Here is a 115,343-nt window from a genome sequence, read left to right as displayed (position 1 = left end):
CGGGGCTCAACCGGGTCAAGGCCGTTGCGGCGTCGGACGACGAGAACCGGCCCCTGGTGGCGTACTCCGAGGACGACGGCATCGTGTGGCTGCCGACGGGTGCCAACTGGCAGACGCTGGTCGAGGACGGATCTTCCCCGGTCTATCCGGGGTAGGGCCGCCGGACGACGGTCACCCCGCGGGCCAGTTGTCCACAGGGGTGGCAGGGTGCCGCCGGTGTTGGCACAGTGGTTGCCATGCGGGGGTGGTGGCGCGAAATCTCCGGTCTGGTGCTGCCGGCCGCCTGTGGCGGCTGCGGCGTTCCTCGTACGCAGCTGTGCGAGGAGTGCGCCCGAGCGCTGCACGGCGCCGCGGCACGCCGGGCGAGGCCTGTGCCGGAGCCTGCGGGCCTGCCGGTTGTGCATGCCGCCGCCCCGTATGCGGACGCTGTACGTGCGGTGCTGCTGGCGCACAAGGAGCGGGGCGCTCTGGGGCTGGCCCGGCCGCTGGGTGTCGCGCTCGCCGGGGCGGTACGGGCCGCGGTGCCGGTTTCCCGGGCCGCCCGGGGACGGTGGCCGCTGCTGCTCGTACCCGTGCCGTCCGCTCGGTCTGCGGTCAGGGCACGCGGTCACGACGCCGCGCGGCGGATCGCGCTGGCGGCGGCGGGTGAGCTTCGGCGCACGGGGACCGAGGCGAGGGTTCTACCGGTGCTGCGGCAGCGGCGGGCGGTGGCCGACCAGTCGGATCTCACGGCCCGCGAGCGGGTGGCGAACCTGGCGGGGGCACTGGAGGTGGTGGCCGGAGGCGGACGGCTTCTGGAGGGCGGCCGGGCAGTGCTGGTGGACGACCTCATGACGACCGGGGCTTCGCTGGCCGAGGCGGCGCGGGCGCTCCGTGCCGGCGCAGGTCTGCGATGTGCTGGATTTCTGCAGCCGAGCGCAGCGGTTGTCGCGGTACCTCCGCTGTCTTTGGAAATAAACTGGAACTGACGGGGAACTCACATCGTTGCAGGTTGTAAGAGAGGAAAACGCTCCTAACGGAGGTACGCGCTGGTAGCGGGTGCCGACACCCGTCCGATCGAGCTATGTTCGGTTGTGAGGAATGGCTGTAGCCGTATCTCACCCGAATGCACTGTCGTGCTTCCGGTCAGGGGTTCGAGGATGCGAGAACCTCGAAAATTGATGGGGTGGAGATCTTGTCGGCTGGGGAGGAGGAGGTGAAAGTCCGTCCGAGGCTCCGGTGATCACCGGGGTCTGGTGCAAGAGGGAGACGCTCCGCAGCCTGCGAGCGGGCGGGGCTATCCGGGAACGGAGTTCTGCGTGGACATCGTCGTCAAGGGCCGCAAGACCGAGGTGCCAGAGCGGTTCCGCAAGCACGTGGCCGAGAAGCTGAAGCTGGAGAAGATCCAGAAGCTCGACGGCAAGGTGATCAGCCTGGACGTCGAGGTGTCCAAGGAGCACAACCCGCGGCAGGCCGACCGTTCCGACCGCGTGGAGATCACACTCCACTCCCGAGGCCCGGTGATCCGGGCGGAGGCAGCGGCAGCCGATCCGTACGCAGCGCTCGATCTGGCCACGGGCAAGCTGGAGGCGCGGCTGCGCAAGCAGCACGAAAAGCGTCACAACCGCCGCGGCAGTGGCCGTATTTCGGCATCCGAGGTGGCCGATGTCGTTCCCGGCGTCGCCGAGTTGAACGCCAATGGCCGGCCCGTCGCCGAAGAGGCGCCCCAATCCATTCCCACCACCAGGGTCGGCTCGCTCGAAATCCAGGGCGAAGGACCGCTGGTGGTCCGCGAGAAGGTCCACACCGCAGCCCCGATGCTGCTCGACCAGGCGCTCTACGAGATGGAGCTGGTCGGGCACGACTTCTATCTCTTCGTCGACTCCGAGACGAAGCAACCCAGTGTCGTCTACCGACGGCACGCCTACGACTATGGCGTCATCCATCTGGAGTCCGACCCGCTGGCCGGGTCCGAGGCGGGCGGCGCCGGAGGTGCACTCGGCGGCTGACCCCGTCCAGCAGGCGGCTGGTGCCCCTGGAGCGCCCCATGCGCCCCCAGGGGCACCACCGCGCGGCCACGGGACCACCGCTGTGTCGTCCGGGCATGAAAGCATGGCGTCGTAAGCCAACCGATGCGCTGTGCACTGACGTTGGCGAACCACTCATGATCTTCAGGCCACGGCCTTCAGGGGGAGGAACGATGGCGGACAGCTTCGGGCCGGTTCACGACGACGCCGGCGACGCCGGTGCCACAGTCAGCGACACCGGCGCGGACACCGGCGACTCACGCGGGGAGCCGATCCGCGTCCTCGTGGTGGACGACCACGCCCTCTTCCGGCGGGGCCTGGAAATCGTCCTCGCGCAGGAGGAGGACATCCAGGTCGTCGGCGAGGCGGGCGACGGCGCGGAGGCTGTCGACAAGGCCGCCGATCTGCTGCCCGACATCGTGCTGATGGATGTGCGGATGCCCAAGCGCGGCGGCATCGAGGCCTGTACCTCCATCAAGGAGGTGGCCCCGAGCGCGAAGATCATCATGCTGACGATCAGCGACGAGGAGGCCGACCTCTACGACGCGATCAAGGCGGGCGCCACCGGCTATCTCCTCAAGGAGATCTCCACCGACGAGGTGGCCACCGCGATCCGTGCGGTGGCCGACGGCCAGTCGCAGATCAGCCCGTCCATGGCGTCCAAGCTGCTCACCGAGTTCAAGTCGATGATCCAGCGCACCGACGAGCGCAGACTCGTCCCCGCGCCCCGGCTGACCGACCGGGAACTGGAAGTGCTCAAGCTGGTGGCCACGGGGATGAACAACCGTGATATCGCGAAGCAGTTGTTCATTTCCGAGAACACCGTGAAGAACCACGTCCGCAACATCCTGGAGAAGCTGCAGCTGCACTCCAGGATGGAGGCCGTGGTCTACGCGATGAGGGAAAAGATCCTCGAGATCCGGTAGCGGGCAACGACGCGGCCCGGCAGCGGTCAGGAGCTGCGGCAGGAGCAGGTCATGAGGAGACGGCCCGGACCAGGTCCGCGGTGAGCTCGGCGCGGTCGACCCGCTCGATCCGTACGGAATCGCAGCCGACCCACTCCGCCGCTTCGCGCAGCGCCTGCGCCATGGGTGCCACCGCCTTCGGGGTGTCCAGGGACACCTGGCGTGCCACCAGCGTCGTCCCCTCGCGTGCCGGGTCGACGCGGCCCAGCAGCCTGCCGCCCGACAGCAGCGGCATCGCGAAGTAGCCGTACACCCGCTTCGGCTTGGGGACGTACGCCTCCAGGCGGTGGGTGAAGCCGAAGAGCCGCTCGGTGCGCGCCCGCTCCCAGATGAGGGAGTCGAACGGTGAGAGCAGGGTCGTACGGTGCCGGCCGCGCGGCGTGGAGGCGAGTGCCTCGGGGTCCGCCCAGGCAGGCTTGGACCAGCCCTCGACCGTGACGGGGACAAGCCCGGAGTCCGCGACCACCGCGTCGAACTGCTCTCCCTTGAGCCGGTGATAGTCCGCGATGTCGGCGCGGGTGCCGACGCCGAGCGCCTGCCCGGCCAGCCGGACGAGCCTGCGCAGGCACTCCGCGTCGTCCAGCTCGTCGTGCAGGAGCGCGTCGGGCACGGCACGCTCGGCGAGGTCGTACACCCGCTTCCAGCTGCGTCGCTCGGTGCACACCACCTCGCCGTACATCAGCGCGCGCTCGACGGCGACCTTCGACTCCGACCAGTCCCACCACTCGCCGCCGTTCTTCGCGCCGCCCAACTCCGTCGCGGTGAGCGGGCCTTCGGCGCGCAGCTGTTTGATCACCTGGTCGTACGAGCCGTCCGGCAGGTCGTGGTACCAGTGCGGGCGGGAACGGTAGGCACGGCGGCGGAAGGCGAAGTGCGGCCACTCCTCGACGGGCAGGATGCAGGCCGCGTGCGACCAGTACTCGAAGCTGTGGCCCTCGGTCCAGTACGCGTCCTCGACCGTCCTGCGGCCGACCGCGCCGAGGCGGGCGTACGGAATCAGCTCGTGCGAGCGCGCCAGTACGGAGATCGTGTCCAGCTGTACGGCGCCGAGATGCCGCAGCACGCCCCGCACCCCGCCGCGCCGGTCGGGCGCGCCCAGGAACCCCTGGGCGCGCAGCGCTATGCGGCGCGCCTCGTCGGCGGAGAGTTCGGCGGCGGGAGGCGGCAGCGTCGTCATGCTCCGCACGATAGACGTCGGCACTGACAACCGGCCCCGGGTTCGGACCCGCGCAGAGTTCAGCCCAAAGGTCAGCCCGAGGCTGCCCGAGATCAGCCCGAGGTCACCCCCGAAGGTCATCCCGAGGTCAGTCCGCAGCCCTGCCGCAGCCCTGCCGCGCGGTACCTGCGCCGCGGACGCTCCCCGGCGCCCCCCTGCCGTCAGCCCGCTGGACCCGCTATCCCCCTGCTTGGGCCGGGAGATACGGATGCGTGCTCGCCAGCCCGAGGTCCGACGGCAGCAGGGCGCCGACCCAGGTGTCCCTGAGGGTGTCCTTGTTCAGCAGAGCCGCGCGCAGAGCCCCCTCGATCACGAAGCCGGACTTCTCCGCGACGGCCCGGGACCCCGCGTTGCCGACTTCCGCCCGCCACTCCAGACGTGTCGCCCCCAGCCTGCTGAAGGCCCAGTGCGCCACGGCGCCCACGCTCTCCGCCATGACACCGCGCCCGCGGTGCTCCCTGCCCGTCCAGAAGCCGATCTCCCAGGTGCCCGAGAAGGTCCGCAGCGTGACCGCGACCGAGGCCATCAGCGGACCGCCCTCGCGTGGCAGCACTGCGAAAGTGCACATCGTGCTGGTGCGCCAGCCGTCCGGCACCATGTGCCCGGTGAACTCGGCCGCGTGCTGCCGTTCGTACGGCGAGGGGACCGTCGTCCAGCGCTGGATGTCGGGATCCTGGCAGGCCTGGAAGACGGCCTCCGTGTCGTCGGTCGTGAAGGGGCGCAGCAGCAGCCGTTCGGTGGTGAGAGTGATGGGCTCCATGTCCGGATTCTGGTCAGGACCGCGGGCGGATGCGAGCACTTTTCGTACCCCACCGGCACCTTCCACGCGTCCCGTGCGTTCTCCTTGCGGGTGACAGCAGGCGTGAGCGACGGCGGACTGGCGGTGGACCTCCCGACCCGGCGGGGTCCTCGCTTACGATGGCCGTTGCGGTGGGGCCTACCTGCCGTGCCCGCGCCAGTGTCCATAACACGACCCAGTGCCAGGCCCGATCGGCAAGGAGACCAACCTCAGTGTCCGTCTTCAACAAGCTCATGCGTGCAGGCGAAGGCAAGATCCTGCGCAAACTGCACCGCATCGCGGACCAGGTCAACTCCATCGAAGAGGACTTCGTCAACCTCTCCGACGCCGAGTTGCGGGCGCTCACGGACGAGTACAAGGAGCGCTACGCAGACGGCGAAAGTCTGGACGACCTGCTCCCCGAGGCCTTCGCCACCGTCCGCGAGGCCGCCAAGCGCGTCCTCGGTCAGCGCCACTACGACGTACAGATGATGGGTGGCGCCGCCCTGCACCTCGGATACGTCGCCGAGATGAAGACCGGTGAGGGCAAGACCCTCGTCGGCACCCTCCCCGCCTATCTCAACGCGCTTTCGGGCAAGGGTGTCCACCTGATCACGGTCAACGACTACCTGGCCGAGCGTGACTCCGAGATGATGGGCCGGGTCCACAAGTTCCTGGGCCTGGACGTCGGCTGCATCCTCGCCAATATGACGCCGGCCCAGCGCCGTGAGCAGTACAACTGCGACATTACGTACGGAACGAACAATGAGTTCGGCTTCGACTACCTCCGCGACAACATGGCGTGGTCCCAGGACGAGCTCGTCCAGCGCGGCCACAACTACGCCATCGTCGACGAGGTCGACTCGATCCTCGTCGACGAGGCCCGTACGCCGCTGATCATCTCCGGCCCCGCCGACCAGGCCACCAAGTGGTACGGCGACTTCGCCAAGCTGGTGACGCGCCTGGCCAAGGGCGAGCCGGGCAACCAGCTCAAGGGCATCGAGGAAACCGGCGACTACGAGGTCGACGAGAAGAAGCGGACCGTCGCCATCCACGAGCCGGGTGTCGCGAAGGTCGAGGACTGGCTGGGCATCGACAACCTCTACGAGTCGGTGAACACCCCGCTCGTCGGGTATCTGAACAACGCCATCAAGGCCAAGGAACTGTTCAAGAAGGACAAGGACTACGTCGTCATCGACGGCGAAGTCATGATCGTCGACGAGCACACCGGCCGTATCCTCGCCGGCCGCCGCTACAACGAGGGCATGCACCAGGCAATCGAGGCGAAGGAAGGGGTGGACATCAAGGACGAGAACCAGACCCTCGCCACGATCACCCTGCAGAACTTCTTCCGCCTCTACGGCAAGCTCTCCGGAATGACCGGTACGGCCATGACGGAGGCCGCCGAGTTCCACCAGATCTACAAGCTCGGCGTTGTGCCGATCCCGACGAACAGGCCGATGGTCCGCAAGGACCAGTCCGACCTGATCTACCGGACCGAGGTCGCCAAGTTCGCGGCGGTCGTCGACGACATCGCCGAGAAGCACGAGAAGGGCCAGCCGATCCTGGTCGGCACCACCTCGGTCGAGAAGTCCGAGTACCTCTCGCAGCAGCTGAACAAGCGCGGTGTGCAGCACGAGGTCCTCAACGCCAAGCAGCACGACCGGGAGGCGACGATTGTCGCCCAGGCCGGCCGCAAGGGTGCCGTCACCGTCGCCACGAACATGGCCGGCCGTGGCACGGACATCAAGCTCGGCGGCAACCCCGACGACCTCGCCGAGGCGGAGCTGCGCCAGCGCGGCCTGGACCCCGTCGAGCACGTCGAGGAGTGGGCCGCGGCTCTGCCCGCCGCGCTGGAGCGGGCCGAGGACGCGGTCAGGGCCGAGCACGACGAGGTCACCGAGCTCGGCGGGCTGTATGTGCTGGGCACCGAGCGGCACGAGTCGCGCCGTATCGACAATCAGCTGCGCGGTCGTTCCGGCCGTCAGGGCGACCCGGGCGAGTCCCGTTTCTACCTGTCGCTGGGTGACGACCTGATGCGTCTGTTCAAGGCGCAGATGGTCGAGCGCGTGATGGCGATGGCGAATGTGCCGGACGATGTGCCGATCGAGAACAAGATGGTGACGCGCGCGATCGCGTCGGCCCAGTCGCAGGTCGAGCAGCAGAACTTCGAGACCCGTAAGAACGTCCTGAAGTACGACGAGGTGCTCAACCGCCAGCGCGAGGTCATCTACGGCGAGCGCCGCCGCGTCCTGGAGGGCGAGGACCTGCACGAGCAGGTGCGTCACTTCATGGACGACACCATCGACGCCTACATCCAGGCCGAGACCGTCGAGGGCTTCGCGGAGGAGTGGGACCTGGACCGGCTGTGGGGCGCGTTCAAGCAGCTCTACCCGGTGAAGGCCACCGTCGAGGAGCTGGAGGAGGCGGCGGGCGACCGGGCCGGGATCACCGCCGAGTTCATCGGTGAGTCCATCAAGGACGACATCCACGAGCAGTACGACGAGCGCGAGAAGCAGCTCGGCTCCGACATCATGCGTGAGCTCGAGCGGCGCGTGGTGCTGTCCGTGCTGGACCGCAAGTGGCGCGAGCACCTCTACGAGATGGACTACCTCCAGGAGGGCATCGGCCTTCGCGCGATGGCCCAGAAGGACCCGCTGGTCGAGTACCAGCGCGAGGGCTTCGACATGTTCACCGCCATGATGGAGGGCATCAAGGAGGAGTCCGTCGGCTATCTGTTCAACCTGGAGGTCCAGGTCGAGCAGCAGGTTGAGGAGATCCCGGTGCAGGACGCCGCGGCGCGGACCTCGCTCGCCAAGGAGGACGTCGTTCCCGCGGGTGCCTCCCGTCCGGAGATCCGCGCGAAGGGCCTCGGCGCCCCGCAGCGTCCCGACCGGCTGCACTTCTCCGCTCCCACGGTGGACGGCGAGGGCGGTGTCATCGAGGGCGACTTCGACAGCGAGCCCGCCCGGTCGGAGACGGACGGGCTGACGCGTGCGGAGCGGCGCAAGGCGCAGAAGGGCGCCGGCCGACGCCGCAAGAAGTAGCGCTCGCTCGATGCGAACGGCCGGGGCCGGACACCTCTTGGGGTGTCCGGCCCCGGCCGTTTCCTTCATACGTCTGCACTGGCACCGGTACTCACCGTGTTGCGGCGGCCCAGGCCGAGGCGGCGGGCGGCGCGGGTCATGGTCCGGGACATCTTCGACGGCATCGAGTCGGGGGCGGGGACGGTGACCGGGCGGACCCGGCCGTTGTGGATCGCGGTGATCCGCCAGCCGTGGTCGGTGTTCACAACCACGATCGTCTGGCGGGACAGGCGCCGCTTGGGGAGCTCCGAGCGCCACGGCATCAGCACGGAGGCGGTGCCGTACACGATGGCGACTTCGGGGGCGATGTACCGGATCGCCTCGATCCCGCCGACCAGCGCCGAGCCGGTGAGAACTCCGCGGAACAGCCGGTCGTGGTTGTCCTGGTGCTCGGCCCGTCCCACGGCGCGAGTGCCGTCGTACGAGACATAGTCGGAGTCCTCGGTGAAGCAGGCGCCGAAGGCGACCGCGTCGCCGTCGTTCCAGGCCTGTTTGAAGCGCTGGAAGAGGTCCTGGATCTGGATGTCGCTGGTGCTCATGGCATGCCCTCCGGGAATGATATCCTTTCGACTAACGAAACTTACGATAACAGAAAGATTCGAATGTCGAAAGAAGCTTTGATGAGGAATGTTGCCCAGCAGCTCCGCTCGCTGCAGCAGAGCTTCGACGCCTTCGACGAGGCCGCCGCGGCGCGGCTCGGCCTCAACCGCACCGACCTGCGCTGCCTCGATCTGGTGCTGGGCGCGGGGCAGCGGGCGGGCGGTGAGCGGGCCGGCGGAGAAGGTCCGGGCGGAGAGGGTCCGGCCGGTGAGCTGTCGGCCGGTGAGCTGAGCGCCGCACTGAAGCTCAGCCCGGCGGCGACGACCACGGTTATCGACCGGCTCGAGCGTGCCGGCCTCGTCACCCGCAGCCGGGACGCGGCCAATCGGCGGCGCGTACTCGTCACCGCCACGGATGCCGCCCGCGTCGCCGAGGCCGAGGTCTATCTGCCCGTCGGTGCCGCGGGGGCCGAAGCGCTGAGCCGCTACGACGAGGACCAGCTCGCCACGATCCTGGACTTCCTCCAGGCGGCCCGTCAGGTGCAGGAGGGGCAGGTGGCCCGGCTCGGCGCGGACAGCGGCTGAGCCGGGCGCAGGTGGCCGCTACCGGGCCGCCTGTGCGGCGACGCGCTCCCCGCCGAGCTCCACCGCCGCGCAGCGCCAGCGGTGGTCCGCGCCCTGCTCGAGGCGGAAGGCCATCGCGCTGACGCGGTCGCCCGAGCCGATCCGGGCGAAGGCTTCGATCACGCCGGGGCCCGGGTGGTACTCGCCGCAGTGCCGTACGACGGGCGTGACCCGTTCCGCCGGACGCAGCGGAGCCCCTGGGGCCAGCCGCACCAGCTGCTCGTACGCCTCGCCGATGGTGTGCCCGAGCATCCAGTGCACCGGTCGCTGTCCGCTGAGCACCGCGAGCAGGCGGTCGGCGAACCAGTAGTGCGGCTGATGCTGCCGCCGTGCGCGCGCCATCGCCGCTGCCGCCACCACTGCGGGCCTGCGTTGGTCGCGCCGTCCCGCGGGCCGGGTCCTGTCCATGCAGATCGCCCCCGATATTCCGGGCCCGGTCTTGATACCGGGCAGTAACTTCACTGGTGATCTTCTACGGGGACGGGGCGCGCGGCCGCAATGTGTGAGGACGCCTCGGGAGACCGACGGCAAACTTCACCTATCAGGGTGACGCGGGGCGGCCCCAGGCCTTGGCCGGCAGGCGCACGGGGTATCTCGGGTGGACGGTGCGCGAGCCCGGGAGGGGCACCCCGAAGGGGTACGTCGCACGTATCCTGAGGGCGTCTTCCGACTACGAAAGCGGCCAGCCATGCGCGTCTACGTCCCCCTGACCCTCCCCGGTCTCGCAGAGGCGCACAAGGCGGGCAAGCTCGGCCCCGCTCCGCTGGTCGCCTATGCGGTGACCCCGGGACTGCGCGAGTGGTACGTCTCCGACGACATCGAGGAGCTCGAGTACGCCGCGCTGAGCCGCGCCGCGGCCGCCTCGCTGAGGCTGCTCGCGGGCGAGCCGGCCGCGGCCAGGCGCCGGGTCGTCGTCGCCGTCGACGTACCGGACCAGGACGCGGTGGCCGATCCCGACCGGGCGCTCGTCGCCAGCGCGCTCGGCGAGGTGCGGATCGCGTCCGCGGTGCCACTGGCCAAGGCGGCCGCGGTGCATGTGGACGCCGACGACGCGGTGGACGATGTGGAGGCGGCGGCGCAGGCACTGGGAGCGGCGGACCAGGGCGACGACGGCGCCCAGTTCACCGTGGACGGCGCGGAGGACCACGAACTGCTCTGGTACGGGGTTCAGGAGATCCCCAACCTGATCGCCTGACGGCCGCCCGGCCGCTTCCCGCGCCTCCTGACCCTTCCTGAGGGCACTCCCGCACGGCCTCCCGCCTGACGGTAGTCCCGCACGGCCTCCCGCCTGACGGCGCTCTCGCACGGCCTCTCGCCTGACGGCAGTCCCGCACGGTCGGCCCGGCCCGGCCTGTCAGTCTCACTGGGTACTGTTTTGAGGCATGGGGAAGAACGCGGATACACACATCGTCTGGGACTGGAACGGCACGCTGTTCCACGACATCGACGTGGTCATTCAGGCGACGAACGCCTCGTTCGCGGAGATCGGGCTGCCCGCGATCACGCTCGAGCGCTACCGGGACCTGTACTGCGTGCCCGTGCCGCTCTTCTACGAGCGGCTCATGGGGCGGCTGCCCACGGACGCGGAGTGGGCCGTCATGGACGAGACCTTCCACCGGCACTACTGGGTGCTGGCCGAGAGCGCCGGACTGGCCGACGGGGCCAGGGACCTGCTGGTCGAGTGGCAGGCGTCCGGGCTGACGCAGTCGATGTGCTCGCTCGCCCCGCACGAGAACCTGATACCGATCGTGCGCACGCACGGCATCGAGCGCCACTTTGTGCGGGTGGACGGCCGGGTCGGCGGATCGCACACCGGCAAGGCCGAGCACATGGCGCGCCACCTCGCGGGGCTCGACGGAGTGCGGGCGGAGCGCGTGGTGGTCATCGGCGACGCCGTCGACGACGCGGTCGCGGCGGAACACGTGGGAGCGCGAGCGGTCCTGTACACGGGCGGCTCACACAGCCGCGCCAGCCTGGAGGCGGCGGGGGCGGGCGTGCCCGTGGTGGACACGCTCGCCGAGGCAGTGGCCGAGGCCCAGCGCCTGGCGGCGGCCTGACGCGCCCTGCCGGATGATCCGCCGTAGCGGGGCGTCAGCTCGCCGGGGCCTTGGCGCGCAGCACCTTCAGGAACTCCCGCATCCACGCGGAGTGGTCCGGCCAGGCGCGTGAGGAGACCAGGGTGCCGTCGACGACGGCCTCCGCGTCCTGGAAGCTCGCGCCGGCCGCCTGCATGTCCAGTTCCAGCGCCGGGTAGGCGGTGACACGCCGACCCTCCAGGCTGCCGATCGCCGCGGTCAGCAGCGGGCCGTGGCAGATCTGGGCGACGGGCTTGTCGGAGTCGAAGAAGGACTTGAGGAGCTTGCGGAGCTCCGGGTCGTTGCGCAGGTACTCGGGGGCGCGGCCGCCGGGGATCACCAGTGCCGCGTACTGCCCGGGATCGACTTCCGAGAAGGCCAGGTCGGCGGGCCAGGTGTAGCCCGGCTTCTCGGTGTACGTGTCGAAGCCCGGCTCGAAGTCGTGCACCACGAACTGCAGCTTCTTGCGGGCGGGGGCTGCGATGTGCACCTCGTACCCCTCCTCCCGCAGCCGCTGGTACGGGTAGAGAACCTCGAGGGACTCGGCGGCGTCGCCGGTGACGATCAGGATCTTCGCTGTCATGGCTGCTCCCGGTGTCGGGCTGTCGACGGTACTCCCGGTGCCGTGCTGTCGAGGTGTGTCCGTGTCGTCACTGTCAACGTGCACTGCCGGGGACTGTTTGCCAAGAGGGCCTGTGTCGCTGTCCAGACTGTCAAACTTCCGGCCCCGCTTTTGTACACATACGGCTCATGACGGGTCGGGGGGGCGGGACGATAGCCTTGACCCGTGATCAGCGCGATACGCCGTGGGGGCAGCGAAGCCCCCGGCCTGCGCCCGGAGTGCCACAGCACCCGGGCGATCGTTGCTCTCCTCGTACCGACCGGGTTGGCGAACTTGGCCAATAACCGCTCGGACGACTCTCATCGCGGCATAACGTCGACTCCGACCGGACACCCCGCGTCATGGCGTTGCGTCGCTTCTTCCACCTACGTCACGCAATGGCGCGCGACAGGAGCCAGAGGACATGCAGACCAAGCTGGACGAAGCCAAAGCCGAGCTGCTCGAACGGGCCGCCCGGGTAGCTGAGAACAGCCCGCTCGGGGGGCACCTTCCGACTGGGTCCGAGCAAGGGAAACGTCCTGACCAGGACGCCCTTCTCACGTACCTCCAGCGCTACTACCTGCACACCGCTCCCGAGGACCTCGCCGACCGCGACCCGGTCGACATCTTCGGCGCGGCACTTTCCCACTACCGGCTCGCCGAGAACCGCCCCCAGGGGACGGCCAATGTGCGGGTCCACACTCCGACGGTGGAAGAGAACGGGTGGACATGCAGCCACTCCGTCGTCGAGGTCGTCACCGACGACATGCCCTTCCTGGTCGACTCGGTCACCAATGAGCTCTCCCGCCAGGGCCGCGGCATCCATGTCGTGATCCATCCCCAGATCACCGTCCGCCGCGATGTGACCGGCAAGCTCATCGAGGTACTGCCCTCCGAGACAGGCGGCAAGACGCTGCCGCACGACGCGTTCGTCGAGTCCTGGATCCATGTCGAGGTCGACCGCGAGACCGACCGCGCCGATCTGAAGCAGATCACCGCGGACCTGCTGCGGGTCCTCTCCGACGTCCGCGAGACCGTCGAGGACTGGGAGAAGATGCGCGACGCCGCGCTGCGCATCGCCGAAGAGCTGCCCAGCGAGCCGACCGCCGACGACCTGCGCGACCAGGAGGTCGAGGAGGCGCGCGAGCTGCTGCGCTGGCTCGCCGCCGACCACTTCACCTTCCTCGGCTACCGCGAGTACGAGCTCACCGAGAACGACGCGCTCGCGGCCGTCCCGGGGACGGGGCTCGGCATACTGCGCTCCGACCCCCAGCACAGCACGGACGAGGCGCACCCGGTCAGCCCGTCCTTCAGCCGGCTGCCCGCCGACGCCCGTGCCAAGGCCCGTGAGCACAAGCTGCTCGTGCTGACGAAGGCCAACAGCCGCGCGACCGTGCACCGCCCCAGCTACCTCGACTACGTCGGCGTGAAGAAGTTCGACGCCGACGGCAATGTCATCGGCGAGCGCCGCTTCCTCGGTCTCTTCTCCTCCGCCGCGTACACCGAGTCCGTGCGCCGGGTACCGGTCATCCGCCGTAAGGTGGCCGAGGTCCTGGAGGGCGCCGGCTTCTCGCCCAACAGCCACGACGGCCGGGACCTGCTGCAGATCCTCGAGACCTACCCGCGCGACGAGCTCTTCCAGACGCCCGTCGACCAGCTGCGCTCCATCGTCACGAGCGTGCTCTACCTCCAGGAGCGCCGCAGGCTGCGGCTCTACCTGCGTCAGGACGAGTACGGGCGCTACTACTCCGCCCTCATCTACCTGCCGCGCGACCGCTACACCACCGGCGTACGGCTGCGCCTGATCGACATCCTCAAGGAGGAGCTCGGCGGCAGCAGCGTCGACTTCACCGCCTGGAACACCGAGTCGATCCTCTCCCGGCTGCACTTCGTGGTCCGCGTCCCGTCCGGGACCGAGCTGCCCCACCTGACCGACGCCGACGTCGAGCGCATCGAGGCCAGGCTCGTCGAGGCCGCCCGCTCCTGGGCCGACGGCTTCGCCGAGGCGCTCAACGCCGAATGCGGTGAGGAGCGCGCCGCCGAGCTGCTGCGCCGCTACGGCTCCGCCTTCCCCGAGGGCTACAAGGCAGATCACTCGCCGCGTGCCGCCGTCGCCGACCTCGTACACCTGGAACGGCTGACCGAGGGCAGCAGGGGCTTCGCGCTCTCGCTGTACGAGCCGGTCGGCGCCGGCCCCGGCGAGCGCCGCTTCAAGATCTACCGCACCGGAGAGCAGGTCTCCCTCTCCGCGGTCCTGCCCGCGCTCAACCGGCTGGGTGTCGAGGTCGTCGACGAGCGTCCGTACGAGCTGCGCTGCTCGGACCGTACGACCGCCTGGATCTACGACTTCGGTCTGCGCATGCCGCAGGCCAACGGCAACGGCGACTACCTCGCCGACGATGCCCGCGAGCGTTTCCAGGACGCCTTCGCCGCCGTCTGGACCGGCAAGGCCGAGAACGACGGCTTCAACGCCCTCGTCCTGGGTGCCGGTCTGAACTGGCGACAGGCGATGGTGCTGCGCGCGTACGCCAAGTACCTGCGCCAGGCCGGGTCGACCTTCAGCCAGGAGTACATGGAGGAAACCCTCCGTACCAACGTCCACACCACCCGGCTGCTGATCTCGCTCTTCGAGGCCAGGATGTCCCCGGAGCGCCAGCGCGCGGGCACCGAGTTGATCGACGGTCTCCTCGAGGAGCTCGAGGGCGCGCTCGACCAGGTCGCCAGCCTGGACGAGGACCGGATCCTGCGTTCCTTCCTCACCGTCATCAAGGCGACGCTGCGGACCAACTTCTTCCAGGAGGCGGGCGGCGGCACGCACCACAGCTATGTGTCGATGAAGTTCGACCCGCAGGCCATCCCGGATCTGCCTGCGCCGCGCCCGGCGTACGAGATCTGGGTCCACTCCCCGCGCGTCGAGGGCGTGCACCTGCGCTTCGGCAAGGTCGCGCGCGGCGGTCTGCGCTGGTCCGACCGGCGTGAGGACTTCCGTACGGAGATCCTGGGCCTGGTCAAGGCGCAGATGGTGAAGAACACCGTGATCGTGCCGGTCGGCGCGAAGGGCGGCTTCGTCGCCAAGCAGCTCCCGGACCCGTCCGTGGACCGGGACGCCTGGCTCACCGAAGGCATCGCCTGCTACAAGATCTTCATTTCCGCGCTGCTCGACATCACCGACAACCTGGTGGCGGGCGAGGTCGTCCCGCCGGCGGAGGTCGTACGCCACGACGGGGACGACACCTATCTCGTCGTCGCCGCGGACAAGGGCACCGCGACCTTCTCCGACATCGCCAACGAGGTCGCCGAGAGCTACAACTTCTGGCTCGGTGACGCCTTCGCCTCGGGCGGCTCCGCCGGATACGACCACAAGGCGATGGGCATCACCGCCCGTGGCGCGTGGGAGTCCGTCGAGCGGCACTTCCGCGAACTCGGCCACGACACCCAGACCCAGGACTTCACGGTCGTCGGCGTCGGCGACATGTCCGGTGACGTGTTCGGCAACGGCATGCTGCTCAGCGAGCACATCCGGCTCGTCGCGGCCTTCGACCACCGGCACATCGTCATCGACCCGACCCCGGACGCGGCAACCTCGTACGCCGAGCGCCGCAGGCTCTTCGAGCTGCCCCGCTCGTCCTGGGCCGACTACAACAAGGAGCTGCTGTCGGCCGGCGGCGGCATCCACCCGCGTACGGCCAAGTCGATCCCGGTCAACGCGCACATGCGCGAGGCGCTCGGCATCGAGCCCGGCATCTCCAAGATGACGCCCGCCGATCTGATGAAGACGATCCTCAAGGCCCCGGTGGACCTGCTGTGGAACGGCGGCATCGGTACGTACGTCAAGGCCTCCACCGAGTCCAACGCGGACGTCGGCGACAAGGCCAACGACGCGATCCGCGTCAACGGCGAGGACCTGCGGGTCAAGGTCGTCGGTGAGGGCGGCAACCTCGGTCTGACCCAGCTCGGCAGGATCGAGTTCGACCGCAGCGGTGGCAGGATCAACACCGACGCCATCGACAACAGCGCGGGCGTGGACACCTCCGACCACGAGGTGAACATCAAGATCCTGCTCAACGGCCTGGTGTCGGACGGCGACATGACCGTCAAGCAGCGCAACAAGCTGCTCGCCGAGATGACCGACGAGGTCGGGGCGCTGGTGCTGCGCAACAACTACGCGCAGAACGTCGCCCTGTCGAACGCCGTGGCCCAGTCCCCCTCGCTGCTCCACGCCCACCAGCGCTTCATGCGGCGCCTCGGCCGGGACGGGCATCTGGACCGCGGGCTGGAGTTCCTGCCGAACGACCGGCAGATTCGCGAACTGCTCAACTCGGGCAGGGGACTCAGCCAGCCCGAGCTGGCGGTGCTGCTCGCCTACACCAAGATCACGGTGGCGGACGAACTGATCGGGACGTCGCTGCCGGACGACGCGTATCTGCGCCGGCTGCTGCACGCGTACTTCCCGCAGGCGCTGCGCGAGAAGTTCCCCGAGGCGGTCGACGGGCATGCGCTGCGCCGCGAGATCGTCACGACGGTGCTGGTCAACGACACGGTGAACACCGGTGGTTCGACCTTCCTGCACCGGCTGCGCGAAGAGACGGGTGCGTCGACCGAAGAGGTCGTGCGGGCGCAGACCGCGGCCCGCGAGATCTTCGGACTCGGCGCGGTGTGGGACGCCGTCGAGGCCCTCGACAACAGGGTCGCGGCCGACGTCCAGACCCGTATCCGGCTGCACTCGCGCCGGCTCGTCGAGCGCGGTACGCGATGGCTGCTGGGCAACCGGCCGCAGCCGCTGGAGCTCGCCGAGACCATCGGCTTCTTCGCCGAGCGCGTGGAACAGGTCTGGTCGGAGCTGCCGAAGATGCTGCGTGGCGCGGATCTGGAGTGGTACCAGGGGATCCTGGACGAGCTCACCGAGGCCGGTGTCCCCGAGGAGCTCGCGCTCCGGGTCGCCGGGTTCTCCTCCGCCTTCCCGACGCTCGACATCGTCGCGATCGGGGACCGTACGAAGAAGGACCCGATGGCGGTCGCCGAGGTGTACTACGACCTCGCCGACCGGCTGCAGATCACCCAGCTGATGGACCGGATCATAGAGCTGCCGCGGGCCGACCGCTGGCAGTCCATGGCCCGCGCCTCCATCCGCGAGGACCTGTACGCCGCGCACGCCATGCTGACGGCGGACGTGCTCTCCGTGGGCAATGGCACCTCGACGCCCGAGGAGCGGTTCAAGGCCTGGGAGGAGAAGAACGCGGCGATCCTCGGCCGGGCGCGTTCGACGCTGGAGGAGATCCAGACCTCGGACACGTTCGACCTGGCGAACCTGTCGGTGGCGATGCGGACGATGCGGCAGCTGCTGAGGACGCACAGCTAGCAGTACGGGAACGAGGGGCGCCGGGTCCGCCCGGCAGCCGCTTCGCCTCGCCCCCGATCGCCGGACGGGCCTGAATACAGGCTCGTCCGGCGATCGGGAAAGGGATTCGGGACAGGGATCGGGAAGGGATCGGGAAGACCTGTCAGGGGGCCCGGCGGATTCTGGTCAGCCAGCCCGATGCCCTCGGGTCCTTGGCGGCCCGCTCGATCCCTGCCAGGGCCGCCGCGAGCGGCTTGGGCAGCCAGCCGTCGAAGTCCCGTACGTCGCGTCCCGCCGCCCGTCGGCACAGCTGGGCCACCTCCGCCGCCGTCGGCCGCTCCTCGGGCCGGGCGGCGAGACAGGCCCTCAGTACCTCGCGCAGCACCACTGGATGCGCGTCGAGATCCGGCGGCTCGTGGTCGGTGCCGGCGATCCGGGTGGCGACCACAAGACCGCCGCCCTCTCCGTAGGGATGGCGTCCGGCGGCGGCCTCGGCGGCGACGAGCCCGAGCGTGAACACATCGGATGCGGGCGTGAGTTGCTTGCCGAGCGCGTGCTCGGGAGACATGTACTTGGGCGTGCCGACCATCCGGCCGATGGTGGTCACGGACGCGGTCCCGACAGCCCGCGCGATGCCGAAGTCGAGCAGCCACGGCCCTTCCGTGGTGAGCAGCAGATTGCCCGGCTTCACATCGCGGTGGATGACCCCGGCGGTGTGGACGCCGTCCAGCGCGTGGGCCGCGCAGGCGGTCAGCTGGAGCACGCTCTTCAGCGGCAGCGGCCCGTGTCCGGCCAGCGCGTCGTCGAGCGGCAGCCCCGGTACGTAGCGGGTGGCGAGCCAGGGCCGGGCGGCCTCCGCGTCATGGTCGACGACCGGTACGAGGTGGTGCCCGTGCACGCGGCGGGCCGCCTCGACCTCGCGGGCGAACCGTTTCCGGAAGCTCTCGCTCTGCGCATGCTCGCGGCGGATCAGCTTCAGCGCGACGGGTCGTCCTTCGCCGGTGCGGGTGAGATAGACGGTGCCCATCCCGCCTTCGCCGATCCTCGCCTCGAGCGCATAACCCGCGATCTCCCGCGGGTCGTCGGCCCGCAGCGGCTCAAGCCCCCCGTTCGGCATTCCCACTCCCTTGGCGCGCCCCTGCCCATGTCGGCAGCGGAGCCTATCGCGCGGATGTGGCAGTCCACAGCCGCCTGCAGGAGAGCAGAGCGGCCGCGACCAGCAGACCGTTCCGTACGACCATGATCAGACAGCCGAGCGGAGTGCCGCCCAGCACGTCGTCGTAGAGCACGGGATAGGCCAGCGCACTCAGCGCGGCGGCGGGCAGCATGAGCAGCGCGACCGGGCGCTGGGTGGTGTGCCGGGAGGTGAGGCAGACCGCGGCCAGTCCGACCAGCCAGATCAGATACTGCGGGCTGATCACCCGGCTGGTGACGGTGAAGAGCAGTACGGCGGCGAACGCGGCGTCGAAGGGTGTGGCAGCATTCCAGCGCCGGGCCCTGACCCGCCACAGCAGCAGCCAGCAGAACGCCGCGCCGGTCAGCAGCAGCGAGAGCCGCGCCACGCTCGACACATAGGGGCCGATGAACTCGAAGGCTCCGTACTGGTACCTGACCTGGCCCGGCCAGCCCGCCTTCCGGGCGAGCTGGAGCGCGGTCCCGCCGAGTGACTCGATCTGGACGCCTCGGGCGCCCTGCTGCCGCAGAAAGTCCAGTGAGTGCGTGAAGCCGACCGAGAGAACGGCGAGCAGAGCGGCCGCGGATGCGGCGGCCGAGAGCCAGGCGGCGCGTGTCGTACGTCCCCGGGGCGTGCCGAGCAGGGCGAGCAGTGGCCAGACCTTGACCATCGCGCCGATGCCGGCGAGCGCCCCGCCGAGCAGCGGCCGGCGGCGCATCGCCAGCAGCGCGAGCACGGCGAGGGCGGTGACCTGGACGTCGTACCGCGCGAAGGGCAGATGCAGCAAGAGCGGCAGTCCGCACACCCACATCCAGGCGCCGCGCGTTCCGGCGTGGGCGAGAGCGAGGGTGACGACGGCGTCGGCGGCGAGAGTGAGGGCGACGAAGGCCTGGAAGTAGGTGAGCCAGGGCAGCGCACCGGGGGAGAGGAATACCAGCGCGGCGCCGGGCGGGTACTGCCAGGTGGCGTCGTTCAGGGGGAACGCGCCCCGGCCGAGCTGCTCGTACCAGTGCCGGTAGAGGGTGTGCACCTCGCCGGCGACGCCGCTGTCGCCGACGTGGTCGACGATGAGCAGGAGCAGCATCCCGACGCGGGTGGCTGCCCAGACGGCGCAGAGGGTGGTGGCCTGCGCCGGCCGGGGCAGACCACCGAGGGACGCCGGGTTGCCGGGGAGCGCGGTCCCGGGCACCCCGGCGGAGTCATGGTCGGGCGGTGCGGTCCGATGAGTCGTCATCGGACCGCACTTTAGCCCGCGTTAGGGATATTTTGAGGTGATTTAGTGGCTATTTCTTGGGGCTGGCGAACTCGTTGTACGCGGCGACGACGTCCTTCGTCGGCCCGTCCATCCGCAACGTCCCTGCCTCCAGCCAGAGCGCGCGGTCGCACGTCTCGGAAATCGTGCCGATGCTGTGGCTGACCAGGAAGACCGTGCCGGCCTCCTCGCGCAGCTCGTTGATGCGCTCCTGGCTGCGCCGCTGGAAGCGGGCGTCGCCGGTGGACAGCGCCTCGTCGATCAGCAGCACGTCGTGGCTCTTCGCCGCGGCGATCGAGAACCGCAGCCGGGCGCCCATGCCGGAGGAGTACGTGCGCATCGGCAGCGTGATGAAGTCGCCCTTCTCGTTGATCCCCGAGAATTCGACGATGTCGTCGTAGCGGTCGCGGATCTGCTCGCGGGTCATGCCCATCGCGAGTCCGCCGAGGATGACATTGCGCTCGCCGGTCAGATCTCCCATGAGTGCCGCGTTCACGCCGAGCAGCGAGGGCTGGCCCTGGGTGAAGACCCTGCCCTTGGACGGCGGCTGCAGGCCCGCGATGGCCTTGAGCAGGGTCGACTTGCCCGAGCCGTTGGAGCCGATCAGGCCGATCGCCTCACCCTTGTACGCGGCGAAGCTGACGCCCTTGACGGCGTGCACCTCGCGAATTCCGGGTGCGCTCCTGCGGGAGACGATCCGGCTGAGGGCGGATGTGGCGCTGCCCTTGCCGGTGCGGGCGCCGTTCACCTTGTACGTGATGTGGACACCGTCGACGACGACGGTGGGAACCCTGGAGTCAGCCACGGCCGTACTCCTCCTCTGCCTTCCAGAAGTACAGGAATCCGCCCACCCCGAAGAGCACTGCCCAGAAGAGGGCCACGGCCCAGACGTGCGGGGGAAGTTGAGCGGCGGTGAAGCTGTCGATGAGCGCGAAGCGCATGAGGTCGATGTAGACGGCGGCCGGGTTGCACTGCAGCGCCAGCTTGACGGTGTGCGGCACCTTGTCGTGGCTGAGCACCTTGTCGATCGACCACATCACGCCGGAGACGTACATCCAGGTGCGCAGGATGAACGGCATCAGCTGGGCGATGTCCGGGGTCTTGCTGGCCAGCCGCGCCATGATCATCGAAATGCCGGTGTTGAACACGGCCTGCAGGGTCAGGGCCGGGATCGCGAGCAGCCAGCCGGGCTGGGGGAGCTGCCCGAAGCAGACCAGGATGGCGAGCAGCGCGCCGAGTGAGAAGAGCAGCTGCTGGAGCTGCTGGAGCGCGATGGCGATGGGCAGGCTGGCGCGGGGGAAGTGCAGGGCGCGTACGAGGCCGATGTTGCCGGAGATCGCGCGGGTGCCGGCCATGATCGAGTTGGCCGTGAAGGTCCAGATGAACACGCCGGTGACGAGGAACGGGATGAAGTCGGGCACGTGCTTGCTGGTGTCGAGCAGCATGCCGAAGATGAAGTAGTAGACCGCCGCGTTCAGCAGCGGGGTCATGACCTGCCAGATCTGGCCCAGCTTGGCCTGGCTGTACTGGGCGGTCAGCCGGGCGGTGGCGAAGGCGACGATGAAGTGGCGGCGGGACCAGAGCTGGCTGACGTAGGAGCGCAGCGTGGGGCGGGCGCCGCTGATGGTCAGGCCGTGGCGGGCGGCGAGCGCGGCGAGTTCGGACGGGCCGTCGGGAGCGGATTCGCTCATGCCTGGACGCGGCTCTGGCCGGTCGATCGTCTGGCTGCTCACGGTGCTCGCTTTCGACAGGCGCGGAGGCAGGGACAGGGGTGGGGGATACGGGCACGGGTGCCGGCGGCGCCGGCGATGGGGTGCGTCTCGCGATGGGACGGACCCGTTTCGTCGCTACGGCGAGAGTAGGACGGAGTACGTCGCAACGCAACCGTCTCGTCGTCCCGCTATGCTCCCCTGTATGACCACGGATCCGGGAACACCACGTCGCGCGCCGGCGGGAGCCGCAGTGCTCCGGGAGGACGTGACCCACGCCATCCGCGCCGCCGTCTTCGAGGAGCTGGCCGCGGTCGGCTTCGCACGGATGTCGATCGAGGGGATCGCGCGGCGGGCGGGCGTCGGCAAGACAGCGGTCTACCGGCGCTGGAAGTCGAAGCTGTCACTGGTACTGGACCTGGTCTCGGCGTTCGCGGCACAGGGGCTGCCGGCGCCGGCGACGGGCTCGCTGTACGGCGATGTACGGGCGCTGCTCGAGGTGGCGTCGCACGCCCTGCGCCACCCGGTTGCCTCGCAGGTCATCCCGGACCTGCTGGTGGAGGCGGCGCGCCACCCGGAAATCTCGGACGCGATCAAGGCGGCGCTGCTGGACAGCCAGCAGGGTGTGGCGGCGCTGGTGGTACGGGACGCGGTGGCACGCGGCGAACTCCCCGAGTCGACGGACCCGGACAAGGCGCTGGACCTGATAGTGGGGCCGCTGTACTGGCGGCTGGTGGTGGTACGGACAGGTTTGCCGAAGGGGTACCTGGACGAGCTGGCACGGGGGGCGGTGGCGGCGCTCCGCTCGTGACGGGTGGTTGCCTCCGCTTCCCCGGTCCTTTCCCGGCCCCTTCCCGGTCGTTTCCCGAACCAGGGCAGGCCCCCGGGCCCCTGGAGGCAGGCGCGGGGGCCCAGGGCGGCAGCTCCGCGCCGGGGCCGACGGCCGCGGCGCTTGCCTTGGCGGCGGACCCCGGGCGGACCCCGGGCGGGCCTCGGACTTGGCGAGCTGGGGCGCCGCCCACGCCACCGCCGAGCGGCAACTCCGCGCCGCGTCGGGCAGCCTGACGCCTGCTCCGAGGCGCGGCCCGGGCGGGCGGCCGCGTATGCGGTGAAGTGGCGCACCGTCATGTCCCCTCGGTGACCGCTTCATGGGCGGACGGGCGCGGCCGGCACCCGTGAGGTGGCACCGCCACGGGACGGGTGGCTGGTTCGCGGCGGGCATCCGGGCACCGGGTATCCGGGCATCCGGGCGGGCCTCGGACTCGGCGAGGCGGTGCATCGCCTCTGTCCCCGGGGCCGCTTCACGGCGGGGAACCGGTCACACCGTTACGCGAGCCGCACGGTCGCGCGAGCCGCACCGACGCGCGCCGGCCGGGGAGCGCCCTGCCCCAGTTCTCCCCGGCCCGCTCACCTGCTCACGTGCACACGCTCACTTGACCGCTCCCGCCATGACTCCCGTCACGAACTGCCGCTGGAACGCGAAGAACACCGCCAGCGGGATGATCATCGAGACGAAGGCCCCGGGTGCCAGGACGTCGATGTTGTTGCCGAACTGCCTCACCTGGCGCTGGAGTGCCACCGTGATCGGCGCGCTCTCGGAGTCCGCGAAGATCAGCGCCACGAGCATGTCGTTCCATACCCACAGGAACTGGAAGATGCCCAGCGAGGCGATCGCCGGGCCGCCCAGTGGCATCACGACACGCGTGAACAGCCGTATCTCGCCCGCCCCGTCGAGCCGCGCCGCCTCCAGCAGTTCTCTCGGAATCTCCGCGAAGAAGTTCCGCAGCAGGAAGATCGCGAACGGCAGACCGAACGCGACATGGAAGATGATCACGCCGAACGTCGTCTCGAAGATGCCGATCCGGCCGAACAGCTTGGAGACTGGCACCAGCGCGACCTGGACCGGCACCACGAGGAGGCCGACGACCACCATGAACCACCAGTCACGGCCTGGAAACTCCATCCAGGCGAATGCGTACCCGGCGAGAGATCCGATCACCACGACCAGAACCGTGGCCGGGACAGTGATCATCACCGTGGACAGCAGCGAATCGGTGATCGCCTCGTTGTCGAGGAGCCGCGAGTAGTTCTCGGTGGTCAGCTGAGCCGGGGCCGAGAACACCTTCCACCAGCCGCTCTCACTGATGTCCGTCGCGTCGCGCAGCGACGACAGCAGCAGCCCGAATGTCGGCATCAGCCAGAACAGGCCCACCAGGATGAGAAACACCCGCATCACGCCACCGCCGGCACCGGCCGCGATGCGCGCCGGGAGTGACTGCTTCGCCTTCACCACACCGTCGGTCGTGGTCATCGGCGGGTCTCCCTTCGCATCCTGCGGATGTTGAACAGCATCACCGGGATCACCAGCAGCAGCAGGAGTACGGAGATGGCACTGCCCAGCCCCAGGTTCGAATCCGTGCCGAACGACGAGCGGTACAGCTGGAGTGCGAGGACGTTCGCGTCGTCCTGGGCCGAGCCCGGCGCGATGATGAAGACCAGGTCGAAGATCTTCAGCACATTGATCATCAGGGTGACCAGGACGACCGCGAGTACCGGCGTCAGCAGCGGCACCGTGATCCTGCGGAAGACCTGCCACTCGTTCGCGCCGTCCACCCGCGCCGCTTCGAGGAGTTCACGCGGCACGCTCGCCAGCCCCGCCGCGATCAGCACCATCGCGAAGCCCGCCCACATCCACACGTAACTGCCGATGATCGCCGGGGTGACGAGCGAGGGGCCGAGCCAGTTGACGCCGTTGTACGGCTCCCTGAAGTTTTCGGCGGGCAGCCGGAGCCGGGCGCCCTCGGCAGACGCGGGCAGGCTGAACGTACCGTCCGCTCCGGCCCGTGCCGATGCGACGACCTTGCCGTCCTTGACCGCCTCCACCTTGATGCCCTTGAGGCCGAGCTCCTTGGCGTCGATGGTGTTGGGTTTGCCGCCGCCCCCCTTGGTGAAGTCCAGCCAGGCGGTGCCGGTGATCCTTCCGTCGTCCGGCCGTGCCGCCTTCGCGGGTTCGGCGTCGGACGGCATCTTGTCGGGCGCGACGCCGATCAGCGGGAGCTGGACCTGTTTGCCCGCGGTGGCCGGCTCCTTGGTGACGTAGGACCCGTTGGGACCTGCCGTGAGCGGATGGACGGCCAGCGGACGCGCCTTGGGGAATCCGGCCGACTCGGCGAAGGTGTCATGAACGCCCACCCAGACGGCGTTGGCGACACCGCGGTCCGGGTCCTGTTCGTAGACCAGCCGGAAGATGATGCCCGCGGCGAGCATCGAGATCGCCATCGGCATAAAGACGATCAGCTTGAAGGCCGTGCCCCAGCGGACCCGCTCGGTGAGCACGGCGAAGATCAGTCCGAGCGCGGTCGAGACGGTCGGCGCGAGGACCACCCAGAGCACATTGTTCTTGACCGCGGTGAGGATGGTGTCCTCGGTGAATATCTCCTTGTAGTTGTCGATCCCGGCGAATCCGCTGCCGGACTGGTCGAAGAAGGACCGGTAGACCGAGTACCCGATCGGGTAGACCACGAGCGCGCCCAGCAGCACCAGCGCGGGCAGCAGAAAGCCGACCGCGATGATCTTGCGTGTGCCTGTCACGCTCTTGCGCTTGTCGACGGGGGGCGCCGGACGTGCCGGGCCCCCCGCTGTCGCCGCAGTGGTCACCGGCTCAGCTCTTGTACGCCTTGGCCGCGTCCGACTCCAGCTTCTGCTGGGTCCCGGCGACGTTCTTCGGGTTCTTCAGGAAGTCCTGGAGAGCCTTCCACTCGCCCTTGCCGGGCGTACCGCCGAACGACTGCGGCATCTGGTCCGACATGTCGAAGCGGAATGTGTCGCCCGCCGCGATCAGCGCCTTGGCGATATCGCGCTGCACCGGATTGGGATACGCGGAGATGTCGAGCGACTTGTTGGGTGAGATGAACCCGCCCGACTCGGCCCAGATCTTCGCGGCGTCCGGGGAGGCCAGGAAGGTCAGCAGCGCCTGAGCGCCCTTCGAGTCCTTCAGCGCCACGGCCGCGTCTCCGCCGGTCACCACCGGAGGCTCGGCGCCCACCGCAGGGAACGGGAACACCTTCGCGTCCGTACCGATCTTGGCGTCGGTCTGCGCGATATTGACCGAGACGAAGTCGCCCTCGAAGACCATCGCACCCTTGGGCTGCTCACCGCCGGTGAAGGTCTGGGTGACCGATGCCGGGAACTCCGTCTGGAGCGCGCCGTCGGCGCCGCCCGCGATCAGGTTGGGCTTGCCGAAGAGCTCGCCGAGCGTGGTCAGCGCGGTCTTCACGGACGGGTCCGTCCACTTGATCTGGTGCTTGGCCAGCTGGTCGTACTTCTCGGGCCCCGCCTGGGAGAGATAGATGTTCTCGAACCAGTCGGTGAGCGTCCAGCCGTCCGCGCCGCCGACCGAGACCGGGGTGACGCCGGAGGCGGAGATCGTTTCGGCCGTCGACAGGAAGTCCTTCCAGGTCTTCGGTTCGCCGGCGCCCGCGTTCTCGAATGCCTTGGCGTTGTACCAGATCAGGGACTTGCTGGCGGCCTTGAAGTAGACGCCGTACTGCGTACCGCCGACCGCGCCGAGATCCTGCCAGCCCTTGGTGAAGTTCTTCGCCAGCTCCGCCTTGGCCTCGGCACCCAGCGGCTTGACCCACTTGCGCTGGACGGCCTGCTGGAGTGCGCCGACCTGCTGGAGGAGTGCCACATCCGGGGGCTGACCGCCGGCGATCTTCGTACCGAGATAGTTGAGCATCGCGTCCTGGGTGGGGACGAAGGTGACGGAAGCCCCGGTGCGCTTCTCGAACTCCTTGAGGACCTTGGTGAAGTTCTCCTGCTCGGGGCCGGTCCACACGGCCACGACCTCGAGCTTCTCGCCGTTCAGTTTGGGCAGTTGGACGGTGGCCGCGGTCTCCTTGCCCTTGCTCTCGCCCGGTTTCGCCTTGTCGTCGTCCTTGTTGTCGCCGCAGCCGGCAAGTGCGAGAGCGCCGATGGCGGCAAACACCACCGCGGTCCTGCCCGTGCGAAGAGTTGTGCGCATCACTGCCCCGTCTCTCCCGTGCCTGTCCCGTGCCGACAGGTGTACGCCCGGTACTGGAGGGCCGCAATACCGCACCAGGTGTCAACCAGCCTTTTGTGATGGCCTTGTGACGTGATGTCAGGTCAAATGACGGAACTGCCGCCGGTCAGGGGCGGGCCGGAGTCAGCGGCGGAACCGGAGTCGCGTCCACCGATCGTGCAGCTCGCTCCAGGGCACTGGCCAGAAGCGCCAAGTCCGTGGGCCCATTGCCCAGTTCGCGAACGGGTCGACGGGTCGGCGGATCACCCATCCGTTCCCACTCGACCGGCACCACGGTGGGGCGCGAAGTCGCCGTACGGGGAATGCGTCCGGTCACCCGGCCGCTCTGGAACGGGGTCACGCGGCCGTCCGGATGCCCGAGCCTGCCTCGCCCCGGAGCTGGGTCCTCCGGCCCCGGCGCGGCGGGCGGTGCGTCCAGCACGACGCGCAGCCGCGCACCCTGGGTCAACTCGGTGTCGGCCGTACGGTCGGGGCGCGCGGACGTCGCTATCAGATGTACGCCGAGCCGCTCGCCGTCCCGGGCCACGGCCTCCAGGGCCCGTACGACCGAACCGGCCGCGGGCCGCCCCGGGCTGCCGAGCGCAGGTGCGACCAGCGCGTCGAAGTCGTCCACCAGCACGACGAGCCGCGGGAGCGGGGGCGGTCCCTCGGCCTTCGTACGGGCCCCGGGGCGCAGCCGGAGCGTGCCGCTTGCGGGGGAGTCGAGGTCCCCGCGCTGCTCGGCGGCGCTCGGGGGACGCTGGCCCACCATCCGGCCGGCCACCTGGCCCTGGGTGTGCGACTCGGTGAAACCGACGCTGCCCAGCAGCTCCGACCGCCGCTTCAGCTCCGCCCCGAGCGCCTGCGCGAACTCCCGCATCCGGACCGGGTCCGAGGCCACCAAGTGATCGGTGACATGGGGCAGTTCGGTACAGGCGGTCAGTCCTTCGCCGCGCTCGCCCCCGGCTCCGTCCACCAGCAGCAGCCCGAGCAGGTCCGGGCGTCCCGCGGCGGCGAGCGAGGCCGCGACCGAGCGCAGCAGCTCGGTACGGCCGCTGCCCGCAGGGCCCTCGATCAGCAGATGCGGGCCCTCTTCGGTGAGATCGACGGTGAGGGGGCCGCGCGGACCGGCGCCGAGCACCGCGGTGCCGTCGCCCGCCGATGCCCAGCGCGCCATCAGGGACGCGGGGGTGGCGCGGGCGAGACCCAGCTCGTCCAGCAGCCGTGCGGAACGCGGCAGCGCCACCACCCGGCCGAGGTGCGTGCCGGTGCCCTCGGCGCGCAGCGGCGCGATGGCGCGCCCGAAGCGCTCCGCCCAGGGTGCCGAGACCGCGTCCACCGCGCCGACCGTGCCGTGCCCGACGGGCTGTCCGCCGGCCGTCCGCATCAGACGCAGCGCGGTCGCCACATCACCGCTGAGGAGGGCGACCGCCCCGCACTCGCGGAAGGCGAGCGAGGCCGCGCAAGCCGACTCATAGGTCGCGGCGACGGGTGAGAGCGGCGAGGCGGCCGGGGTCTCGGCCAGACAGATCAGATGGATCCCGGCGGCGGATCCGGCGCCGGCCAGCCTTGCCGTCGCCTCGCGCAGTGCGGCCGATCCGGGGTCCCCGTCGACTATGACGACGGTGCGCGCGCCTTCGTACCGTGCGGCGGCTTCGGCGACGGCCTTGCGGTCGGCGCTCGGCCACCCCGGGCCGAGCGGCCCGTCGTCCAGGCGGCGGGTGAGTTCGGCGCTGCGGGCGGTGGCCTGGTCGCGGTCGTAGGCGAGGAGCAGCCGGCAGTCCTGGCCGTGCGCGGGACGCAGATGCGGCAGCCAGCCGAGCCAGGCCCACTCGTCCTTGCGCGCATCGAGGCTCCGCGACCGGTCCGTGGAGAGCAGCACGATCTCCAGGTCGGCGGGCGAGTGCAGCGCGGCGAGCTGGGCCACGGCGGACCTGGCGAGACCGGCCAGCCGGGCCCTGGGTCCGGCGAGCCCGAGCGAGCCGGCCTCGCGCAGGCCGACGGTCACCGGCACGGAAGGCAGCTCCGCCCGTTCGGTGGTGCCGAGGCGGAGCACAAGGGACTCGGGATGCCCCTGTCCCCGCTCCCAGAGCCGGGGTCCTGGACCGAGCGCGGTGAGCAGCACCGCGGCCGGATCGGGCCAGCGCTCGACAGTGGGCGCCGCGGCACTTGGTGGTCCCGGCTGCGGCGGGAACTCGGCGACAGGCTCCTCCCGCCCGCCGGCGAGCCGGCGGGCCCAGGCGCCTATACCGCGTCTGCGGGTGGCGCCGTCGGGCAGGCGGGTGCCACGAAAGGGGGCGCCTTGGCGCGGCGCGCTGCCGGTGGCCGCGGGGCTGTGGGCCCCCGGCGGTTCGGGGACCTCGTGGGTCTCGTCCGCCCTGGAGTGCATGGTGTCGCCGTGAGCGCTGCTGCCGGAGCCGTCCGTGCCGTACGTATGGAGCGTGGCGGCATCGCCGAGGCCTGCGCTCGTCGGGGCGGCGGGAGCGGTGGGGTCGTACTGGACGGGCACGCGGTGCCGGCCGTTTGCCTGGGGGGCTTCGGGCGTGCCGGAAGCGCCCGGAGCCGATGCGGCGGGGCCGTGGCCGCCGGTGCCGTAATCGGCGCCGTCCTGGCGGGCCCAACGGGGAACGGGTCGGCCGGGTCCGGGGGCGGCCGACGCGACCTGGCCCTGAGCGGAGCTGCCGGGAGCCGGACCGCCGGGATCAAAGACCCCCGCGGCAGCTCCACCGGAACCGGAACCGTCGAATCCGGGACCAGACCCGCCGGAACCAGACCCGCCGGGACCGGAGCCGGATCCGTCCGCCCGGGTCACTCGCAGATGCCCCTCGCCGTCCGGAGCCGTCGGCAGCGCGGGGGTCCGGTCGCGCGGGGTGACCCGGAGCGTCGACTCGCCGAGTCGCAGCAATGCGCCCGCGGGCAGCCTGACGGGACGGTCGCTCAGGGCGACGCCGTCCAGCGTGGTGCCGTTCGTCGAGCCGAGGTCCGCGACCGTCACCCGGCCGTCCTCGGCGACCGTGACCGAGCAGTGCAGCCGCGAGACGTCCGGGTCGTCCAGCGGTACGTCAGCTTCGGCGGAGCGCCCGATCCTGATCCGGCCCCCGTGGAGCAGATGGACCCCGCCCGCGTCGGGGCCGGCGACCACATGGAGCTGGGCCGCGGCGTCCGCCCCGGGGGATTCGTCCTCATGGGGGACCTGCAGGGAAAGCACCGCACCGTCCACCAGAGGCGGCTCGCCCAGCGTGCGGCGCTGTGCGTCGAGCCGCTCCTGCCCCGCGTACAGCACGACGGAGCCCGAGACATCGGGGCCGGAAACGGCCGCCGCGAGGCCGTTGGCCACGGCGGCCAGCGCCGTCCCGGCGGGCGCGGTGATCAGCACGTCGCAGGCATGTCCCACCGCGGCATGTCCTGCGGAGGCGTGTCCCACGGAGGCATGCCCCGAGGTCGCGGATCGGCCGCTGCGCGGCGCGAGGACAGTCAGCCGGATCTGCATCGCCGTCAGCAATCCCTTCTGCGCGGGGTGCCCGGCAGCGGAGCCGCCCTGTGATAGCCCCCACCCGGCAGGTCGGCACGCGCCGAAAGGCTCCCGACCCCACGACTCCGTGCTGAGGGCATCCTCGCACCTGCCACTGACAACACGCCCGGGAGCCACCATTAAGTGATCTTGATTGGTCGGCTCTGGGCGTAAAAATGCCTGGTTGGGATCTGATCCGGAACGTGAGTGTTGTGTACGGCACGCTGCCTCGGCAACCATCCGTACGATGCCCGCGTCTTCCTTTCGAACACGACCAGCGGTCCGTCGAGGGGACGACAGGGAGGACGAAGGACGGACGACCGGCCGGTGCGGCGTCCGGCGGCACTAAAGTGGGTCGGACACCCGGGCGGGCCCGAACGAAGGGCCACGGTGGCCCGGGACCACGCAAGGACCACGATCAGCAGGGAGCGCATCACGTGCGGCCGGTAGGCAGCAAGTACCTGCTCGAGGAGCCCCTCGGGCGCGGCGCCACGGGCACCGTCTGGCGAGCCAGCCAGCGGGAGACCGCGGGCGCCGAGGCGGCCGTCGCGGGCCAGCCCGGCGAGACCGTCGCGATCAAGGTCCTCAAGGAGGAGCTTGCGAACGACGCGGACGTGGTGATGCGCTTCCTGCGCGAGCGCTCCGTCCTGCTCCGCCTCACCCACCCGAACATCGTGCGTACCCGCGACCTGGTCGTCGAGGGCGATCTCCTTGCCCTCGTCATGGACCTGGTCGACGGCCCCGACCTGCACCGCTACCTCCGTGAGAACGGCCCGCTCAGCCCGGTCGCCGCCTCGCTGATGACCGCCCAGATCGCGGACGCGCTCGCCGCAAGCCACGCGGACGGCGTCGTCCACCGTGACCTCAAGCCCGCGAACGTGCTCCTCAAGAACGACGCCGACGGCCAGATGCACCCGATGCTGACCGACTTCGGCATCGCGCGCCTCGCCGACTCCCCGGGCCTGACCCGTACGCACGAATTCGTCGGCACGCCCGCGTATGTCGCGCCGGAGTCCGCCGAGGGCCGCCCGCAGACCTCCGCCGTCGACATCTACGGCGCGGGCATCCTGTTGTACGAACTGGTCACCGGCAGGCCCCCGTTCGCGGGCGGCACCGCCCTCGAGGTGCTCCACCGCCACCTCAGCGAGGAGCCCCGCCGTCCCACCACCGTCCCCGAGCCGCTGTGGACGGTCATAGAGCGCTGCCTGCGCAAGGAGCCGGCCCAGCGGCCCAGCGCCGAGAACCTCGCCCGTGGACTGCGTACCGTCGCGGCCGGAGTCGGCGTGCACTCCACGCCCGCGCAGGTCGACGCCGCGCTCGGGGTCGCCGCGCTGCTCGCGCCCGACCCTTCGCCCGCTCAGGTGCCCGACGCGCCGGGTGCGGCCGACCCGACGCAGGTCCTGCCGAGCAACGCGGGGTCGTACGACCCCAACGCCGCGACCAGCTTCCTGCCGCACACCGGCGCCTCGCAGTCCGGGCCCCCGCATGGCGGCGACCCGACGAGCGTGATGCCGCCCGTACCGCCGGGCCGGCCGCAGCCGGAGGACCCGCACCCCTGGCAGTCCCAGCTCCAGGCGGCCCGCGACCGCAACGAGCAGACGCAGGTCCAGTACCTCGACCCGAGCCAGGATCCGCTGCGCCGGCGTCCGCAGCGCCAGCAGCAGAGGCCCCCGCAGCAGCCTCAGCAGTACGCGCCGCAGCCTCAGCAGCAGCGCCCGCACCAGCAGCGCCCTCAGCAGCCGCAGCGGCAGCAGTACGCCCCGCAGCCTCAGCAGTACGCGCCTCCGCAGCCGCCGCCCCAGCAGCCCGCGCCGCGTCAGCCGAGGGAGCCGCGGCAGCGGAACCCCAACCGGATGAGGATCCCGGGCCTCGGCTGCCTCAAGGGCTGCCTCTTCACCGTCCTGATCCTCGTCGGCGCGGGCTGGCTGGCGTGGGAGATGTTCCTGCAGGACTGGGTCGCCCAGGGCCAGAGCTACTGGGACGCGATCGGCGACGGCATCTCGAAGGTGACGGGCTGGATCTCGAATCTCGTCAACTCGGACCCGGGCTCCGGAGGCACCGGCACCGGCTCGGGCGCCGGACAGTAGCGACTCAGTAGCTTTGTCGACTTCTGTGGGGTGATTTTCCCCCGCAGAAGTGAAGGTTGGCGCCATCCGGGGCACACAGCCCCCGGCTGGCCGCGTACGTTACTCAGGTGCGCCTCGCGTGTCGCCGTCGGTCACGGTGCCCGGCCCTTTTCCTGGCCGGGGGTCCGGGGGTCGTCCCCCGGGTAGACACAGCGGGCAACGCCAGCCGCTGAGGGAGCAGTCTTGGCACGGAATATCGGCAGCCGGTACACGGCCCACCAGATCCTGGGGCGGGGCAGCGCCGGCACGGTGTGGCTCGGCGAGGGACCCGAAGGGCCCGTCGCCATCAAGCTGTTGCGCGAGGACCTGGCCTCCGACCAGGAGCTTGTCGGGCGCTTCGTCCAGGAGCGCACGGCCCTGCTCGGGCTCGACCACCCCAGGGTCGTCGGCGTCCGCGACCTGGTCGTCGACGGCAATGACCTCGCGCTCGTGATGGACCTTGTCCGCGGCACAGATCTGCGCACCCGCCTCGACCGGGAGCGCCGCCTCGCCCCCGAAGCGGCGGTCGCGATCATCGCGGACGTCGCCGACGGCCTCGCCGCGGCCCATGCCGCCGGGGTCGTCCACCGCGACGTCAAGCCGGAGAACATCCTCCTCGACATGGAGGGCCCGCTCGGCCCTGCCGGGTCGCATCCGGCGCTGCTCACCGACTTCGGCGTCGCCAAGCTGATCGACACCCCGCGCCGTACCAAAGCGCTGCGCCCCCCGGGGGGACATGCCCCGAACCCCCCGGGCATCATCGGCACGCCCGACTATGTCGCCCCCGAGATCGTCGAGGGCCTGCCGCCGCGGGCCGCGGTCGACATCTACGCCCTCGCCACAGTCCTGTACGAGCTTCTCGCGGGCTTCACGCCCTTCGGCGGCGGCCACCCCGGCGCCGTCCTGCGCCGCCATGTCACCGAGACCGTGGTCCCGCTCCCCGGCATCCCCGACGAGCTGTGGCAGCTCATCGTCCAGTGCCTGGCCAAGGCCCCCGCGTCCCGCCTTCGCGCCTCCGAGCTGGCCACCCGCCTCCACGACCTGCTCCCGCTTCTCGCCGGCATGCCGCCGCTGGACGTCGACGAGCCGGACGCCGAGCCGCCCTCGGAGCCGTACGAGGATGTGACCCCGCCCACTCCCGACGAGCCCCGCCGCCGCGGCGCCGTCCCGCTCGTCCCCGGCGCCGCCTCCGCCGACTCCAACCGCGACACCCACACCTCGATGCGGGTCCCGGCCCCGGACGAGCTGGCGGGAGGTGCCCGTGGCACGGCCCGCGCACCCCGCAGCCCCGGCCAACGCCGCCCGGGCTCCGCCCGTCACAAGTCGGACGCGGTCCGCAAGCGCCGCATCACGCTGGGCGTGGCGGCACTGGTGCTGGCCGCGGCGGTGGGCGTCGGCGGCTGGCTGGCCACGAGCGACGACGGTACGCAAGCGCCGCCGCAGGACTCGAAGCACTCGGCACCCTCCGAACCCTAGGGGGTCGGCGTGTCGCGCCCAGCCGTTACGCTGGGGGCGTGGCAGTCGTCGATGTATCCGAAGAGCTGAAGTCCCTCTCCTCGACCATGGGGTCGATCGAGGCCGTCCTGGACCTCGACAGGATGAGGGCAGACATCGCTGTGCTCGAGGAGCAGGCCGCGGCGCCGTCCCTCTGGGACGACCCGGAGGCGGCACAGAAGATCACCAGCAAGCTCTCGCACCTCCAGGCCGAGCTCCGCAAGACCGAGGCGCTCCGTGGGCGGATCGACGACCTGGGTGTGCTCTTCGAGCTCGCCGAGGACGAGGACGACGCGGACACCCAGGCCGAGGCCGAGTCCGAGCTCGCTGCGGTCCGCAAGGCGCTGGACGAGATGGAAGTCCGCACGCTCCTGTCCGGCGAGTACGACGAGCGCGAGGCGCTGGTCAACATCCGTGCCGAGGCCGGCGGCGTCGACGCCTCCGACTTCGCCGAGCGCCTGCAGCGCATGTATATGCGCTGGGCCGAGCGTCACAACTACTCCACCGAGGTCTACGAGACGTCGTACGCGGAAGAGGCCGGCATCAAGTCGACCACCTTCGTCGTGCGGGCGCCGTACGCCTACGGCACGCTCTCCGTCGAGCAGGGCACGCACCGGCTGGTGCGCATCTCGCCCTTCGACAACCAGGGCCGCCGCCAGACGTCGTTCGCCGGCGTCGAGGTGCTGCCGGTCGTCGAGCAGAGCGACCATGTCGAGATCGACGAGTCCGAACTGCGCGTGGACGTCTACCGCGCCTCAGGACCCGGTGGTCAGGGCGTCAACACGACGGACTCCGCTGTGCGCATCACGCACATCCCGACCGGCATCGTCGTCTCCTGCCAGAACGAGCGCTCCCAGATCCAGAACAAGGCGAGCGCGATGAACGTCCTCCAGGCCAAGCTCCTTGAGCGCCGCCGCCAGGAGGAGCAGGCCCTCATGGACTCCCTCGGCAAGAGCGACGGCGGCAACTCCTGGGGAAACCAGATGCGTTCGTACGTCCTGCACCCTTACCAGATGGTCAAGGACCTGCGTACGGAGTTCGAAGTGGGCAACCCCCAGGCGGTACTTGACGGCGAGATCGATGGCTTCCTCGAGGCGGGAATTCGCTGGCGCAAGCAGCAGGAGAAGTAAGAAGACGCTTTGTCGACAAGGGAACTGCCGCCTCCGGGGCGGCAGTTCCCTTTTATGTCACAGTTGCATCCTCGCAGGTCAGGCAACCGCCCCTATACCGGACATCGCACGCGCAACGAGCTTGACGCGTCCGCGGAAAATCGGAAAGCTGACGCGCGGCATGCGTATCTCTGGGGCGTGTGTGAACGGGGGCCGAGCGATACCGCCCCCGACGCCGCCCGCCCCAAGCGCTGCTCCATTGACGAATAGCTACTGGGGGTAGCAGCCAGATGACCAAGAAGACGCGTATCCGTGTGGCACGTATAGCCGCCGGCGCGGTGATCGCCGCCGGTGCTTCGCTGACCGCCGCCGGTGCCGCTTCGGCCGTCGGTGTCGACATCAACGTGGGTCCCCTCGAAGTGTCGGCCAACGCCGACCAGTCGGGCCTCGACGCCGGTCTCGGTATTGACGCCGACCCGACGGAGATTCCGACGGATGTCCCCACCGACATCCCGACCGATGTTCCGACCGATGTCCCCACGGACGTCCCTACCGATGTCCCCACGGATGTTCCGACGGACAAGCCGACCGACAAGCCGACGGACAAGCCCACCGGCAAGCCGACCGACAAGCCCACCGACAAGCCGACGGAGGACCCGTCCGAGGACCCGACCGGCGACGCGGGTAACGGCACCGGTGGCGACGACGCCGGCACGTGCACCGTCGACCTCGACGGTGCCAAGTGCGCGGACAACACCGACACCGACAGCGCCGGCTCCAAGCCGGTCGAGCAGGGCAAGGCCAAGGAGGAGCTGGCTGAGACCGGCGCCGCCGAGACCACGTTCCTGCTGATCGGTGCCGCGACGATGATCGCCGGTGGCATCGGTTTCCGTATGCTGCCGCGTCTCGTCGGTGGCGGACGCACCGTCGCCTGAGCGACACAGCGCGTAAGGCAGCACGTAAGAGGAGGGCCCGGGACGCCACAGCGTCCCGGGCCCTCCTCTTATACGTATGTCTACGCGGTCTGGTGCGCCGCCAGCAGCGCCAGCGCCGCTATCAGCACCACCAGCAGGGTCACCAGCGCCACCGGGCTCAGGCCGCCGAAGGGGCCCTCCTGCTGCAGCCGCGCGCGGTTCGCCCGGCACACCGGGCAGCGGCCCTCGTTCACCGGGGCCGCGCAGTTGGCGCACACCAATCGGTCGTAGGTCATGCGCTCTCCTCCTCCCGCGCGCCGGAGCCGCAGGCGCGGACCGTAAGCACAGATCTCCTGGGACAACGCTCAAGGAAATGCGACTGTTCCCCTACCACTGTGCCAGCTCCCGCGTGTTTCGGCGCGCCGCCCCCGGTCTCGGCCATTCCGTTACGGGACAAAGGGCGCAACCCGCGACGTCGACTGCGAGTGCCGGGCTCCTTCGCGTAGTGTCACGCACACCTACCCCCGGACGACCGTGGTGCACCCGTGATCCGATTCGACAACGTCTCCAAGACCTACCCCAAGCAGAGCCGCCCAGCCCTGCGCGATGTTTCGCTCGACATCGCCAAGGGAGAGTTCATCTTCCTCGTGGGCTCGTCCGGTTCCGGAAAGTCGACCTTTCTGCGCCTTGTTCTGCGCGAGGAGCGGGCCAGCCAGGGCATGGTGCATGTCCTCGGCAAGGACCTGGCCCGGCTGTCGAACTGGAAGGTGCCGCAGATGCGCCGCCAGCTCGGCACCGTCTTCCAGGACTTCCGCCTCCTCCCCAACAAGACCGTCGCCGAGAACGTGGCGTTCGCTCAGGAGGTCATCGGCAAGCCGCGCGGGGAGATCCGCAAGGCCGTGCCCCAGGTTCTCGACCTCGTCGGCCTCGGCGGCAAGGAGGACCGGATGCCCGGTGAGCTCTCCGGTGGTGAGCAGCAGCGCGTCGCGATCGCGCGGGCCTTCGTCAACCGCCCCATGCTGCTGATCGCCGACGAGCCGACCGGAAACCTCGACCCGCAGACCTCCGTGGGCATCATGAAGCTGCTGGACCGGATCAACCGGACCGGCACCACCGTGATCATGGCGACCCACGACCAGAACATCGTCGACCAGATGCGCAAGCGCGTCATCGAGCTCGAGAAGGGCCGTCTCGTACGCGACCAGGCACGCGGCGTCTACGGCTACCAGCACTGAGCCCGTACAGACTGAAAGGCTGAAGCTCGCCATGCGCGCCCAGTTCGTCCTGTCGGAGATCGGCGTCGGTCTCCGCCGCAATCTCACGATGACCTTCGCCGTCATCGTTTCGGTAGCCCTTTCGCTCGCCCTCTTCGGCGGTGCGCTGCTCATGCGCGAGCAGGTCAGCACGATGAAGGACTTCTGGTACGACAAGGTCAACGTCTCGATCTTCCTCTGCAACAAGAACGACGCGGCGACCTCGCCGAAGTGCGCCAAGGGCGCCGTCACTGCTCAGCAGAAGGAGCAGATCGAGGCCGATCTCAAGAAGATGGACGTGGTCGACAGCGTCCAGAAGGAGACGGCCGACGAGGCCTACAAGCATTACCGGGAGCAGTACGGCGACACTCCCATCGCCTCCACGATCACGCCCGACCAGATGCAGGAGTCGTTCCGCGTCAAGCTGGACGACCCGGAGAAGTACAAGGTCGTCGCGACCGCGTTCGCCGGCCGGGACGGTGTGCAGTCCGTCCAGGACCAGCGCAACATCCTGGAGAACCTCTTCTCCCTCATGAACGGCATGAATGTCGCCGCGCTCTTCGTGATGGCGCTGATGCTGGTGATTGCGCTGATGCTGATCGTCAACACCGTGCGGGTGTCGGCGTTCAGCCGCCGTCGTGAGACCGGCATCATGAGACTTGTGGGAGCATCCAGCTTCTACATCCAGATGCCGTTCATCATGGAGGCCGCCTTCGCCGGTCTGCTGGGTGGTCTGGTCGCCTCCGCCATGCTGCTCGTGGGCAGGTATTTCCTGATCGACCACGGTCTGGCGCTCTCCCAGAAGATGCAACTGGTCAACTTCATCGGCTGGGACGCCGTGGTGACCAAGCTGCCTCTGGTGATCGCGATCGGGCTGCTGATGCCGGCCATGGCCGCTTTCGTCGCTCTGCGCAAGTACCTCAAGGTGTGACAAGCACCCCTGGCGCCGTACGGCCAACGGCCGTACGGCGCCCTTTGCTTGTCCTAGAGTGGGCGCCATGCCGGGCCCTGAGTTCTTGCCTCGGCCCCGCCGCATCCGCCGCGGGGCGGCCCTGACGTTGGTCTTCGCCGGCGTCCTCGCCACCGCGGCCGCCACCGACGGTCTGCCGCGTGACGGCGAGAAGACGTCCCGCCCCCTTGCCGCCCGCGCCGCTGCCGCGACCGTCGACCGCGACGACGTGGCCAGGGCCGCCGCGGAGGCGATGGCGGACGGCAAGTCCGGCACGAAGGCCGCCGAGGCCGTTGTCAGCCGCAGCGGGGACCGCTGGGGCGCGGTGTACGACAAGAGCGAGTACGCGGAGTTCGAGCGTGCCCTCGACGGCGAGTACACGGGAGTCGGCCTCGGGGCCAGGCGCGCCGCCGACGGGCGTGTGGAGGTGGCCAGGGTCCAGCCCGGCGGGCCCGCCGACAAGGCCGGTATCAAAGCCGGCGACCGGCTCCGCACGGTCGACGGCCTCGACGTCGACAAGCGTCCCGTCACCGACGTCGTGGCGCTGCTGCGCGGCGGCGACCGTACGAGCGTGGTCCTGGGCCTCGAGCGCGACGGCCGGAAGTGGGCCGAGACACTGCTGCGCGCCACGCTGACCACCGAGGCCGTCACCGTCCAGCACCTCGACGGCGGGGCCGTGATGATCAAGGTCGCCTCGTTCACCAAGGGCTCGGGCGCGAAGGTACGCAAGGCCGTCCGGGCCGCCCCCGCCGGGGCGGGCGTCCTGCTCGACCTGCGCGGCAACGCCGGCGGGCTGGTCGCCGAGGCCGTCACCGCCGCCTCCGCCTTCCTGGACGGCGGCCTGGTCGCCACGTACGACATAAGGGGCGAGCAGCGCGCGCTGTACGCCACGGCCGGCGGCAACACCGAGAGGCCGGTGGTCGCGCTCGTCGACGGCGGCACCATGAGCGCCGCCGAGCTGGTCACCGGGGCACTGCAGGACCGCGGCCGTGCGATCACTGTGGGATCGCGCACCTTCGGCAAGGGCTCGGTCCAGATGCCCAGCCGCCTTCCGGACGGTTCGGTCGCCGAGCTGACCGTCGGCCACTACCGCACGCCGGCGGGCCACAGCGTCGACGGCCGGGGCATCACGCCGGACCTCATGGCGGGCAAAGGGGCCGAGAAACGGGCCGAGACGGTATTGAGTGGCCTCGGGGGACGGTCGTAGTGCGAAAATGACCGCACTATGGCAAAGGAAACAGGGCGCAAGCTGATCGCGCAGAACAAGAAGGCGCGGCACGACTACCACATCATCGACACTTACGAGTGCGGTCTCGTGCTGACGGGTACCGAGGTGAAGTCGCTGCGCCAGGGCCGGGCCTCGCTGGTGGACGGCTTCGTCCAGATCGACAACAACGAGGCGTGGCTGCACAACGTGCATGTTCCCGAGTACACCCAGGGGACATGGACCAACCACAGCGCGCGGCGCAAGCGGAAGCTGCTGATGCACCGTGCCGAGATCGACAAGCTCGCGTCGAAGACGCAGGAGACGGGCCACACGATCGTGCCGCTCGTCCTGTACTTCAAGGACGGCCGGGCCAAGGTCGAGATCGCGCTGGCGAAGGGCAAGAAGGAGTACGACAAGCGGCAGACGCTGAGGGAGAAGCAGGACCGGCGGGAGACGGACCGCGTGATCTCGGCGGCGAAGCGGCGTCAGCGCGCCTGAGCGCCGACGTGCCCGCGGGGCGAACTGCCTCGGCGCCGACGTGCCCGAGCGCCGACGTGCCCGAGCGCCGACCGGCCCGAGGCTCGACGTGTCTCAGCGCCCACGTGCCCGGGGGCCGGCGGTCCTGAGCGGTGGGCGCGGGGGAATAGGCTGGCACGGTCGTGCGTTGGTCACGTACGATGGCACCTGCACCTCACGGGGTGTGCACCACCTTGATAAATCAACATGGGGATGATCGGTTTCGACAGCGGATGTCGAAGCAGGGGAAGCGAGCCGAGGAAGCGGCAATGATCTCGTAAACCATATGTCGCAACCAATAATCGCCACTTCCAAGAGCGATTCCCGCGCCTTCGCGCTCGCTGCCTAATTAGCAGCTAGCGAAGGCCTTCGGGTGTCAGCCCGGGGCTGTTCCCGACCCGGATCCTGGCATCAGCTAGGGAACTAAACCTCTAAGCCCGGTCACGGGGCGTAGAGGGAAATCAAACAGTGACTGGGCCCGTCGGAGACTTGTTCGCGTGATCACCGGGGCCGAGAAAATCGCAGCGAACTGCGCTCGGAGAAGCCCTGTTTCTGCACCGTTGGACGCGGGTTCGATTCCCGCCATCTCCACAATTCCCATGTGAGGTGAAGGCCCGGCTGCCACGGCAGCCGGGCCTTCGTCGTGTCTACGGCGTGTGCGCCGGCGTGCTTGCCGAGGCTCAGGCCGCCGGCTGGTGGCCGCCGGTCAGTACTCCGAGCAGGTGATCCATCTCGCTGCGCCAGATGCGGTGCACATTCATCCGGGTCGGCTGCGGCTGCCCGGGCAGCTGGAAGCGGAACGAGCTCCAGATGGTGTTGCGCTTGATGTCACCGATCATTCCGACGACTTCGGCCGGTTGCAGTGCGAAGGCGATCTCCTGCGGGCGGTTGCTCATCCGGCCCGCCTTGTGGACGACCACGGCCTGCTCGGTCACGGTGATGAAGTAGTACGTCAGAAACGCCTGGCCTATCAGGCCGAGCATGCTCATCAGCCACACACTGGGGCCGGCGATGGCCTGGATGGTGACGATCGGCCGGTCGGCCGGATTGGCCTGTGTGATGGCGGCAGCCACCTGCTGCTGGATGGTTGCCTTCTTGATGGCCATGGGCCCTCCCCTGAGCGGAACGCAGGCCCCCGCTTGGGGGCGGTGCAGCGTATCGCCCTGTCCCGAGCGGCATCCGCCCGGGGGCGGGGCTCAGGGCCGCCCCTTGGCTGCCGCGGACAGCAGCAGCGCGACCGCGGCCGCCGCGAGAGGGACCACGTATCCGTACGGTCTGCTCGCGTGCTCCACCGTCCAGCCGCCCGCCGCCGAGCCGGCCGCTATGCCGCCGAGCAGCGCGGTGACCGCGAGCGTCATGCCCTCGTTCAACCGGCCTTCCGGAGTCAGGCGTTGGACCAGCGTCATACCGGTGACCATGGTCGGGGCCGTGGCCATGCCGGCCAGCAGCAGCGCTCCGGCCAGGGTGAGCAGCGAGCCGGTCGCGGCGGCGAGCAGCGGCAGTGACATCAGCGCCGTCATCGCGGCGACGCAGGTCAGCAGGCGGCGCGGAAGGCTGCGGGCGGGGCGTAGGGAACCGTAGAGCAGGCCCGCCGCGCACGACCCGGCCGCCTGGAGCGCGAGCACCGCGCCCGCGGCGCTCGCGTGCCCGCGGTCGTCCGCGAACGCGATCGTCACGACCTCCATGGAGCCGAAGACCGCTCCCGTGGCGAGGAAGACGGCGAGCATCGCGGGCATCCCCGGCGTACGGAGCGGGGATCCGGCGTGCGTCGGGAACGCGGCCGGCGGAGGTTCGGTGGAGCGCTGGGCGGCGAAGATCAGTACGCCTGTCAGCAGCAGGATCGCACCGGTCAGCGTGCCCGCCTCGGGGAAGAGCGCGGAGCACAGGAATGCCGCGAGCACGGGGCCGAGCATGAAGCACAGCTCGTCTGCGGCCTGCTCGAAGGAGTTCGCCGTGTGCAGCGTGGCCGCGTCGCCCTGGTGGAGGTGGGCCCAGCGGGCGCGGGACATGCCGCCGGTGTTGGGGGTGGTGGCCGTCGCGGCGTACGCGGCGAAGAGCGTCCAGTCGGGCGCGCCGAAACGTACGCACAGCAGCAGCGCGAGCGAGCCGAGGGCGGCGAGCGCGGTGGCGGGCACGGCGATACGGGCCTGTCCGTGCCGGTCCACGAGCCGGGCGGTCCATGGCGCCACCAGCGCGGTGACGGCGAGGCCGGTCGCGGTGACGGCTCCGGCGAGGGCGTACGAGCCACGGGACCCGGCGATCATGATGACGGCGCTCACGCTGAACATGCCCATGGGGAGGCGGGCGATGAGGTTGCCGAGGGTGAAGGCCGCGGCGCCCTGCGGCTCGAAGAGCCGGCGGTAGGGGGCGAGGCGGGACTTTCCCCGAACGGACCCTCCGCAGGCGTCAGCGGTGGTCGTCTGCGGGGAGTCGGTTGATTGCGGCATGGGGCAACCCTCGGCGCGGCCCTCCTGCCGCGTCCAACACCTGCTCCCGCCCCATTGACGCACCCGTGTTGTAAATTCACCGAGTGCCCCAGGACCTGGACCCCCGGCTGCTCCGCGCCTTCACCGCCGTCGCCGACGAGCTGCACTTCACCCGTGCCGCCGCCCGGCTGTATGTCGCGCAGCAGGCCCTCAGCCGCGATATCCGGAAGCTGGAGCGGGAATTGGGCGTCGAGCTGTTCGTACGGACCACCCGCCGGGTGACCCTCACGGCCGACGGCGAGCGGCTGCTGCCGTACGCCCGGCGGGTGCTCCAGGCCCAGGACGAACTGCTGGCCGCCGCCGGTGCGTCCCGGCCGCTTCTCGTCGACCTCAACGGCGAGGGCATGGCGTCCGGCCGGGTGCTGGCCCGGGCCCGTGAACTCGCCCCGGAGTGCGAGCTGATGGCTCGCTTCGAGAGCGGGCTGACGGGCGCCGCCGCCGAGATCCTGGCGGGGCGGCTCGATGTCTCGTTCGGGCGCTTCGCAGGGCTCGAGCCCGGCATCCGGGCACTCCTGTCCCACCAGCCCGTGCGGTACGAGCCGATGGCCGTGCTGCTGCCGCACGACCACCCTCTCGCCACATCACCCCGGATCCCGTTGAACGCTCTGGCGGGCGAGACCGTATATGCAGGTGCGGGCAATCCGCGCACCTTGGAGTGGACGGATCTGGCGCGCCGCCTGTTCGCGGGACGCGGGATCGCGATAGCGCCGCCGGCGCCCGTGGCGGTCGGCGCCGAGGAGTTCCGGAGGGTGATGGCCAAGACGCGTAACCCGGTCCTGGCCGTGGTGGACTTTCCGGCCATGCCGGACACCGTGCTGCGCCCGATCGTCGACCCCGTACCGCTGTCACCGCTCTCACTGGTGTGGCGCAGAGGATTGCGCCACCCCGGCGTGGACGCGCTTCGAGCGGCGGCCGCCCAACTGGCCTCGCGAGAGGGATGGCTGGAACGGGACCCTTCTGGTTGGTTGCCGGAATGTGACATGTCGCTGATGTGTGACAACAACTGACACAGGGGGCCCAGGTGTCATCGGTGTGCGCTACATTCTGGGTCCGGGTGCATGGGGTATGGGGGCGTTCGGATTGGGTGGGGACCCGGTCCGGCAAACACCGGTCAGTCGTATGCGCGCTCGATTTTCAGTCAGTGGGGGTGTGTGTACAACTGTGGATAATTGGCATGAAGATTCCCGTATCGGTCATACTCATGAGCCGTACGAAGTCACTGTCCAGCTGGACGGACTTGGCCGAATACTGGGGGATCTACCGCCCGAGCCGACTCCGCATGAGGGCTCCGACGGACCGGTGTTCGTCGATGAGAGCGGCCGCCGCAGCAAGAAGTTCCGTCGCCTCGGCTGGGTCTTCGCCTTCGCCTGCGCCTGCTATGCCGTGACGCTCGTCGCCGCCCTCGTCGGCGGCAACTCCACCGCGCCCTGGCTCCCCGGCATAGGCCAGCAGGGCAAGGAGCAGATCGACAAGGTCCAGATACAGCCCGCCCCCACCGACGGCGCCTCCGTGGCGGCCACCCCCGGCGGCGTACCCGGCGCCCCCACCCCGACCGACTCCACCGGTGCCGTGCTGCCGCAGCCGTCGGGTGGTGTGTCGAACGGCATCTCCGGCGGAGTGCCGGCCACGCCGGGCCCCGGCGCCTCCGGCTCCGTGTCGCCCAAGCCCTCCGGTGGCGGCGGCCTTCCCGGTCCCGGGCCCTCCGCCTCCTCCTCCCCGGGCGCCGGCGGAAGCGATCCGGGACCCGAGCCCGAAGGCAGCCCCTCCGTTCCCGTTCCGCCCGACCCCGGCCCGACCGGCGGCGCGACCGAGCCACCCATGCAAGAAGGCGCGCTCTAAAGATGACACTCCCCATCAACACGGCCCCGCGGCGGCGGCGGAGAGCCCGGCGCACCGTACGGCGCAGGCTGCCCATGCGCTATCTGCTGCCCGTGGTCTTTCTTGTCGCGCTGCTCGCCATGCTGATGCTGCGCGGCTATGTGCACAGTGAGATCCTCGCCGACCACCGCGTTCGTCCCCCGGTGGCCACCGACCAGGTCCCCGACGAGATCCTCGAGGGCGGACCGGTCATCGACGCCCGCGGCAAGGCCGCACCCAGGGCGCTGAGCATCCCCGACAAACAGCTCGTGCTCACCTTCGACGACGGCCCGGACCCCGTCTGGACGCCGAAGGTGCTGGACAAGCTGAAGCAGTACAACGCCCACGGCGTCTTCTTCGTCACCGGCACCATGACCTCCCGCCACCCCGAGCTGGTCGAACGCATGGTGCGGGAGGGGCACGAGGTGGGTCTGCACACCTTCAACCACCCCGACCTCTCCTTCCAGTCCACCTCCCGCATCGACTGGGAGCTCTCGCAGAACCAGCTGGCGATCGCGGGCGCGGCGGGCATCCGTACCTCCCTCTTCCGGCCGCCGTACTCCTCCTTCGCGGACGCCATGGACAACAAGTCCTGGCCGGTCACCCAGTACATCGGCAGTCGCGGCTACATCACCGCCCTCAACAACACCGACTCCGAGGACTGGAAGCGCCCCGGCGTCGACGCGATCATCAAGCAGGCCACACCCAAGGGCACCCAGGGCTCGATCGTGCTGATGCACGACTCCGGCGGCGACCGCTCCCAGACCGTCGCCGCCCTCGGCCGCTTCCTGCCGCAGATGAAGGCCAGGGGCTACCGCTTCGCCAACCTCACCGAGGCGCTCGGCGCCCCCAGCGCCCACACCACTGTCACCGGCCCCGAGCTGTGGAAGGGCAAGGCGTTCGTCGCCGCCGTCGCCTTCTCGGAGAACACCACCGAGGTCCTGGTCGTCGGCCTGGCCGCGATCGGTGTGCTGGTCTTCGCGCGCTTCGGGCTGATGCTCCTGCTCTCTTTCGCGCACGCCCGCAAGGTGCGCAGGCCCGGCTTCAGCTGGGGCCCGCCGATCACCGGACCCGTGTCCGTGCTCGTCCCCGCGTACAACGAACGCGAGTGCATAACCAACACGGTGCGTTCGCTGATGGCGAGCGACCATCCCATCGAGGTCATCGTCATCGACGACGGCTCCACCGACGGCACCGCGGACATCGTCGAGGCCCTGCGGCTGCCGAATGTCCGCGTTGTACGCCAGGAGAATGCCGGAAAGCCCGCTGCCCTCAACAACGGCATCCGGCACGCCCGTTACGAGATCGTCGTGATGATGGACGGCGACACCGTCTTCGAGCCGTCGACCGTGGGCGAGCTGGTGCAGCCCTTCGGAGACATGCGCGTCGGCGCGGTCGCGGGCAACGCCAAGGTCGGCAACCGCGACAGCCTGATCGGGGCCTGGCAGCACATCGAGTACGTGATGGGCTTCAACCTGGACCGCAGGATGTACGACCTGCTGGGCTGCATGCCCACCATCCCCGGCGCGGTCGGCGCCTTCCGCCGCCAGGCCCTGGAACGCGTCGGCGGCATGAGCGAGGACACCCTCGCCGAGGACACCGACATCACCATGGCCATGCACCGCGACGGCTGGCGCGTCGTCTACGCCGAGCGGGCGCGCGCCTGGACCGAGGCGCCGGAGACCGTGCAGCAGCTGTGGTCGCAGCGCTACCGGTGGTCGTACGGCACCATGCAGGCGATCTGGAAGCACCGCGGCGCCCTGGTCGAACGCGGAGCTTCGGGCCGCTTCGGCCGGGTGGGCCTGCCGCTGGTCTCCCTCTTCATGGTCCTCGCTCCGCTGCTGGCCCCGCTGATCGATGTCTTCCTGCTGTACGGACTGGTCTTCGGCCCCACCCAGAAGACGATCGCCGCCTGGCTCGGCGTCCTCGCGATCCAGCTCGTCTGCGCCGCGTACGCCTTCCGGCTCGACCGCGAGCGCATGATCCATCTGATCTCGCTGCCTCTCCAGCAGCTCCTCTACCGGCAGCTGATGTACGTCGTACTGCTGCAGTCCTGGATCACGGCGCTGACCGGCGGCCGGCTGCGCTGGCAGAAGCTGCGGCGTACCGGAACGGTGGAGGCGCCCGGAGTGATACCGAGCCAGCGGCGCAGCAGCGAGGACCGGAGGCCGGTCGCATGAGCCACAGCTCCACGGCCCCCGCGGCGCCGGACCTGGCGGCCGCCGGGCCGCCTCCCCGCCCGGGCCGCGACCGTTATCTCGACCTCCTGCGCTCCGTCGCGCTGGTCCGCGTCGTCGTCTACCACATCTTCGGCTGGGCCTGGCTGACGATTCTCTTCCCGTCCATGGGCGTGATGTTCGCGCTCGCCGGCTCACTGATGGCGCGCTCGCTGTCACGGCCCGCGCTCGGGGTGATCCGCGGCCGTATCCGCAGGCTGCTGCCGCCGCTGTGGGCGTTCTCGGCGTTCCTGGTGCCGCTGATGTTCCTGGGCGGCTGGAAGCCCGACAAGAAGGACGGCCTGTGGTGGTGGGCCGACCTGCTCAACTACCTCTTCCCGGTCGGCGCCCCGCCGTTCCCCTGGTCCCTCGGCGACAAGTCCGGCCTGCTGGAGACCACCTGGGCGGTGCAGGCCGGCGAACCGCTCTGGTATCTGCGCACCTACCTGTGGTTCGTCATCGCGTCGCCGCTGCTGCTGTGGGCCTTCCGCAAGGCGCCGTGGGCGACGCTGCTCGCCCCGGTCGCCCTGTGCGCCGTCGTGGGCACCGACCTGGTGAAGATCCCCGGAGAGACGGGCTACGCCATCGTCGACTTCGCGACCTTCGGTGCCTGCTGGGTCCTCGGCTTCGCCCACCACGAGGGCCTGCTGCAGCAGATCCCGCGCCATCTCGCGCTGTCCTGTTCCGCACTGGTGATGGCCTTCGGCCTGTGGTGGGCCTCGGGCCACCAGACCGCGGACGGCTGGGACCTGAACGACATCCCGCTGGCCCAGGCCACCTGGTCGCTCGGCTTCGTGGTGATCCTGCTGCAGTACTCCCCGTCCTGGCAGCAGCTTCCGGGCGGGCTCGCTCGCTTCGACAAGTACGTCACGCTGTCCAACAACCGAGCGGTTACGATTTACCTCTGGCACAACACCCTGATCATGGCGACGATCCCGCTGCTCGACCTGTTGTGGGACATCCCGTTCGTCGACGCGCACCTGGGCGGGGCACTGGAAGCCATTTACACACCCCTGATGTTCGTGGTGGTCTGGCCGCTCATCGGGCTGATGATCGTGGCAGTGGGCTGGATCGAGGATCTGGCGGCGAAACGGAGGCCGCGACTGTGGCCGACGGGCACTCGTAAGGCGAAGGACGGCTCACACCGGCGCTGACCGCCGGGTGAGAGCAAGGTTGCGTACCGGTCACCTCACGCCACCTGGACCGAAACGCGCCGTCCATACCGTCGCTTCCACGACCCGAGGACCGTGGAGGCACGTGATGGCTGGCCGATGGATCGAACAGTGGGACCCGGAGGACGAGACCTTCTGGCGAGCGACGGGCGAGAAGATCGCCCGGCGTAATCTCGCCTTCTCCGTGCTGAGTGAACATATTGGATTCTCCATCTGGACCCTGTGGTCCGTGATGGTGCTCTTCATGGGGCCGCAGTACGGCATCGACCCGGCCGGCAAGTTCTTCCTGATCGCCACGGCGACGCTGGTCGGCGCGGTGATCAGGGTGCCGTACACCTTCGCAGTCGCCCGCTTCGGCGGCCGCAACTGGACCATCTTCAGCGCACTGATGCTCCTGCTGCCGACCGGCGCGGCGTACGCGGTGATGGAGCCCGGCACCTCGTACACCACCTTCCTGGCGGTCGCGGCGCTCACCGGCGTCGGCGGAGGCAACTTCGCCTCGTCGATGACGAACATCAACTCCTTCTTCCCGCTCCGCAAGAAGGGCTGGGCCCTCGGGCTCAACGCGGGCGGCGGCAACATCGGCGTGCCGGTGGTGCAGCTCGTGGGCCTGCTGGTGATCGGGACGGCCGGGGCGACCCATCCGCGCGTCGTGCTGGGCGTGTACATCCCGCTGATCGTGGTGGCCGCGGTGTGCGCGGCGCTGTGGATGGACAACCTCGCGCCGGTGAAGAACGACACCGGAGCGGCCAAGGAGGCGGTCCGTGACGCCCACACCTGGATCATGGCGTTCCTCTACATCGGGACCTTCGGCTCCTTCATCGGCTACAGCTTCGCCTTCGGTCTCGTCCTGCAGACGCAGTTCGGCCGTACGCCGCTGCAGGCCGCGTCGCTCACCTTCATCGGGCCGCTGCTCGGCTCACTGATCCGGCCCGTCGGCGGTCTGCTCGCCGACCGGTTCGGCGGGGCGCGCATCACCCTGTGGAACTTCGTGGCCATGGCGGCAGCGACCGGAGTGGTCGTCGCCGCCTCGATCCAGGAATCCCTGACCGTCTTCCTCATCGGCTTCATCTCGCTGTTCGTACTGACCGGGCTCGGGAACGGCTCGACGTACAAGATGATCCCCGGCATCTTCAACGCCAAGGCCCAGGCCAAGGGCATGACGGGCGAGGCGGCGGACGCGTACAGCCGCCGGCTGTCCGGGGCCTCGATGGGGCTGATCGGCGCCGTGGGAGCGCTCGGCGGCCTCGGCATCAACCTCGCCTTCCGGCAGTCCTTCCTGACCGCCGGGACCGGGACCAGCGCCTTCATCGCCTTCCTCGCCTTCTACGCGGCGTGCTCGGTGGTCACCTGGGCGGTCTACCTTCGCCGGCCCGCTGTCACCCCTGTGCCGGCCGAGGAGGCTGAGGCGGCAGAGACGAAGCCGCAGCTCGGCTACGCCGGGGTGTGAGCGGAACGACACAGGAGGGACCCGCCGTAACGGCTGGGAAATGTGGATGAACCGAGCCTGTCACGCACCGTTGGCAGGCTCGGCCGCCACATCCGTACAGGGTGGGACAGAGTAGGGACGATCACATGCAAGACAATCAGCACGGCCCCCTCGCCGGATTCACCGTCGGCGTCACCGCCGCCCGGCGCGCCGACGAGCTCGGCGCGCTGCTCCGGCGCCGCGGCGGCGCCGTCCTGCACGCCCCGGCCCTGCGTATCGTCCCGCTCGCCGACGACGCCGAACTCCTTGCCGCCACCAAGGAGTTGATCGACCATGGGCCCGATGTCGTGGTCGCGACGACCGCGATCGGCTTCCGCGGCTGGGTGGAGGCCGCGGACGGCTGGGGGTACGGCGAAGAACTGCTGACCCGGCTGCGCGGTGTGGAGCTGCTGGCGCGCGGCCCCAAGGTGAGGGGCGCGATCCGCGCCGCGGGGCTCACCGAGGAGTGGTCGCCCGCCTCCGAATCCATGGCCGAGGTCCTCGACCGGCTGCTGGGGGAGGGCGTCGACGGCCGCCGTATCGCGCTCCAGCTGCACGGCGAACCGCTGCCCGGATTCGTCGAGTCGCTACGGGCCGCGGGCGCCGACGTCGTCGTCGTACCGGTCTACCGGTGGATGGCGCCGGAGGATCTCGGTCCGCTCGACCGTCTCCTCGACGCGACCGTCTCCCGCGCCCTGGACGCCGTCACCTTCACCAGCGCCCCGGCCGCCGCCTCGCTGCTCTCCCGCGCCGAGACCCGCGGCCAGCTCCCCGAACTGCTCCGCGCACTCGACCACGATGTACTGGCGGCCTGCGTGGGGCCGGTCACCGCGCTGCCGCTGCAGGCCGTGGGCGTCACCACGGTGCAGCCGGAGCGCTTCCGGCTCGGCCCGCTCGTCCAGCTGCTCGGCCTCGAGCTGCCCTCCCGCGCCCGTACGCTCCCGGTCGCCGGACACCGCATCGAGATCCGCGGCCACGCGGTCCTGGTCGACAGCGACCTGCGCCCCGTGCCGCCCGCCGGAATGGCCCTGCTGCGCGCCCTGTCCCGGCGCCCCGGCTGGGTCGTCTCCCGCTCCGACCTGCTGGGCGCGCTGCCGGGCGCGGGCAGGGACGAGCACGCCGTCGAAACGGCCATGGCGCGGCTGCGTACGGCGCTGGGCGTGCCCAAGCTGATCCAGACCGTCGTCAAGCGGGGCTACCGGCTCGCGCTGGACCCGGCCGCCGACACCAAGTACGCCGACGTCTGACGTACGAGAGCGGTCGCCCGCCACAGGCAGGCAAGGGCCGCCGTGGACAGCACCAGGCGCACCACGTTCCAGACGACCCACGGGTCCTCGAACCTCTCGCGCACGGCGGCCGGGTCGGCGATCCGGGCCGGGTCCCCGGCCGCTGCCAGCTCGTCGTTGAGCGGAATGTTCGCCGCCGTGGTCACCAGCAGCACCGCGGCGTACAGCACCAGCGCCGCCCGCACCCACCAGCGCGCCGGGGAGCGGCGCTGCTGCCAGGCCGCGACCGCGGCCAGAATCAGCGCACCGAAGAAGCCCGCGAAGAAGACGGGATTCTGGATCACCTCGTTGATGTTCTGCATGACCTCGACGTAGATCCGGTCGCCGCTGCGCGCCAGCGCCGGCATCACGGAGGTCGCGTACGCGTACCAGACGCCCGCGACCAGGCCGTTGGCCACTGTCGCCGCCCCGAGGACGGCCCGAGCGCCGCTGCCCGCCGAACGGCTCCCCGGTCTGCCCGCTGCCTTGTTCCGTGTCATGTCGTCGTTCTGTGTCATGTCGGCAGTCAAGCGGCGGCAGTTGCCCTTCTCCATGGGTGAGCGTCGCAACCCCATGTCCAGGCGTCTACGGTACGCAGGATGAGCACCGATCCCGTTCGCCTCAGCCTGGACGGCCCGGGCGACGCCGCGCGCCTCGCCGGGGCGGTGGCCCGCGCCCTGGTCCGGAACCGCGACCATATGCGCCCCTGGGAGCCGCACCGGTCCGCCGCGTTCTTCACGCCTGAGGGGCAGGCCGTCCGCCTCGCGCCCGATCCGGCGGTCAGACGCTGGCACTTCACCGACGGCCGCCGCGTCGTCGGCGAGGCCAGTCTCACCGGAATTGAACTCGGCCCCTTCCGCAGCGCGATTCTCGGCTACTGGATCGACGCCGAGTACACCGGCCGCGGCCTCGCCACCCGGGCGGTCGAGGAGATCTGCCGGGCGGCCCGCGAGGAGCTCGGCCTGCACCGCATCCAGGCGGGCACCCTCCTCGACAACGCCGCCTCCCAACGCGTCCTCGCCAAGTGCTCCTTCGAGGTCATCGGCACGGCCGGGCGCTATCTGCACATCAACGGCGAGTGGCGTGACCACCGGCTCTTCCAGCGGGTTCTGCACAACGATCCGCCGACGCCCTGAAGTTCACGTCCCCGGATAGGCAAGCTGCCCGGGTGTCCGGCGCGTACAGAGGTCGCCGACGTCGCATCAGCGGCGCGGCCCGCACCGGAAGGGAGAGTGCGGCCCCCTCGACCGGTACGAGGACTTCGCTCCGGGCATCGCACGCCACTGACGCCGGACAACGCGGCCGGACCGGGCGGGAGGAGGGGTTCCGGCAGCGCCCCGGGACAGGCACTCTGAGAGGGGACGGCACACACCGGCAACCTCCGAGACCCCCGAGGCGGTGACAGACGCATGACGGCGGGCATGGGCTCGTACGACTGGCGGTTCGACTCAGGGCGCATCTGCCTGGATCTGGTGGCGACCTCGGAGACGGCCGCCGGTGCCGAAGAGCCGCTGGCGGCGGCCGGACGGCTCGGGCAGTGGCTGGTGGGGGCGGGGCTGGTGCCCGCGGGGACCCCGCTCCCGGCCGTCGACGGCCACTGGGCAGCCAGGTTCGCCGAGTTGCGGGAGAGTGTCGGGCAGCTGGTGCGGGCCGAGATCGACGGCAGCCGCGCCGAGTCCGCTCTGGAGCGTGTCAATCTCTTCGCGGCGGGGCCGCCGCCCGGCGTCAGAGCCGTACGCTCTCCGGACGGCTCGCTGGTACGGTCACTGAGCACCGCGCCCGAGTGCGGGGCGCTGCTCGCAGCCGTGGCCCGCGACGCCGTCGAGCTGCTGACCGACCCGGTGGCCCGGGCCCGGCTGCGGCGGTGCGAGGGCGACAACTGCCGCCGCGTCTACCTCGACACATCGCGGGGACGGCGGCGCCGCTGGTGCTCCAGCGAGGTGTGCGGGAACCGCGAGCGGGTCGCCAGACACCGCCGCAGGGCCGCCGTGGCGAGGGCCTGAGACCCGTTCCGGGCACCTCCGTAAAAGATCTTGAAAGTTTTTCGGCATGCGTTGAGTGATGCGTCTGTGGTCCCCGTAGTGATGGGGGAGAAGCAGTCAGCCGAAATCAGGGTCTCGACCGGGAGGTTCAGGTGCGCAAGGATGCGGCCGTGGCCGATGACCGTCCGCAAAGGGCCCGCCATCGCAGCGAGAAGCCACGCATCGACTCCTCAGCACCTGACGAGGAACTCATGCGCGCGCTGTATCGCGAACATGCGGGACCTTTGCTTGCTTATGTACTGCGCCTCGTTGCCGGCGATCGCCAGCGCGCCGAGGACGTGGTGCAGGAGACGCTCATCCGTGCCTGGAAGAACGCCGGTCAGCTCAACCGAGCGACCGGCTCTGTCCGACCCTGGCTGGTGACGGTGGCACGCCGCATCGTCATCGACGGTCACCGCAGCCGGCAGGCCCGGCCGCAGGAGGTCGACCCGTCGCCGCTGGAGGTCATGCCCGCGGAGGACGAGATCGACAAGGCGTTGTGGCTGATGACGCTCTCAGATGCGCTCGATGATTTGACGCCCGCCCACAGGGAAGTGTTGGTCGAGACGTATTTCAAGGGCCGCACGGTCAATGAGGCGGCCGAAACGCTCGGCATACCCAGTGGGACGGTGCGATCCCGGGTGTTCTACGCACTCCGTTCCATGAAGCTCGCTCTGGAGGAGAGGGGGGTCACGGCATGACCATGTATGAGCAGGAATCCGTACACGATGCGGTCGGCGCATACGTGCTCGGCATTCTCGACGACGCGGACGCCTCCGCCTTCGAGGCGCATCTGGCGGGCTGCGACATCTGCGCCACCCACCTCGAAGAGTTCTCCGGGATGGAGCCGATGCTGGCCATGCTGGCGGAGGCCCCGGCGCCGGCCCAGCCCTCGAATGTGCTGAACATGCCGGGCCGGCATGCCATGCCGGGGACGGAGTTCCCGCCCTCGAGGCCTGTTCCCGTGGTGCCCAAGGCGCCCAGCCCCAAGCTGCTCGGCGGACTGCTCGACGAGGTCGCGGCCAAGCGGGCGCAGAAGCGCCGGCGCGGGATGTACCTGGTCGCGGCCGCCGCGGCGCTGATCATCGGTGGTCCCGCCGTCGCGGTCGTCGTCACGGCGGACGACACCGGCACCAACCAGGCGAGCGCCGACCCGCACCCCACCAGTCCCGCCGAGGACGCCTTCTTCAACCACATGGACGAGAAGGTCCGGGCGACGGACGCGACGACCAAGGTCAGCGCGACCGTCGGCATGGAGAAGAAGGCCTGGGGCACCCACACCGTTCTCGAACTGAAGAACGTCAAGGGTCCGCTGAAGTGCAACCTGGTCGCCGTCTCCAAGAGCGGCGAGCAGGAGGTCGTCACCTCCTGGGCGGTGCCGAAGTGGGGTTACGGGATCGAGAACAGCCCGAACGAATTGGGCAAGAACCCGCTCTACGTCCATGGCGGCGCGGCGATGGACCGCAACGACATCGACCACTTCGAGGTCCGTACGTTCGACGGCAAGCGACTGGTGGAGGTCGAAGCCTGACAGATTCGCCCCCTTCGCGTACGGTTGACGGCTGCCCAGTGCACGTCAGAAGGGGGCCTCGGTGGCCGCGCAGGATGCCGCTGTTGATTCCATGGTCGAATCCGCCGCAGACACGGTCAGAGACCGTGAAATCGGCGTCGAGCAGGAACATCTCGACCAGGTGTACCGCCGCCTCGAGGAGAAGATCCACGAGGCGGAGTTCCTGATGAACGACGCCGCCAAACGTGGCCAGGTCGGCACGCCGGGCGCGCTCGCCGAGCGGGACGCCCAGGTCTTCAGGGCCGGTGTCCACCTCAACCGCCTGAACAACGAATTCGAGGACTTCCTCTTCGGCAGGATCGACCTGCTGTACGGCAAGGACGGCCAGAAGGGCCCGGACGGGGCGTACACCTCGGTCGAGCCCGCCGACGACGCCGTACGCGCCGACAACACCGCCGACATCGGCGAGACCCTGCACATCGGCCGGATCGGCGTTCTCGACTCCGACTACGCGCCGCTGGTCATCGACTGGCGGGCCCCGGCCGCCGCGCCCTTCTACCGCTCGACACCGGTCGATCCCGGCCGGGTCGTACGCCGCCGGGTCATCCGCTCCAAGGGCCGCAAGGTCCTCGGCGTCGAGGACGACCTGATGCGCCCCGAGCTGACCGCCACGCTGGACGGCGCCGCGCTCCCGGTCATCGGGGACGGCGCGCTGATGGCGGCGCTCGGACAGGCCCGCAGCCACTCGATGCGGGACATCGTCGCCTCCATCCAGGCGGAACAGGATCTGGTGATCCGCGCCCCGGCCGCTTCCGTGACGTATGTCGAGGGCGGCCCGGGGACCGGAAAGACCGCGGTGGCCCTGCACCGGGCGGCCTATCTGCTCTACCAGGACCGCAGGAGATACGCGGGCGGCATCCTCATCGTCTCGCCGACCCCACTGCTCGTCGCGTACACCGAGGGCGTACTGCCGTCGCTGGGCGAGGAGGGGCAGGTCGCGATCCGCGCGGTCGGCAATCTGGTCGACGGCGCGGAGGCCACGGCGTACGACGAACCGGCCGTCGCCCGGATCAAGGGCTCCTCGCGGATGCTGAAGGTGCTGCGCAAGGCCGCACGGGGCGCGCTGGAGCTGTCGGGACCCGCGGTGGAGCCGGAGGGGCAGCTCGCCTTCGGGGAGGAGCCCCAGGCCCCGTCAGGAGCGCCCGGCCGGCTGCGCGTCGTAGCCTTCGGCCGCCGCCTCGAGATCGAGGCCGACGAGCTCGACCGCATCCGCCACAACGTCCTGGGCGGCACCACCCCGGTCAATCTGCTGCGCCCGCGCGCCCGCAGGCTGCTGCTGGACGCCCTCTGGTCGAAGTCCGGATCCGCGGGACGCGGTGCGTCTTCCTCTCTCGGTGACCCCGAGCTCGCCGCCGAGCTGCGCTCCTCCTTCGACGAGGACGTCGCCGCCGAGGACAGCTTCATCGAGTTCCTGGACGCGTGGTGGCCGGAGCTGACGCCGCGCGGCGTGCTCGTGGCGATGGCCGACGAGCGACGGCTGGGCCGGTGGGCGCGGCGTGTTCTCAACCCGGGCGAGGTGCGGCGTCTCGCCCGCTCGCTGCGGCGGCTCGGCGACGACGGCCGGGGCCCGCTCTCCGTGCACGACGTGGCGCTCCTGGACGAGCTGGGGACACTCCTCGGCACCCCCGCCCGTCCGCGCAGGAAGCGCGAGCTGGACCCGCTGGACCAGCTCACCGGTCTGGAGGAGCTGATGCCGCAGCGCGAGGAGTCGCAGCGCGAGCGTGCCGAGCGGCTGGCGCAGGAACGTACCGAGTACGCGCACGTCATCGTCGACGAGGCGCAGGACCTGACTCCGATGCAGTGGCGGATGGTCGGACGCCGCGGCCGGCACGCCACCTGGACGGTCGTCGGCGATCCGGCGCAGTCGTCCTGGTCGTCCCCCGACGAGGCGGCCGAAGCACGCGACGAGGCGCTCGGCAGCCGTCCGCGCCGCCGCTTCGAGCTGACCGTCAACTACCGCAATCCGGCCGAGATCGCCGAGCTGGCGGCCAAGGTGCTGGCGCTCGCGATGCCGGGCATGGAGTCGCCGTCCGCGGTCCGCTCCACGGGCGTCCGGCCGCGCTTCGCGGTCGTGCCGAACGCTGATCGCGCCGCGGTCGTCAGGGCGGAGGCGCAGCGACTGCTGGACCAGGTGGACGGCACGGTCGGTGTCGTCGTCGCGATGAACCGGCGCGAGCAGGCGGCGCGTTGGCTGGCCGGGCTCGGCGAGCGCGTGGTGGCGCTCGGCTCGCTGGAGGCGAAGGGGCTGGAGTACGACGCGACGGTCGTCGTCTCGCCCGCGGAGATCGCGGACGAGTCCCCGGCCGGGCTGCGGGTGTTGTACGTGGCGCTGACGCGGGCGACACAGCAGCTCACGGTGGTCTCGGACCGGCGCGATGAGCCGGACGCGAACGGCGTGCCCGATCTCCTGCGGGACTGATCGGGGACTGATCGGGGAGCGATCCGGAACCGGCCCGGGACTGAGGGGGAGTCCCGGACCGGTATCCGGAGCCGGCCCGGGACCGGAACGCTGGTCCGCGCTGATTGCGAGTCGGCCTGCGATGCGGGAATCGCTTACCGGGGCGGTTTGTTAGCCTGGGGGTGGCACCGACCCGATCCAAGCCCCCGGGCCCAACCTTCGTCGCTTTGAGCGACCACTTGCCGCGAGGCGAGCATGGCGGGTCGGTGCCACCTTTTCGTACGAGAGACAGGTCCGCGCCACCGGAAGGTGGCGCGGACCTGTTTCATTGCCGGCTTCCACCGGGAAGCCGATATCTCGTATGGTGGAAAGCTGTTTCCGAAAACTAAATGACCACTATTACCTGCTACCCGCAGGTAGGTGCGACCATCGGAAAGCGTTGCCGGGCGATAGCCGCGGCCGCATGGCAATGAAGCTAGCGAAAGCAGAGGAACCCGGTCATGGCAACGGCGCCCAGCGTCTCGTACTCGATGACGGTCCGGCTGGAGGTCCCCGCGAGCGGTACCGCGGTCTCCCAGCTCACCACGGCCGTCGAGTCCTCCGGCGGCTCTGTGATCGGCCTGGACGTGACCGCTTCCGGCCACGAGAAGCTGCGGATCGACGTCACGATCGCAGCCACCTCGACCTCGCACGCCGACGAGATCGTCGAGGAGTTGCGCAAGATCGAGGGCGTCGTCCTCGGCAGGGTCTCCGACCGTACGTTCCTGATGCACCTCGGCGGCAAGATCGAGATGCAGTCCAAGCACCCCATCCGCAACCGTGACGATCTCTCGATGATCTACACCCCGGGCGTGGCGCGGGTCTGCATGGCCATTGCCGAGAACCCCGAGGACGCCCGCCGCCTCACCATCAAGCGCAACTCCGTCGCAGTGGTGACCGACGGCTCCGCGGTCCTCGGACTCGGCAACATCGGCCCCATGGCCGCGCTCCCGGTGATGGAGGGCAAGGCCGCCCTCTTCAAGCGTTTCGCCGGCATCGACGCCTGGCCGATCTGCCTGGACACGCAGGACACCGACGCCATCGTCGAGATCGTCAAGGCGATCGCCCCCGGCTTCGCGGGCATCAACCTCGAGGACATCTCCGCGCCCCGCTGCTTCGAGATCGAGGCGCGGCTGCGCGAGGCTCTGGACATCCCGGTCTTCCACGACGACCAGCACGGCACCGCGATCGTCGTCCTCGCCTCGCTGACCAACGCCCTGCGCGTGGTCGGCAAGGCCGTCGGTGACGTACGGGTCGTCATGTCCGGCGCCGGCGCTGCCGGTACGGCCATCCTGAAACTGCTGATCGCGGCGGGCGTCAAGCACGCCGTCGTCGCCGACATCCACGGTGTGGTGCACGCGGGCCGCGAGGACCTGGTGGCCGCCGCGCCCGAGTCGCCGCTGCGCTGGATCGCCGACAACACCAACCCCGAAGGTGTCACCGGAACGCTCAAGGAGGCGGTCGCCGGCGCTGACGTCTTCATCGGCGTTTCCGCCCCGAACGTGCTGGGGGCCGAGGACGTGGCGGCGATGGCCGACGGCGCGATCGTCTTCGCGCTCGCGAACCCCGACCCGGAGGTCGACCCGGCAATCGCCCGCCAGACAGCCGCAGTTGTCGCCACCGGCCGCTCCGACTTCCCCAACCAGATCAACAATGTGCTGGTCTTCCCGGGTGTCTTCCGCGGTCTGCTCGACGCGCAGTCCCGTACCGTCAACACGGAGATGATGCTCGCCGCGGCCGCGGCGCTGGCGGGTGTCGTCACCGAGGACGAGCTCAACCCGAACTACATCATTCCGTCGGTCTTCAACGACAAGGTCGCGGGAGCGGTCGCCGGAGCGGTACGCAACGCCGCCAGGGCGGCCGGACCGGCTGTGACGGGCCCCACGTCGTCCTGACGTACGGCGCGTCGCGGGTCGCGGGGCCGGGAATGCGGCTCTAGGGTGACGGACCATGAGCCCCGCGCTCGAGGCTCTGCGGCTCCGCGGAGTCTCCAACGAGTAGACGGAACGTCACCACGACGAGGCAGTGGCGCTTTTCGTGTGACTCCGGAGGGTGCCGGATTGGCTTTCCCGCCGCTGGTGGGGGCAGGATGCGTATTCGGGCGCGAGGGTCTGACAGCAGACCCGGGTCCGGGGACTGTCCGAGGGCCCTGGCAGCATCGGCTTCGATCTCACGCCTCACAGGCAAGAAGAACACGGGAGTAACAACATGAACCGCAGTGAGCTGGTGGCCGCGCTGGCCGACCGTGCCGAGGTGACCCGGAAGGACGCCGACGCTGTACTGGCCGCTCTCGCCGAGGTGGCCGGCGAGGTCGTCTCCAAGGGCGACGAGAAGGTCACCATTCCCGGCTTCCTGACCTTCGAGCGCACCCACCGTGCCGCTCGCACCGCTCGTAACCCGCAGACCGGCGACCCGATCCAGATTCCGGCCGGCTACAGCGTGAAGGTCTCCGCGGGCTCCAAGCTCAAGGAAGCCGCCAAGGGCAAGTAAGCCCCCAAGGCACAGCACGAAGGGCGGCCACCCGTGTGTCGGGTGGCCGCCCTTTCGCGTGCGTACGGGCCCTCCAGGGGCCGTGGGGGCCCGTTTACCGGGCGCCGCGCCCCCGGACCCCCGTACTGCGTTCGGATCAGCCCTCAAGGCGTGTGAGGCGCGGGGGTCCGGGGGCGGAGCCCGGGTCGGACGGGCCCGCGGGGGTCCGGGGGCGCGGCCGGCGGGTCAGACGAGCGCGCCGCCGGGGAGCTCGACCTTCGCGCCCAGCTTCTCGAGCTTCTCCATGAAGTTCTCGTAGCCGCGGTTGATCAGGTCGATTCCGTGCACCCGTGACGTCCCCTGCGCCGCCAGCGCCGCGATCAGGTACGAGAAGCCGCCGCGCAGGTCGGGGATGACCAGATCCGCGCCCTGGAGCTTCGTCGGGCCCGACACGACCGCCGAGTGCAGGAAGTTGCGCTGGCCGAAGCGGCAGTCCGAGCCGCCGAGGCACTCGCGGTAGAGCTGGATGTGCGCACCCATCTGGTTGAGCGCGGAGGTGAATCCCAGCCGCGACTCGTACACCGTCTCGTGGACGATGGACAGACCGGCCGCCTGGGTCAGCGCCACCACCAGCGGCTGCTGCCAGTCGGTCTGGAAGCCGGGGTGTACGTCCGTCTCCAGGGCGATCGCGTTGAGGGAGCCGCCCGGGTGCCAGAAGCGGATGCCTTCGTCGTCGATCTCGAACGCGCCGCCGACCTTCCGGTACGTGTTCAGGAACGTCATCATCGAGCGCTGCTGCGCGCCGCGCACATAGATGTTGCCCTCGGTGGCCAGCGCCGCCGACGCCCAGGACGCCGCCTCGAGGCGGTCCGGGATCGCCCGGTGGGTGTAGCCGCAGAGCTTGTCGACACCGGTGATCCGGATGGTCCGGTCGGTGTCCATGGAGATGATCGCGCCCATCTTCTGCAGTACGCAGATGAGGTCCTCGATCTCCGGCTCCACCGCGGCGTTGGAGAGCTCGGTGACGCCCTCCGCCAGTACCGCCGTCAACAGCACCTGCTCCGTCGAACCGACCGACGGGTACGGGAGGCGGATCTTGCAGCCGCGCAGCCGCTGCGGGGCCTCCAGATACTGGCCGTCCGCCCGCTTCTCGATCGTCGCGCCGAACTGGCGCAGCACCTCGAAGTGGAAGTCGATCGGCCGACCGCCGATGTCGCAGCCGCCCAGGCCCGGAATGAAGGCATGGCCGAGCCGGTGCAGCAGCGGGCCGCAGAACAGGATCGGGATGCGCGAGGAGCCCGCGTGCGCGTCGATGTCAGCGACGTTCGCGCTCTCGACGTGCGACGGGTCGAGCACCAGCTCACCCGGTTCGTCACCGGGGCGGACCGTCACTCCGTGCAGCTGCAGCAGTCCGCGTACGACGCGCACATCACGGATGTCGGGCACATTGCGCAGCCGGCTCGGCTCACTGCCGAGCAGGGCGGCGACCATCGCCTTGGGCACGAGGTTCTTCGCGCCGCGGACGCGGATCTCGCCCTCCAGCGGGGTTCCGCCGTGGACAAGCAGTACATCGTCTGTGCCGGTCATGAATCTCGCGTTCCGGAGTGGTCGGACAGGGGGCCAGTGCAAAGGGTAAGGGGCGTACACCCTAGTCCCGTAAGGCCAAGGACCGCCCCGGGGCGTAATGAATTGGGCACAACACGTTCAGTCCGCCCATCAATGCGGAGCGTCACCATCGCGTATTCCGGAGCCGGCGGCGTCCGGCGGGTCCTGAGCTGCGCTCGCTCACACTGTGCCGCTCGCTCCCCGCGGAGGGCGAAGATGCGGGATCATGTCTCGCATGACCGAGGTGTCCTCGCTCACAGGGCGGCTGCTCGTCGCCACACCCGCCCTCGCGGACCCGAACTTCGACCGGGCGGTGGTTCTGCTGCTCGACCACGACGACGAGGGCTCGCTCGGCGTCGTCCTCAACCGGCCCACGCCGGTGGTCGTCGGCGACATCCTGGAGTCCTGGGGCGCACTGGCGGGCGAACCCGGCGTGGTTTTCCAGGGCGGCCCGGTCTCGCTCGACGCCGCGCTCGGCGTCGCCGTGATCCCGGGCGACGAGGGCCCGCTGGGCTGGCGGCGGGTGTACGGGGCGATCGGCCTGGTCGATCTGGAGACGCCGCCGGAGCTGCTCGGCGCGGCGCTGGGCTCACTGCGGATCTTTGCCGGGTATGCGGGGTGGGGGCCGGGCCAGTTGGAGGACGAACTGACCGGCGGCGCCTGGTACGTCGTCGAGTCGGAGCCGGGCGATGTCTCGTCGCCCCGGCCGGAGAGCCTGTGGCGGGCTGTGCTGCGGCGGCAGCGGAACGAACTGGCGATGTTCGCGACGTATCCGGACGACCCTTCGCTCAACTGACCTCCCGTGACCTCCCGTGACCTCCCGCGCGGACGGGCGCCGGGCAACAGGTGGCATCGCCCCGGCGCGGGTGGGGCCCCGTGGCAGCCGGTAGGGGGCCGATATGAGTACCCTTGGAGCTCATGAGCACTCTTGAGCCCGAGCGCGGGACAGGCACGGGGACCCTCGTAGAGCCGACGCCGCAGGTGTCGCACGGCGACGGCGACCACGAGCGCTTCGCCCATTACGTCCAGAAGGACAAGATCATGGCGAGTGCCGTCGACGGCACTCCGGTGGTGGCACTGTGCGGGAAGGTCTGGGTGCCGGGGCGCGACCCCAAGAAGTACCCGGTCTGCCCGATGTGCAAGGAGATCTACGAGTCCATGGGCCCTGGTGGCGACAAGGACAAGGACAAGGGCGGCAAGGACAAGAAGTAACCTCCGGTCCTGCCGTCGGTAACGGCCCCCTGGGTGCGCGCGCATGCGCACCCAGGGGGCCGTTTGCGTGCGTGCTCCCGTTGCACGGGGTGCGGCTGCCGGTCACAGAGTGGTTGAGACCTCTTGTCCGGTTGTTTGCACGGCTCTAGCCTCCTGCGTGTTGTGCAGTACGAAACGCACGTTGCGCATGCTGCAACGCCGACTCGTAGGGGACCACGCATGAAGCTCTCTGCCCGAATTGCCGCCCCCGCCGCGGCACTTGCGCTGGCGGGCCTCACCGCCACCGCCTGCGCCCCCCAGACCTCCGACAACAGCGCCACGAAGGACGAGAAGAGCGGCACCCTGCGCGTCTGGCTCTTCCAGGAGGTCAACAACAAGCCGAAGGAGCAGGTCGTCGACGCCGCGGTCGCCGCGTTCGGCACGAAGCACAAGGACGCCAAGGTCGAGGTCGAGTACATCCCGGTCGAGACCCGCGCCCAGAAGATCAAGGCCGCCTTCAACGACCCGAAGAGCGCGCCGGATCTGATCGAGTACGGCAACACCGACACGGCCGGATACGTCAAGGACGGCGGACTCGCCGACGTCAGCGCGGAGTTCACCGCCTGGGACGAGGCCAAGGACACCGATCCGACCGCCAAGCAGTCGGTCACGGTCGGCGGCAGGATCTACGGCGCGCCGCTCTTCGTCGGCGTACGCGCGCTCTACTACCGCACCGATGTCTTCAAGGAGCTGGGCATCGCGGCCCCCAAGACCCAGGACGAACTGATCGCCACCGCCAAGAAGATCCACAAGGCGAAGCCGGAGCTGTACGGGCTCGCGGTCGGCGGCGCGTACACCTATGGCGCGATGCCCTTCATCTGGGCCAACGGCGGCGAACTGGCCGAGGAGAGCAGCGGTTCGTACAGGGCGGCCATCAACAGCCCGGCCGCGCGGAAGGGCATCACGGCGTACACCTCGCTCTTCGGCAACGACAACTGCCCGGCCGCCAAGTGCGCCTCCATGGGCGGCAACGCCACGGTCACCGCCTTCGCCTCGGGCAAGGCGGCCATGGCGATCGGCGGCGACTTCAGCCATCAGGCGGTGGAGGCGGGCTCGGTGAAGGGCAAGTACGCGGTGGTGCCGCTGCCGGGCCTGAAGGCGGGCGAGACGGCGCCGGCCTTCGCGGGCGGCAACAACATCGGCGTACTGAAGAGCAGTTCGCACCGCACGCTGGCGGTGGACCTCATGAAGCAGTTCACCGGCAAGGAGACGCAGCGCCTGCTCTTCGAAGCGATGGGCTTCCTGCCGACGTACACCGATGTGCGGTCGGAGGCGGCGAAGAAGGAGCCGTTCGTCGATCCCTTCGTCAAGACACTGGGCGCGGGCGCCAAGTTCGTCCCGGCCTCACCGGGCTGGGGCCAGATCGACGCGTCACTGGTGCTGCCGACGATGTTCCAGGAGATCGTGAGCGGCAAGAAGGACGTGGCTGCGGCGTCGGGTGACGCGGCGAAGAAGATGGACGCGGCGTTCGCTGCCGCGGGCTGAACGCGATGACCAACGGTACGAACCGGGGGCCTGACACCCCGGACAGCGCGGGCGCGCGCGGCGGGGCGGGCGCGTCTGCCGGGGCGGCGGTGCCTCGCGGCGAGGCAGGCGTCGGCGAGGCCTTGGTCGCCACCGGCAGCGCGGGCGGCCCGGACGTCCCGGGCCCGGACGTCCCGGGCCCGGACGTCCCGGGCCCGCGCACCGGGACCTCCGCGGCCGGCCGGTCCGGCGCGGTCGCGGTACTCACGGGCTCGGATCCCCAAGGCGCTCCGGAAGGCCCCCGGAGCGCCCGGAAGGCGCGCACGGCCCGCAGCTCCCGGCGCGGTCAGGGATACGGGGGCCGGACGCCGTGGCTCTACCTCGCGCCCGCGCTCCTCGTCCTCGGCGGGCTGCTCGTCTACCCCATCTACCAGCTCGGCCTGATCTCCCTCCTGGAGTACACCCAGGCCCAGGTCAGCGGCGGCGAACCGACCACATTCCAGGGGCTCGGCAACTACCGCACCCTCTTGGCCGACAGCCAGTTCTGGCAGGTCCTGCTCGCGACCCTGGTCTTCGCCGCCTCCTGCGTCGTCACCACGCTCGCCGTGGGCTGCGGCCTCGCCGTCCTGCTGACGCGCGTACGGGCCCTGCCCCGCCTCGCGCTGATGCTGGCCGCGCTCGGCGCGTGGGCGACCCCGGCCATCACCGGGTCCACCGTCTGGGTCTTCCTCTTCGACCCGGACCACGGACCGGTCAACCGGCTCCTCGGCCTCGGCGACTTCTCGTGGACGTACGGGCGCTACAGCGCCTTCGCCCTCGTGCTTCTCGAAGTGGTGTGGTGCTCGTTCCCGTTCGTGATGGTGACGGTGTACGCGGGCATCAAGGCGATCCCCCCGGAGGTGCTGGAGGCCGCCTCACTGGACGGCGCCACGCAATGGCGGACCTGGCGCTCCGTCACCGCCCCGATGCTCCGCCCCATTCTCGTCGTCGTCACCATCCAGTCGGTCATCTGGGACTTCAAGGTCTTCACCCAGATCTATGTGATGACGAACGGCGGAGGCATCGCCGGACAGAATCTCGTACTCAATGTGTACGCCTATCAGAAAGCCTTCGCGTCCTCGCAGTACAGCCTGGGCTCGGCGATCGGCGTCGTGATGCTGCTGATTCTGCTCGCCGTCACCCTCGTGTACCTGCGACTGCTGCGACGCCAGGGAGAAGAGCTGTGACCTTGCCCCGCATCCAACGCCCCTGGCGCCTCGCCGCCGAGGCATCCGCGCTCGTCATCGCGGTCGTCGTGGCCTTCCCGCTGTACTGGATGGTGCTCTCCGCCTTCAAACCCGCCGGCGAGATCCAGTCGACCGAGGCGCGCCCCTGGACGCTTTCCCCTTCGCTCGACTCCTTCCGCCGCGTCTTCGAACAGCACGAATTCGGCCGCTATTTCCTCAACAGCTTGTTCGTCGCGGGCGTGGTCGTCGTCGCCTCCGCACTGATCGCCTTCCTGGCGGCGACGGCGGTCACCCGGTTCCGCTTCAAGTACCGCACCACCCTGCTGATCATGTTCCTCGTCGCGCAGATGGTGCCGATCGAGGCGCTGACGATCCCGCTGTTCTTCCTGATGCGGGACTTCGGACAGCTGAACACCCTCGGCTCGCTGATCCTGCCGCACATCGCCTTCTCGTTGCCGTTCGCGATCTGGATGCTGCGCGGCTTTGTGAAGGCGGTCCCCGAGGCGCTGGAGGAGGCGGCGTACATCGATGGCGCGAGCCGCTCGCGCTTCCTGTGGCAGATCCTCTTCCCGCTCGTCCTCCCGGGGCTGGTGGCGACGAGCGTGTTCTCGTTCATCTCGACCTGGAACGACTTCCTGTTCGCCAAGTCCTTCATCATCAGCGACACCTCGCAGTCGACGCTGCCGATGGCGCTGCTGGTCTTCTTCAAGCCGGACGAGAACGACTGGGGCGGGATCATGGCAGCGTCCAGTGTGATGACCGTGCCGGTGCTCGTCTTCTTCGTACTCGTACAGCGACGTCTGGTCTCCGGACTGGGCGGCGCGGTGAAGGACTGACGCGATGACCTCCCTGCAGCCCACTTCGGATCTGATCCCTGCTCCCGCTTCTTCCGCTCCCGTCGCCGTCGAAGGCCCGTCCCGCCGCGGCTTCCTGCCGGACCTGGGCACCACACTCTTCGCGGCACCGGGAACCCGGACCACGGAGCGCTGGCTGCGCTCCACGGTCGGCGCCGCCCTCGGCCTGCCGCTGCCGCCCGGCGAGCGGCACACCGAGAACTCCGTCACGCTGCTCATCGACGACAGCCTGGAGCCCGAGGCGTACCGGCTCGGTGTGGTCCCGAGCCCGGGCGTCGAGATCCGCGGCGGCAGCGCGGCCGGTGTCTTCTGGGGCGCGCAGACGCTGCGTCAGCTGCTCGGTCCCGAGGCGTTCCGCAGGGCGCCGGTGCGGTCGGGGCCGACGCACGAGATCGCGCACCAGGTCATCGAGGACGCCCCCCGCTTCCCCTGGCGTGGCCTCATGCTCGACGTCTCACGGCACTTCCTGCCCAAGGACGACGTCCTGCGCTACCTCGACCTCCTCGCCGCCCACAAGCTCAACGTCTTCCACTTCCACCTCACCGACGACCAGGGCTGGCGTATCGAGATCAAGCGCCACCCCAGGCTGACGGAGGTCGGCGCGTGGCGGGCACGTACCAAATACGGTCACCGCGCCTCCGAGCTCTGGGACGAGAGGCCGCACGGCGGTTACTACACGCAGGACGACATCCGCGAGATCGTCGCGTATGCCGCCGAGCGGCATATCACCGTCGTCCCCGAGATCGACATCCCCGGCCACTCGCAGGCCGCCATCGCCGCGTATCCGGAACTGGGCAACACCGACGTCATCGACACAACCACCCTCTCCGTCTGGGACAACTGGGGCGTCAACCCGAACGTACTCGCCCCCACTGACAGCACCCTCCGCTTCTACGAGGGCGTCTTCGAGGAGGTTCTCGGCCTCTTCCCCGCCACCTTCATCCACATCGGGGGCGACGAGTGCCCGAAGGGCCAGTGGAAGGTCTCTCCGGCCGCCCAGGCCCGTATCAGGGAACTCGGCCTGGCCGACGAGGACGCGCTCCAGTCCTGGTTCATCAGGCACTTCGACAGCTGGCTCGCCGACCGGGGCCGCCGTCTCATCGGCTGGGACGAGATCCTCGAGGGCGGCCTGGCCCCGGGCGCCGCCGTCTCCTCGTGGCGCGGATACGCCGGCGGCATCACCGCGGCCGAAGCCGGCCACGACGTCGTCATGTGCCCCCAGCAGCAGGTGTACTTGGACCACCGCCAGCACGGCGGCCCCGACGAGCCGATGCCCATCGGCTACGTACGCACTCTTGAGGACGTCTACCGCTTCGAGCCCGTCCCCCCGGCCCTGACGCCCGAAGCCGCCGCGCACATCGTCGGCACCCAGGCCAATGTCTGGACCGAGGTGATGCAGGACCGTTCCCGGGTCGACTACCAGGTCTTCCCGCGGCTGGCGGCCTTCGCCGAAGTCGCCTGGTCCGCGCTGCCCGCGCCCGCCGAGCGCGACTTCCCGGACTTCGAGCGGCGAATGACCGCTCACTACGCGCGCCTTGACGCGCTCGGCGTCGATTACCGCCCGCCCGGCGGCCCGTTGCCGTGGCAGAGGCGACCTGGCGTGATCGGACGCCCGATCGAGGGGGCGCCCCCAAACGTGTGAGGCCGGTGTAAAGCTGGGTGTCCTGCGCCGCAGAGCCTGGGACTGTGGATGCCCGTAAGGAATAAGTCGTACAAGGCTCACCGAAGAGTGGCAATCCGCATGTGGCGGCGATGGCATGGCAAAACGGACAGTCGTCACGAGTGGGTGCATCCGGTGCGGATGTGCCCTTCGCGGACCCTCTCGTCGGTCGGCTCGGAAGATGTGCCAGAGTTGCCACGTCCGGGCTGTGTGCACGTACGGTACGGCAACACAGGCGGGACAGCCGGGACACCGGGAAGGGGCAGCTGGGTGACCACGCACGCACCGCAGGCGGCGCAGTCGGTGACGCTGCCGGCCTCGCTCGACGAGGCCGTGGCGGCGCTCGACGCCATGCCCGCCGCCGTGCCCGTCGCCGGCGGTACGGACCTCATGGCCGCCGTCAACAAGGGCCAACTCCGCCCCGCGGGCCTCGTCGGCCTCGGCCGCATCAGCGAGATCCGCGGCTGGCGCTACATGGACGGGCACGCGCTGCTCGGAGCCGGACTCACCCACGCCCGGATGGGACGGCCCGACTTCGCGGCCCTCATCCCCGCGCTGGCCGCGTCCGCTCGCGCCGCGGGCCCGCCCCAGATCCGTAACGCCGGCACGCTCGGCGGCAATATCGCCACCGCCGCCCCGACCGGCGACGCCCTGCCCGTACTGGCCGCCCTCGAGGCGGACCTGGTGATCGCGGGACCCGGCGGCGCACGCCGCGAGATCCCCGTCTCCCATCTGCTGGCCGGCCGCGAGATGCTCGCCCCCGCCGAACTCATCGGGTTCGTCCGTGTGCCCCTGCTGCACGCCCCGCAGGTCTTCCTGAAGGCGACCGGCCGGACAGGGCCCGGCCGCGCCACCGCATCCGTCGCCGTCGTCCTCGACCCGGCGCGGCGCGGGGTGCGCTGCGCGGTGGGCGCGATCGCGCCGATGCCGCTGCGGCCGCTGGAGGCGGAGCGCTGGATCGCGTCGCTGATCGACTGGGACGGCGAGCGGGGCCTGGCGACCGAGGCGCTGGCGGCCTTCGGCGAGTACGTCGCGGCGGCGTGCATCCCGGATCCGGCCCCGACCGCGCAGGGCGAGGAGCCGCCCGCGCTGCCACCGGCCGTACTGCATCTGCGACGCACGGTCGCCGCACTGGCCCGACGTGCACTGGGGAGGGCGCTGTCGTGAGCAATGAAGAGAATCCGCACGAGCTCCCGAACGAGCTCCCGCCGGAGCAGGGCGGCTGGCAGCCGATTCCGCACGGCGGCGAGTACGACGCCGAGGCCACGGCCTTCCTGCAGCTGCCGCCCGAGGGCGCGCTGGACGCTGCGCCGCTCGAGGCGCCGGGCCATGGCTATGTACCGCCGATGATCACGCCGCTGACGCCGGCCGACGCGACGGATCCGGCCGCGACGGGCACGTGGGCCGTGCCCCGGGGTGACGGCGAGCCGTCCGCGGTGCAGTGGCCGGAGCCGGCGGCCGGGTACCCGGGGCCCGCCGACCCGCACGCCACGGGCCAGTGGGCCTTCACCGAGACCGAGCCGGTCCAGGCCGCCTCGGAGCTGACCGGCCAGTGGACGATTCCGGTGGCGGGCGGCGATCTGCCCGACGAGTCGGGCGAGTTCACCACGACCGCGCTGCAGTCCCAGTGGGCCGCCGCGGCCCCGCCCACCACGCTGCCGGGCGGTGCGACCGCCCCCTGGGCGCCGTCGCCCGACGCCCCGGCCACCCTTCCGGGCGGAGCGCCCGCGCCCTGGGCGATGGCGCAGGAGCCCGCGGCGGTGGAGGAGCCGGAGCCGGCCGAGCCCGAAGCAGCCCCTGAGGAGTCGGCCGAGGAGGCTCCTGCGGAGAGCCCCGAGGAGGAGGAACCCGCCCCCACCTCCTCCACCGGCAGCGACGAACACCCGCCCAGCTCCTACGTCCTGCGGGTCAACGGCACCGACCGGCCCGTCACCGACGCCTGGATCGGCGAATCCCTGCTCTACGTACTGCGCGAACGCCTCGGCCTGGCCGGCGCCAAGGACGGCTGCTCACAGGGCGAGTGCGGCGCGTGCAACGTCCAGGTCGACGGCCGTCTCGTCGCGTCCTGCCTGGTCCCCGCGGCGACCGCCGCCGGCTCCGAAGTGCGTACGGTCGAGGGCCTCGCCACCGACGGCGAACCCTCCGACGTCCAGCGTGCTCTCGCGGGCTGCGGCGCGGTCCAGTGCGGCTTCTGCATCCCCGGCATGGCCATGACCGTCCACGACCTCCTCGAGGGCAACCACGCCCCCACCGAGCTCCAGACGCGGCAGGCCCTGTGCGGCAATCTCTGCCGCTGCTCCGGCTACCGGGGCGTCCTCGATGCCGTACGCGAAGTGGTCGCCGAGCGCGGAGCGAGCGCCGCGGCCGCGGCGGAGGCGAGTGAGGAAGCCCGCATTCCGCACCAGGCGCCCCCAGGCGCAGGTAGTGTGCAGCTCCACCCGCACGACGGAGGCATGGCGTGAGCAACGACGCGGCCACCACTGCGACGCCCCAGGCGGTCGACGGCCCTCAGCCACAGTCCCAGCCGCCTGCGCACGGCCTCGGTGCCTCCCTCCCGCCGGCCGATGCCCGCGCCAAGACCGAGGGCACGTTTCCGTACGCCGCAGACCTGTGGGCCGAAGGGCTGCTGTGGGCGGCGATCCTGCGCTCCCCGCACCCGCACGCCCGTATCACCTCGATCGACACCTCGGCGGCGCTGGACATGCCGGGAGTGCGAGCAGTCGTTACACACCAGGACATTCCGGGTGATTCGTCGTACGGCAGACGTATCGCGGACCGTCCCGTCTTCGCCTCCGAGATCGTCCGCCATCACGGCGAGGCGATCGCCGCGGTCGCGGCCGACCACCCCGACACGGCCCGCCTCGCGGCGGCGGCGATCGCGGTCGAGTACGAACCCCTCGAACCGGTCACCGACCCCGAGAAGGCCTTCGCCGCCGAACCACTGCACCCCGACGGCAATCTGATCCGCCACATCCCGCTCCGCTACGGCGACCCCGATGTGGCGGGCGAGGTGATCGTCGAGGGTCTCTACCGCATCGGCCGCCAGGACCCGGCCCCGATCGGCGCCGAGGCCGGCCTGGCCGTCCCGCGCCCGGACGGCGGCGTGGAGCTGTACGTCGCCTCCACCGACCCCCACACCGACCGCGATCTGGCGGCGGCGTGCTTCGGCCTGGAGCAGGACCGGGTGAAGGTCGTCGTCACGGGTGTCCCGGGCGCGACGGGCGACCGCGAGGACCCCGGCTTCCAACTCCCGCTGGGCCTGCTGGCATTGAAGACGGGCTGCCCGGTCAAGCTGACGGCAACCCGCGAGGAGTCCTTCCTCGGCCACGCCCACCGCCACCCCACGCTGCTGCGCTACCGCCACCACGCGGACGCGGAGGGCCGCCTGGTCAAGGTCGAGGCCCAACTGCTCCTGGACGCGGGCGCGTACGCCGACGCCTCCTCCGAATCGCTCGCGGCCGCGGTCGCCTTCGCCTGCGGCCCGTACGTCGTCCCGCACGCCTTCATCGAGGGCTGGGCGGTCCGTACGAACAACCCTCCGTCGGGCCATGTGCGCGGCGAGGGAGCGATGCAGGTGTGCGCGGCGTACGAGGCCCAGATGGACAAACTGTCCGCCAAGCTCGGCCTCGACCCCACCGAACTCCGCCTCCGCAATGCCCTTGCCACCGGCGACATCCTCCCCACCGGTCAGACGGTCACCTGTCCCGCGCCCGTCGCGGAACTGCTCCACGCCGTACGGGACTTCCCGCTCCCCGACCTTCCCAAGGACACACCGGAGAACGGCTGGCTGCTCCCCGGCGGCCCGGAGGGCGCGGGCGAACCCGGAGCGATCCGCCGGGGGGTGGGCTACGCACTGGGCATGGTCCACATGCTCGGCGCGGAAGGCACCGACGAGGTCTCCACAGCCACGGTCAAGGTCCACGACGGGATCGCGACCGTCATCTGCGCGGCAGTCGAAACGGGCCAGGGCTTCGCCACACTCGCCCGCCAGATCGTCCAGGAGACGCTGGGCATCGAAGAGGTCCGCGTGGCCTCGGTCGACACGGACCAGCCACCGGCGGGCCCGGCGGCCCACGGCCGCCACACATGGGTCTCGGGCGGCGCGGTCGAGAGGGCCGCGAGGATGGTCCGTACCCAGCTCCTCCAGCCGCTGGCCCACAAGTTCGGGATGTCGACGGAGCTGCTCCAGATCACCGACGGCAAGATCACGTCGTACGACGGTGTGCTGTCGACGACGGTGACGGAGGCGATGGACGGCAAGGAACTGTGGGCAACGGCCCAGTGCCGCCCCCACCCGACCGAACCTCTCGACGACTCGGGCCAGGGAGACGCCTTCGTGGGCCTCGCGTTCTGCGCGATCCGCGCGGTGGTGGACGTCGACATCGAGCTGGGCTCGATCCGCGTGGTCGAAATGGCGGTGGCCCAGGACGTGGGCCGCGTCCTGAACCCTGCCCAACTGGCTTCGCGCATCGAGGCGGGCGTGACCCAGGGCGTCGGCACGGCCCTGACGGAAAACCTCCGCACCGCCCGAGGCCTGGTCCGCCACCCGGACCTGACGGGCTACGCACTCCCGACATCTCTTGACGCTCCGGACATTCGCATCGTGAAACTGGTCGAGGAACGGGACGTGGTGGCCCCGTTCGGGGCCAAGCCGGCGAGCGCGGCCCCGGTGGTGACTTCCCCGGCGGCGGTGGCTTCGGCGGTACGCGCGGCAACGGGGAGGCCGATCAACCGGCTCCCGATCAGGCCTCAGGCGGCCGTGGCCATTCCCAACTCGTAGCCGTGTGACGCTCATTGCACCTGCAATCCAGGGGTGCGCACTGTCACTGGGGCTCGGTACAGTGATCCCTGTAGACGTGTGTAAACGGGGAGGCGTTCGTGGCGGAGGACAGCGATACAGGGGCGGTAGCGGCGGCGGGGGCGCTCGGCGCGTTCGGGTTGATCCCTATGGCGAGTAGCGCGGCGGCGGTGGCGAAGATGGTCGCCGACATGGAGTCGATGGGGAGTTTCAGGACAGAGGTCCACAAAATTCTCGCCGACCTGGAAGACTCCGAGGCCGCACCGGACAAGGTCTCCGCCGACCGGCTGGAGCCGAGCCACCTGGGCAAGCCCGAGTTCAGGGAGAGCGCGTTCCTGTACGGCGCCTACTCGATGGTCCATGACGAGCTTGAAAAGCTCTCCAAGATTCTTACCTTGCAGATCGACGGGCTGAGCATTGCGGTGCAGGCCTCTCAAGTGGGCTACGAGAACATCGACTACGACATTCAGCGACGCATGCTGCGGCTCGCCGGCGAGATGGCGAAGCAGCCTCAGAGCCAGACGCAGCAGAGCGGCGCCAACGAGACGGGTGGCGGCGCTTCGCGGCCTGGCGTCGAAGAGCTCGAAGTCTGATGAACACGGGGATGGGGAAAGCGGGAATGGTGGTTCACCATGGCTGACGATGCGCAGACAGGACGCAAGGCGCCGGCGCTCCAGGAGACGGACTTCCACTCCAAGACGCACGACGAGCTGCTGGCCATGATCGAAGGAACGAAGGCCGAGTCGGCAGCGGAGCTTGCGAAGAAGTTGTCCAAGGCCGCTTCCAAGATCACGGAGGTCGGCGAAGGCCTCAAGAGCCATATGACGCGCGTCGTATGGGAAGGCGAGGGGGGCAAGGCCTTCCGGGACTGGGGCCACGAGGCAGCCATGGCCACGTTGGAGCTAGGCAAGTACAGCAAGGAGGCTTCGTCGTGGCTGCAGGACGTTGCCGCGGCCATTGCCACTGCTCACAGCGCGATCCCGAAGAAAGACGGCTCTCTGGAGACGCAGGCCAGCGAAGCCAAAGAGAATCTGGCGGCTGCCCGCAAGGCGCATAGCCCGGATGACACGTCTACTTACAGCACGCAGCTGGCAACTGCCCAGGCAGGGATGGAAAAGCGGCGCCTGGAGGCGGCCGACCAGATGCGGAGGCTGGCACAGACGTACACCCACTCCGGGGAGCAGATCATGAGTCTGCAGCCGCCGGAATTCCCGCCGCCGCCGGGGCAGTTCGTGCCGCCGCCGAGGAAGTACGTCGACTCCTCACAGCAAGTTGGCGGCTCTGGGACCGCAGACAGACAGCGATCGTCTGCTCATTCGTACTCACAGTCGGAGCGATCCGCCTCTCCCCCCAATGAGGCGTCAGCAAAGACGAACATCCCTCCGGTTACCGTCTCGCCTCATACCGCCGTGCCGGATCGTCCCGTCGACATGGGGATCGACAGCGTGGCGACCTTGCCTCCCCCGACCTCGACGACGCCGTCGATTACGCCGGGCCTTGTTCCGTCGGCCGGTAGGCCCGAGGGGCCGGGCATCGTGCCGCCAGGCATCATCCCGTCCACGTTCGGTGGCAAAAATACAGCCATGCCCAGCACCCCTGCAGCCGGGAGAGCTTTCCCCGGCGCTCGGGGCCTCGTGCCGCCCGGACAGGCAGGGATCAACTCGCGTATGCCGCGTGAAGGCATCGTTGGCGGCCGTCCTGTCACGCCGAACACGGGTCGCCCCACCGGAGGGATTCCCCGTGGCACGGTGATCGGCAATGAAAACACCACCGCTCGCGGGCCCATGGGCCGCGGGGGCACGCCGGGTATGCATGGCGGTGGCCCCACGGGAGGTGCCGGCCAGAGCGGTGTCTCAGGTGGGCGTCGGCTGGCGTCCGAGGCGGGTGGCGTTGTCGGAGGACGACAGCAGAAGCCCGGGCAGAACAGCGCGCGGCCTTTCACGCCGGGTGGCTCCGGCCTGGTGCGGGGTGCCAATCCGAACGCCTCCAGCGGTGGCGCGTCGCACCCCGGGCAGGCAGGCCGAGCCGGAGCGATCCCTCCTGGGACGCACGGTGCCAACTCTCGCCGTGATGAACAGAACGGCGAGCGGCCGGACTACCTGTCGGAAGACGAAGAAACCTGGCAGCAGGGCGGCCGCCGCGTTGTGCCGCCGGTTATTGACTAACCCGTGCAACACCGGGAGAGGGAACTGATGCACACCAGCAGCCGTCCAGTAGCGAAGTATGGCCGCGCAGTAACCGCTGCCTTGGGCATGCTGCTGGTGGGCATCGCCGCAACTCCTGCCCATGCGGAGACAATCCGCGATCAGCAGTGGCATCTGGACACGATGCATGCTGACGAGATGTGGCGAACCAGCACAGGCAAGGGCGTCACCGTCGCCGTCATCGACTCAGGTGTCGACGATCGCCTGCCTGATCTGCAGGGGCAGGTACTTCCAGGACTTGACCTCTCGAAGCAGCCGGGTGACGAGAATTCGGACTTTGAGGGGCATGGCTCGGGAATGGCCGCCATGATCGCAGGAACTGGGAAACGGCCAGGAGGGAAGGGCTCATTCGGCCTTGCTCCTGGAGCCAAGATCCTTCCGATCAGGATGCCCAAGGTGAACGAAGGAACGAAGCTGGCATGGAACCCCGAGTTGTGGAATGGATCGCTCAGTAAGGGGATTCGACACGCCGCGGACTCCGGCGCGAGAGTCATCAATATTTCGATGGCCACGGAAGAGCCTTCCAATGATGTCGCGGCGGCAGTGAAGTATGCTCTGCGTAAGGGATCGTTGGTATTTGCAGGCGTGGGTAACGACGGCGAAAAGGGGAACCGGGTCATGTACCCGGCGGCGGTCCCGGGCGTCGTCGGAGTAGCCGCGTACGATAGGAATGGCCGGACAACGGAGGAATCGGAGCGAGGACCGCAGGTGGACCTTGTGGCACCCGGTGAAGACATCTTCGCCGCGTGCGCTGGAGGGACGCAGATCTGCAAGAGTCACGGAACCAGCGACGCCACCGCTCTCACCTCTGCCTCTGCCGCCCTGATCTGGTCCAAATACCCGCAATGGACAAATAACCAGGTCCTCCGCGTCATGATCAACACGGCCGGCAAGGCAAAGAGCGGCAAAGCGCGTACCGATGCCGGGGGTTATGGAGCCGTGCGGCCCCGCATCGCGCTGAAGACCCCCGGTGACCCCGGGCCGGCCGACGAGTACCCTCTCCCGGACCTCGCCGCTGCTGCCCCCAAGTCGCCGTCCCCGGACGCCTCCAAGTCCGCCGGCGGCACCGAGTCCGACAAGAAGCAGCCCGTCACTGCGGTGCCCGCGTCCAGCGACGGCAGCAACACCGGTCTCTGGATCGGCCTCGGTGTTGGCGCGGCCGCCCTCATCGGCGCCGCAGTAGCCGTCCCGCTCGTCCGGTCCCGCCGTCGCAGCACGGCACTTGCGCCTGTGCCGCCCGCGGCAGCCCCTGCTCCGTACCCGTATCAGCCGCAGCTTCCCCCGACTTACGGCCCGCCGCAGGGTGGCGCTCCCAACGCCAACTCCCCGTACGGTGGCCCGCCAGGACCCGGTCAGTCTGGGTGACATTGGCATCTCCCCTGAGCCCGGCCGCTCTTGCGGCTTGGGCTGTCGCATGGTACGGCCGACGACTATGAGTGGCCCGAGATTCCACGTTGCACTTGTGCATGGTGGTGCCGCCTCCGGTAGCGTTTTCACGCGCGACAGCAGGGGTGGATGAACGTGACGAGACGGGGGAGACAGTCGTGGCGAGCGAGACGCAACCGCAAAGCTTGCAGCATCTGATCGAGCTGGAAGCGCAACAGGCGGGGGGCGGTCAGCCAGCGGGATCCGGCTCTGCGGATGACTCCATGATGCTGGCCGCGGCAGGCCCGGCCGGCGGCGGGGGCGGTGGTGCGGGTGGCGACGGACTTCAGCACAGCGAGGGCCCGTGGACGCATGGAGCGACGGTAGTCGGTGAGTTGAAGGCGGATACCAACTCCGGCATGACCAAGCTTGAGACCGCGCATGGCGGAGTCTCCTCCGGCGCCGAGGGCTTGGAGACTACTGCGGCGCTCAGCGCTGTCCTCTATTCCTGGCAACAACGGCTGAAGACAGTTCGGGAGGAATGCGGAAACCTGGAGGCGCCGCTGCGTCTGGTGGCCAAGGACCAGGGAGAGTTCGAGACGTATACGGCAGGGAAGTTCACCCAGGTGGTGCCCGCTGAGGGCCGGGACAAGGGCGGGCGGTGACGACCATGGTGTCCTTGCAAGAGCTGAAGGATATGAAGCTGTCGGAGCTCGTCGAAGCAGCCGCGGGCTGGGCCGATGTCAGCAACCGTGCGTACACGTCTCGAAAAAGAGTCGACAGCGAAATAGTAGCTAAGCTGACGGACACTCAGAAGGGCATGGCGGCCATGTTCGCCACGTATCGCCTGGGTCGGCTCAGCCGTAACTTTCAGTACATCCACACCGAATGCGGACTGCTCCAGGCGTCGCTCAGCGGTCTGGCTCAGGAATTGGCCGCCCCCCAGCGCCGTCTTCTCACTGCGTTGGGTAAAGCCGACCACTACAAATTTACAGTGCATGACGACGGTTCGGTGAGCTACCCGGCGGCGGGGGAGGAGATCAACGGCCAGCAGCCTCAGGGCGACACGGCCACAGGCGCCGATGGGTTCTTCGGGCGGGCGATCAAGGCACCCATCGCGTTGATGAACCCCAACCCGAACGCCGCGATTGCGCAGGACATCGCCGACGAGATCGCGAGTGCTCTCAGCGAGGCGGGCGACGTGGACGCCGAATACGCTGCGGCCGTGCGGAGGCTCAAGGCGGAACAAGGCCTCGAGGTCACCGAGAACACCTGGGCCGATGTCAGCGGTGATGCGAAGGCCGTCCACGGGGCGGCGGACGACGTCCTGAAGGACGAAATCCCGACGGGTAAGTCCCCGGCGGAGCGCAAGGCGTGGTGGGACGGGCTCACCGAGGAACAGCGGGTCGCGTACTTGGCGGTCTACCCGGACACAGTCGGAAATCTGGATGGGATTCCGTCCGTGGCGCGTGACGAGGCCAATCGCGCCTACCTGCCGCAGCTCATGGGCAAGCTCAGTGAACAGGGCGACGAGGCGTCCCAGACTAAGCTGGCCGGTCTCCAGGGCATCCAGCAACAGCTGATTTCGGGCCCTTCCCAGCCCCCGATGTTTCTGCTGGGCATCGGCGACCAGGGCAACGGGCGTGCGATCGTCGCATACGGCAATCCCGATACCTCCAGGAATGTCTCGGCGTACGTCCCAGGACTGGGCACGAAACTCAATGGTGAATTCGCGACCGGAACCATGAAGCGCGCCTTCGATACCGCCTCGGGTGCCCGGGAGCTCGATCCGTCCAGCGCTTCGATCGTCTGGCTGGGTTATGACGCTCCGCAGGATGTTGACGTCATGAGCGACGGCGACGCGAAGCGAGGTGCCCCCGCCTACAACAGCTTCATGAGCGGACTGCTGGCCACGAACGACAACGCCGACCCGCACGTCACGGCGATCGGCCACTCATACGGCTCGCTGACGGTCGGGCAGGCCACGCAGCAACCCGGAGGCATTCCCGGCGCTGACGACATCATCCTGGTGGGCAGCCCGGGCGTCGGGGTGGACCGGGCTGAGGACCTGGGTGTGGGCAAGCAGCACGTTTTCGTCGGCGCCGCGGACAACGACCCGGTCACGAAGCTCCCGTCCAAGCCGGAGGCCGGAATGATCCTGGGGGGTGCGGGAACCGGGGCAGTTGCTGGCTCGCCCCTGGGCCCAGTGGGCGTGGTCGGAGGTGCGGTGGCCGGCGGCCTGCTCGGCTGGGGAGCATCGGATGTGGCCGACCCCGGGGGCGACGACCTCTATTTCGGAAAAGATCCCGCGAGCGAGGCGTTCGGTGCGAATAGGTTCCGGACTGAGCCTGGCCCCGAGGTGGTTGACGTAGAGTTCCCGAAGGTCTGGGACAGCAAAGTGGGTGCCGAGGCGCACTCGAACTACTTCAATCCCGAGAAGGATCAGATTTCATCTGACAACATCGCCGCGATCGTCGCCGGTAACCCTGGCAAGATGATTCCGGAGGCGCGACGATGAAGGCACGAATTGCTGCTGTTGCGGTGTTGATTTTGATCCTGGCCGGATGTGGCACGACCGGCGGTTCGCAGCAAGGGCAGGGCGACGAGGAGCGTACGCAGAAGATGAATATGCAAGAGGCTGCAGAGCGCGCAGATGCAATCCTCGACGGCACCTTCGCGGTGATCAAGCCCCCCGTGGAATGGACCCATCGGGACAGCATGCCGGGCGATTGCACCACTGACCGTAAGCGCTCTGTCATGACGATCGTCTCTGCCGAGCGCAGAGGCGGCTTCCTCGGTTTGGTCGAGCGCTACTGGAAGAGCGAGGGGTTCAAGTTCCGGGCGACGAGTCAGGACAAGCAGGCGGCGTATTACATGACTCCGGATGGATTCCAGGTCAGCGTGAAGTTCGGCTGGAAGGGGCAGGCTCACTTCGAAGTGACTACTCCTTGTGTGGAGAAGTCCGAGGTATCGGACCCTACCTCCAAGTCGAACGGTCCGGACTACAGCGGGCGGGAACTTCCAGCGCCCAATGTCCACTCGGATTTCTGGTCCGCCAACACACCGGTCTCGGGAGCCTCGCCGAGCGCGTGAAGTCCATGTGGTAGCGGCAACGCTCTGGGACCAGGGACCACCGGCGAGTATCCGCTGCCGCGCCTGACCGCCGCCTCAAGTCACCCTCACCGGATGCCCCCAGAGCCACTCGTGGGCGGACCACTCCGGACTTGCCGACCGCAGATCTGATGCGGTGACCTTGCTGGCGTATGCGCTTTGGAGAGCGTCGTGTCCTGTGGGCCGGCAGGAGGCGACTTGGTGCCCTATCCCTTTCGGGTCGAAGAAGTGACATGCGAACCAAGCTGAGAATGGTCATGGTGCCTGCCGTCGTCGTCATGGCGGTGACGGCGGGCTGTACGTCGAACAGTGACGGCGGTGACGAAGCGAAGGGCAAGCCGGCCGACGAGGTCTGCGGGGCCTTCGCGAAGGACACCCCGGCTTCCGCCGCGCTCAAGGCGATCGCGGGTGACGGGAATTTCACCAGTGACCTTTCCGAACCGGACAAGGTGCTCGATACCCTCCGCGAGGCTTCCCGCACGGAACAAAGCGGGAAGCAGCGCGCGCAAGGCATTTCTTACTGCTCGCTGCGGCCGGCCAAGGGTGGGGAGACAGGTCTTCGTATCGAGTTCCGCGAGGCTTTGGCTCTCCCGAGCCGGGACGCCGAGGACGAAGCGGTCGCCACGTTCTTCTCCACCGGTGAATTGGCTTCTTCGTCCGACGCTTTCGCGCCCGTCTACTTCAAGTGCCGTATGAAGGCGCCTGCACACGAGATCCTCATCGCCGCGGAGCTCGAACGGACCGGCGGGGACGAAACCTCGCAGAAGAAGATCAGGGCGAACCAGATCACCGTGGCAAACGCCGCCGCGCGCAAGGTCGCCACCGATCTTGGTTGTCAGAACGACACCAAGCTGGTGAGTGGGGTGCCCAAACCCGTGGCCTGAGCCGGCTCAGGGGGACGGCATTGCCGGTGGGCTGCAGTTCCCGCACCGGCCCGGCTCTGGAGCGCGGAAGGCACGGTCGCAGCGGTCGCAGTTCTGGAGGGGGTCCGGGCGCTCTTGTTGTGGCGTCGCCGGGAACGGTGGCGGAAGCATCGCGGTCAGGCGGTGGGCGAGCAGCGCCGCCGCGTGATGGATCGGGCCTGTGGGGAGCGCGGCGGTCAAGGTGCGGCGTACGGCCTCCGGGGCGATTCCGCGCTCCAGCCAGGTGTCGACGGCCGGGGAGAGGCGGCGTACGTCGCGTTCGGCGAGGAGCAGTCGCGGGTCGTCGCGGCGGAGGGATGCGAGGAGGTCGTAGGCGGCCGTGGCGGCCGGCGCCGGTAGTGGTAAGACCGCGGCCGGGCGCGCAGGCTGCGGAGCTTTCGGCGGCAGCGGGGGTGAACCTGCTTCTACGGCAGCGGGTTTGTTGTACGAGACGGTACGGGTGATCACGCGGCCCGACGGCAGGCGTTCGCGCGTGCGGGCGAGGTAGCCGTGGGCTTCCAGCTCGCGCAGAGCGGCGGCGATGCGGACCTCGCCCTCAGGGAAGCGTTCGGCGAGGGCCTTGATCGAGACCTTCGCGCCTGTGGGCAGCGATTGAATGTGCGCGGCCAGGCCGATGGCCGTCAAGGACAGTTCGCGGTGCTGGGTGAGGTGGTTTCCGACCACGGTGAAACGGTCCGGGTGGCGGCGGTTGATGTGCCGGATACCGGACGTGGGAACTAGGGACGAGGCGCATGGGGGCGCGTTAAGCTGCTGTTCAGCCATGGGGAAGGTGTCGACTTCCTGCGTGGTCAGGCCCTCGATCGGGATTGCCGTCCCGGCCGGGGGCCGTTGCATGTATGGGGTTGTTGAGGCTGAGCCTGCACCGCGAAATGGCATATGCGCCAGCCAAGTTGGAGTAGATCACTCGTGTGAGTGACGGGGGCTGGGGGTGGTGGGGAGGGTTTTCTCCCAGGATTCTTTACTTCTCTATGGCGAGCGCCGCCACGCCGTGGTGCACCGCGTCGTGGAAACCGGGATCCGGCGAAGCGGGGACGATGACATGGTTTTCTGCCCAGGCCGATCTGGAGGATGCGGGGTCCGGGTGGGTCCGCTGGCGATCGGCAAAGAGTGGACGGAGGCGGAAGGTGCTGCCGATGTGTGGCCATGCAGGGCGGCGACGTCAGACGTCCGACGAGGCGTGTGCCTCTGCGGGGGGAGGGCAGCAGGATCGCGAAGTGGCGGACGGTGGTCGTGGGTTGGGTGAATTCTCGTTCGCGTCACTCACCGTGGCCAGGCGCATCCACCCTGAAGGGCAACGGCGTCAGCACGGACGACGGCCCTGACTGCGTCGAGATCGCCACCACAACCGCCGACACGATCCACGTCCGCGACTCCAAGAACACCAAGGTCCCGCGGCTCGTGTTCGGGCCCGTCACGTAGGCCGACTTCGGTGGGTTTGTTTCTCAGGGCGGAGTTGGCCGACGTCGTGCTGGAGGCTGATCTGAGGCGAGAAAGACCGGGGCAGGGCTCATATCACCGGCAGCGCCAGCAGGTACTCCTCGGTCAGCACGAAGAGACGGTTGCCGTCCGCCTTGAAGCCGAGGGGCGGGGAAAGGTTCTCCGGGGTGTAGTGCATCCTGGTCCATCCGCTGGCGAGATCCACAGCCATCACTGATGGCAAATCGTCGATGATCCAGGCGTAGCTGCCCTGCCTCAGGACAGGACTCCTGAAGTCGGCGATCGAACCGCGTTCCCAGAGCAAGCTTTTGTCCGCCAGGTTGATGCGCTGGGCCCATCTGCCCCTCATGGCGAATACCGACCTGCCGTCCGTACGCGGTGCTGACCACGATTCACGGTTGCCTTCGTAGTCCTTGTGGGGCTTCGTCCGCCAGAGTTCCTTGCCGTCGGAGATGCGCCGCGCTGTCAGATTTTTGCCACCGAGGTAGACGGTGCTGCCTTGCACGGCGGGCGTCAGACTGATCTCGGACCCGGAGTCGAACTGCCAGGCCTTCCGTCCATTGCTCGTGTCGACAGCGAAAACGACGCCGCCCGGGGCGCTGAAGATGAGCCGTCCTTGAGCGGCGACCGCTCCGGTGTTGCTGTGCGTGAGATTGTCAGCCGGAGCCGGGACCGTCCAGCGGATCGTGGCGTCGGAGCGACCGATCGCGCGGAGCTGGTCGTCCGTGGTGACCATGTACACCATGTCGTCATCAGCGGCGAGCACGCAACGGGCCTGTGCTGCCGGGACCGTCCACTTGCGCTCTCCCGTGGAGGGGACGAGCGTCAGCAATTTGCCGCCCGGACCGACAGCGGCGATCAACCGGTCGGAAAGGGAGACGTATCCGCCCGAGGCCACCACCTCCGGGGCCGACCAGCGCCACTTGCCGTTCACCACGTTGTGGGCTGCCAGACCGCCGTTCTTCGCACCGAAGACGATGACATCCCGGACGGGCTGGGGAGACGGCGAATCTTTGGCGTTGACCGGCAGTGGGCCCCACAGAGGCTTCAGCGTGGGGTATTTGTCACCGAGGATGCTTTCTTTGTATGCAGGGATCGCGAAATCGGCTGTCGGCGTCTTCACCGCGGGTGGGATGTCGAAAGCACCCGCCGGCTTCTTCTTCCCGGCGTTGGGGCCGGACTTCCCGTCGCGCTGCAGCCACCAGATACCCGCCCCGCCGCCCGCCGCCAGAACCGTACCGCCCGCCGCAAGCGAGGTCAGCAGCCGACGGCGCGGGATGCTGATCCCCTCACCCGTCGCCGGCAGCGTCGTGAACTGCTTGGCTCCCGATTCACGACTCCTGATGTCATCCGCCAACCGACCACGCCTCCAGGTGCGTTCGGCGCCCTTGGGCGGCGCGAAAGCGGTGGCGATCTGGTTGGGGCCCGGACGGATACCTGCATCCTTGGCCAGACACGGGCCGATCAACGGCTGGAGCTCCGCCGGGACCTGGGTCAGGTTCGGTTCGCCGTGCACGACTTCGTACTGCACGGCTGCCACATGGCTCGCGTCGAAGGCGCGTCGGCCGCTCGCGGCGAAGACAAGTACGGCCCCGAGCGAGAAGACGTCGGCCGCCGGTCCGACCCGTTGTCCGAGGATCTGCTCCGGGGCACCGTAGCCGGGGGTGACCGGGATCTGGCCCGTGGTGGTGAGCGTGAGACCGTGCTCGGGCCGGGCGATGCCGAAGTCGATGATGCGGGGCCCGGCCGACGTCATGACGATGTTCGAGGGCTTCAGGTCACGGTGGACGAGTCCGGACACATGGATGTCGTGGAGAGTGCGGGCAAGTGACGCGGCAAGAGCCCGTACAGCCGGACCGTCCATCGGCCCGTAGGAGGCAATCGCCTCGTCGAGGGTGGGCCCTGCCAGGAACTCGGTGGCGATCCAGGGCCGGCCGCCCTCCGTCCGGGAGCCGAGCACCCGGGCCACGCCCTTGCTGGTAACCGACTGAGCCATCTGCGCCTCGCGCACAAAGCGTTGGGCCAGTTGCTGGTCGTGCGAGAGTTCAGGACGAAGGACCTTGACGGCAGCGCTTTTGCCCGCGCTGTCCCGACCGAAGTAGACCTTGCCCATGCCTCCTTCACCGAGTACGCCGAGCAGGCGGTATGGGCCGAGCCGGAGTGGATCACCGGTGCCGAGCGGTTGCATGGGGCGATGGCTTTCTGTGGGAGTCACTGGAGCGGGAAGGCGCTGAGGAAGCCGCCGCCGAGAGCGATCACGACCCTTGCGCGCTCATGGCCGAGGAAACGAGTGCCGGTTGTCTTGTACTCATCGACGCTTCTGCTGGACTTGAGGTCGTAGACGCGCAGGCTGTGAGGAACTTTGGAGTAGAGGCGCTCCGCCCCGACGACGACAGGGCAGGACAGGTCCTCCTCCAGGCCGCCGTCGCTGTTCAGCCATGCGCTGCCCCCGCCCTCAGCGTCGCGACCGATGATGTTGATCCTCTGCTGCACGGCGTAGACCACGCCGCCGGCCACGGCGGGGTGTCCGTAGGGGCTGTTCGTAAATGCTTCGTCCTTCCATATCTCGCGCCCGTCGCTCAGTCGTAGGGCGCGCAGGTCTCCGAGGCCGAGGAAGGCATGAGACTTGTCCGTCGCGAGCAGTCCACGCACCTGGTCCGGCTTCACGCCGGCCCAGGGTTTGTCCCATACGACCTTCCCGGTGAGCGCGTTGCGCGCAACCACACGCACCTCGCCCTTGGCGGTCTCCTGCAGCAGGACGAGCCTGTCTCCCACACTTCGCCCTGCGAGAAAATGCAGCCGCTTGGATCCGGCCGGCAGCGGTGGCAGCGGTTGCCTCCACAGCTCTTTGCCGCTCGCCATGTCCACCGCCGCCAGGAACCGGGGTCCCTTCGTGCTCTGGGCGGCGGCCAGATGAACGACGCCGCCTCCGGCGCAGACCAATTGGTTCTCGGGAAACGCACCGTTGGAGTCACGCAGCCGAGGCCCTTTCTTCGGCTTGCCAGTGGTGAGGTCGAGTGTCTCGACCACGAGAGGCCGGACATCGGTCCTTTCACCGTCGGTCTGCGCGGCCTTGGCCAGGCGGTAGATCCCCTCGCCGTCGGAGACGATCTGCCAGTTGAATTCCTTGCCGCCGGTGGTCCACGCGGTCTTTCCGGTCCGGGCGTCGACCGCCGCCAGCCCGCTGCTGACGACGAGCGCCACCAGGTCACCGACGACTATGGGAGTCGACGCGGCCCCGGGGTGCGAAGCGCCCGGAGGGCTGGTCACCTTGACCTGCCAAAGGTGACGCTCTTCGGGACTGTTCTTGAAGGGGGAGGAGATGCCCGTCAGCTTCAGCGGATCTGTCTCGGTCGGCTTTCCGGAGCCGGCCCATGCCCATACTCCCGTCCCCACCGCCGCCACCCCTAGCGTCGACCCTCCGCTGATCGTCAGCAACCTGCGGCGGGACAGCGGAGTGCGCGGTGTCGTCGAAGGCCGAGCGTCCTCCGCCGGAGCCGGGATGCGGTACGGCTGGTGGCGCCAGACCTCCGTCGCGCGTCGGGCGATCTCGGCGAGGAGGGTGTCCGGGAGGTGGTCGGCGAACTGGCCTTTTCCGTCGTGGAGTTGTCTCGCCAGTTCCGAGGTGGTGGGGCGCTGGGTGGGGTCTTTGGAGAGGCAGCGGGTGAAGATGGGGACCAGGCTGTCGGGGACGCCGGTGAGGTCGGGGTCGGCGTAGCGGACGCGGTAGAGGAGGTCGGCGGGCCGGCCGGTGCCGAAGGGGCCGTGGCCCGTTGCCGCGAAGACCAGGACGCCCGCCAGAGCGAAGACGTCTCCCGACGGGGTGTGTTCCTGGCCGGTTGCCTGCTCCGGTGACATGAAGGCGGGGGTTCCTGCGGCGGCGCCGGTGCGGGTGAGTCGGTCGTCGCCCGCGGCCCGTGCGATGCCGAAGTCGATGATCTTGGGGCCGTACGCCGTGACCATCACGTTGGAGGGCTTGAGGTCGCGGTGCACGACCTCGGAAGCATGGAGCTGGGCGAGGGCCCCGGCAAGGGCGGCGCCCAGCGCCCGGACCGACGGTTCGGGCAGTGGTCCGGCAAGCGAGACGGCGTCGTCCAGTGGTGGGCCGAGTACGTACTCGGTGGCCAGCCATGGCGTTTGCGCCACCGGGTCGGCGTCGACCACGACCGCGCCGTGATGGCCGCCGATGATCCGTGCCGCGTCTGTTTCCAGGCGGAAGCGGGTGCGGAATTCGGGGTCCGATGCGATGCCCGCGTGCATGGTTTTGAGGGCCACGGTACGGCCGCCGGCCGAGCGGGCCAGGTAGACGGTGCCCATGCCGCCGCTGCCCAGGCGGGCGATCAGGCGGTACGAGCCGAGCTGGACAGGGTCGTCGTGTGTCAGGGGAGAGAGCACCGGTCAAACCCCGTGGGGCTGCGGGACGCGGAGCTCAGCGGCGAGGACCTCGGCGGACTGGCGGGCCACTGCCGCCACCACGCGACCCGGCAGCCAGCCGGGCGTCAGCAGCGAGGTGCTCGAGTCGAGAACCGTGGCCGCGGGCGCCGGTGACGGGGGAGGCATCGCGTGCAGGACCTCGGCAGCCGTGGGGCGGGCCGCCGGGTCACGGGTGAGGCAGCGGGAGATCAAGGAGCGCAGGGACTCGGGGAGTTCGCCGCGGTCCGGGACCGTGTGGCCGGTGGCGGCGTACGCGAGGACCGCGCCCAGTGCGTAGACGTCACCCGGCGGGCGGGGGCGGCCGCCCGACGCTTGTTCCGGGGCGAGGCTGCCGGGCTCCAGGCCGGGGAGGCCGGAGCGCTGTTCGCCGTCCGGGGCGGCGGCGCGTACGGCGCCGAAGCAGGTCAGGCGCGGGCCGTCGCCCGCCAGCAGTACGGCTGCGGGCGACAGGCCCGCGTGCGTGATGCCCGTCGCGTGCGCGCCCGCCAGTGTCTCGGCGAGGGCAGTCCCGATGGCTCGCACTGTGCGCTCGGGCAGGGGCCCGCTGTGGACGGCGAGGGCCACGGGAAGCGGCAGCGAGGGGAGGTACGGGGACGCGTACCAGGGGGCGTCGGACGGCGGCGAGAGTTCGGCGACCGGGGAGACCCACGGGCCGAGCAGCCGGCGACCCGTGTCCGCCTCGACGAGAAACCGCCCGGGGTCGACGCCATCCAGAGGGGTTCTGACCAGCACCGTACGGTCGCCGTCCGCGCTGCGCGCGATGAAGCGGCGTTCGGGGACAGGGGGAAAGCCCGGACCGGCCGGATCGAGACGCGTGATGAGGTGGTACGGGCCGATCTGGCGTGGACTGTGCCCCTGCGGCCGTTCCGTGTGTGCTCGTTCCATCTGCTAAGCCCCCGTGGTGTCATGAACGTCAGGAGCCTACTCAAGTACCGGTGCGGGCCTGGAGGGTGGGCCGTCCAGGGGCGGTCACGGTGCTGTCGACGGCTCGTCGCCTTCCGGCGCTCCTTGCACGTGCAATCCGGGTCACGGTCGTACGGGCATGGCGACGACGGAGCCGGCATGAGCGGCGAAGAGCCGATTGCCGTCGCCCGATACCTCGTACGCCGTCTTGGCGTCCTTGTCGCCGAAGGTGTAGAGGGAGAGCTCGTCGCCGGTGTGCGCGCTGACAGCCGTCAGCCCGTAGCCGCTGGACTCGACGATCCAGACAGTGCCGCCCTGCACGACGGGCCGCTTCCGCGGGTCGTCGCCGTATCCGCGCAGAAAGAACATCCATTCCTTCTTTCCATCGCTCGCACGCCGGCGGTAGAGCTTGTCGTCTACGGCGTAGACCTCGTTCCCGCGGACCGCCGGAGGACCCCAGCCGCCGGATGTCTCCTCGACCCTTGTCTCCGCCTCCACTGACCAGATCTTCTTGCCATCGGCGAGCATGTGGGCGGCAAGCGTCCGCCCCCCGAAGTAGACCCGGTCCTTCACAATCGCCGGTGCCAGGGGCGCCGTTCCCTGGTCGGGCAGGCCCCACACCTTGCGGCCGTTGGCCGTGTCCAGTGCGACCACCAGGCCGTCCGATGCGAAGAGCACCAGGCGTCCCGCGCCGACGGCCGCCGCCGGTGGATCGGTGAACGAGGTGCGTACCGGTGTGGGGACCGACCACAGCGCCTTCCGCGTGGCGACGCTGACCGCGCTCACATGCCGTTCCTTCGTCATTACGTAGACCGTGTCGGCGTCTGCCGCCAGCAGCTTCTCGACGGTGACGCCCGACGCGGTCCAGGCTTTTTCCCCGGTGGAGGCGATGAACGCCTGCAAGGCGCCTCCCGTGTCCGCCGCCACGACGAGCCGGTCGGCGACCGACAGGAAGCCGGCGAAGCCACCCGCCCCGGTGGCGAGCCACCTCCTGCTTCCGTCCGTCACCCGGTGGGCGGCCAGCCCACCGCCCTCCTGGTTGAAGACCACCACATCGCGTACGGGCAGGGGGGACGGGGTCTCTTGACTCGCACCGCGCACGGGGCCCCACAGCGGCGCGAAGGCCTCGGTGGCCGCCAGCACCGCGGCCGACGGCTTCTCGACGGCCGGCGGAACAGCGACCGGTCGCGGCTCCGATCCGTCCGGGCCACCCTTGAGCCACCAGGCGGTCGTGCCCGCACCGGCCGCGAGGACAGTGCCGCCCACGGCGAGGGCGGTGAGCATGCGCCGCCGGGTCGGCTGGGCGGAAACGTCTGTCGAGTACGACGAGACCAGATGCTCGGCCGTGCTCTCCCGCCGGGCGATCTCCACGGCCCAGGGCCCCTGCCGCCAGACCTTGGCGGCGCCCTTGGGAGGTGCGAGCGCCTGGGCGATCTGAGTGGGTACGGGCCGCTGCGCCGGGTTCTTGGCGAGGCAGGGGAGGATCAGGGGGCGGAGCTGGTCCGGCACCCGGCTCAGGTCCGCTTCACCATGGACGACTTCGTACTGCACCGCGGCCACATGCGCACCGTTGAAGGCCCGTTGCCCCCCGGCCGCGTACGCGAGAACCGCCCCGAGCGAGAAGACGTCGGCCGCCGGGCCGACGCGCTGCCCGAGCACCTGCTCGGGAGCGCCGTAGCCAGGGGTCACCGGGACCTGGCCCGTGGTGGTCAGGGTCAGTCCGTGCTCGGGACGGGCGATGCCGAAGTCGATGACGCGAGGGCCGCGCGACGTCAGCACGATGTTGGACGGCTTGAGGTCTCGGTGGACCAGCTGCGCCGCATGAATGTCCTGGAGAGTACGGGCGAGGGACGCGGCGAGCGCACGCAGACCGGGCTCGTCCAGTGGCCCGTACGCCGTGACCGCCTCCTCCAGCGTGGGCCCGGCGAGGAACTCGGCCGCGATCCACGGCCGTCCGCCCTCGGTCTGTGAGCCCAGAACCCGTGCCACACCGGCGCTGGTGACGGCCTGCGCGGTCCGGGCCTCGCGGACGAAGCGCTGGGCCAGCTGCTGGTCGTGCGCGAGCTCGGGCCGCAGCACCTTGACCGCCGCCTTGCGGCCGCCGTTGTCGCGCCCGAAGTAGACCTTCCCCATGCCCCCTTCGCCGAGTGTGCCGATGAGTCGGTACGGGCCGAGGCGCAGGGGATCGCCGGTGCTGAGGGGAATCATGGTGAGGCTCTCTCACTCGAAGGGCAGGGCGGTCACGGTGGCGTTGTCGGCGCCGATGAGCGTCTTGGTTCCCTCGTGCACCGCGAAGCGGATCGCGGAACTCGGCGACGACCAGACGGACTTGTGGGTGCGGAGATCCACGGCGCTGATGCCGCTGGTCAGATGCGCGTACACGAACTTCGTACCGACGACCGGTGGCACGTCGAGCCCCGGATCCTCCTCCTTCGTCAGGTCCTCCACCTCCTCCCACAGCAGCTTTCCCGTCGCCGCGTTCAGGGCGACGAGGCCACGGCTGCCCTCAGCCGCGTACACGACGCCGTTCTTCACGGCCGGCGGCCCGTAGTGGCGCGCGTTCTCATCGACGTCGCCCTGATTGCGCCCCTCACCGAACGACCAGGCGACCTTGCCGTCGGAGTGCCGGACCGCGTGGACCTGTCCGCTGCTGATGTAGACGTGCTGCTGGTCCACAGCGAGTTGGCCGGGAATCAGGAAGGAGTTGTCGCCCCGCACTCTGGGCATCTCCGTCGTCCAGAGCCGCTTTCCGGTGCGGATGTCGGTGCCGCTCACGCTGAAGTCCGGGAGAGCCACTCCGTTGCTTGCGGTGACGAGGCACTTTCCGACGGCCTTCGCGCTGACCGCCGTCGAGCCGTTGTCGGGATAGATCATCCCGTGGGGCCGCTGCCAGAGCTTCTTCCCGGTACGGATGTCGACGGCGAGCAGGCGCCAGCCCTTGGCCTGGTCGGCGAAGTCCGTGGACTTGGGCCCGGTCCAGGCGATCAGATAGAGGACGCCGTCAGCGGCGGTGAGCAGTTCCACATCGTGCACGGAGCCGCTGAATTCGGCGAAGTGCCCGATGCGACGTCCGAGGGTTCCATCGGCAGCCGAGAACGCGCTGAGTGTCAGACCCTCCCCTTCGGTCTCCTCGGGTACGAAGCCGTAGATCGCCGTGCCGTCCGACGCGATCTGCTGCCCCACGCCGAGCGCGGAGTAGGACCAGCGCTGCTTGCCGGTCTTCGCGTCCAGGCCCAGCAGCCCATCGTCGGACAGGGTGACGATCGTGTTGCCGACCGGCATGGGGAGCCGGCGCTGCCACTTGTCGGCGACCTCGGCACTCCATACGGCCGGCGGCCCGTCGTTCCCGGCCTTGGGCCGGCTGTCCGAACCCTCGTGGCCTGCCTGCTTCTTGTCGAACCACGCCCACGCCCCGACGCCTGCGGCAGCCACGCCGAGAGCCGACCCGCCACCGATGGTGAGCAGCTTGCGGCGGGACATGCCGCTCGGAGCAGGGGTCTCGAACTCCTCCGGGGCCGGGAGGCGGTGCGGTTGGTAGTACCAGACCATCGACGCGCGGCGGGCGATCTCGGCGAGGAGAGTGTCGGGGAGGTGGTCGGCGAATTGCCCCTTGCCGTCGTGGAGTTGTGTGACGAGGTCCGAGGTGGTGGGGCGCCGGGCGGGGTCTTTGGAGAGGCTTTGGGCCAGGATCGGATTCAGTGCTTCGGGGACGCCCGTGAGGTCGGGGTCGGCGTAACGGACGCGGTAGAGCAGGTCGGCGGGTCGGCCCGAGCCGAAGGGGCCGTGGCCCGTTGCCGCGTAGGTGAGGACGCCCGCGAGGGCGAAGACGTCGCCCGCCGGTGTGTGGTCCTGCCCTGTTGCCTGTTCCGGGGACATGAAGGCGGGGGTGCCCGCGGCTGCTCCGGTGCGGGTGAGGCGGTCGTCGCCTGCCGCGTGGGCGATGCCGAAGTCGATGATTTTCGGGCCGTACGCCGTGACCATGACGTTGGAGGGCTTGAGGTCGCGGTGCACGACGTCGGAGGAGTGGAGCTGGGCGAGGGCTCCGGCGAGGGCCGCGCCGAGGGCGCGGACCGAGGGTTCAGGGAGCGGTCCGGCAAGCGAGACGGCGTCGTCGAGGGGCGGACCGAGTACGTATTCCGTTGCCAGCCAGGGAGTTTCGGCGAGCGGGTCGGCGTCGACGACCGTCGCCCCGTGGTGGCCGCCGATGATGCGAGCCGCGTCGGTCTCGAGACGGAATCGGGTACGCGAGGCCGGGTCCGATGCGATGCCCGCGTGCATGGTCTTGAGCGCGACGGTACGGCCGCCGGCGGAACGGGCCAGGTACACGGTGCCCATGCCGCCGCTGCCCAGGCGGGCGATCAGGCGGTACGAGCCGATCGCCGAGGGATCGTGGTGCGCCAATGGGGAGAGCACCGGTCAGATCCCGGGAAAGCGGTCATGCGCAGCAGCACATTGAGGCAGGGCTGTGCGCAGTCGTCCCATGTGTGAATCCCCCTTGGTGTCCCCAACAGCATCAGGAGCTTACTCAGCGGCCCGACGGACGATTGGCCGGGTTGCCTTCCGCTCGGAAGGAGTTGTGGGTCACCTTGCTGCCCGGGCGGGCTCGGCAGTGAGGGCAGACGTACTCAATTGCATACGTAATCAAGGGAGGCCGGCCCGAGTGGTGCTGCTGAGTACCCGAATAAGTGCCGGTGCTCAGGGAGGTTGGTGATCCATACTCATCCGGGCCCGTGCCGTAAGCGGCAGGGTTCGTACGAGATCCCCCCACGTGCGGGTGGCATGCCCGCGGAACGAGGTGCACACCGATGACTCAGCCGCCGTATCAGGGTCCTCAGGACTGGCCCGGGCAGTACGGGCAGCCGGGACCGCAGGATGCGCGGCCGGGGCCACCGGTTCCGCCTCCGCCGCCGGCGCAGCCGCCACAGGCTCCGCAGTATCCGCCGAACCAGCCCGCGCAGTACGGCGGTCCCTACGGCTCGTACGGTCAGCAGCCTTCGCCGTACGGGAACTGTCCGCCCCCTCCGCCCGCCCCCTCCGGTGGCCGTAGGACTCCTTTGATCATCGTTGCCGCAGTCGCGGCGGTCGCCGTCATCGGTGGTGTCGTCTGGTTCGCCACGTCGGGCGGCGATGACGACGACAAGCCTTCGGCCAAGGGGAGTTCACAGGTCAGCGTGAAGCCGTCCTCCGACGCGTCGGAGAGCGAGGAGCCGGCAGCCGAGCCCAGCGCGACCCCGAGCGAGGAAGAGACCGGCATCGGGGCCGAGCCGACCGGGACCGGCATGGCGGGTATGTGGAGGTCCGACTCCGGCGGGGGCATGCTCGGGCTGAAGGAGAGCGTGGACTCCGAGAAGCCGGACAAGATCTCGGTCATCCTGGTCTCCGGCGGACTGGAGTGCCGGGGTATCCGGAAGGTCGAGGAGCCCGAGAAGAAGTACCGGATCGCGGTGCTCTGCGAGCGCGGCGGAAAGCCGGTCAAGGCCGAGGACCGCGCCGGGAATCTCACGTACGGCGGCGGGGACTCGGTCTCTGTCAGCTGGTACAAGGGCAAGAGCGGTACGGAGACCTTCACGCGATACGGCGACTGGCCCGAGAGCTGAGGTCGCCCAGCAGGGGCTGGGTGGCGCAGGCAAGAGCATCCGTGCCCGGGAGTTGGGTGGGAGCGCCCGCGTGCGGGCGCCAAGCGGGTGCCAGGTGATGAGGGGGGAAGAGGTTCCGCCCCGGATTCCGCGGCCTGTCGCGCGGAGGCCAGGCAGCGGCTCGATGCCGCGTTCGCAGAGTGTGTACGCCTGCGACCGCGGCGCCCTCGTTCGTCCGGTCCGGTCCGAGCGATGAGTTTCGCCGGCCCTGGCGGTCCACCTCGGTGAGGCAGTCGCCCCCGACCGGCAAGGAGAACCCTCATGCAGAAGATCACGACCTTCCTCTGGTTCGACAACCAGGCCGAGGAGGCCGCCCAGCACTACACGTCGATCTTCGACGACTCGCGCGTGACCGACGTACAGCGGTACGGAGAGGCCGGGCCGGGTGAGCCGGGAACAGCGATGACCGTCACCTTCGAACTCGCGGGACAGAAGTTCATCGCGCTCAACGGAGGCCCGCAGTTCAGGTTCACCGAAGCCATCTCGCTCTACGTGGACTGCGCCTCGCAGGAAGAGGTGGACGAGCTCTGGGCGAAGCTCGGCGCCGGCGGGGAGGAAGGGCCGTGCGGCTGGCTGAAGGACAAGTTCGGGCTGTCGTGGCAGATCGTCCCCAAGACGCTGACCGACTTGCTGAGCGACCCCGATCCGGTCAAGTCCCAGCAGGTCATGAAGGCGATGCTCGGGATGAAGAAGATCGACGTCCAGGGGCTGAAGGACGCCTACGGGCAGTGACACGGGGGCGGGGGCCGTGTCCGGCCTTCCGTACCGCCCCGGATACGGAAGGCCGCGTGCATCGGGACTCGCCGGCAGCCGCTTGACGTCCCGTTCCCAGGAGCCCGGCCTTGGGTGGGCAGCGCTTCTGCGCTCAGCCCTGGGCCTCGATCTCGGTCTCGGCGACGGCGATGGCGACGCCGAGTGCCTTGGTGATGTTGCCGGCTGCCGTCATGACGCGGGCTGTGCCCACGATGGGGGCGATGGCGACCAGGACGTCCTGCAACTGGTCGGCGGTCATGCCGGCCTTGAGGGCGGGGTCGATGTGGGCGAGGTAGGAAATCGGCGGAGCGTCCGAGGCCGCGAGGGCCGCAATGCGGGTGAGCATGAGCATGTCCGGGGCCAGCCCGCACCGCTCGACCGAGTCGACCGTCATCGCGGCGAGGGTGTCCAGGACAGGGGTTTCTGAGGCTGTGGCCATGTCGGATCGTCTCCTCTTGGTGTGGCATATGCGGGTCAGGCTGCGGAAGCAAGGGCTCCGCATCGGTGCAGCGCCTACTGCTCGACGGTAAGTCCGTTCCGAGCGGGGTGCCTGTCGAGCGGGATCCTCCGAGGTGGGAGTGCACTTGGGCGGTAACCGGACGGAACCTGCGGGCCCGAGGGAGCTTCCCGTACTGGCCGAGAAGCGCGAGTCGGCGGGGCGGACCCAATGCGAGGCCGCGGGGCGGACCCTATGTCGCGGCCGCTGCCGCCGCTCGCTGCCATGCGCCGCGTCGCTGGGAGCGAGAATCGCCCGGGGCGCCGTCCTCATCGACCCGCCGGCGCCGGCAGGCCACGACCAGGGCGCCGGCCCCGGCAGCCACACCGAAAGACAGTTTCAACAGGTCGGAAAGCGTGCTTGAGGTGAGTCGGCGCTCGGGCTTGGGGCCCTGAAGGCCGAGCGGGTCCCACCCGGCGAAGAACACTGTGGCCGCTACGGCGATCGCGGTGGCGAAGGCCGGAGTGAGGACGGTGCCGACGGGCCAAAGGCGAAGGCCGCGCCGTTCAGCCCGGCGCCGGGCAGGTTCGAGGTCCCACAGCACAGGACCGTTCAGTCGCCGAACCGGTTGCAGCCGGTCCGCGCTGCTCGCCACCGACGCTCCGTCAGTAGTCCCACCACGGCCAACACCGAGGTGGGACTGAAGGCCCTGCAGTCGTATGTCACGACCCCCGCCTGACAGCCTCATGGCAGTCTGCGTATTACGGATTGTCAGATCCCGGTCCGGGGGCGTCCGTAGGCGTTTTCCGTGATGTCGTCGTGCCTGCCCAGCGCGCTTGGCGGATGTCAGTGGACACCGGCAAACCGTGCCGGAGGGTCGATTGAGACCACGACTCGTTCGGCTGCTGGCGCACCATCGGGTTCAACTCAGAATTCCCTGCCGTGGATGAGGCGGAAAGTCGAGGACTCTGGAATATGTGCCCAGAGTGCGAGTACGGCGACGCGTCAGCGAGTGTGACCAACCACAGAAAGTCGGCCGACCACTGACCGCAGGACGTCAGAGGTCTCGGGCAGCCCCTGGAAGAGGCCCGTAGTACGGGGGGTGTCGTGCTGGACAAGGATCAAGAAATATCTATTGATGAATCCATGGAGCCTTCCGGGAGAGGCTGCCTCGGCATACTGAAGCCTTACAGGTAGTGCGTGAATCTATTGTGCATGGGTCGTGTGCAGTCATCAGTCAAGACCAGTAATGCGGCACTGAGGGAGCGTTTCGCATCGGAACTCAATGTGCACGCGAATCGCGACATATGCACCGTCGGCTCGGCGGAACTTGAATTCAGTATTGAACCAGCACGTCGATACGGTCGCTTCAAATCTGGATGGAGCGGCCCATATCGGAGGATCGCATCCACTGCCGGCCACTGCTCGAGGGCACGGACCCGGCCCGATTGCGGCGGGCCGGGGTCCATGTGCCACAGGCAGGCTTGTCGCTGCCCTTGGTACGTGTGGGGTCAGTGGCGCTTGTCGATTGCTCGGAAGCTGCCTACAAGCGCGAACGGCACCACGGCCCCGTCGAGGACCGTCGTGCCCTCGATTCCGCTGCTGGAGCCTCGGGGCTCAATAATCGCAATGGGAGCGCCGGTGTCGCAGGTAATCCCCCTGAAGAATTCAACGGTCCTGTCACTCTCGCTTCGGACGTTGAAGCTCATGGCGGGACTGCTGATCACAGCGGTGCACACACCCGTCTCTACCGAATACGTTCGCTCGTTGACCTGGATCCGGCCATCGTCGTCGTTTCTGTAGTTGCGGTTGTTCTGGCCGTTCGTCGGGCCGTTCGCCTGGCCTTCGACTCCGAAGTTCGTCTGGCCGACGTCGCCTCCGAGGGGAACAGAGGAATCGGCATCCTGAATCGACGGGGCGGACTTCGGGACGGAACTGGAAGCCGAGGCGTAGTTCACACCGGTTGCCGCCAGGGCCGTAATTCCCACCGACGCTGCGATCGCGACAACGATACGCCGACGCATTCCGTTTCTCATTCTCTCAGACATTCCGTTCTCCATCTCTCAGGGATGTCAGCTGAGCGGCCGACCAGAATGAACATACTCACGCCGCTATTCCTGACGCCACCTCAGAAATGGCTAAGGGGTGACGAAAAGGGGCCGATCGGGTGTTCGAAAGCCCAGGATCACGCTTGTGATGGTCCATCAAAAAGCTGAAAACGAGAGCCACTTGGCAAGGAAGTTGAGCCGCCCGGGGGACCGAGCTGACGCTCCTTCACACGGCTGCTGGCGTGTCGTGCCTTGATTACTCTCCGCACAACGGCTAGTGCTTCACCGGACTTCTGAATCTGTCCTGGTCAGCGGCCTGGCGGCTGGGATTTTCGCGTGGGCGCGCGGTCGCCTCGTCCGCCCGCCGGCCAGGGACCACCGGTCGGCCGACGGACAGCAAGGACCGCCCTTTGTCCTTCGGCAGATCGGTCAGCTGCGCGTTTGGAGGCCGTGACCGGAATCGAACCGGCGTAACCCGCTTTGCAGGCGAGTCCCTCAACCACTCGGGCACACGGCCGTGTGACTCCAATGCCTCGACCGTAGGCGGGGCGGACGCACGGCTCAAGGGCCCCGCGCGGGCTGCAATGCGACTGCCATACGGCGTTCATGGTCGTACGACCAAGGGATGAGCGGAGCCCCGTCCAGCGACAGGGTCCATAGCGCTTCATGCCCCTTACTCTGAGGTCCATGACCGCCCTCGAACCTCGTGACGCCGAGGTCACGCCGCTCCCCGACGGCAGAGCCGAAGCCCCCGCAGCCCTGGACGACGCCCAGGGCGGCATTCTCGGCGGATCGCATCGCGCGCTCAGCGTCGGCATCGTCTCCGTCGTCGTGCTGATCGCCTTCGAGGCGACCGCCGTCGGCACCGCGATGCCCATCGCGGCGCGGGAGCTGCACGGCATCCCGCTGTACGCCTTCGCCTTCTCCGCGTACTTCACCACCAGCCTCTTCGCGATGGTGCTCTCGGGGCAGTGGGCAGACCGGGACGGGCCGCTGCGGCCGCTCGCCACCGGGATATCGGCCTTCGGCGCGGGGCTGCTGCTGTCCGGGACCGCGAGTGCGATGTGGCTGTTCATCATCGGGCGGGCGGTCCAGGGGCTCGGCGGAGGACTGGTGATCGTCGCGCTGTACGTGGTCGTCAGCCGCGCCTATTCGGAACGGCTGCGGCCGTCGATCATGGCCGCGTTCGCCGCGAGCTGGGTGGTCCCCTCGGTCGTGGGCCCGCTCGCCTCCGGGGCCGTCACCGAACACCTCGGCTGGCGCTGGGTGTTCATCGGCATCCCGGCGCTTGTCGTCTTCCCGCTGGCGCTCGCGCTGCCCGCGATCCGGCGGATGGCGTCCGGGCCCGCCGATCCCTCCGTGCCGCCGCGGCCCTTCGACGGGCGGCGGATCCGGCTGGCCCTCGGGATCTCGGTGGGGGCGGGGCTGCTGCAGTACGCCGGGCAGGAGCTGAGGTGGCTGTCGGTGATCCCGGCGGTGGTGGGCACGGCGCTGCTGGTGCCGGCGGTTCTCGGGCTGCTGCCGCGCGGGACCTGCCGGGCGGTGCGGGGGCTGCCGTCGGTCGTGCTGTTGCGGGGTATCGCGGCCGGGTCGTTCATTGCCGCGGAATCCTTCGTACCGCTGATGCTGGTCACTCAGCGCGGGCTGTCGCCGACGATGGCCGGGCTGTCGCTGGCGGTCGGCGGGGCGACCTGGGCGCTGGGCTCGTACGTACAGGCCCGGCCGCGTCTCGAGCCGTACCGGCAGTGGCTGATGGTGGGGGGCATGGTCGCGGTCGCGGTGGCGATCGTGACCGCGACCAGCGTGCTGATCGCAGCGGTTCCGGTATGGATCGTCGGGGTCGCGTGGGGAGTTGGCTGCTTCGGCATGGGCATGGTGCTCGCGTCGACGAGCGTGCTGCTGCTGAAGCTGTCGGCGCCGGAGGAGGCGGGTGCGAACTCGGCGGCGCTGCAGATCGCGGACGGGCTGTCGAACGTCCTGCTGCTGGCGGCGGGCGGTGCGGCGTTCGCGGCGCTGGGCGGGGGAGCGGTGGGCGCGGCGCACGTCGCGGTGGGGGCCTCGGGCTCGCACCCGGGGGCGTTCGCGGCGGTGTTCCTGCCGATGGCGGCGGTGGCGTTGGTGGGGGCGTGGGTGGGGACGAGGCTGCGGGCGCGGGACGCGTAGCCTGTTCTTTGTTCTGGGCCGGTCGCGTTCGGTGATCGTCTCGGGTCGTCCGACCGTTTCACCACCTCGTAGCGGGTGACGGGGCACCGGCTCTTCGAGCCGAGAGGCCTGCGGGGGGCCGGGCCGGTTCGGTTTCGGCGCACGAACCGCTTCCTTCCCGCTGGGATCCGTGACGCGGCAGATCCACCTCCGACCGCGGTCTTGGGGCCGGTGGAACTCGCGCTCTGGCCGGCCCGAGGCATCACGCCAAGGCCACCGTCCCCGCCTGACGAACTCCCTGGTGAGTGAACCCGTTCGAGACGTCGTTCGAGCTACCGTCACCAGATGCCTGAAGCTCCCGAGAAGTTCAACAGCGCGATGACCACCTGGCAGGAATGGCAGGACGCCCCCTGGGGCCGTCTGCGCTACGCGATCGCCGAGGCGAACCTCGCCCGGCATCTCGACGGCCGGGATGGTGGGCCGTTGCGCATACTCGACCTCGCCGGCGGTGACGGCGGTGACGCCCTGCGCCTGGCAGCCCGCGGACACCACGTCACCATCGTCGACTACGCCCCCGCCATGCTCGCCGTCGCGGCCGAGCGAGCCTCGGCGGGCGGCCTGACGGATCTGATCACCTGTGTGCAGGCCGACGTGACCGCTCTGCCCGCCGAGTACGGCGACGGAGTCTTCGACGTGGTCCTCTGCCACAACCTCCTCCAGTACGTGGACGACGTGCCGGGCACCCTCGCCACGGCCCTCGCCCCGCTGAAACGAGGCGGGCTGTTCTCGATGATGGCGATCAACCGGCACTCGGCCGCCTTGAACATCGCCGTTCGGGGGACGGACCCCGCCGCCGCGCTGGCAGCGCTCGACACAGACAAGTCCCGGACCCAGATGTTCGACTCGGCGCTGACGCTCCACACGGCCGAGGAGATCATTCCTGTCCTGCGAAGCCTCGGCTGCCAGGACGTGCAGCACTACGGCATCCGCAGCTTCTGCGACTACATCACCGACGACGCGCGAAAGTACGACCCGGCGTTCTACGCCGACCTTGAGCGACTGGAACTCGCGACTACTGCGCGTCCGCCCTACATGCACACCGCTCGGCTCTTCCAGCTGACGGCGCGGAAGCGGGACAGCTGAGGTCGGACCATGAAGAACAAGCTCGGGGGCGTTCTCGAAGTCACGGGCCGCGGTGTCCGCGCGCCGTGCGGGAACGGTGTGAGCTGAGTCGCACCCTTGGTGTCCCCGGCCTCGTTTGGCCGGGGCCGCCTGCCGCTCACCGGTAGGGTGGCCCGGTTGTCTTATCTGATCCCGTGCTGCCGAGAGCTTTGAACCGGAGACCGTGACTACTACCGCCTCCCACCACCTCTCACCCGCCTTCCCCGGTCGTGCGCCGTGGGGTACCGCCGGCAAGCTGCGTGCCTGGCAGCAGGGCGCCATGGAGCGGTATCTCCAGGAGCAGCCACGGGACTTCCTCGCCGTCGCCACCCCCGGCGCCGGAAAGACCACCTTCGCGCTCACCCTCGCCTCCTGGCTGCTGCACCACCACGTCGTGCAGCAGGTGACCGTGGTCGCTCCCACCGAGCACCTCAAGAAGCAGTGGGCGGCCGCGGCGGCGCGGGTAGGGATCAAGCTGGACCCGGAGTACAGCGCCGGTCCGCTGAGCAAGGAGTACCAGGGTGTGGCGGTGACGTACGCCGGTGTCGGCGTACGGCCCATGCTGCACCGCAACCGCTGCGAGCAGCGCAAGACCCTGGTGATTCTGGATGAGATTCACCACGCCGGTGACTCGAAGTCGTGGGGCGAGGCCTGCCTCGAGGCCTTCGACCCGGCCACCCGGCGGCTCGCGCTCACCGGTACGCCCTTCAGGTCCGACACCAATCCCATTCCCTTCGTCCAGTACGAGGAGGGGAACGACGGGATTCGGCGGTCCGCCGCGGACTACACGTACGGCTATGGCAACGCGCTGGGCGACGGCGTCGTCCGGCCCGTGATCTTTCTGAGTTACAGCGGCAATATGCGCTGGCGCACCAAGGCCGGTGACGAGGTCGCCGCCCGCCTCGGCGAGCCGATGACCAAGGACGCCATCTCCCAGGCCTGGCGCACCGCGCTCGACCCGCGCGGCGACTGGATGCCGAATGTTCTGCGGGCTGCCGACAAGCGGCTGACGGAAGTCAGGAAGGGCATCCCGGATGCCGGCGGTCTCGTCATCGCCTCCGACCAGGACTCGGCCCGTGCGTACGCCAAGCTGATCCGCGAGATCACCGGCACCAAGGCGACCATCGTCCTCTCCGACGAAACCGCCTCCTCCCAGCGGATCGAGGAGTTCAGCGAGAACGAGGACCGCTGGATGGTCGCGGTCCGCATGGTGTCCGAGGGCGTCGACGTGCCGCGTCTCGCGGTCGGCGTGTACGCCACCACCATCTCGACACCGCTCTTCTTCGCGCAGGCGGTGGGCCGTTTCGTACGGTCCCGTCGCCGCGGCGAGACCGCGTCCGTCTTCCTGCCGACCATCCCGAACCTCCTCGGCTTCGCAAGCGAGATGGAGGTCGAGCGCGACCACGTGCTCGACAAGCCGAAGAAGGACGGCGACGAGGACCCGTACGCCGAGTCCGAGAAGGAGATGGCGGAGGCCGAGAAGCAGCAGGACGAGGACACCGGGGAGCAGGACATGCTCCCTTTCGAGGCCCTCGAGTCCGACGCGGTCTTCGACCGGGTGCTGTACGACGGCGCCGAGTTCGGCATGCAGGCGCACCCGGGGAGCGAGGAGGAGCAGGACTACCTCGGCATCCCCGGGCTCCTCGAACCCGACCAGGTGCAGCTGCTCCTCCAGAAGCGCCAGGCACGGCAGATCGCGCACAGCCGCAAGAAGCCGGACGACGAGGCCGATCTGCTGGAACTGCCCGCCGAGCGACGGCCCGTGGTCTCCCACAAGGAGCTCCTCGAACTGCGCAAGCAGCTGAACACGATGGTCGGCGCGTACGTCCACCAGAGCGGCAAGCCGCACGGCGTCCTTCATACAGAGCTGCGGCGCGTGTGCGGCGGGCCGCCGAGCGCGGAGGCGACGGCCGGGCAGATCCGGGAGCGGATCAAGAAGGTGCAGGAGTGGGCCACGCGTATGCGGTGAGCCGGTGAGCTGGTCGGCGGTGGGTCGGTCGGCGGTGAGCTGGTCGGCGGTGGGTCGGTCGGCGGTGAGCTGGTCGGCGGTGGGTCGGTCGGCGCTGAGCCGGTCGACGGCGCCGCGTGTACGGCGCTGAGCCGGTATCCGGTGTCGTGTGCACGGATGCCGAACAGGGTCCGGTGCATGAGTGCGCCCGGGCTCCGTCCGTCCCGCGGAACGAGGGACCGGCGCCCGGATTCTGGACGAGGTCTTCCGCTGAGCGAACCAGGTCGCTACTGTCCCCGCATTGCATACGCCCCGTGGCAGCGCCGCCGCGGAGCGCAGCCGGTGTGCCTGTCCTGCCGGCGGCCTCTGGGTGCGTCGCCGATGGGACTGGTGTCGCAGCTTCCGTTGAGGACCGCCGTCACTCACTCCAAAGGAGAGGGCGTCGTGACCGCGGAAACCTCCCAGACGCTCGACAGAGGACTACGTGTCCTCAAACTGCTCGCCGACACCGACCACGGGCTGACCGTCACCGAGTTGTCCAACAAACTCGGGGTCAACCGAACCGTCGTCTACCGTCTGCTCGCCACCCTGGAGCAGCACGCCCTCGTCCGCCGCGATCTGGGCGGGCGCGCCAGGGTGGGCCTCGGCGTGCTGCGCCTGGGCCGCCAGGTGCACCCGCTGGTGCGGGAGGCCGCGATGCCGGCCCTGCGCTCGCTCGCGGAGGACATAGGGGCCACAGCTCATCTCACCCTCGTCGACGGCGCGGAGGCCCTTGCGGTCGCCGTCGTCGAACCGACCTGGACGGACTACCACGTCGCCTACCGGGCGGGCTTCCGTCATCCGCTGGACCGGGGCGCGGCGGGGAAGGCGATCCTCGCGGCCCGGCAGAGCAAGTCCAAGGAGCCCGGGTACACGCTCACCCACGGCGAGCTGGAGGCGGGCGCGAGTGGTGCGGCCGCGGCCCTGGTCGGGGTGACCGGGATAGAGGGCAGCGTGGGTGTGGTGATGCTGGCCGACTCGGTGCCGGAGCGGGTGGGGCCGAGGGTGGTGGACGCGGCGCGCGAGGTGGCGGACGCGTTGCGCTGACCCGGATGCGGGTCCCTTGCGGGGTGCGGTCTTGGGTGTGGCCGGTCTTGGGCGGTGGTCGTCCGGGTCCGCTTCGGGGGTCGTGTCCGGGACTGCTTTCCTCACCGCGCTTCGCGCGAGTTGCGACGCTCTACGTCCCGGTCACGACCCCTGCGCGTCCCCTGGCCCGGTGTACGGCCGCGCGGCCGGTGGGTTGCGGCTTGGGGCGTGCCCGGATGCGGTGCGGTTCCCGTTTGCCCGGGGTGCCGGTCCCTTGCGGGGTGCGGGTTCGGGGTTGCTCGGGGTGCGAGTCCCTTGTGGGGTGCGGTCTTGGGCGTGGCCGGTCTTGGGCGGTGGTCGTCCGGGTCCGCTCCGGGGGTCGTGTCCGGGACTGCTTTCCTCACCGCGCTTCGCGCGAGTTGCGACGCTCTACGTCCCGGACGCGACCCCTGCGCGTCCCCTGACCCGCGTGAACGATGCCGCGGACCCGGCAGGCGCGCCGCACCGGGTGGAGGGTCAGCCCCGCCGCCGCCCCCGCGCCCCCGCTCCGCTGGCAGATAGATTGACACCGTGCTCTCCCGTCTCACGCGCCCCCGCGCCATCGCCCTCTGCGCCCTCCCTGTCGTCGCACTCTTCGCCGTCGTCGGGCTCGCGCCGCTGCCGTATGCCGTGGCGGAGCCCGGGATGACCGCGAACGTGCTCGGGAAGGACCAGGGCAAGCCGATCATCACCATCTCCGGCGTGCCCACGCGTAAGACCGCGGGCGCGCTGCGGATGACGACCATCGTGGCGACCGGGCCGTCCGCCGAGGTCGACCTCGGCGATGTTGTCGACGCCTGGTTCAGCACGGACCGCGCGGTCCTGCCGCACGATTCCGTCTATCCCTCCGGCAAGTCCGACGAGGAGATCAACCGGCGCAATGTCGAGGACATGGAGAAGTCGCAGGACGTCGCCACCCAGGCGGCGCTCTCCTACCTCCACAAGGACCCGTCGAAGGTGAAGGTCCAGCTCCATCTCGCCGATGTCGGCGGGCCCAGTGCCGGGCTGCTCTTCTCGCTCGGCATCGTCGACAAGCTCGCCGGCGCCGGCGCCGGCGGCGATCTCACCGGTGGCCGCAATATCGCCGGTACGGGCACCATCACTCCCGACGGCAAGGTCGGCGCGGTCGGCGGGGTGGCACTGAAGACTCAGGCCGCCAAGCGAGACGGGGCGAGTGTCTTCCTCGTTCCCAAGGACGAGTGCTCCGACGCGCAGGCCGAACTGCCCGGCGGTCTGCGGCTGATCCCCGTCACGACGCTGAAGAGCGCGGTGGACTCCCTTCGGGCGCTGGAGAAGGGCGGCAAGGTTCCGAGCTGCTGAGGTCCGCGGCCGAAGGAGTCGGGCACGGCCCCGGGTGCGTCGCGGCTTGCCTGCCCGCGTCCATCTCCCGCCAGCTCGGGAACACCGCCGGAGCCAGCGTCGTCAGGAAGTACGCCCCGCCGACGACGAGCAGCGCCGTCGCCAGTCCTGCCTGCTCGATCAGAAAGCCCGCCGCCAGACCGCCGAGCGGCGCGGTCAGCAGCACTCCCGCGGTGGTCACGCCCGCGACCCGGCTGCGCAGTTTCTCGGGAACGCGCTCGTATATGACCGTGGTGAGGATCGGGTTGAGCATCCCGGCCCCCAGACCGCCCACCGCCATCGTCGCCGCGAGTGGCGCCGTGCCGTCCGTCAGCGCCGCCACCACGAACCTCGGCAGCCCGCAGAGAACAAACGCGACGGTGAACAGCGCCCTCCGCGGGAAGCGGTGCCCGATCGCGCCGTAGAGCAGCGCGCCGAGCAGGGCGCAGCCGCCGAAGACCGCGACCAGCAGACCCAGGTCCCCGGCGCCGCCGAGGTTCTCCTTGGCATGCACCGGCAGCAGTACTGAACTCCAGCCCTGGTCGAGGCCGTTGGTGAGCATCACCATCACGACGACGCCCAGCAGCAGCCGGCTGCGCAGCAGGAAGGCGTAGCCCTCGCGCAGTTCACCCCGGTACGCGGCCAGCGAGACGGGTGCAGCCCGCCGCTGCGGCTCGGCCGCGCTCAGCCCTCGTACGCCCAGGGAGATCAGCAGCGCGGATCCGCAGAAGGTGGCGGCGTCCAGCAGCAGCACGGCCTCCGCGCCGGTCAGTGCGATGAGGAGGCCGGCCAGTGTCGCCCCGGCCATCCTGGCTCCGCGCGAGACCGCGTCGAAGAGGCTCGCGGCCCGGGTGAGAGGGGTGCGCGCTGCCTTGGCGAGGTCGGGTATGAGGACATACCGTGCGGTCTCGCCGGGTGCGTGGAAGAACCCGGTGACGGCCATCAGCGCGCAGAGCATCCAGAATTCGAGCGCGCCCGCGTAGTCCAGCAGCGGGATCGCGGCGAGCGCGAGCGCGCAGACGAGGTCCGAGGCGATGCTGACCCGGCGGCGGCCGATCCGGTCGATGACCGGTCCGCCGGTGATCGCCGAGACGACGACCGGCAGAGTCGCACAGAAGGCGACCAGGCCCGCCTTGCCCGGGCTGCCCGTGGTCTGCAGCGCGAACCACGGGACGCCGATGAGAGTGAGTGAATTGCCGGTGATCGATACGGCGTTGGCGGCCAGTACGGTGACGAGCGGCCCGCGTCCCCCCTTGGCCCTCATGCGATACGCGCGGCCCGTGCGGGCGGCCGCTGCACCAGGCGCAGCCCCAACTCGACGAGCGTCCAGCCCAGTTGTGTGCGGATGTCCGCGCGCTGCGGGCGATGCGCGAGGGCCCTCTCATGGAGCTCCGCGGCGCGCAGGTGGTGCAGCCGCAGATGTATGTCGGGGTGCATGGCCGGTGGTTCCCCTCAGTCGGTGGAGCGCGGGAAGGCGTGCAGGTGCATTCGGACCTGGGCGGCGTCCTCGGACTCGGCGGAATCCGCACTCGGAGCCAAGTCCTTGTAGCTCTCGATCAGTTCGTGGACCTTTTGGTTGAGCTCGTAGGCCTGGGCGGGCGTCAGCCGCAGGGTCCAGTCGCTCAGGTCCGAGCTTCTGCGCCACTCGTCGGGCCACTCGCGTGCGGTGCCGAGCCAGGTGCCGACCTCCTGGGTGTGCGTGGTCGCGACCTCATGCAGAAAGAGGTCCGCGGCGCCGCGGACCACCGGGTCGGGGTCGGTGAAGAGGGAGTCGTCGAAGCTTGTCCCGTCCTCCGATGCCTTCCACCAGCGCTCCCGGCCCTTGCCGCGCTCGGGGTCGTCCTCGACGAAGCCGTGCGCGGCGAGCTGGCGCAGGTGGTAGCTGGTGGCGCCGCTGGACTCGCCCAGTTTGTGGGCCAGTTGGGAGGCGGTGGCGGGCCCGTCGTGCCGCAGCGTGTTCAGCAGGCGCATGCGCAGCGGATGGGCGAGGCCGCGCAGCGAGCGCGGGTCGAGCGAGCGGTAGTTGCGTGGTGCGGACTCGGGCATGTTGCAAAGATAGCCTTGCAAAGAAGTCGTTGCAAGGGGTTCTTTGCAACCGGATCTTTGCGAGCTGAAGGGTGCGAGCCGGGGAGTGCGAGCCGCGGACTGCGGGCCGGGGACGAGCGAGCGTGGGGCCCGCGGCTCTGAGCCGGGCGGGCTAGCCCTTCTTGATGAAGCCCTCCTGGATCAGCCAGTCCTTCGCCACCTTGTGCGGGTCCTCGCCGTCCACATCCACCTTCGCGTTGAGGTCCTGCGCGATCTGCGTCGTCAGCCTCGCGCTCAGCGGGTTGAGCAGGCTCGCGATCACCGGCCACTTCTCGATCGTCCTGCTGTGGATCACCGGCGCCGCGTTGTAGTTGGGGAAGAAGTGCTTGTCGTCCGCGAGGGTGTCCAGATCCATCGCCTTGATCCGGCCGTCCGTGGTGTAGGCCTCTCCCAGCAGGCAGGAATTGGACTTCGACACCTGCGTGTAGATGATCCCGGCGTCCATCTTCTTGATGTTCGCGGCCGGGATCGTCATCCCGTACGCCTTCTCCATACCCGTCAGTCCGTCCTCGCGCGAGGCGAACTCGTTCTCCACGCAGACCGTCACCGCCGACGGGTCCTTCCTCGACAGCGCCGCCATGTCCGACATCGTCTTGAGGTGGTACTTGGCGTTGTTCTTCTTGCTGATCGCCAGCGTGTAGGTGTTGTTGAGCGTGGACTGCGGCAGCCAGGTGACGCCGTTCTTCAGATCCTCGTTGTGCACCGCCTGCCACTGGGCCTGCGGGCTGACGATCGGCTTCTGGTGCCCCAGATAAGTGATCCAGCCGGTGCCGGTGTAGTCGTACATCGCGTCCGCGTCGCCACCGACGATCGCCTGGCGCGCACTGATCGAGCCGGGCAGATTCGTACGGTCCAGAACCTCCGCGCCAGCCGCCTTGAAGATCAGGCCGATCATCTGGCCGAGGATGATGTTCTCGCTGAAGTTCTTCGAAGCGACTGTCAGCGAGGCGCCCTTGAGCGGTTCGCCGTTGCCGACCGAACCCGGTGCCACGGCGTCCACCATCGGTGAACCGCTCTTGAGGCCGCAGCCGCCCAGGCCCGTCAGGCAGGTCAGTGTCAGCGCCAGTACCGCCGCCCCGCTCGGCGCCGCGCGCAGGGAGCGCATCACGCCTCCAGCCCGCGCGGCGTGAGCACCAGCTCGGCCAGCGAGGCCAGCCAGTCCACCAGCAGCGCCAGCACCACGGTCAGCACCGAGCCGAGGATCAGCACCGGCATCCGCTGGGTCTGGATGCCCGAGGTGATCAGGTCGCCCAGGCCGCCGCCACCGCCGAAGGTGGCGAGCGTGGCCGTGCCGACATTGAGCACCAGGGCCGTGCGTACGCCCGCGAGGATCAGCGGTACGGCGAGCGGCAGTTCGACTCTGGTCAGCGTGCCGAACGCCGACATGCCGATCCCGCGCGAGGCCTCCACCAGCTGCGGATCGATCGCTTTCAGACCCGCCACCGTGTTGGAGAGCACCGGCAGCACCGCGTAGATGACCATGCCGATGATCGCCGTCGACGGGCCGATGCCCAGCCAGATCACCAGCAGTGCCAGCAGGCCGATGGCCGGGGTCGCCTGTCCGACGTTGGCGAGCGCGGTGACGGGCGGCGCTGCCTTGCTCAGGCCCGGCCGGGTCAACGTGATGCCCAGCGGGATCGCGATGATCAGTACCCAGAAGGTGGAGATCGCGGTGAGCTGGATCTGCTGCCACACCCGCAGCTGCACATTGCCGCCCGACAGGGAGTTCTGGGCGATCGCGTCGAGGTGGGTGTTGGAGATCCACAGGAAGGTCACCAGCAGGACGATGGTGAGAACGGCGGGCAGTACCACCAGCTTCTGCCAGGTGATCCGCCGTCTCGGCGGCGGGGCCGGAGGAGGGAGCTCCTCCTCGTCCGGGAAGTCGGGACCAGCCTCGTGCTCGCCGGCCGGGCGGTCGGGAGCTGTACTCATCCGCCCGCACCGCCCTCCAGCGCCACATCTGTCTGGTGGTGTCGTAGCTCCTCCAGGTCGTGCTGGTGCTCGATGGCGGTGAGCCGGTCGGCCTCGAGCATCTCGTGCACGGAGTTCATCAGAGTCTCCATGTCGACAACGCCGATGTACGCGCCACGCCGCCCGGTCACCGCGACCCGCCCGCTGGAGTCCGTGAGCACCGCCTCCAGCGCGTCGTGCAGTGTCGCGTCCCGGGTCACCGTGTCCTGCACCAGCTGCCCCGCCCTGGCCAGGGACCCCTTGGCGCGCATCAGGTCGCCGCGCCGCAGCCATTTGTACGGGCGGCCGCGCCGGTCCAGCATCAGCACCTCGTTGTGCAGGCCCCTGCGCAGCTTGTTGAAGACCGACTGGAGCGTGTCGTCCACGGTCACCGTCGGGAAGTCGGCGATCCCGACGTCTCGTACCCGGGTGAGATTGAGCCGCTTGAGCGCCGCACCCGCGCCGACGAAGCCGGAGACGAAGTCGTCCGCCGGATTGGTGAGGATCGCCTCCGGAGTGTCGAACTGCGCGATGTGCGAACGCTCCCGCAGCACCGCGATCCGGTCCCCGAGCTTGATCGCCTCGTCGAAGTCGTGCGTGACGAAGACGATCGTCTTGTGCAACTCGTGCTGCAACCTGATCAGTTCGTCCTGAAGGTGATCGCGGGTGATCGGGTCGACGGCCCCGAACGGCTCGTCCATCAGCAGGACGGGGGGATCCGCGGCGAGCGCCCGCGCGACGCCCACCCGCTGCTGCTGGCCGCCCGACAGCTGCCGCGGATAGCGACCGTGGAACTCCCGCGGATCCAGCCCCACCAGATCGAGCATCTCCTCGACCCGGGCGTTCACCTTCTTCTTCGGCCAGCCGATCATCTTTGGTACGAGGGCGATGTTCTCCGCGACCGTCATGTGCGGGAAGAGTCCGGAGGACTGGATCGCGTATCCGATCTTCCGCCGCAGCTTCACCGGGTCCATGTCGGTGACGTCCTCGTCGTCGATCCTGATCCGCCCGGAACTCGGCTCGATCAGCCGGTTGATCATCCTCAGCGTGGTCGACTTGCCGCAGCCGGACGGACCCACGAGGATCACCGTCTCGCCCGCCTTGATCCCCATCGACACGTTGTCCACGGCCGGCTCGGGGCTCCCCGGATAGCGCTTGGTCAGGTTCTCCAGCTCGATGGAGGCCCCGGAAGCGGCGGACTCAGGCACGGATCCCCCTCGAGACGGTGAGACGGCCGATGCCCACGTACGCGGCGTCGAAGAGCAGCGCGAGGATGACGATGCCGATGGTCCCCGCGAGCACCTGGTTGAGTGCGTTGGCACTGCCCAGCGAGGCGATGCCGCGGAAGATCTCATTGCCGAGACCGGGCCCGGAGGCGTACGCGGCGATCGCGGCGATACCCATCAGCATCTGCGTGGCGACCCGGATGCCGGTCAGGATCGGCGGCCAGGCGAGCGCCAGCTCCACTCTGAGGAGCCGGGACACCCGGGACATCCCGATGCCCTTGGCGGCGTCCACGAGCGAGGGGTCCACGCCGCGCAGCCCGACGACGGAGTTACGGACGATCGGCAGCAGCCCGTACAGCGTCAGGGTGATCACGGTCGGCGGTACCCCGAGGCCCACCAACGGGATCAGCAGACCGATCAGAGCGAGCGAGGGGATGGTGAGGATCACCGCGGTCGAGGTCACGGCGAGGTTGCCGCCCCACCCGCTGTGATAGGTGAGGAGGCCGATCAGCACACCGAGAAGCGTGGCGATCACCATGCACTGGAAGACGAGACTGGCCTGCTGGTAGGCGTCGGTGAGCAGCTGCTGGTGATTGGTGACCAAGTACTCCCAGAAGCTCATACCGTCACCTCAGACGCTTTCGTCCTCCGCGGCCTGCTCCACCAGCGGAATGATCCGCAAGGGCACGGGATTCTCCATGACGATCGCTGTCGAGGCCCGCACGATGCCATCAAAGCCGACAACACGGTCGATCACCCGTTGAAGATCCGCGTTGGAGCGGGCGACGAGCCGGCAGAGCATGTCGCCGTGGCCGGTGGTGGTGTGCAGCTCGAGCACCTCGGGGACGCCCGCCAAATGGGCGCGTACATCGGCCCCTTGACCCTGCTTGATCTCCAGTGTGGCGAAGGCGGTCACCGGGTAGCCGAGAGCCGCCGGATCGACGTCCGGACCGAAACCACGGATGACTCCATTGGACTGAAGGCGGTCCAGACGCGCCTGCACGGTCCCGCGGGCCACGCCGAGCCGGCGGGACGCCTCGAGCACCCCGATCCTCGGCTCGCGCGCCAGCAGCACGATGAGCCGGCCGTCCAGATGATCGATCGCCATGGTCTCTCCCGAATGGTCATCATGTACAGATAGCCCCGCCATGCTCGCTGACTGCTGTGCATATTGCCCAGTGGAAACTCAAACTATTGCGCACCTTGTGGATCGGGGGGAGCCTGCCCGTATGACTGAGACCATCGATCACACCCCGACCACCGCGCGTAAGGCAGATCCCTTCCCGGTGAAGGGAATGGACGCGGTCGTCTTCGCCGTCGGCAATGCCAAGCAGGCCGCGCACTTCTACTCCACGGCCTTCGGCATGAAGCTCGTCGCCTACTCCGGACCGGAGAACGGCAGCCGCGAGACCGCGAGTTACGTCCTCACCAACGGCGCCGCACGCTTTGTGTTCACCTCCGTGATCAAGACCGCCACCGACTGGGGCCGCTTCCTCGCCGACCATGTCGCCGAGCACGGCGACGGCGTCGTCGACCTGGCCATCGAGGTGCCGGACGCGCGCGCCGCGTACGCGTACGCCACCGAGCACGGCGCCCGCGGCATCACGGAGCCGTACGAGATCAAGGACGAGCACGGCACGGTGGTGCTGGCCGCGATCGCCACGTACGGCAAGACCCGGCACACCCTCGTCGACCGCTCCGGCTACGACGGCCCGTACCTGCCCGGCTTCGCCGCCGCCGACCCGATCGTCGAGCCGCCGGCCAAGCGCACCTTCCAGGCCATCGACCACTGCGTCGGCAATGTCGAGCTCGGCAGGATGAACGAGTGGGTGGCCTTCTACAACAAGGTCATGGGCTTCACCAACATGAAGGAGTTCGTGGGCGACGACATCGCCACCGAGTACTCCGCGCTCATGTCGAAGGTCGTCGCCGACGGCACGCTGAAGGTGAAGTTCCCGATCAACGAGCCGGCGATCGCGAAGAAGAAGTCGCAGATCGACGAGTATCTGGAGTTCTACGGCGGGGCCGGCGTCCAGCACATCGCGCTCGCCACGAACGACATCGTCGCGACCGTACGGTCCATGCGGGCCGCGGGAGTCGCGTTCCTGGACACCCCCGACTCGTACTACGACACCCTCGGCGAGTGGGCGGGCGAGACCCGGGTGCCCGTCGAGACGCTGCGCGAGCTGAAGATCCTCGTCGACCGTGACGAGGACGGCTATCTGCTCCAGATCTTCACCAAGCCGGTTCAGGACCGGCCGACGGTCTTCTTCGAGATGATCGAGCGGCACGGCTCGATGGGCTTCGGCAAGGGCAACTTCAAGGCGCTCTTCGAGGCGATCGAGCGCGAGCAGGAGAAGCGCGGAAACCTGTAGCAGCCGAACCACAATCTGCAACAGCCGACCCTCAAGTCGCGGCGGCCCCACGGATCCTGACCCGTGGGGCCGCCGAACTGCTTACGATCGGCGGCGTGTGCGCAAACGTCATGGTCGCCGAGGACGACGAGAAGCAGGCCGAGCTGGTCCGCCGTTATCTGGAACGGGAGGGCCACACCGTCACGGTCGTACGCGACGGCAGAGCGGCCATCGAGTCCGTCCGGTACAAGGCCCCCGACCTGCTGGTGCTCGATGTGATGATGCCGCGGGCCGACGGCCTGGATGTGCTGCGCGTGCTGCGGGCCGAGGCCCGGGAGCTGCCCGTGCTGATGCTGACGGCCCGCAGCACCGAGGACGATCTGCTGCTCGGCCTGGACCTCGGCGCCGACGACTACATGACCAAGCCGTACAGCCCACGGGAGTTGATGGCCCGGGTGCGCACACTGCTGCGCCGTACCCGGCTCTCGGCGGGCGCGGACCCGGCGGCCGCTGCCGTCCTCGCGGTGGGCACGCTCGTCGTCGACCCGGACCGGCACGAGGTGAGCGTCGACGGCGGCCACGTCGACTGCACGCCCGGTGAGTTCCGCATCCTCGCCGCGATGGCCGCCGAACCCGACCGGGTCTTCACCCGGCAGCGGCTGCTGGAGGAACTGCACGGCTTCGACCGCTACATCAGCGACCGCACCGTCGACGTGCACATCATGAACCTCCGCAAGAAGATCGAGCCCGCGCCGCGGCGGCCCGCCCGGCTGCTCACCGTCTTCGGCGTCGGCTACAAGCTGACCGACCCGGCGAAGAGCGCGGCTCGTGCCTCCTCGTAGCGATCCACCTCCTCGTGGCGCTCCGTCCCCGGAGCGACGGCTGCCGCTGCGCAAGAGCCTGCTCGGCCGACTGCTCGCGGTGTCCGCGCTGGTGGCTGCCTGCTCGGTGGCCGCCACCGCCTGGCTGGCCGTGCAGACCACCTCCGGCGCCATCAAGCAGGAGCAGGGACAGAACCTCACCGACGACGCCCGGATCTACAACACCCTCCTCGGCTACGCGGCGACCCACCCCCGGTGGGACGGCGTGGACCGGACCGTCACCGATCTGGCCCGGCAGACCGGGCGCCGGATCGCGCTGACCACGCCGCAGCGTGCGCCCCTCGCCGACTCGGCGACCCAGGACAAGCCGCCCGCGCTGCCGCCGCAGACGTCGGCCGTCGTCGACCCGCTCTCCGTGGACGGCACACTCCCGGCCGGCGGCGGCCAGAGCGCCGCGGACCGCATCGACCCGCGCGCCGTGGGCCCGTTCCGGCTGCCGGCGGCCGAACGCGCCCGGTTGCAGGAGACCGCCGAGCGGATCGTCTCCTGCCTGCGCGACGACGGTGTCACCTCCGACATCGTCGGGACACCCAGCGGCCGCCCACGCATCCAGGCCGTCGGCAACGACCTCGACCGTATCGAGGGCACCCGGTGCTCGATCGACGCGCTGGAGGAACCCACCGCCACCGAGACCAAGGCGCTCACCGCCCTCAACCAGCTGGCCGACGCCTGTCTGAAGCGCCAGGACCGGCACGCCGTACAGCTGAACCTGGACCTCTCCTGGAACAGACGGCCGGCGCCCACCGGGCGTATCCCCACCGCGCCGCCCGTGAGCACCCCCGAAGCGTCGGCCACGCCCACCATCCCGACGGAGGCCACGCCCACCCCGACGGAGGCCACGCCCATCCCGCCGGAGGCCACGCCCATCCCGCCGGAGGCCACGCCCATCCCGACGGAGGCCACGCCCACCCCCGAACCGTCGGCCGTGCCCAGCGCCAATGACGACGACCGCGCCGTCGCCTCCTGCGTCGGCACCGCGCGCCGCGAACAGCTCAGCTCCTATGTCGCCACGCCCGCGCTGCTGTTCATCGGCGACCCCGGCGGCGCGACCGTCCCCGGCTTCGACCTCTCCCCGGCGAACACCGCCCGGATCGCGGGCGCGGCGGCCCTCGTACTGGCACTCACCGTCGGCGCGTCACTGTTCGCCGCCACCCGGCTCGTACGGCCGCTGCGCGCGCTCACCGGCGCGGCCCAGCGGATGAAGGACGGCGGATACGCGGACCCTGTTCCGGTGCCGGTCACCGCGGACAACGAGATCGGGCGGCTGGCCGCCGCCTTCAACGACATGTCGGCGCACCGCGCGCGTCTGGAGGGCCAGCGCAAGGCGATGGTCAGCGATGTCGCCCACGAACTGCGCACACCGCTCAGCAATATCCGCGGCTGGCTGGAGGCGGCCCAGGACGGCATCGCCGACCCCGACCCCGCCTTCGTCGCCTCCCTGCTGGAGGAGGCGATGCAGCTGCAGCACATCATCGGCGACCTCCAGGACCTGGCCCAGGCGGACGCGGGCGCGCTGCGGCTGCATCCCGAGCCGGTCCGGATCGAGGAGCTTCTCGGACATGTGGCCGCGGCGCACCAGGCCCAGGCGGACACGGCGGAGGTCACGCTGACGGTGGCCGGGACGGCGCCGGGCGCCGACGTGCCCGAGCTGAGCGCCGACCCGGTGCGGCTGCGGCAGGCCGTCGGCAACCTGGTCTCCAACGCCGTACGCCACACCCCGCCCGGCGGCAGCGTCACACTGAGCGCGTCCTCTCCGGACGGGGATGTGGTGGTCGTCGATGTCGCCGACACCGGCAGTGGCATGCCGCCCGAGGATCTTCGCTATGTCTTCGACCGCTTCTGGCGCGCCGAGAAGTCCCGCAGCCGCCGCACCGGCGGCAGCGGCCTGGGTCTCGCGATCGTCCGCAAGCTCGCGGAGGCGCACGGCGGCACGGTGCACGCGGTGAGTGCGGAGGGGGAGGGGTCGGTCTTCACGCTGCGGATACCGGCCGCGGGACGGCCTGTCGCGGAGGAGACCGCGGATCGGCTCTGATTCTCGTGCCCCGATCCCGGCCCCGGTCCTGGCCCTGATCCGAAGACCACAGCGTTCTGACAGCTTCTTCATAACTTCACGCCAGCCTGTCGCCAAGTGCCAACAAGGCCGAGCTGGAATGGAGCCACCCCACATGTCCCACCGTCTGTCCCTGCGTGCCCTCGTCGTCGCCACCGCCGTGGCCGGCGCGGTGATCGTCCCGTCCACGGCCGCCTTCGCCGACACCACGCCCACGCCGCGGGCGACCGAGCGGACCCCCACGCCCACGCCCACGCCGCGGGCGACCGAGCCGGCCCCCGAGCCCACCCGCGGCAGCGGCATCGTCACAGCGCCCCCGCAGGAGCGCATGCCTTCGGCCGTGCCGCGCGGCGGCGTGGCAGCCGGTGACAAGCCCGCCCCGGCACGGGGCGGGAAGCGAGACGCCGCGCCGCGTGGTGGCGTCAGCGCCGGTGAGCGGCCGGCCGGGAGCGAGAGCGGCAACACCACCGCCCTCGCCGGATCGGCCGCGGCCCTCGCGCTGGTCGCGGGCGCAGGCACGTTCGTGGTGCGCCGCCGTTGGGCCGCCCACCGCAACGGCTGATACCCGCTTCCCTGTCCGCGGACGGCGCCGGTTTCGCCGGCGCCGTCCCCGCTCTGGAGACTCCATGTCCCGTACACACCACCGGAGGCGGCGGGCCGCTGCGCTGCCCGCGCTCGCCTGCGCCGGCTTCGTCCTGACCGCCGTCGCCGGATGCTCGGCCGACGCCGTACAGACTCCACCCCAGGCCGCGAAGGCTCCGTCCGCCGCCTCTCCCACCACCGGCCAGGGGAAGACCGCGGACCCGGCGCGCATCGCCATCCCCTCGATAGGCGTGGACAGTTCTCTGATGCGCCTCGGCCTCAACGACGACAGAACGGTCGAGGTCCCGCCCGCGGACAAGGGCATGACCGCAGGCTGGTACACCGGCGGAGCCGTGCCCGGCGAGCGCGGAGCCGCCGTGATCATCGGTCACAACGACACCCGCTTCGGCAGGGCGGTCTTCCACGACCTCAAGAAGATCGCGAAGGGCGCGGACATCGCCGTACGGACGACACGGGGAACCACGCTCCACTTCACCGTCACCGGCACCGACACGGTCAGCAAGAACGCGTTCTTGACCCAGAAGGTCTACGGCCCGACCACCGAGCGCGCGCTGCGCCTCATCACCTGCGCCGGAGACTTCGATGCGCAGGGCCACCCGGTGGACAACCTCATCGTCTACGCTACTCTGCGCTGACCTCGCGCATGCTCCGGGCGCCGTGGCGTGTCGGCCCGCTGAACCACCGGCTCGCGCGGGCAACGAAGATCTAGGCTGTCGGGCATGGCCAGGATGAACGACGTCGGCGGTATGCAGGGCTTCGGCCCCATCGATACGACGGACGACACCGAACCCTTCCACGCCGACTGGGAGGCCAGAGTGTTCGCGCTGAACCGCGCTCTCATCGGGGCGAAGGTCTTCAATCTGGACGAGTTCCGCGACGCCGTCGAGTCCATGCGGCCCGCCGAGTACTTGGCGGCTTCGTACTACGAGCGCTGGTTCTACGCGATCCGTACGCTCCTGGAGCGCAAGGGCGTCATCGAGGCGGGCGAGCTCGATGACTGAAGCCGCGCACGAGCCCGCGTACGCCACCGACCGGTTCGCTCCGGGCGCGCGGGTGCGGACCGTGCACCACGACCCGCCGCACCACACCCGGCTGCCCCGCTACGCCCGCGGCAAGCACGGCACGGTCGTCGAGCCCGAGGGCCGCTCGCCGCTCGCCGACGTGCGCTCCCAGGGGCGCGAGGATGCTCCCGTCGAGCAGGTCTACGCCGTACGGTTCGAGGCCCGGGACCTGTGGGGCGACGGCGACCACCACGTCGTACTGGACCTGTTCGAGAGCTACTTGGAGGACGACCAGCCGTGACCGGAACCCACGCCGACGCCCTGATCTCCCGCCGGGTACGCCGCCTCGAGACGCTCCTGGAAGAGCGCGGCCTCGTCGCGGGCGGCGCGCTCGACGAGGCCATCGACGCCTTTCTCAGCGGCGCCTCCCCGGCCAACGGGGCCCGGGTGACGGCCCGGGCCTGGGTCGACGCCGACTTCCGCGCCCGGCTGCTCGCCGACGGAACCACGGCCGTCGCCGAACTCGGCCTGTCCGCGGGGGGAGTCCAGCCCCAGCGGCTGCACGTCGTCGAGAACACCGCGCACACGCACAACGTCATCGTCTGCACGCTCTGCTCCTGCTATCCGATCCGGCTGCTGGGCCCGTCCCCGAGCTGGTACAAGAGCGAGGCCTACCGCTCCAGGGTGGTCCGGGAACCCCGCGCCGTACTGGAGGAGTTCGGCCTGCGGCTGCCGCCCGAAACGGAGATCACGGTCTGGGACTCCACCTCGGAGACCCGCTACATGGTCCTGCCCCGCCGCCCGGACGGCACGGACTCCCTGACGGAAGCGGAACTGGCGGCACTGGTAACCCGCAATGCCCTGATCGGCACGGCGGCGGTGTAGGGCGGCGCGCACCCGACTGCCCGCGCACCGGACCGACCGGGCAGCCGACCGACCGGGCGGGGCAGGCGCGGCGCTCCGTCCGCC

Annotated in this window: 97 protein-coding genes, 1 tRNA gene and 1 other RNA gene (1 of these 99 running past the window's edge); 64 read left to right on the top strand and 35 right to left on the bottom strand. The window is 69.6% G+C overall.

Annotation, left to right across the window (positions count from 1 at the left end; translation table 11 throughout):
• The 4 genes from ACWDZ6_RS22290 to ACWDZ6_RS22275 form a co-directional block, all read left to right on the top strand.
• A protein-coding gene (locus tag ACWDZ6_RS22290) for an LpqB family beta-propeller domain-containing protein (RefSeq protein ID WP_451504240.1) crosses the window boundary here: on the top strand, positions 1–155 show its end. Its footprint begins 1,702 nt before the window's first position; the window shows 155 of its 1,857 coding nt (coding positions 1,703–1,857); the start codon falls outside the window, past its left edge; its stop codon occupies positions 153–155.
• A gap of 81 nt (positions 156–236) precedes the next feature.
• Entirely contained in the window at positions 237–968 is a 732-nt protein-coding gene (locus ACWDZ6_RS22285; RefSeq protein ID WP_451504239.1) for a ComF family protein, read from the top strand.
• Positions 969–1,298: 330 nt separating this feature from the next.
• Positions 1,299–1,988, top strand: a complete 690-nt coding sequence (gene hpf, locus ACWDZ6_RS22280) for a ribosome hibernation-promoting factor, HPF/YfiA family (RefSeq protein WP_366732383.1) — start codon at positions 1,299–1,301, stop codon at positions 1,986–1,988.
• A 191-nt stretch (positions 1,989–2,179) separates the two neighbouring features.
• On the top strand, positions 2,180–2,932 hold the full coding sequence (locus ACWDZ6_RS22275; protein ID WP_326650269.1) for a response regulator transcription factor: 753 nt from the start codon (positions 2,180–2,182) through the stop codon (positions 2,930–2,932).
• Between the two features lie 49 nt (positions 2,933–2,981).
• Here the strand turns inward: ACWDZ6_RS22275 and ACWDZ6_RS22270 are convergent, their stop codons facing one another.
• Together ACWDZ6_RS22270 and ACWDZ6_RS22265 are read right to left on the bottom strand one after the other, a co-directional pair.
• Entirely contained in the window at positions 2,982–4,148 is a 1,167-nt protein-coding gene (locus ACWDZ6_RS22270; protein ID WP_389175301.1) for a winged helix-turn-helix domain-containing protein, read from the bottom strand.
• A 217-nt stretch (positions 4,149–4,365) separates the two neighbouring features.
• Positions 4,366–4,947, bottom strand: coding sequence for a GNAT family N-acetyltransferase (locus tag ACWDZ6_RS22265; protein WP_326650267.1), 582 nt, complete (start codon positions 4,945–4,947; stop codon positions 4,366–4,368).
• Between the two features lie 251 nt (positions 4,948–5,198).
• On the opposite strand from ACWDZ6_RS22265, the gene secA reads away from it, so the two are divergent.
• Positions 5,199–8,012, top strand: coding sequence for a preprotein translocase subunit SecA (secA, locus tag ACWDZ6_RS22260; protein WP_451504238.1), 2,814 nt, complete (start codon positions 5,199–5,201; stop codon positions 8,010–8,012).
• 65 nt (positions 8,013–8,077) lie between these two features.
• On the opposite strand, the gene ACWDZ6_RS22255 is transcribed toward secA, so the two are convergent.
• Positions 8,078–8,590, bottom strand: a complete 513-nt coding sequence (locus ACWDZ6_RS22255) for an SgcJ/EcaC family oxidoreductase (protein WP_451504237.1) — start codon at positions 8,588–8,590, stop codon at positions 8,078–8,080.
• A gap of 81 nt (positions 8,591–8,671) precedes the next feature.
• On the opposite strand from ACWDZ6_RS22255, the gene ACWDZ6_RS22250 reads away from it, so the two are divergent.
• The gene (locus ACWDZ6_RS22250) at positions 8,672–9,175 is read left to right on the top strand and encodes a MarR family transcriptional regulator (RefSeq protein WP_451504236.1); all 504 of its coding nucleotides are present in this window, start codon (positions 8,672–8,674) and stop codon (positions 9,173–9,175) included.
• 18 nt (positions 9,176–9,193) lie between these two features.
• On the opposite strand, the gene ACWDZ6_RS22245 is transcribed toward ACWDZ6_RS22250, so the two are convergent.
• The gene (locus tag ACWDZ6_RS22245) at positions 9,194–9,622 is read right to left on the bottom strand and encodes an Rv3235 family protein (RefSeq protein ID WP_451504249.1); all 429 of its coding nucleotides are present in this window, start codon (positions 9,620–9,622) and stop codon (positions 9,194–9,196) included.
• Between the two features lie 280 nt (positions 9,623–9,902).
• Between ACWDZ6_RS22245 and ACWDZ6_RS22240 the strand changes: the two genes are divergently transcribed.
• Together ACWDZ6_RS22240 and ACWDZ6_RS22235 are read left to right on the top strand one after the other, a co-directional pair.
• A complete protein-coding gene (locus tag ACWDZ6_RS22240; protein WP_451504235.1) occupies positions 9,903–10,409 on the top strand; it encodes a DUF6912 family protein in 507 nt (168 codons plus the stop codon).
• Positions 10,410–10,596: 187 nt separating this feature from the next.
• Positions 10,597–11,271: an HAD family hydrolase gene (locus ACWDZ6_RS22235; protein WP_451504234.1), complete on the top strand. Its 675-nt coding sequence runs from the start codon at positions 10,597–10,599 to the stop codon at positions 11,269–11,271.
• Between the two features lie 34 nt (positions 11,272–11,305).
• Here ACWDZ6_RS22235 and ACWDZ6_RS22230 read toward each other — a convergent pair whose 3' ends face one another.
• Complete coding sequence (locus ACWDZ6_RS22230) at positions 11,306–11,872, bottom strand: DJ-1/PfpI family protein (protein WP_326650259.1); 567 nt, start codon at positions 11,870–11,872, stop codon at positions 11,306–11,308.
• Positions 11,873–12,314: 442 nt separating this feature from the next.
• Between ACWDZ6_RS22230 and ACWDZ6_RS22225 the strand changes: the two genes are divergently transcribed.
• Entirely contained in the window at positions 12,315–17,249 is a 4,935-nt protein-coding gene (locus tag ACWDZ6_RS22225; RefSeq protein WP_451504233.1) for an NAD-glutamate dehydrogenase, read from the top strand.
• A 142-nt stretch (positions 17,250–17,391) separates the two neighbouring features.
• On the opposite strand, the gene ACWDZ6_RS22220 is transcribed toward ACWDZ6_RS22225, so the two are convergent.
• The 4 genes from ACWDZ6_RS22220 to ACWDZ6_RS22205 are packed head-to-tail and all read right to left on the bottom strand — an operon-like array spanning position 17,392 to position 21,345.
• Complete coding sequence (locus tag ACWDZ6_RS22220) at positions 17,392–18,345, bottom strand: serine/threonine-protein kinase (RefSeq protein ID WP_451504232.1); 954 nt, start codon at positions 18,343–18,345, stop codon at positions 17,392–17,394.
• A 43-nt stretch (positions 18,346–18,388) separates the two neighbouring features.
• Positions 18,389–19,636, bottom strand: coding sequence for a glycosyltransferase 87 family protein (locus ACWDZ6_RS22215; protein WP_451504231.1), 1,248 nt, complete (start codon positions 19,634–19,636; stop codon positions 18,389–18,391).
• A gap of 49 nt (positions 19,637–19,685) precedes the next feature.
• Positions 19,686–20,459 (bottom strand): ABC transporter ATP-binding protein, encoded by a 774-nt coding sequence (locus ACWDZ6_RS22210; protein WP_451504230.1) that lies wholly within the window; start codon positions 20,457–20,459, stop codon positions 19,686–19,688.
• A complete protein-coding gene (locus ACWDZ6_RS22205; protein WP_451504229.1) occupies positions 20,452–21,345 on the bottom strand; it encodes an ABC transporter permease in 894 nt (297 codons plus the stop codon). Before ACWDZ6_RS22205 ends, ACWDZ6_RS22210 begins: the two co-directional genes overlap by 8 nt.
• A gap of 223 nt (positions 21,346–21,568) precedes the next feature.
• Between ACWDZ6_RS22205 and ACWDZ6_RS22200 the strand changes: the two genes are divergently transcribed.
• A complete protein-coding gene (locus ACWDZ6_RS22200; RefSeq protein WP_326650252.1) occupies positions 21,569–22,174 on the top strand; it encodes a TetR/AcrR family transcriptional regulator in 606 nt (201 codons plus the stop codon).
• Positions 22,175–22,792: 618 nt separating this feature from the next.
• On the opposite strand, the gene ACWDZ6_RS22195 is transcribed toward ACWDZ6_RS22200, so the two are convergent.
• From ACWDZ6_RS22195 to ACWDZ6_RS22180, 4 genes are all read right to left on the bottom strand, one after another.
• Positions 22,793–23,674, bottom strand: a complete 882-nt coding sequence (locus ACWDZ6_RS22195) for a carbohydrate ABC transporter permease (protein WP_451504228.1) — start codon at positions 23,672–23,674, stop codon at positions 22,793–22,795.
• Positions 23,671–24,954 carry a carbohydrate ABC transporter permease gene (locus ACWDZ6_RS22190; protein ID WP_451504227.1) on the bottom strand — a complete coding sequence of 428 codons (1,284 nt, stop codon included), beginning with the start codon at positions 24,952–24,954 and terminating at the stop codon, positions 23,671–23,673. The genes ACWDZ6_RS22195 and ACWDZ6_RS22190 overlap by 4 nt, the downstream gene beginning before the upstream one ends.
• A gap of 70 nt (positions 24,955–25,024) precedes the next feature.
• Complete coding sequence (locus tag ACWDZ6_RS22185) at positions 25,025–26,386, bottom strand: ABC transporter substrate-binding protein (RefSeq protein ID WP_366732367.1); 1,362 nt, start codon at positions 26,384–26,386, stop codon at positions 25,025–25,027.
• Between the two features lie 145 nt (positions 26,387–26,531).
• Positions 26,532–29,894, bottom strand: coding sequence for an FHA domain-containing protein (locus ACWDZ6_RS22180; protein ID WP_451504226.1), 3,363 nt, complete (start codon positions 29,892–29,894; stop codon positions 26,532–26,534).
• Between the two features lie 458 nt (positions 29,895–30,352).
• Here ACWDZ6_RS22180 and ACWDZ6_RS22175 point away from each other — a divergent pair, with 458 nt between their 5' ends.
• The 4 genes from ACWDZ6_RS22175 to ACWDZ6_RS22160 all read left to right on the top strand — a co-directional run bounded on the left by ACWDZ6_RS22175 (position 30,353) and on the right by ACWDZ6_RS22160 (position 35,558).
• Positions 30,353–32,002 carry a serine/threonine-protein kinase gene (locus ACWDZ6_RS22175; protein WP_451504225.1) on the top strand — a complete coding sequence of 550 codons (1,650 nt, stop codon included), beginning with the start codon at positions 30,353–30,355 and terminating at the stop codon, positions 32,000–32,002.
• A 222-nt stretch (positions 32,003–32,224) separates the two neighbouring features.
• On the top strand, positions 32,225–33,496 hold the full coding sequence (locus tag ACWDZ6_RS22170) for a serine/threonine-protein kinase (protein ID WP_451504224.1): 1,272 nt from the start codon (positions 32,225–32,227) through the stop codon (positions 33,494–33,496).
• Positions 33,497–33,534: 38 nt separating this feature from the next.
• Positions 33,535–34,644, top strand: coding sequence for a peptide chain release factor 2 (gene prfB, locus ACWDZ6_RS22165; RefSeq protein WP_366732363.1), 1,110 nt, complete (start codon positions 33,535–33,537; stop codon positions 34,642–34,644).
• Between the two features lie 269 nt (positions 34,645–34,913).
• Positions 34,914–35,558: a hypothetical protein gene (locus ACWDZ6_RS22160; RefSeq protein ID WP_451504223.1), complete on the top strand. Its 645-nt coding sequence runs from the start codon at positions 34,914–34,916 to the stop codon at positions 35,556–35,558.
• Between the two features lie 80 nt (positions 35,559–35,638).
• Here ACWDZ6_RS22160 and ACWDZ6_RS22155 read toward each other — a convergent pair whose 3' ends face one another.
• Complete coding sequence (locus tag ACWDZ6_RS22155; RefSeq protein WP_326650236.1) at positions 35,639–35,833, bottom strand: hypothetical protein; 195 nt, start codon at positions 35,831–35,833, stop codon at positions 35,639–35,641.
• 249 nt (positions 35,834–36,082) lie between these two features.
• On the opposite strand from ACWDZ6_RS22155, the gene ftsE reads away from it, so the two are divergent.
• The 5 genes from ftsE (at position 36,083) to ssrA (ending at position 40,056) form a co-directional block, all read left to right on the top strand.
• The gene (ftsE, locus tag ACWDZ6_RS22150; RefSeq protein WP_326650234.1) at positions 36,083–36,772 is read left to right on the top strand and encodes a cell division ATP-binding protein FtsE; all 690 of its coding nucleotides are present in this window, start codon (positions 36,083–36,085) and stop codon (positions 36,770–36,772) included.
• A gap of 31 nt (positions 36,773–36,803) precedes the next feature.
• Entirely contained in the window at positions 36,804–37,721 is a 918-nt protein-coding gene (gene ftsX, locus ACWDZ6_RS22145) for a permease-like cell division protein FtsX (protein WP_366732361.1), read from the top strand.
• 67 nt (positions 37,722–37,788) lie between these two features.
• Complete coding sequence (locus ACWDZ6_RS22140; RefSeq protein ID WP_451504222.1) at positions 37,789–38,946, top strand: S41 family peptidase; 1,158 nt, start codon at positions 37,789–37,791, stop codon at positions 38,944–38,946.
• Between the two features lie 18 nt (positions 38,947–38,964).
• Positions 38,965–39,444: an SsrA-binding protein SmpB gene (gene smpB, locus ACWDZ6_RS22135; RefSeq protein ID WP_389175358.1), complete on the top strand. Its 480-nt coding sequence runs from the start codon at positions 38,965–38,967 to the stop codon at positions 39,442–39,444.
• Positions 39,445–39,671: 227 nt separating this feature from the next.
• Positions 39,672–40,056: a transfer-messenger RNA gene (gene ssrA / locus ACWDZ6_RS22130) on the top strand.
• Between the two features lie 86 nt (positions 40,057–40,142).
• Here ssrA and ACWDZ6_RS22125 read toward each other — a convergent pair.
• Positions 40,143–40,568, bottom strand: a complete 426-nt coding sequence (locus ACWDZ6_RS22125; RefSeq protein ID WP_451504221.1) for a hypothetical protein — start codon at positions 40,566–40,568, stop codon at positions 40,143–40,145.
• A 90-nt stretch (positions 40,569–40,658) separates the two neighbouring features.
• The gene (locus ACWDZ6_RS22120; protein WP_451504220.1) at positions 40,659–41,909 is read right to left on the bottom strand and encodes an MFS transporter; all 1,251 of its coding nucleotides are present in this window, start codon (positions 41,907–41,909) and stop codon (positions 40,659–40,661) included.
• An 83-nt stretch (positions 41,910–41,992) separates the two neighbouring features.
• On the opposite strand from ACWDZ6_RS22120, the gene ACWDZ6_RS22115 reads away from it, so the two are divergent.
• The 6 genes from ACWDZ6_RS22115 to ACWDZ6_RS22090 all read left to right on the top strand — a co-directional run bounded on the left by ACWDZ6_RS22115 (position 41,993) and on the right by ACWDZ6_RS22090 (position 49,908).
• A complete protein-coding gene (locus ACWDZ6_RS22115) occupies positions 41,993–42,955 on the top strand; it encodes a LysR family transcriptional regulator (RefSeq protein WP_451504219.1) in 963 nt (320 codons plus the stop codon).
• A gap of 292 nt (positions 42,956–43,247) precedes the next feature.
• Positions 43,248–43,787, top strand: coding sequence for a hypothetical protein (locus ACWDZ6_RS22110; RefSeq protein ID WP_366732357.1), 540 nt, complete (start codon positions 43,248–43,250; stop codon positions 43,785–43,787).
• 74 nt (positions 43,788–43,861) lie between these two features.
• Entirely contained in the window at positions 43,862–45,985 is a 2,124-nt protein-coding gene (locus ACWDZ6_RS22105; protein ID WP_366732395.1) for a glycosyltransferase, read from the top strand.
• Positions 45,982–47,175 carry an acyltransferase family protein gene (locus ACWDZ6_RS22100; RefSeq protein ID WP_451504218.1) on the top strand — a complete coding sequence of 398 codons (1,194 nt, stop codon included), beginning with the start codon at positions 45,982–45,984 and terminating at the stop codon, positions 47,173–47,175. Before ACWDZ6_RS22105 ends, ACWDZ6_RS22100 begins: the two co-directional genes overlap by 4 nt.
• 106 nt (positions 47,176–47,281) lie before the next feature.
• Positions 47,282–48,643 (top strand): nitrate/nitrite transporter, encoded by a 1,362-nt coding sequence (locus ACWDZ6_RS22095; RefSeq protein ID WP_451504217.1) that lies wholly within the window; start codon positions 47,282–47,284, stop codon positions 48,641–48,643.
• 125 nt (positions 48,644–48,768) lie between these two features.
• Positions 48,769–49,908 carry a uroporphyrinogen-III synthase gene (locus ACWDZ6_RS22090; protein WP_451504216.1) on the top strand — a complete coding sequence of 380 codons (1,140 nt, stop codon included), beginning with the start codon at positions 48,769–48,771 and terminating at the stop codon, positions 49,906–49,908.
• On the opposite strand, the gene ACWDZ6_RS22085 is transcribed toward ACWDZ6_RS22090, so the two are convergent.
• Positions 49,857–50,444, bottom strand: coding sequence for an anthrone oxygenase family protein (locus ACWDZ6_RS22085; RefSeq protein ID WP_451504215.1), 588 nt, complete (start codon positions 50,442–50,444; stop codon positions 49,857–49,859). The two genes, ACWDZ6_RS22090 and ACWDZ6_RS22085, sit on opposite strands and share 52 nt — an antisense overlap.
• Positions 50,445–50,525: 81 nt before the next feature.
• On the opposite strand from ACWDZ6_RS22085, the gene ACWDZ6_RS22080 reads away from it, so the two are divergent.
• From ACWDZ6_RS22080 to ACWDZ6_RS22050, 7 genes are all read left to right on the top strand, one after another.
• Positions 50,526–51,062, top strand: coding sequence for a GNAT family N-acetyltransferase (locus tag ACWDZ6_RS22080; RefSeq protein ID WP_451504214.1), 537 nt, complete (start codon positions 50,526–50,528; stop codon positions 51,060–51,062).
• Between the two features lie 273 nt (positions 51,063–51,335).
• Positions 51,336–51,929: a CGNR zinc finger domain-containing protein gene (locus tag ACWDZ6_RS22075; RefSeq protein ID WP_451504213.1), complete on the top strand. Its 594-nt coding sequence runs from the start codon at positions 51,336–51,338 to the stop codon at positions 51,927–51,929.
• Between the two features lie 131 nt (positions 51,930–52,060).
• On the top strand, positions 52,061–52,648 hold the full coding sequence (locus tag ACWDZ6_RS22070) for a sigma-70 family RNA polymerase sigma factor (RefSeq protein ID WP_108148995.1): 588 nt from the start codon (positions 52,061–52,063) through the stop codon (positions 52,646–52,648).
• Positions 52,645–53,478 carry an anti-sigma factor family protein gene (locus ACWDZ6_RS22065; RefSeq protein WP_451504212.1) on the top strand — a complete coding sequence of 278 codons (834 nt, stop codon included), beginning with the start codon at positions 52,645–52,647 and terminating at the stop codon, positions 53,476–53,478. Before ACWDZ6_RS22070 ends, ACWDZ6_RS22065 begins: the two co-directional genes overlap by 4 nt.
• Before the next feature lie 91 nt (positions 53,479–53,569).
• On the top strand, positions 53,570–55,936 hold the full coding sequence (locus tag ACWDZ6_RS22060; protein WP_451504248.1) for a HelD family protein: 2,367 nt from the start codon (positions 53,570–53,572) through the stop codon (positions 55,934–55,936).
• 479 nt (positions 55,937–56,415) lie between these two features.
• Positions 56,416–57,849 (top strand): NAD-dependent malic enzyme, encoded by a 1,434-nt coding sequence (locus tag ACWDZ6_RS22055; RefSeq protein WP_366732349.1) that lies wholly within the window; start codon positions 56,416–56,418, stop codon positions 57,847–57,849.
• Between the two features lie 313 nt (positions 57,850–58,162).
• Positions 58,163–58,444: an HU family DNA-binding protein gene (locus ACWDZ6_RS22050; protein ID WP_366732348.1), complete on the top strand. Its 282-nt coding sequence runs from the start codon at positions 58,163–58,165 to the stop codon at positions 58,442–58,444.
• A gap of 225 nt (positions 58,445–58,669) precedes the next feature.
• Here the strand turns inward: ACWDZ6_RS22050 and murA are convergent, their stop codons facing one another.
• On the bottom strand, positions 58,670–60,010 hold the full coding sequence (gene murA, locus ACWDZ6_RS22045) for a UDP-N-acetylglucosamine 1-carboxyvinyltransferase (protein ID WP_451504211.1): 1,341 nt from the start codon (positions 60,008–60,010) through the stop codon (positions 58,670–58,672).
• A 253-nt stretch (positions 60,011–60,263) separates the two neighbouring features.
• Here murA and ACWDZ6_RS22040 point away from each other — a divergent pair, with 253 nt between their 5' ends.
• The 16 genes from ACWDZ6_RS22040 (at position 60,264) to ACWDZ6_RS21965 (ending at position 78,845) form a co-directional block, all read left to right on the top strand.
• Complete coding sequence (locus ACWDZ6_RS22040) at positions 60,264–60,824, top strand: YqgE/AlgH family protein (RefSeq protein WP_326650210.1); 561 nt, start codon at positions 60,264–60,266, stop codon at positions 60,822–60,824.
• Between the two features lie 122 nt (positions 60,825–60,946).
• Complete coding sequence (locus ACWDZ6_RS22035) at positions 60,947–61,240, top strand: DUF3039 domain-containing protein (RefSeq protein ID WP_451504210.1); 294 nt, start codon at positions 60,947–60,949, stop codon at positions 61,238–61,240.
• Positions 61,241–61,459: 219 nt separating this feature from the next.
• On the top strand, positions 61,460–62,764 hold the full coding sequence (locus tag ACWDZ6_RS22030; RefSeq protein WP_451504209.1) for an extracellular solute-binding protein: 1,305 nt from the start codon (positions 61,460–61,462) through the stop codon (positions 62,762–62,764).
• A gap of 5 nt (positions 62,765–62,769) precedes the next feature.
• Positions 62,770–63,969: a carbohydrate ABC transporter permease gene (locus ACWDZ6_RS22025; RefSeq protein ID WP_451504208.1), complete on the top strand. Its 1,200-nt coding sequence runs from the start codon at positions 62,770–62,772 to the stop codon at positions 63,967–63,969.
• Positions 63,966–64,805, top strand: coding sequence for a carbohydrate ABC transporter permease (locus ACWDZ6_RS22020; protein WP_451504207.1), 840 nt, complete (start codon positions 63,966–63,968; stop codon positions 64,803–64,805). Before ACWDZ6_RS22025 ends, ACWDZ6_RS22020 begins: the two co-directional genes overlap by 4 nt.
• Before the next feature lie 4 nt (positions 64,806–64,809).
• The gene (locus tag ACWDZ6_RS22015) at positions 64,810–66,465 is read left to right on the top strand and encodes a beta-N-acetylhexosaminidase (protein ID WP_451504206.1); all 1,656 of its coding nucleotides are present in this window, start codon (positions 64,810–64,812) and stop codon (positions 66,463–66,465) included.
• A gap of 288 nt (positions 66,466–66,753) precedes the next feature.
• Positions 66,754–67,650 (top strand): FAD binding domain-containing protein, encoded by an 897-nt coding sequence (locus tag ACWDZ6_RS22010; protein WP_326650203.1) that lies wholly within the window; start codon positions 66,754–66,756, stop codon positions 67,648–67,650.
• The gene (locus ACWDZ6_RS22005; protein ID WP_451504205.1) at positions 67,647–68,945 is read left to right on the top strand and encodes a 2Fe-2S iron-sulfur cluster-binding protein; all 1,299 of its coding nucleotides are present in this window, start codon (positions 67,647–67,649) and stop codon (positions 68,943–68,945) included. The genes ACWDZ6_RS22010 and ACWDZ6_RS22005 overlap by 4 nt, the downstream gene beginning before the upstream one ends.
• On the top strand, positions 68,942–71,263 hold the full coding sequence (locus ACWDZ6_RS22000; RefSeq protein ID WP_451504204.1) for a xanthine dehydrogenase family protein molybdopterin-binding subunit: 2,322 nt from the start codon (positions 68,942–68,944) through the stop codon (positions 71,261–71,263). The genes ACWDZ6_RS22005 and ACWDZ6_RS22000 overlap by 4 nt, the downstream gene beginning before the upstream one ends.
• Before the next feature lie 98 nt (positions 71,264–71,361).
• The gene (locus tag ACWDZ6_RS21995) at positions 71,362–71,874 is read left to right on the top strand and encodes a hypothetical protein (protein WP_451504203.1); all 513 of its coding nucleotides are present in this window, start codon (positions 71,362–71,364) and stop codon (positions 71,872–71,874) included.
• Positions 71,875–71,913: 39 nt separating this feature from the next.
• Positions 71,914–73,446 (top strand): WXG100 family type VII secretion target, encoded by a 1,533-nt coding sequence (locus tag ACWDZ6_RS21990; protein ID WP_451504202.1) that lies wholly within the window; start codon positions 71,914–71,916, stop codon positions 73,444–73,446.
• A 27-nt stretch (positions 73,447–73,473) separates the two neighbouring features.
• On the top strand, positions 73,474–74,850 hold the full coding sequence (mycP, locus tag ACWDZ6_RS21985; RefSeq protein WP_451504201.1) for a type VII secretion-associated serine protease mycosin: 1,377 nt from the start codon (positions 73,474–73,476) through the stop codon (positions 74,848–74,850).
• A 179-nt stretch (positions 74,851–75,029) separates the two neighbouring features.
• On the top strand, positions 75,030–75,515 hold the full coding sequence (locus tag ACWDZ6_RS21980; protein WP_451504200.1) for a hypothetical protein: 486 nt from the start codon (positions 75,030–75,032) through the stop codon (positions 75,513–75,515).
• Positions 75,516–75,520: 5 nt separating this feature from the next.
• Positions 75,521–77,368, top strand: a complete 1,848-nt coding sequence (locus tag ACWDZ6_RS21975; protein ID WP_451504247.1) for an alpha/beta hydrolase — start codon at positions 75,521–75,523, stop codon at positions 77,366–77,368.
• Entirely contained in the window at positions 77,365–77,943 is a 579-nt protein-coding gene (locus tag ACWDZ6_RS21970) for a hypothetical protein (RefSeq protein ID WP_451504199.1), read from the top strand. Before ACWDZ6_RS21975 ends, ACWDZ6_RS21970 begins: the two co-directional genes overlap by 4 nt.
• Positions 77,944–78,194: 251 nt before the next feature.
• Positions 78,195–78,845 carry a hypothetical protein gene (locus ACWDZ6_RS21965; protein ID WP_451504198.1) on the top strand — a complete coding sequence of 217 codons (651 nt, stop codon included), beginning with the start codon at positions 78,195–78,197 and terminating at the stop codon, positions 78,843–78,845.
• Positions 78,846–78,851: 6 nt separating this feature from the next.
• Here ACWDZ6_RS21965 and ACWDZ6_RS21960 read toward each other — a convergent pair whose 3' ends face one another.
• Complete coding sequence (locus tag ACWDZ6_RS21960; RefSeq protein ID WP_451504197.1) at positions 78,852–79,646, bottom strand: helix-turn-helix domain-containing protein; 795 nt, start codon at positions 79,644–79,646, stop codon at positions 78,852–78,854.
• Positions 79,647–80,123: 477 nt separating this feature from the next.
• On the opposite strand from ACWDZ6_RS21960, the gene ACWDZ6_RS21955 reads away from it, so the two are divergent.
• On the top strand, positions 80,124–80,303 hold the full coding sequence (locus ACWDZ6_RS21955; protein WP_451504196.1) for a DUF397 domain-containing protein: 180 nt from the start codon (positions 80,124–80,126) through the stop codon (positions 80,301–80,303).
• A gap of 88 nt (positions 80,304–80,391) precedes the next feature.
• Here the strand turns inward: ACWDZ6_RS21955 and ACWDZ6_RS21950 are convergent, their stop codons facing one another.
• From ACWDZ6_RS21950 to ACWDZ6_RS21930, 5 genes are all read right to left on the bottom strand, one after another.
• Complete coding sequence (locus ACWDZ6_RS21950) at positions 80,392–82,509, bottom strand: protein kinase domain-containing protein (RefSeq protein WP_451504195.1); 2,118 nt, start codon at positions 82,507–82,509, stop codon at positions 80,392–80,394.
• 23 nt (positions 82,510–82,532) lie between these two features.
• A complete protein-coding gene (locus ACWDZ6_RS21945) occupies positions 82,533–84,716 on the bottom strand; it encodes a protein kinase domain-containing protein (RefSeq protein WP_451504194.1) in 2,184 nt (727 codons plus the stop codon).
• Between the two features lie 3 nt (positions 84,717–84,719).
• Positions 84,720–85,640, bottom strand: a complete 921-nt coding sequence (locus ACWDZ6_RS21940) for a serine/threonine protein kinase (RefSeq protein WP_451504193.1) — start codon at positions 85,638–85,640, stop codon at positions 84,720–84,722.
• 141 nt (positions 85,641–85,781) lie between these two features.
• Positions 85,782–87,866: a serine/threonine-protein kinase gene (locus ACWDZ6_RS21935; protein ID WP_451504192.1), complete on the bottom strand. Its 2,085-nt coding sequence runs from the start codon at positions 87,864–87,866 to the stop codon at positions 85,782–85,784.
• A 12-nt stretch (positions 87,867–87,878) separates the two neighbouring features.
• On the bottom strand, positions 87,879–90,071 hold the full coding sequence (locus tag ACWDZ6_RS21930; RefSeq protein ID WP_451504191.1) for a serine/threonine-protein kinase: 2,193 nt from the start codon (positions 90,069–90,071) through the stop codon (positions 87,879–87,881).
• A gap of 641 nt (positions 90,072–90,712) precedes the next feature.
• Here ACWDZ6_RS21930 and ACWDZ6_RS21925 point away from each other — a divergent pair.
• Complete coding sequence (locus tag ACWDZ6_RS21925; RefSeq protein WP_451504190.1) at positions 90,713–91,255, top strand: hypothetical protein; 543 nt, start codon at positions 90,713–90,715, stop codon at positions 91,253–91,255.
• A gap of 300 nt (positions 91,256–91,555) precedes the next feature.
• Positions 91,556–92,026 (top strand): VOC family protein, encoded by a 471-nt coding sequence (locus tag ACWDZ6_RS21920; protein WP_451504189.1) that lies wholly within the window; start codon positions 91,556–91,558, stop codon positions 92,024–92,026.
• Between the two features lie 133 nt (positions 92,027–92,159).
• Here the strand turns inward: ACWDZ6_RS21920 and ACWDZ6_RS21915 are convergent, their stop codons facing one another.
• The 3 genes from ACWDZ6_RS21915 to ACWDZ6_RS21905 form a co-directional block, all read right to left on the bottom strand.
• The gene (locus ACWDZ6_RS21915) at positions 92,160–92,486 is read right to left on the bottom strand and encodes a carboxymuconolactone decarboxylase family protein (protein WP_351447482.1); all 327 of its coding nucleotides are present in this window, start codon (positions 92,484–92,486) and stop codon (positions 92,160–92,162) included.
• A 1,508-nt stretch (positions 92,487–93,994) separates the two neighbouring features.
• Positions 93,995–94,531: a hypothetical protein gene (locus ACWDZ6_RS21910; RefSeq protein WP_451504188.1), complete on the bottom strand. Its 537-nt coding sequence runs from the start codon at positions 94,529–94,531 to the stop codon at positions 93,995–93,997.
• 442 nt (positions 94,532–94,973) lie between these two features.
• A tRNA-Cys gene (locus ACWDZ6_RS21905) sits at positions 94,974–95,048 on the bottom strand.
• Between the two features lie 170 nt (positions 95,049–95,218).
• On the opposite strand from ACWDZ6_RS21905, the gene ACWDZ6_RS21900 reads away from it, so the two are divergent.
• From ACWDZ6_RS21900 to ACWDZ6_RS21880, 5 genes are all read left to right on the top strand, one after another.
• Positions 95,219–96,694 (top strand): MFS transporter, encoded by a 1,476-nt coding sequence (locus ACWDZ6_RS21900; protein ID WP_451504187.1) that lies wholly within the window; start codon positions 95,219–95,221, stop codon positions 96,692–96,694.
• 324 nt (positions 96,695–97,018) lie between these two features.
• The gene (locus ACWDZ6_RS21895; RefSeq protein WP_451504186.1) at positions 97,019–97,816 is read left to right on the top strand and encodes a class I SAM-dependent methyltransferase; all 798 of its coding nucleotides are present in this window, start codon (positions 97,019–97,021) and stop codon (positions 97,814–97,816) included.
• A gap of 202 nt (positions 97,817–98,018) precedes the next feature.
• A complete protein-coding gene (locus tag ACWDZ6_RS21890; RefSeq protein WP_366732324.1) occupies positions 98,019–99,803 on the top strand; it encodes a DEAD/DEAH box helicase in 1,785 nt (594 codons plus the stop codon).
• 423 nt (positions 99,804–100,226) lie between these two features.
• Positions 100,227–100,868, top strand: coding sequence for an IclR family transcriptional regulator (locus ACWDZ6_RS21885; RefSeq protein ID WP_326650180.1), 642 nt, complete (start codon positions 100,227–100,229; stop codon positions 100,866–100,868).
• A gap of 549 nt (positions 100,869–101,417) precedes the next feature.
• Complete coding sequence (locus ACWDZ6_RS21880; protein WP_451504185.1) at positions 101,418–102,206, top strand: YlbL family protein; 789 nt, start codon at positions 101,418–101,420, stop codon at positions 102,204–102,206.
• Here the strand turns inward: ACWDZ6_RS21880 and ACWDZ6_RS21875 are convergent.
• The 8 genes from ACWDZ6_RS21875 to ACWDZ6_RS21840 all read right to left on the bottom strand — a co-directional run bounded on the left by ACWDZ6_RS21875 (position 102,136) and on the right by ACWDZ6_RS21840 (position 108,593).
• Positions 102,136–103,488, bottom strand: coding sequence for an MFS transporter (locus ACWDZ6_RS21875; protein WP_366732322.1), 1,353 nt, complete (start codon positions 103,486–103,488; stop codon positions 102,136–102,138). The genes ACWDZ6_RS21880 and ACWDZ6_RS21875 overlap by 71 nt on opposite strands.
• The gene (locus tag ACWDZ6_RS21870; RefSeq protein WP_451504184.1) at positions 103,485–103,661 is read right to left on the bottom strand and encodes a hypothetical protein; all 177 of its coding nucleotides are present in this window, start codon (positions 103,659–103,661) and stop codon (positions 103,485–103,487) included. The genes ACWDZ6_RS21875 and ACWDZ6_RS21870 overlap by 4 nt, the downstream gene beginning before the upstream one ends.
• A gap of 15 nt (positions 103,662–103,676) precedes the next feature.
• Positions 103,677–104,270: an ArsR/SmtB family transcription factor gene (locus ACWDZ6_RS21865; protein ID WP_451504183.1), complete on the bottom strand. Its 594-nt coding sequence runs from the start codon at positions 104,268–104,270 to the stop codon at positions 103,677–103,679.
• Between the two features lie 151 nt (positions 104,271–104,421).
• On the bottom strand, positions 104,422–105,414 hold the full coding sequence (locus ACWDZ6_RS21860; protein WP_451504182.1) for a glycine betaine ABC transporter substrate-binding protein: 993 nt from the start codon (positions 105,412–105,414) through the stop codon (positions 104,422–104,424).
• Positions 105,414–106,241, bottom strand: a complete 828-nt coding sequence (locus ACWDZ6_RS21855) for an ABC transporter permease (protein WP_451504181.1) — start codon at positions 106,239–106,241, stop codon at positions 105,414–105,416. Before ACWDZ6_RS21855 ends, ACWDZ6_RS21860 begins: the two co-directional genes overlap by 1 nt.
• Entirely contained in the window at positions 106,238–107,467 is a 1,230-nt protein-coding gene (locus ACWDZ6_RS21850; protein WP_351447508.1) for a betaine/proline/choline family ABC transporter ATP-binding protein, read from the bottom strand. The genes ACWDZ6_RS21855 and ACWDZ6_RS21850 overlap by 4 nt, the downstream gene beginning before the upstream one ends.
• Positions 107,460–108,107 carry an ABC transporter permease gene (locus tag ACWDZ6_RS21845; protein ID WP_389175474.1) on the bottom strand — a complete coding sequence of 216 codons (648 nt, stop codon included), beginning with the start codon at positions 108,105–108,107 and terminating at the stop codon, positions 107,460–107,462. The genes ACWDZ6_RS21850 and ACWDZ6_RS21845 overlap by 8 nt, the downstream gene beginning before the upstream one ends.
• Positions 108,108–108,116: 9 nt before the next feature.
• On the bottom strand, positions 108,117–108,593 hold the full coding sequence (locus tag ACWDZ6_RS21840; protein WP_451504180.1) for an Lrp/AsnC family transcriptional regulator: 477 nt from the start codon (positions 108,591–108,593) through the stop codon (positions 108,117–108,119).
• A gap of 121 nt (positions 108,594–108,714) precedes the next feature.
• On the opposite strand from ACWDZ6_RS21840, the gene hppD reads away from it, so the two are divergent.
• The 8 genes from hppD (at position 108,715) to nthA (ending at position 115,259) form a co-directional block, all read left to right on the top strand.
• A complete protein-coding gene (hppD, locus tag ACWDZ6_RS21835; RefSeq protein ID WP_326650171.1) occupies positions 108,715–109,860 on the top strand; it encodes a 4-hydroxyphenylpyruvate dioxygenase in 1,146 nt (381 codons plus the stop codon).
• Positions 109,861–109,955: 95 nt separating this feature from the next.
• Positions 109,956–110,681 carry a response regulator transcription factor gene (locus tag ACWDZ6_RS21830; protein WP_451504179.1) on the top strand — a complete coding sequence of 242 codons (726 nt, stop codon included), beginning with the start codon at positions 109,956–109,958 and terminating at the stop codon, positions 110,679–110,681.
• Positions 110,668–112,752, top strand: a complete 2,085-nt coding sequence (locus tag ACWDZ6_RS21825) for an ATP-binding protein (RefSeq protein WP_451504178.1) — start codon at positions 110,668–110,670, stop codon at positions 112,750–112,752. Before ACWDZ6_RS21830 ends, ACWDZ6_RS21825 begins: the two co-directional genes overlap by 14 nt.
• Positions 112,753–112,885: 133 nt before the next feature.
• A complete protein-coding gene (locus tag ACWDZ6_RS21820) occupies positions 112,886–113,332 on the top strand; it encodes a hypothetical protein (protein ID WP_451504177.1) in 447 nt (148 codons plus the stop codon).
• A gap of 64 nt (positions 113,333–113,396) precedes the next feature.
• Positions 113,397–114,008, top strand: a complete 612-nt coding sequence (locus ACWDZ6_RS21815) for a class F sortase (RefSeq protein ID WP_451504176.1) — start codon at positions 113,397–113,399, stop codon at positions 114,006–114,008.
• Positions 114,009–114,092: 84 nt separating this feature from the next.
• Positions 114,093–114,374 (top strand): hypothetical protein, encoded by a 282-nt coding sequence (locus tag ACWDZ6_RS21810; RefSeq protein WP_451504175.1) that lies wholly within the window; start codon positions 114,093–114,095, stop codon positions 114,372–114,374.
• Positions 114,367–114,675: an SH3-like domain-containing protein gene (locus tag ACWDZ6_RS21805; RefSeq protein ID WP_451504174.1), complete on the top strand. Its 309-nt coding sequence runs from the start codon at positions 114,367–114,369 to the stop codon at positions 114,673–114,675. The genes ACWDZ6_RS21810 and ACWDZ6_RS21805 overlap by 8 nt, the downstream gene beginning before the upstream one ends.
• Complete coding sequence (gene nthA / locus ACWDZ6_RS21800) at positions 114,672–115,259, top strand: nitrile hydratase subunit alpha (RefSeq protein WP_451504173.1); 588 nt, start codon at positions 114,672–114,674, stop codon at positions 115,257–115,259. Before ACWDZ6_RS21805 ends, nthA begins: the two co-directional genes overlap by 4 nt.
• The last annotated feature ends 84 nt before the right edge of the window (positions 115,260–115,343 follow it).

This window comes from Streptomyces sp. NPDC002926, from assembly GCF_053591755.1.
The sequence above is the reverse complement of the archived record's forward strand: the minus strand, read 5'-3'. Positions and strand labels throughout refer to the sequence as shown.

Coding starts and splice junctions, on each gene's coding strand:
- ACWDZ6_RS22285 (WP_451504239.1), top strand. CDS start 237: ATGCGGGGGTGGTGGCGCGAAATCTCCGGTCTGGTGCTGCCGGCCGCC.
- ACWDZ6_RS22275 (WP_326650269.1), top strand. CDS start 2,180: ATGGCGGACAGCTTCGGGCCGGTTCACGACGACGCCGGCGACGCCGGT.
- ACWDZ6_RS22270 (WP_389175301.1), bottom strand. CDS start 4,148: ATGACGACGCTGCCGCCTCCCGCCGCCGAACTCTCCGCCGACGAGGCG.
- ACWDZ6_RS22265 (WP_326650267.1), bottom strand. CDS start 4,947: ATGGAGCCCATCACTCTCACCACCGAACGGCTGCTGCTGCGCCCCTTC.
- ACWDZ6_RS22255 (WP_451504237.1), bottom strand. CDS start 8,590: ATGAGCACCAGCGACATCCAGATCCAGGACCTCTTCCAGCGCTTCAAA.
- ACWDZ6_RS22250 (WP_451504236.1), top strand. CDS start 8,672: ATGAGGAATGTTGCCCAGCAGCTCCGCTCGCTGCAGCAGAGCTTCGAC.
- ACWDZ6_RS22245 (WP_451504249.1), bottom strand. CDS start 9,622: ATGGACAGGACCCGGCCCGCGGGACGGCGCGACCAACGCAGGCCCGCA.
- ACWDZ6_RS22240 (WP_451504235.1), top strand. CDS start 9,903: ATGCGCGTCTACGTCCCCCTGACCCTCCCCGGTCTCGCAGAGGCGCAC.
- ACWDZ6_RS22235 (WP_451504234.1), top strand. CDS start 10,597: ATGGGGAAGAACGCGGATACACACATCGTCTGGGACTGGAACGGCACG.
- ACWDZ6_RS22230 (WP_326650259.1), bottom strand. CDS start 11,872: ATGACAGCGAAGATCCTGATCGTCACCGGCGACGCCGCCGAGTCCCTC.
- ACWDZ6_RS22225 (WP_451504233.1), top strand. CDS start 12,315: ATGCAGACCAAGCTGGACGAAGCCAAAGCCGAGCTGCTCGAACGGGCC.
- ACWDZ6_RS22220 (WP_451504232.1), bottom strand. CDS start 18,345: ATGCCGAACGGGGGGCTTGAGCCGCTGCGGGCCGACGACCCGCGGGAG.
- ACWDZ6_RS22215 (WP_451504231.1), bottom strand. CDS start 19,636: ATGACGACTCATCGGACCGCACCGCCCGACCATGACTCCGCCGGGGTG.
- ACWDZ6_RS22205 (WP_451504229.1), bottom strand. CDS start 21,345: ATGAGCGAATCCGCTCCCGACGGCCCGTCCGAACTCGCCGCGCTCGCC.
- ACWDZ6_RS22200 (WP_326650252.1), top strand. CDS start 21,569: ATGACCACGGATCCGGGAACACCACGTCGCGCGCCGGCGGGAGCCGCA.
- ACWDZ6_RS22195 (WP_451504228.1), bottom strand. CDS start 23,674: ATGACCACGACCGACGGTGTGGTGAAGGCGAAGCAGTCACTCCCGGCG.
- ACWDZ6_RS22185 (WP_366732367.1), bottom strand. CDS start 26,386: ATGCGCACAACTCTTCGCACGGGCAGGACCGCGGTGGTGTTTGCCGCC.
- ACWDZ6_RS22180 (WP_451504226.1), bottom strand. CDS start 29,894: ATGCAGATCCGGCTGACTGTCCTCGCGCCGCGCAGCGGCCGATCCGCG.
- ACWDZ6_RS22160 (WP_451504223.1), top strand. CDS start 34,914: ATGACCAAGAAGACGCGTATCCGTGTGGCACGTATAGCCGCCGGCGCG.
- ACWDZ6_RS22155 (WP_326650236.1), bottom strand. CDS start 35,833: ATGACCTACGACCGATTGGTGTGCGCCAACTGCGCGGCCCCGGTGAAC.
- ftsX (WP_366732361.1), top strand. CDS start 36,804: ATGCGCGCCCAGTTCGTCCTGTCGGAGATCGGCGTCGGTCTCCGCCGC.
- ACWDZ6_RS22140 (WP_451504222.1), top strand. CDS start 37,789: ATGCCGGGCCCTGAGTTCTTGCCTCGGCCCCGCCGCATCCGCCGCGGG.
- smpB (WP_389175358.1), top strand. CDS start 38,965: ATGGCAAAGGAAACAGGGCGCAAGCTGATCGCGCAGAACAAGAAGGCG.
- ACWDZ6_RS22125 (WP_451504221.1), bottom strand. CDS start 40,568: ATGGCCATCAAGAAGGCAACCATCCAGCAGCAGGTGGCTGCCGCCATC.
- ACWDZ6_RS22120 (WP_451504220.1), bottom strand. CDS start 41,909: ATGCCGCAATCAACCGACTCCCCGCAGACGACCACCGCTGACGCCTGC.
- ACWDZ6_RS22105 (WP_366732395.1), top strand. CDS start 43,862: ATGCGCTATCTGCTGCCCGTGGTCTTTCTTGTCGCGCTGCTCGCCATG.
- ACWDZ6_RS22100 (WP_451504218.1), top strand. CDS start 45,982: ATGAGCCACAGCTCCACGGCCCCCGCGGCGCCGGACCTGGCGGCCGCC.
- ACWDZ6_RS22095 (WP_451504217.1), top strand. CDS start 47,282: ATGGCTGGCCGATGGATCGAACAGTGGGACCCGGAGGACGAGACCTTC.
- ACWDZ6_RS22090 (WP_451504216.1), top strand. CDS start 48,769: ATGCAAGACAATCAGCACGGCCCCCTCGCCGGATTCACCGTCGGCGTC.
- ACWDZ6_RS22085 (WP_451504215.1), bottom strand. CDS start 50,444: ATGACACAGAACGACGACATGACACGGAACAAGGCAGCGGGCAGACCG.
- ACWDZ6_RS22080 (WP_451504214.1), top strand. CDS start 50,526: ATGAGCACCGATCCCGTTCGCCTCAGCCTGGACGGCCCGGGCGACGCC.
- ACWDZ6_RS22075 (WP_451504213.1), top strand. CDS start 51,336: ATGACGGCGGGCATGGGCTCGTACGACTGGCGGTTCGACTCAGGGCGC.
- ACWDZ6_RS22065 (WP_451504212.1), top strand. CDS start 52,645: ATGACCATGTATGAGCAGGAATCCGTACACGATGCGGTCGGCGCATAC.
- ACWDZ6_RS22060 (WP_451504248.1), top strand. CDS start 53,570: ATGGTCGAATCCGCCGCAGACACGGTCAGAGACCGTGAAATCGGCGTC.
- ACWDZ6_RS22055 (WP_366732349.1), top strand. CDS start 56,416: ATGGCAACGGCGCCCAGCGTCTCGTACTCGATGACGGTCCGGCTGGAG.
- ACWDZ6_RS22050 (WP_366732348.1), top strand. CDS start 58,163: ATGAACCGCAGTGAGCTGGTGGCCGCGCTGGCCGACCGTGCCGAGGTG.
- murA (WP_451504211.1), bottom strand. CDS start 60,010: ATGACCGGCACAGACGATGTACTGCTTGTCCACGGCGGAACCCCGCTG.
- ACWDZ6_RS22040 (WP_326650210.1), top strand. CDS start 60,264: ATGACCGAGGTGTCCTCGCTCACAGGGCGGCTGCTCGTCGCCACACCC.
- ACWDZ6_RS22035 (WP_451504210.1), top strand. CDS start 60,947: ATGAGCACTCTTGAGCCCGAGCGCGGGACAGGCACGGGGACCCTCGTA.
- ACWDZ6_RS22030 (WP_451504209.1), top strand. CDS start 61,460: ATGAAGCTCTCTGCCCGAATTGCCGCCCCCGCCGCGGCACTTGCGCTG.
- ACWDZ6_RS22025 (WP_451504208.1), top strand. CDS start 62,770: ATGACCAACGGTACGAACCGGGGGCCTGACACCCCGGACAGCGCGGGC.
- ACWDZ6_RS22015 (WP_451504206.1), top strand. CDS start 64,810: ATGACCTCCCTGCAGCCCACTTCGGATCTGATCCCTGCTCCCGCTTCT.
- ACWDZ6_RS21990 (WP_451504202.1), top strand. CDS start 71,914: ATGGCTGACGATGCGCAGACAGGACGCAAGGCGCCGGCGCTCCAGGAG.
- mycP (WP_451504201.1), top strand. CDS start 73,474: ATGCACACCAGCAGCCGTCCAGTAGCGAAGTATGGCCGCGCAGTAACC.
- ACWDZ6_RS21975 (WP_451504247.1), top strand. CDS start 75,521: ATGGTGTCCTTGCAAGAGCTGAAGGATATGAAGCTGTCGGAGCTCGTC.
- ACWDZ6_RS21970 (WP_451504199.1), top strand. CDS start 77,365: ATGAAGGCACGAATTGCTGCTGTTGCGGTGTTGATTTTGATCCTGGCC.
- ACWDZ6_RS21965 (WP_451504198.1), top strand. CDS start 78,195: ATGCGAACCAAGCTGAGAATGGTCATGGTGCCTGCCGTCGTCGTCATG.
- ACWDZ6_RS21960 (WP_451504197.1), bottom strand. CDS start 79,646: ATGGCTGAACAGCAGCTTAACGCGCCCCCATGCGCCTCGTCCCTAGTT.
- ACWDZ6_RS21950 (WP_451504195.1), bottom strand. CDS start 82,509: ATGCAACCGCTCGGCACCGGTGATCCACTCCGGCTCGGCCCATACCGC.
- ACWDZ6_RS21940 (WP_451504193.1), bottom strand. CDS start 85,640: ATGGAACGAGCACACACGGAACGGCCGCAGGGGCACAGTCCACGCCAG.
- ACWDZ6_RS21935 (WP_451504192.1), bottom strand. CDS start 87,866: ATGATTCCCCTCAGCACCGGCGATCCCCTGCGCCTCGGCCCGTACCGA.
- ACWDZ6_RS21920 (WP_451504189.1), top strand. CDS start 91,556: ATGCAGAAGATCACGACCTTCCTCTGGTTCGACAACCAGGCCGAGGAG.
- ACWDZ6_RS21915 (WP_351447482.1), bottom strand. CDS start 92,486: ATGGCCACAGCCTCAGAAACCCCTGTCCTGGACACCCTCGCCGCGATG.
- ACWDZ6_RS21910 (WP_451504188.1), bottom strand. CDS start 94,531: ATGTCTGAGAGAATGAGAAACGGAATGCGTCGGCGTATCGTTGTCGCG.
- ACWDZ6_RS21900 (WP_451504187.1), top strand. CDS start 95,219: ATGACCGCCCTCGAACCTCGTGACGCCGAGGTCACGCCGCTCCCCGAC.
- ACWDZ6_RS21895 (WP_451504186.1), top strand. CDS start 97,019: ATGCCTGAAGCTCCCGAGAAGTTCAACAGCGCGATGACCACCTGGCAG.
- ACWDZ6_RS21875 (WP_366732322.1), bottom strand. CDS start 103,488: ATGAGGGCCAAGGGGGGACGCGGGCCGCTCGTCACCGTACTGGCCGCC.
- ACWDZ6_RS21870 (WP_451504184.1), bottom strand. CDS start 103,661: ATGCACCCCGACATACATCTGCGGCTGCACCACCTGCGCGCCGCGGAG.
- ACWDZ6_RS21865 (WP_451504183.1), bottom strand. CDS start 104,270: ATGCCCGAGTCCGCACCACGCAACTACCGCTCGCTCGACCCGCGCTCG.
- ACWDZ6_RS21860 (WP_451504182.1), bottom strand. CDS start 105,414: ATGCGCTCCCTGCGCGCGGCGCCGAGCGGGGCGGCGGTACTGGCGCTG.
- ACWDZ6_RS21855 (WP_451504181.1), bottom strand. CDS start 106,241: ATGAGTACAGCTCCCGACCGCCCGGCCGGCGAGCACGAGGCTGGTCCC.
- ACWDZ6_RS21845 (WP_389175474.1), bottom strand. CDS start 108,107: ATGAGCTTCTGGGAGTACTTGGTCACCAATCACCAGCAGCTGCTCACC.
- ACWDZ6_RS21840 (WP_451504180.1), bottom strand. CDS start 108,593: ATGGCGATCGATCATCTGGACGGCCGGCTCATCGTGCTGCTGGCGCGC.
- hppD (WP_326650171.1), top strand. CDS start 108,715: ATGACTGAGACCATCGATCACACCCCGACCACCGCGCGTAAGGCAGAT.
- ACWDZ6_RS21820 (WP_451504177.1), top strand. CDS start 112,886: ATGTCCCACCGTCTGTCCCTGCGTGCCCTCGTCGTCGCCACCGCCGTG.
- ACWDZ6_RS21815 (WP_451504176.1), top strand. CDS start 113,397: ATGTCCCGTACACACCACCGGAGGCGGCGGGCCGCTGCGCTGCCCGCG.
- ACWDZ6_RS21810 (WP_451504175.1), top strand. CDS start 114,093: ATGGCCAGGATGAACGACGTCGGCGGTATGCAGGGCTTCGGCCCCATC.
- ACWDZ6_RS21805 (WP_451504174.1), top strand. CDS start 114,367: ATGACTGAAGCCGCGCACGAGCCCGCGTACGCCACCGACCGGTTCGCT.